The following is a 115,343-nucleotide window of genomic DNA, read 5'->3' as shown; positions in this document are numbered from 1 at the left end:
CTCGGCACGCTGCTCGTGCACCTCGACGTACCGGTGCCGTGGCACCTCGCCGTGGTGGGCGTGGTCGTCGCCGTCGCCGTCCCCCTCGGCTCCCGGGCCTTCGTCCCCGACGACAGCGCCGCCGACCTCGAGCCGCTGGACGACGGGGGCGTCGCGGACGAGCCGGCGCTCGACGAGGCCGCCGGCTCCCTCGCGACCGGTCCGGAGCCCACCGCGTCCCCCGCGGCGGCGCCCGCGGTCGCCACGCGCGGCGCGTTCGCGTCCTGGACCGAGCCGCGGACGCTCCTCATCGGCGTCTTCGTGCTCGCCTTCGCCTTCGCCGAGGGCACGGCCAACGACTGGATCGCCGTGGCGGTCATCGACGGCTACGGCGCGGACGCCGCTCTGGGCACGCTCACCTTCGCCGTCTTCCTCACGGCCATGACGGTGGGCCGCTGGTACGGCCCCGACCTGCTCGACCGCTTCGGGCGGGTGGCGACCATCCGCGTCATGGCGTCGGTCTCCCTCGTCGGGCTGCTCCTCTTCATCCTCTCCCCGGTCCTCCCGCTCGCCCTCGTCGGCGCCCTCCTCTGGGGCGGCGGCATCGCGCTCGGCTTCCCGCTCGGCATGAGCGCCGCCGCCGACGACCCGGCCCTGGCGCCCGGCCGGGTCAGCGTCGTCGCCTCGATCGGCTACGTCGCCTTCCTCGCCGGGCCCCCGCTCATCGGCCTGCTCGGGGAAGCGGCCGGGGTACTGCGGGCGGTGTCCGTCGTCGCCGTCCTGCTCGCGCTGGCGCTGCTCGTGTCCGGCTCGGTGCGCCCGCTCGAGCGCGCTCAGACCCGACGCGCGACGACGGCGTAGAGCGGGTCGCCGCGGTAGGTGCCGCCGCGCTCGGGCCCCGGCGGCGTGCGCAGGGAGACCTCGGGCTCGGTGAGGCCGCCGGCTCGGCGCAGGTACTCGGCGACGAGCGCGCAGCGGCCGTCGTCGTCCGTGGCGAGCCACCCGTGGACGGCCTTCGTCGGGAAGCAGCGGTTCGAGAAGGTGAGGACGACGGGGCCGCCCGGGCGCAGCACGCGCGCCGCGTCGGCGAGCACCTCGACGGGGCGCACGAGGTAGTCGACCGACACGCAGCAGAGGACGGCGTCGACGGAGGCGTCGTCGAAGGGCAGCCGCGGGTCGACGTTGAGGTCGTGGACGACGCGCCGGGTCGCCATCGGGTTGGCGTCGAGCTCGGCCGCGTTCATGCCGAGGACGACGAGCTCGTCGGGCGCGCGGCGCAGGTGCGAGACCCACGACGACATGAGGTCGAGCACGACCCGGGAACGCCCGTCCGGGCGCCGCGACGACCCGTCGACGCCCAGCTCGGCGTAGAGGTCGCCCACCGCGGCGATCGCGGCGTCGTCGATGTGCGTGACGAGCCGCTGCGGCACGTAGAACCGGCTGTCGGGCGAGGGGTCGTCGCGCTCGAAGAACCACGCGGGGAAGGGCTCGGGCACCGGCGTCGTCACCGGAGCAGCGTCACCCGGCGGGCTCGGCGGGGCACCCGGGGCGTGGCGGCGAGACCTGTTCGACGCTGGTGACCGTGCACGGTCACCAGCGTCGAACACCTCGCGCGTGCTAGGGACGGGGCGTGCACGAGGACCCCGCCGGACCACCCGCCGACGCCGCACCCGCGAGCCGACCGGCGCTGCCGGCCACGGCGTCCCCGCTCGGACTGCGCGCGACGCTGCTGGTCCTCCTCGCCGTCGCCGGCGCCACGGCGGCCGTCTTCGGTGGCCTGGCGGTCGTCCTGCTGCTCGTCCCCGCCGCCCGCAGCTCCTTGGCGGCGGCCTTCGTGCTCCTCCTGCCGGTGCCCTACCTGGCCGTCCTCGGCGTCGTCCACGTCGGTCTCCGCCGCGTCGGGGCGGGCTGGGCTGCGCTCGGCTTCCACCGCCCCACCGCACGGCTGTGGCACCTCGCGTGGCAGCTGCCGCTCCTGCTGGTCACCGCGCTCGTCGTCCAGCTCCTCGTCCTGCTGCCCCTGGGCAGCGCGCCACCGCAGGAGGACGCTGTGGACGACCTCGCCGCCGGGGTGGCGCCCGGCCTCGTCGCGGTGCTGCTCGTCGTCGTCGTGGTCGTCGCTCCGGTCATGGAGGAGACCCTCTTGCGGCGTCGTGCTCGGGGGCTTGCGTCGGCGCTGGCACCCCGCAGCGGCCGTGGTCGTCAGCGCGGCGCTCTTCGCCGCGATCCACGGGGTCCTCGTCGTGATGCCCTACCTCGCCGTCCTCGGCGTCGGGCTCGCCGTCCTGCGGGAGGTCCACCGCACCCTGTGGGCGCCGGTCATCGCGCACGCCGCGAACAACGCCCTGGCGAGCCTGTCGGTCCTCGTGGTGCTCACCGGCTGACGTCGCCCGCCGCCCCGACGCGGGCCCGGGCTCAGCTCGTGACGTCCTTGCTCGTCATCCGCGCCCACGCCGCGCCGAGCAGGACGACGACCCAGCCGGCCTGCAGGAGCAGCCCGTCACCCACACCGCCCAGCGCCAACGGGTCGCGCAGCAGGTCGGCGAAGCGCAGCCACCCGTCGGTGAAGAGCCACGGGTGGAGGAAGGACAGCTGCGGCACCTGGCCCATGATCTGGACGAGGACGACGACGATCGCGGTCGCCGACATGGCCGCGACGGGCACCTCGGTGAGCGTCGAGACGAGCAGCCCCAGCGCCGCGACCGTCGTGAGCATCGCCGTCGCGTAGGCGGTCACGGCGGCGAGGCGCAGCAGCCCCTCGCCGTAGGACGCCGTCGTGCCGCTGAGCAGGACGACGTCGCCCACCGGGAAGAGCACGAGCCCGACCAGGACGCCCGTCACGGCGATGGCGAGCGCGGCGACCGCCGCGTACAGCACCGTCGCGACGAACTTGGTGACGAGGAGGCGCGTGCGGTCGACGGGCGTGACGAGCAGGTAGCGCAGCGTGCCGCTCGAGGCCTCGCCGGCCACCGACTCCCCCGCCACGACGGACACGACGAGCGGCAGGAACACGGGCAGCGACGCCGTCAGCGAGGCGAAGGCCAGGAAGAGGCCGTTCTGCGTCAAGGACGCGAGGAAGGGCGGGCCGCCGCCGGTCCCCGGGTCCGCGTCGCCCGTCGCCAGGTCGACGCCCACGCCGACGAGCGCCGTGAGCAGCGCGAGGACGACGAGCATGACGACGTTGCGACGCCGGCTCAGCACGAGCGCCAGCTCCGAGCGCAGGAGCCGCAGGTCGGCCGCCGCGCCGGACGGGCGACGACCGGCGGCGGCCGAGGCCCCGCCCCCCGGTCGCGCGGGCCCGCCGGTCGCCGGAGCGGTGTCAGGCGCGGACATCGGCGGCCTCCCCGGTGAGGTCGACGAAGAGGTCCTCGAGCGTCGCGCGCTCCAGGCGCAGCTGGCGCACCCCGACGCCCGCGCCCACGAGCGCGATGAGCAGACGCTCCGGGTCGGGCCCGCCGGGCGACAGCTCCCCGCGGGCCTCCTCCCCCGCCGACGTCACCGCGCCGACGCCCTCGGCGCGCAGCACGCGGGCGGCGCCGACGGCGTCCCGCGCCTCCACGACGACGCGCGTCGTCGTGCCCGCCGTCACGTCCACCAGCGTCCCCTGCGCGACGAGGTGCCCGGCGCTCATGACGCCGACGTGGCTGCACAGCTGCTCGACCTCGGTGAGCAGGTGCGTGGAGACCATGACGGTGGTGCCGTCGGCCGCGAGCTCGCGCACGAGCGCGCGCACCTCGCGGGTGCCCTGCGGGTCGAGGCCGTTGGTCGGCTCGTCGAGCACCAGCAGGTCCCGCGGGCGAAGCAGCGCCGCGGCCAGGCCGAGGCGCTGCTTCATGCCGAGGCTGTAGACGCGGAAGCGCTTGTCGGCCGCGGCCGTGAGCCCGACCCGCTCGAGGGCGTCCCCGATGCGGCGCCGCGCGGTGCGCGGGTCGACCGTGCGGTCGGCGGCGTCCGCGCGCCGCAGGTTGGCGGCGCCGCTGAGGTACGGGTGGAACGCGGGCCCCTCGACGAGCGCGCCGACGCGCGGCAGGACCCGCGCCCGGGCCTCGGGCACCGGCTCGCCCAGCAGCCGGACCTGCCCGGACGTCGGCGCGACGAGGCCGATGAGCATGCGGATCGTCGTCGTCTTGCCGGAGCCGTTGGGCCCGAGGAAGCCGTAGACGGCGCCCCGGGGGACCTCGAGGTCGAGTTCGGCCACGGCCACCTGCCCGCCGCGGAAGCGCTTCGTCAGGCCGCGCGTGGCGACGGCGAGCGCCCCGGCGGCGTCCGGGTCGTCCAGGTCGGTGGCCGCGACGTCGCCGCGGGCCCCCGGCCGCGGGGCCGCGGGGGCGCCCGCGGCCGCCGTCACGGCACGGCGGCGGGGTCGAGGGCCGCCTGCTCGAGCACCGAGGTCGGCACCGCGCCGACGAGCACGCGGCCGTCGTCGAGCGCGAGGACGCTGACGAGCGCGGTCTGCAGCGCGCGGCCGCTGCCGTACTCGCCCGAGACCGGCTGCGCGGCGTCGAGCAGGGCCTGGCCGGCGCCGACGTCGCCCGCGCCGCCCGTCAGACCGCCGGCCGCGCCGCGCAGGACGGCGACGGCGTCCCAGCCCTCGCCGACGACGGTCGGCGCCGCACCCTCCGGTGCGCTCCCCCGGCCGGACGAGCTCACGGGGCCCTCCCCGGTCCAGCCGGAGCTCGCGCCGTGACGGCCCTCCGGCACCGAGCCCTCGGCCATCGCGGCCCCCAGGGACGGCGCCTCGCGGACCTCGGCGCCGTCGGGCGGCGTGAAGGCGAAGACGTCGTCGTCGGGGACGGCGTAGGAGAGGTCGGTGAAGGCCGTCCGCAGCGCCGGGTCGCTCGCGCCGCGCGCGGTGACCTGGACGCTGAGGGGGTAGGACGTCTCGGCGTCGACGGCGAGGCGCACCTCGCCGACGAGCGAGATGGTGCTGCGCGGGCGCAGCACGAGGTCGTAGGCGTCGCGCCCGGCCACGGTGGTCGTGCCGTCGAGGAGGACCTCGGTGGTCGGGTCGAGCGCGGCGAGCGCCCGCTGCGCGGCCTCGGCGGGCGTCGCGCCCGGCATCGGCGCGTCAGCGCCCTCGTCGCCGGCGGACCCGCGGGCGGCCTCGAGCTGCTCCTGCGACGGGAGCTCGGCGTGCACCGCCGTGCGCTCGTCGCTGCGCCAGACCCACGCGTCCGTGCCGTCGCGGACGACGTCCGTCTCGGAGAAGGACCCGAGCAGGGCCAGGCGCTGGCGCTGCTCGCCGTCGCTCCACACCCGCAGGGTGGTCGTGCCGGTGAGCAGGCCGACCAGGTCGCCGCCACCGGCGCCCTGCCCCTGCGGCAGCTCGGGCAGGCCGAGGTCGGAGGTGTGCTCGACCGTGCCGGAGAACGGCAGCTCCTGCGCGGACGCGACGTCGGCCAGCAGCTGCCCGGCGGTGGTCGGCGGGAGGTCGGGGTCGGCGCTCGCGACGCCCGGCACGACGACGGCACCGGCGACGACGGCGCCCGTCGTGGCGGCGGCCAGCGCCCAGCGGCTGCGGGTCCTCATGGAGCCAGTGTGCGCTCCGGTCACGCCGTGCGTCCCGGGGACCGCGCCCACCACCGCGACCGCCGCCGTGCGCCCCGCCGGCCGCGGCGCCCGCACCGCCAGTCCGACGATCCAGCTCGAGTCCGACGTCGCGCGGGTGGTCCGGCGTCGTGGACGTGCGGAGCGTCGGACTCGAGGCGCGACGTCGGAGTGGGCGCGCGCGGTCGGACCCGTCGCCGACGGGGGCCCGTCGTCGAGCAGGAGCGGGAGCCCGGCCCCGGCGCGCCGCGTGCCGCCGGCGCGTCGCCCGGCCGACCGCTCGCGAGGTCCGGAGCGGCTCAGCGACGCGGGAGGAGGTCCACCCGCAGGTCCGGCCCGAGGCGCACGACGTCGTCGACCTCGAGCCGGGCGATCGCGTCCATCGAGGCGCCGGTCGACGCCGTCACGACGGCGGCGGTCCCCTGCCCGAGCAGCGCGGGGGCGAGGTAGGCGCGCACCCGGTCGACGAGGCCGGTGTCGAGGAAGGCGCCGGCGAGGCGCGGCCCGCCCTCGAGCATCACCGAGCGCACGCCGCGCGCGTGGAGCGCGGCGAGAGCTCCTGGCAGGTCCACCCCGCCGGCCGGGCCGCGACCGACGTCGGCGGCCGTGAGGACGACGCACTCCCCCGCGCCCGGCCCGCTCCCCGCGCGCACCGCGGCGCCGGCGGGCGTGCGCCCGTCGGCGTCGAGCACGACGCGCAGCGGCGCGCGGGACGCGAGCGCCTCGTCGGCGACCGCGTCGCCGGTCGGCGGCAGGTCGCGGACCGTCAGCGACGGGTCGTCGGCGAGCACCGTGCCGACGCCGACGACGACGGCGTCGCTGCGGGCGCGCAGCAGGTGCGCGTCGGCGCGGGCCTGCGGCGAGGTGATCCAGCGGCTCGTCCCGTCGGCGGCGGCGCTGCGCCCGTCGAGCGTGGCGGCCAGCTTCCACGTGACGTGCGGGCGGCCCGTGCGCTGCGCGTGCAGCCAGGCCTCGTTGACCCGCCGCGCCGCCTCCGCATGCTCCGACTCGGCGCGGACGACGTCGACCCCCGCCGCCGCGAGGGTGCGCGCGCCCCCGGCGGCGCGGGAGTCCGGGTCGGGGACCGCCAGCACCACCCGCGCGACGCCCGCGGCCAGCAGGGCCTGCGAGCACGGCCCCGTGCGGCCGGTGTGGTCGCAGGGCTCGAGGGTGACGACCGCCGTCCCGCCGCGGGCCCGCGCCCCGGCCGCGCGCAGGGCGCCGACCTCGGCGTGCGGCCCCCCGGCGCGGGCGTGCCAGCCCTCCCCGACGACGTCGCCCGCGGCGTCGAGGACGACGCAGCCGACGACGGGGTTGGGGCTCGTGCCGCCCAGCCCGCGCGCGGCGAGGGCGACGGCCCGGGCCAGGGCCGCCCGCTCGGCGGCGCGCAGCCCTCCCGTCGCGCCGTCCGTCGCGCCGCCGGACCCGTCGTCGCCCCCGCTCACCCCTGCAGCGCGGCGTCGACGACGCCGCGGGCCTCCTCGAGGACCTGGTCGAGGTGCTCCTCGCCGCGGAAGGACTCGGCGTAGATCTTGTAGACGTCCTCGGTGCCCGAGGGGCGCGCCGCGAACCAGGCGCTCTCCGTCGTCACCTTGAGCCCGCCGATCGCCGCGTGGTTGCCGGGCGCCTCGGTGAGCTTGGCGGTGATCGCCTCGCCGCCGACCTCGGAGGCGGTGACGGCCTCGGGCGACAGCTTCCCGAGCCGCGCCTTCTCCTCGCGGCCGGCCGGGGCGTCCACGCGCTTGTACGCCGACGCTCCGTACCGCTCGACGAGGTCGCCGTGCAGCTCGCTCGGCGAGCGACCGGTGACCGCGCGGATCTCCGAGGCGAGCAGCGCCAGGAGGATCCCGTCCTTGTCCGTCGTCCACACGGTGCCGTCCTTCCGCAGGAAGGAGGCGCCGGCGCTCTCCTCGCCGCCGAAGACGACCGAGCCGTCGAGCAGCCCGTCGACGAAGAACTTGAAGCCCACCGGCACCTCGAGCAGACGGCGGCCCGCGCCGTCGACGACGCGGTCGATGAGCGAGGACGAGACGAGCGTCTTGCCGACCGCCGGCTCGTCGGTCCAGTCGCGGTGCTCGAGCAGGTAGGAGATCGCCACGGCGAGGTAGTGGTTGGGGTTCATCAGCCCGGCGTCGGGGGTCACGATGCCGTGGCGGTCGGAGTCGGCGTCGTTGCCCGTGGCGATGTCGAAGCGGTCCTTCTGCTCGATCATCGAGGCCATCGCGTTCGGCGAGGAGCAGTCCATGCGGATCTTGCCGTCGCCGTCGAGCGTCATGAAGGCCCACTGCGGGTCGACGGTGTCGTCGACGACCGTCAGGTCGAGCCCGTAGGTCGAGGCGATCTCGGCCCAGTAGGCGACCGCGGCCCCGCCGAGGGGGTGGGCGCCGATGCGGACGCCGGCGTCGCGGATGGCGTCCAGGTCCAGCACGGTCGCGAGGTCGTCGACGTAGTGGCGCAGGAAGTCGTACTCGCCGACCCGCGCGCGGGCCTCCTCGAAGGGCACGCGCTGCATGCCGTCGAGCCCGGCCTCGAGGAGGGCGTTGGCGCGGTCGGCGATCCAGCCCGTCGCGTCCGAGCCCGCGGGGCCGCCGTGCGGCGGGTTGTACTTGAAGCCGCCGTCGCGCGGCGGGTTGTGCGACGGCGTCACGACGATGCCGTCGGCGTCGCCGTCGGGGATCTCGCCCGCTGTGGCGGTGCCGCGGCCGTTGAGCCGCAGCACCGCGTGCGAGAGCGCCGGGGTCGGCGTGTACCCGTCGCGGCTGTCGACGAGGACGTCGACGCCGTTGGCCACGAGGACCTCGAGGGCCGAGCGCCACGCGGGCAGCGACAGGGCGTGCGTGTCGCGGGCGATGAGCAGCGGCCCCGTGGTGCCCTGCTGCGCGCGGTACTCGCAGATGGCCTGCGTGATGGCGAGGATGTGCTGCTCGTTGAAGGCGCCGTCGAGCGACGACCCCCGGTGCCCCGACGTGCCGAAGACGACGCGCTGCCCCGGGTCGGACGGGTCCGGCTGGCGGTCCGCGTACGCCGAGAGCAGGGCGTCGACGTCGACGAGGTCCTCGGGGCGGGCGGGCTGGCCTGCGCGCGGGTGCATGGGGGTCATGCAACTGCACCGGCCCGCACGGGCGCCACCGCTGGCGCTCGACCCCTTCCCCGCACCGGCTCGAGCAGGCCCACGCCGTGGGTCCGGGAGACCCAGACCACGAGCGCCGCCGTCGTGGCGAGCGTGAGCGGCAGGGAGACGAGCAGGAGCCGCGGGTCGACGTCGCCCTGCTGCAGCGACGTGGGGCTCAGCGGCGAGAGGAGGAAGAGGGGGAGGTTCGTCGCGAGGTGGAGGACGACGGCGAGCTCGAGCCCGCCGCTCTTCCACACGAGGACGCCGGCCGCGAGGGCGAAGGCGGCGACGTCGACCTGGCCCACCCAGCCGTAGCCGTGCCCCGCCATGAACAGCGGCACGGGCAGGACGACGCCCCAGACGGGGCGCCGCAGCCACGTGCCGAGCAGCTGCTGGGGCAGGCCCCGGAAGGCGTACTCCTCGGCGGCGCACTGCAGGGGTGTCATCACGAGCACGACCCCGAGGACGGCGGCGAGCGAGAGGTCCAGCGGCGGCGTCGAGAGGTCGTCCGCCGGGACGAGCAGCACGAGCGCCGCCAACACGACCGCGTGGACGGGGAGGACGACGGCGCCCGCGCGCAGCGCCAGGCGCCACCGGAAGCGACCGGCCACCGAGTGCACCAGCCCGCGCTGCCCGCCGCCCCACCGCAGCGCCAGCACGACGAGCGGCAGCAGCAGGGCGATGGCGCCCAGGCCGAGGAGCTGGTCCACCGGGTTCCGCGGGTCGTCGAGGTCGGGCGAGGGCCGCGACGCCGACGGCCACACGGGCAGCAGGTCGGGGGCCGCGGCGTCGAGCACGACGGCGACCACGGCCGCGACGACCAGGACGACGAGAGGCAGGAGCAGCAGTCCGCTGCCGACGCCGAGCACGGCCAGCGGCCGCCACCACCGGGCGGTCCGCTCGTCCAGGTGCGCGAGCCGGTGGTAGGCCTGGGGCCCGCGCTCCTCTCCGCCCGACATCGCGCCGCTCGGGTCGTGGGGTGGCCCGGCCGAGGTGGGGACGGGCTCGGTCACGTCGGTGGGCCCGGTGGCGCCGGTGCGGCGGGCGGCGCCCGTGGGACCGGTGGGAGCGGTGGCGCCGGAGGCGCTCGTGGTCGTCATGCGCCGACGGTCCCGCCGCCCCGGTCGGCGACGGATCCGCCGTCCGGCCCGTCCCGCGGGCCGCCCGCCGACCGGTCGGAGGACGGGGCGATGCGCCCGGGGTCCTCCCCGAGGAGGACCTCGGCTCGCGGTGCTCTTCCTACGCTCGTCCTCGTGACGCCCATCGCGCCGACCGCGCGCTCCGCCGCGCACGCCCCGGGCGCCGCGTCGGCGCCCACCCCGGGGCCGCCGGACCACCGCGGAGGTCACCCGCGCCTGCGCGCCCTCGCCACCGTCGTCGTGTGCTCGCTGGTCGGTCCAGCGGTCTTCCTCGTCCTCGTCGGCGTGTCGCTGGAGGAGGGTGAGCCGAGGTCGCCCGGGGCCTGGGTCGTCCTGCTGGGCCTCGACGCCGGCGTCGGCCTCGCGGCGTGCGCCCTCGCCGGCGTGGCGCGCGGCTCACGCGCCATGGCGCTGGGCCTCGTGGCGGCGAGCACAGTCAGCGCGTGGGCCCTGCCCGCCGGGGCGGTCGGGGCGGTTCGCGCCGGCGCGCACCGCTCGCGCGCCGTGGACGCGGCCGTCGTCGCCCTCGTGGTCGTCGGCGGCACCGGCTACGGCCGGCTGCAGGCGCTCGTCGCGCCGCCGTCCCCCGACCCGCTGCCGCTCTGGGCCGACCTCGCCGGCCTGTCCCTCGTCGCCGTCCTGCTCCTCCTCGTGGGACGGGCACGGGGCACCCGGTCAGCTCTCGTGGCCTCGCTGCGGGCGCAGGCCGAGGGCGCCGAGCGCGAACGGGCGGCGCTCGCCGCCGGCCGCGCGGCCGAGGTGGCACGCACTCGCGCCGAGGAGCGCAGCGCCATCGCCCGCGACATGCACGACACGCTCTCGCACCAGCTGTCGATCGTCGCCCTGCACGCCGGGGCCCTCGCCTCGCGCGACGACCTGCCTCCCGAGCGGGCGCGCGACGCGGCTCGCACGGTGCGCGACGCCGCCGCGGACGCGAACGCCGTCCTGCGCGAGGTCCTCGTCGCGCTTCGCAGCACCGACCCCGGGCAGCGGCTCGGGCACCACGGCGGAGCGGAACCGCTCCCGACGTCCGCGTCCGTCGAGGAGCAGGCCGCCCGGGCGAGGGCTCTCGGCCAGCGGGTCGAGGTCGCCTGGCGGGGGCTGGCCGCCGTCGACCTCGACGAGCGCTCCCCGGCGACGGCGGTCTCCCTGGCGCAGGTCCTCGCCGAGCTGCTCGTCAACGCCCGCAAGCACGCCCCCGGCGAGCCCGTCGACGTCGTCCTCGCTCACGAGGGCGCCGACCTGGTGCTGCGCTCGTCCAACTCCCTGCCCTCGTCGTCGGCGCCCGCGCTGGGCACCGGGCTCGGGTTGGTCGGCGTGGCCGAGCGCGCCCGCCTGCTCGGCGGCTCGGCGCGCTCGGGGACCACACCGGACGACCGCTTCGTCGTCGAGGTGGTGGTCCCGTGGTCGGCGTGACACCGGAGGGGCAGGGCGGCCCCGTCGGAGCGTCGGAGCCCGTGCGCGTCCTGGTCGTCGACGACGAGCGGCTCATGCGCGCCGGGCTGCGGCTCATGGTCGACGGGGCGGCCGGCATCACCGTCGTCGGCGAGGCGGCCGACGGCGCGGAGGCCGTGGCGATGACCGCGGCGCTCGCCCCGGACGTCGTCCTCATGGACGTCCGCATGCCGGGCGTGGACGGGGTCGAGGCGACCCGTCGCCTCACCGCGACCGGCGCCGGGGCGCGCGTCGTCGTGCTCACGGCCTTCGCCACCGACGACCTGCTGCTGGAGGCCCTGCGGGCCGGCGCCGTGTCCTTCCTCCTCAAGGACGCCCCGCCCGAGGCGGTGCTGGCGGCCGTCCACGACGCCGCCCAGGGCCGGGGCTCCTTCTCGCCCGGCGTCCTGGCGCGGCTCGTGGCCCTCGCCGCGGAGCCGGACCGGCGTCGGGTCGCCGTCGAGGACGTCGCCCCGTCGGCCCCCCGACCCGCCGGGAGGCTCCCGCAGCCGCCCGCCGCGGTCACCCCGCGGGAGTGGGAGGTCGGTCGCCTCGTGGCGCAGGGCCTGTCGAACGCCGAGATCGGCGCCGCGCTCTTCCTCGGCACGACGACCGTCAAGACGCACGTGACGCGGCTGTTCGACAAGCTCCACGTGACCAACCGCGTGCAGCTCGCCGTCCGGGTGCTCGAGCACGACGCCGCGGGGTGAGGCGCCCGGCGCACGGCGTCGCGCTGCGAGGGCCGCAGCGGTCACGCGCATACCGACCGACCTGCAGGACGGGCCGTCGGAGCGCGCCATAGGCCTCTGACCTGCGATGACGCTGCGCGACGCCCCCTTCTGCGGGCCGGTGTGCGCCGCGCCCGCCGCCGCGCGGGCTACCGGGCCTTCGCGCGGACCTCGTCGGCGTCGTCGGCGAGGCCGCAGCGCACGAGCGCGGCGCCGACGACGGACAGGTCGTCGGTGCCGGCGAGCTCGGCCAGGCCGTCGGCGTCGTGCGGCAGGCCGAGCGCCCTCGCGGGGTCGGTGGCGCGCTCGTCGGCGAAGGGCCGCAGCTGCGGCCAGACCGCCTGCACCTCCCGGCAGAAGATGTCGACGCCGAGCGGGCCGATGCCCGTGAAGGCGCCCACCCCCTCGCGCAGGGCGGGCAGGCCCCCGCCGCCGTCGCCGAAGGCCGCGTCGCGCAGGCGCCGCAGGTCGCCCGAGTGCTCCTCCTGCGCGCGCTCGGCCAGCTGCCCGAGCTGGCGGGCCGTCTGCTCCTTGCGCAGGTACTTGGCGTCGGCGAGCACCCGCCAGCGCTCCTCGTCGCTCGCGCCGGCGAGCTTCTCCGCCGTCGTCAGGCCTGCCTCGCGCAGCGCCCGCGCCGTCCGCACGCCGAGGTCGGCCTGGAGGTTGGCCGACAGCAGGGAGGACAGGACGAGCAGCTCGAAGAGCGGCGCCGGGGTGTCCTTCAGCCGGAGCCCCGACTCCTCCGCGTAGGTGGTGCCGTGGCGCTCGAGGAGGGCGTCGAGGACGGCGCCGCGGTCGGGCTTCGTCATGGCCCCGGCCTACCAGCGCCCGCCCGGCCCGGCACCCGGACGCCCGGCGTCCGAGGACGGCGCGGGCGGCAGACTCCTGCCCGGCCCGCACGACCGCCGGGCCGCCCAGGACGTCGAGATCGTGGGACGAGGACGAGGAGGAGCCGTGCGCGCTGCGTACCTGCCGGGAGGCAGCCGGGTCGACCTGCGGGAGGTGCCCGACCCCGAGCCGGGCCACGGGCAGGTGCTCGTGGGGACGAGGGCCTCGACGATCTGCGGCAGCGACCTGCGGGCGATCTACCGCGAGCACCTCGGCGAGGGCCCGGAGGCCTACCAGGGCGTCGCCGGGGGCCACGAGCCCGCCGGGCGGGTGCTGGCCGTGGGCCCGGGCGTGGAGCGCGTCGCCGTCGGCGACCGCGTCGTCGTCTACCACATCAGCGGCTGCGGGCAGTGCCCCGAGTGCCGCCGCGGCTACCAGATCTCCTGCACCTCACCGGCGCGCGCGGCCTACGGGTGGCAGCGCGACGGCGGCCACGCCGACCTCCTGCTGGCCGAGGAGCGCGACCTGCTCGCGCTGCCCGAGCCCCTGACCTTCCTCGACGGCGCCGTGGTCGCCTGCGGCTTCGGCACCGCCTACGAGGCCGTGCGCCGCGCCGACGTCTCCGGCGCCGACCGCGTGCTCGTCACGGGACTGGGCCCCGTCGGGCAGGCCGTGGGGCTGCTCGCGAAGGCCCTGGGCTCCCCGCTGGTCGTCGGCACCGACCCCAGCCCGCAGCGGCGCGCGCTGGCCCTCGAGCTCGGCGCCGTGGACGAGGCCGTCGCCGGCACCGACGAGGAGCTCGCCGGGCTGCTGGGCGACGGCGCCGAGGTCGCCGTCGACTGCTCCGGCCACGGCAGCGGCCAGCTGACCGCGCTGCGCCACACCCGCCGGTGGGGCCGGGCCGCGCTCGTCGGCGAGGGCGGGCAGCTCACGGTCGACGTCAGCGAGGTCCTCATCCACCGCCAGCTCACGGTGCACGGCTCGTGGGTGACCTCGACCGTGCGCATGGGCGAGCTGCTGGACAACCTCGTGCGCTGGGACCTGCACCCCGAGCGCCTCGTCACCGCGACGTTCCCGCTCGAGGAGGCCGCCGAGGCCTACCGCACCGCCGACGCCGCCGCCGGCGGCAAGGTCGGCGTCGTCTGGCAAGACGAGGGCTGAGCCCGGCGCCGCCGCCCCTGCGGGCGGCGGCGCCGGTGGGCGGCGCGCGGCTGCCGGGTCAGCGGGAGACGAGCGCCAGCGAGAAGAGGGCGTCGTCGTCGCCGAGGGGCGCGTCGGGCCACGTCATCCCGACCGCGACGAGGAGCTCGGGCGCGGCGGGCGGGCCGTCGTGCGCCTCCACGACGTCGGTGCCGGGCAGCCCGAGCCGCCCGCCGGCGGCGCAGTGCGCCTTGACGGCGCCGCCGACCACGTTGGCGATCTCCGCGAGGACGTCGAGGGCGTCGGCCTCACCGACGTCCTCGCCCTCGTCCATCGCGAGCATCGCCCGGGCCCACCGCTCGGCGGCGCGGGGCGCGCAGGTGATGACGAGGTCGCCGTCCCAGGCGCCCTCGATGCCGATGGTCGAGCGCAGCAGGCGCGCCCCGGCCGGGTGCCACCCCGCCTCGACCGGCGCGTCCTCGACCTCCGGGTCGGCGGAGACCGAGCGCCAGAGGTCGCCGACGAGGCCGACGAGGTCCTCGGCGGTGACGGCGGGCGGGGCGTCGGGGCCGGTGACGACGGACGTCTCGCTCACGACCACGACGCACCCCCCGCCGTCGCGGGCTCGCCCACCGGGGCGGGTGCCAGGCCCAGCAGCTCGAGCTTGGCGAGCAGCGCCTCGGGCGTGAAGGGCTTGAAGAGGTACTCGTGCGCCCCGGCCGCGAGGGCCTTGACGACCTGGGACTGCTCGGACTCGCTCGTCACCATCATCAGCGCCATGGAGCGCAGCTCGCGCCGGCGGCGGACGGTCGTGACGAGCTGGAGCCCGTCCATGACGGGCATGTTCCAGTCGATGCAGGCGATGTCGGGCACGTCCCCGCCGGCGGCGAGGTGGCGCTCCAGGACGTCGAGGGCCTTCTGGCCGTCACCCGCCTCGAGCACGTCCATCCCGGCACGGCGCAGGACCCCGCTGACGATGCGGCGCATCGCACGGGAGTCGTCCACCACGAGGGCGATCATCGGCTTCCTCCGCTGTCAGGTCGTGGGCCGCGGGGAGCTGCGGTCCGAGGTGGTGCGCTGGTGGGGTCCGGTCGGGCGTCCGGTCGGGCGTCCGTCCGGGGGGCGGTCGCCGGGGGGTGCGGTGGCGCCGCCCGTGGTGGCGGGGCGGGCGGGCGCCCGGTCGCGGGCGGCGCGAGCAGCCGGCGCGGCGAGCCGGGCACGACGGGCTGCGTCGGCGCCGGCCGGCTCCCGTCGAGGCCCGCCGGCCGGGAGCCCGCCGGGTTCGGGAAGGCGGAGCCCGGCAGCACCGAGCCGGGGCGTGACGACGGCGCGACGGCGCCCGACCGGGTCGCCGGGACGCGCCCGGGAGCGAGCGGTGAGGCCGGGACCGTCTGCGCGACAGCGGGGCGCGGGACGACCGGGCGGGGGTGCGCCTCTCCGGCGGGCGTCCGGCGAGGCGCTGCGGCCCCCGGGCGGAGCGCCGCGGCCGGGACGGCCGGGGGCCGCGCCGGCGCGGGCGGCCGCAGCGGCGCCGGGGCCGGCGGGCGCGCGGCGAGCAGCGGGCCGGACACGGAGGCCGGCGCCGATGTCGGCACCGCACCGAGGCGTCCACCGCCGGCCGCGCCGGACCCGGTCGGAGAGGAGCCGGCCGAGGAGGAGCCGGCCGAGGAGGACGTGCCCGCCGGGCGGTAGAGGGCGGCGCGGCTGCCCTCGACGCGGGTCCACGCCGAGGAGACCCCGAGCGTGGTCTCGGCGGCGCCGAGGACGAGGACGCCGTCCGGCGCGAGCACCTGGTGGATGCGGTCGAGCACCTGCTGCTTGGTCACCGTGTCGAAGTAGATGAGGACGTTGCGGCAGAAGACGACGTCGAAGCGCCCGCGCTCGGTGAAGGGCCGGGCGAGGTTGAGCTCCGCGAAGCGGACGCACGAGCGCACCGGCTCGCGCACGCGCCACTGCAGCCCCGCCCGCTCAAGGTGCCGGGCGACCAGGTCGGCCGGCAGGCCGCGGCCGACCTCCATCTGCGAGTAGGTGGCCGAGCGGGCGCGCTCGAGGGCGGTCCGGTCGACGTCGGTGGCGAGCACCTCGGTGCGGAAGCCGCGCAGCTCGGGGGCGTCCGCGAGGAGCATCGCGATCGTGTAGGGCTCCTGGCCGGTGGAGCAGGCGGCCGACCACACCCGCAGCGACCGCCCGGGGCGGGCCGCGGCGAGCTCGGGCAGGAGCCGCTCGCGCAGGTAGGTGAAGGGCTCGACGTCCCGGAACCACGACGTCTCGTTCGTCGTCATGGCCTCGACGAGCTCCCAGCGGTCGGCCGCGGAGCCCGCGCGCGCCCGCGCGACGTAGGAGCCCACGTCGGCCAGCCCGGCGCGCCGCGCGAGCGGCAGCAGGCGGGAGGTGACGAGGTACTCCTTCGACGCGTCGAGGACGACGGCCGTCTCGGCGCGGACGACCTCGCAGACCCACGCGAGGTCCGCCGGTGACAGCGACGGGGCGGCCGGCGCGCTCACCGGGCACCCCCCGCGAGGGCCGGCGCGCCGCGGCGGCAGGCGCTCGCGACGGCGCCGGCGACGGCGTCGAGGGGCAGCACGGCGTCGGCCAGCCCGGCGGACGCGACGGCGCCCGGCATCCCCCACACGACCGACGTCTCGGCGTCCTGGACGAGGACGGCGCCGCCGGCGCGGCGCACGTCGGCGCAGCCGTCGCGGCCGTCGCTGCCCATGCCCGTGAGGACGACGGCGAGGACGCCGGCGCCGTGGACGTCGACGCAGGAGCGGAGCATGACGTCGACGGCGGGCCGGCAGAAGTTCACGGGCGCCGCCTGGGAGAGCTGCACGACGACGTCGGCGCCGGCCCGGCGCAGGACGAGGTGGCGGTCCCCCGGCGCGACGAGGACGCGGCCGGGTCGGAGGTCGTCGCCGTCCTCGGCCTCGCGCACGGCGAGGGGCCCGAGGCGGTCGAGGCGGACCGCGAGCTGGCGGGTGAAGACGGGCGGCATGTGCTGGGTGACGACCACGGGCACGGGCAGGTCCGCGGGCAGGGCCTGCAGCAGCCGGGCGAGGGCCTCGGGACCCCCCGTGGAGCTGCCGACGGCGACGACGGCGGGCAGGCCGGCGCCGCGGCGGCCCGGGGACGGGCTGGAGGGCGAGGAGGCAGCCGGGGCGGCGAGCGGGGACGCGGCCGGGTGGGGTGCCGCGGCGACGGGCGCGGTCCGGGCCGGGGCGTGCGCGGCGGGGGCCGGCGGGCGGGCGGGCGAGCCGGGGCGCGGCGCGGGGACGGCCGGCTCGCCGGGGACGCCGCGGCCGGTCGACGGCGACGGCCGGGACGCCGCGAGCGGTGCGGGCGCCGGCGCGGCGGGAGCGACGGGGCGCGCGGGCGCCGGGGGGTGCGACGCCGGGGCGTCCATCACCGGGGCGTGCAGCACCGGAGGACGGACGACGCTCGCCGGACCCGCCGACGGGGCGGGGGCGACGACGGGCGGGCGGGCGGCGGCGGGGGCCAGCGGGGGCACGACGGGCCGTCCGACGTGGACGCTGCTCGCCGGGGCCCGCCCGGGCCCGCCCGCGGCGGCGTGGCCCGCCAGGGCGCGGACGACCGGCACGAGGCCGTCGCGCACGCGCGCCAGCGCCTCGGCGGGCGAGGAGGCCCGCGAGGGCTTGGGGAAGAAGTCGGTGGCCCCGGCCGCGAGGGCGCGCAGGGTGGCCTCGGCGCCGTCGTCCGTGGGGGTGCTCACCATGACGACGGGCGTCGCCCAGCCGCGGCGGCGCAGCTCGCGCACCGCGCCGACGCCGTCGAGGGCCGGCATCTCGAGGTCCATGACGACGAGGTCGGGCGCCAGGCGCTCGACCTGCTCCAGGGCCTGCTCGCCGTCGCCGGCGGTGCCCACGACGTCGATGCCGCCGGCCGAGGTGAGCGCCCGCGCGACGAGGCGCCGCAGCACGGCGGCGTCGTCCACGACGAGGACACGGATCGGGGCCATGGCCTCCCATCGGCGCGTCGGGGCCCCGGCCTGAGCCGGCGGGGCGGCGCCCCACCCGCTCACCGCGCGCCCCCGCCGTGGCCGCGCCCCCGCGGGCGCGGCAGCCCGGCCGGCGCGGCGCCAGCCGGGGCGCCCACGGCGCGCTCGAGGGGCTCGACGAGACGGCGGGCGGCGGGGCCGACGGCCCCGGCGCACAGGGCGTGCAGCGCACCGCTGAGGGTCGGCCAGGCGCCGGCGGCGGCCGCGGCCGCGTCGAGGCCCGCGCGGCGGACGACGACGACGGCCTCGAGCTGGACGCACGCGGCCGCCTCCGTGAGGCCGGCCCGCTCGAGGGCCGCGGAGACGTCGTGGACGGCGCGGGCCCACGCCCCCGGCGCCTCCGCCGCCTCCGCGCCGGACGAGCGGCGCAGCAGGGCCAGCTGCTCGGGGGGCGCGGCCGCGAGCCGGGCCAGGGCGTCCTCCACCCGCGCGGCCGCCGGCCCGAGGGGCACGGGGCGCGGCGGCACGAGGGCGGCGGCGCGCGCGACGACGTCGTCCGGCTCGGGGGCGTCCGGCCCGGTGGCGTCCGGCCCGGGAGCGTCCGGCCCGGGAGCGTCGGGACCGGCGGCGCGCCGCTCGGCGGCGCGCGGGCCGGGGGGTCCCTCGGGGGCGGGACGGCCCGTCCAGGCCCGGACGAGCGCGTGCGCCACGGCGTCGGCCGCCGCGGCGCGCACGCGCGGGTCGAGGACGTCGGCGCCCTCGCCCGGCGGGTGCAGGGCGGTGGGCCGCTCCCAGCACTGCGGGACCACGCGCTCGCGCAGGAGGGCCAGGACGTCGGCGAGCCCGCCCACGGGGGCGCGCGCGAGCAGGGCCCGCGCCGCCGCGGGGTCGCCGGCCTGCAGCGCGACGCGCGCGAGCGCCGCGCCGTCCTCGCCCGGGGCGCGCTCGGCGTGGCGGCGCGCGGCCTCCTCGGGCGTGGCACCGGGGCCGGCGGGCGGCGCCGCGTCGGCGAGCGCGCGCACGTGCGCCGCACCGGCGCCGACGGCGTAGCGCAGGACCCGGGCGACCGACGGGCCGGAGGGGTGGCGCACGAGGTCGAAGGCGACGACCGGCGAGCTCACGAGGCCGTAGGGCACGTGCTCCACCTCCTCGGGCGTCGGTCGGGGCGCCGGGGCCCGGTGTCGTCGGGGCGTCGTCGTCGGGGCGTCGTCGTCGCGGCCTCGGTGGTCGGGCCGCCGGTGGTCGGTGGTCGGGCGTCGGGGACGGTCAGCGGCGGGCGTGCCGCGGAGCGCCCGGGGTGCGGTGCGCCGGGGCGGTGGTGGCCGGCCGGGGCGCCCCGGCCTCCCGCGACGCCTCGAGCGCGGCGTCGAGCTCGAGCAGCAGCAGGAGCTCCTCGCGCGCCGCGGGCGCGCTCACGCGCTGCCCCTCCACCTGCCGGTCCTCGACCTGCTGCCCCTCCGCCTGCTGCTGCGTCACGCCCGGCTGCCCAGCGCGACGGTGCGGGTGGCGTCCAGTGGCATGAGCAGGCGGTCCGGCAGCTGGCAGGCGCCGGTGATGAGGTCGGCCATCGGCCCGCTCAGGGTGTCCGGCGGCGGCTCCAGGTCGTCCTCGGAGACCTCGACGACGTCGCCGATGGAGTCCACGAGGAGGGCGACGACCTCGTCGCCGACCCGCACGACGAGGTCCGTCGTGGGCAGGCCCTCCTCCCGCGGGGGCAGCCCGAGGCGGCGGCGCAGGTCCACGGCCGTGACCACCTGACCGCGCAGGTTGACGAGCCCGGCCACCTCCGGCGGCGCGAGCGGCACCCGGGTGAGCGCCTGCTCGGTGAGGACCTCCTGCACGCGCAGGACCTCGATGCCGTACAGGCCGTCGCCGAGGTGGAAGGTCACGTAGCTGACGGTCATGGGGGGCTCCCCTGCGGGCCGGTGGTGGGCTGCGGCGGGGCGCTCCGGCCCCCGGGTGGCGGCGTCCGCGCGCCGGCCGCTCACGCCCGGGCCCCCTCGTGGGCGTCACGCGGCGAGCGGGGCCGCGGCGGGGCGTAGGCGCCTGCGCGGGAGGGCGTCTCGACCTCGTCGTAGAAGGTCGCGTCGGCGGCGAGGACGGCCTGTCGGACGTCGAGGAGCTCGACGATGTGCTCGTCGACGACGGCCGAGCCGGACAGGCCCGGGTCGCCGAGGTGGCTGACGCGCGCGCCGGCGGCCGGGGTGACGTCGAGGATCTCGTCGACCGCGAGCGCCACGGACCGCCCGCCGACGGCGTGCACGACGAGCGGCACGGACTCGTCGCCGGACGTCAGCTCGCCGAGGTGCTCGGCGAGGACGAGGACGGGCATGACCTCGCCGCGGTGCTGGACGGCCCAGCGGCGCCCGATGCGCTCGAGGCGCTCGCGCGGCACGTCCTCGAGGCGGGTGACGACCTCGAGCGGGATCGCCATGCGGCGCGAGCCCACGCGGACCAGGAGCAGCTGGGTGCTGTCGCCCGGGCCGGCGTCGAGCTCGCCGGCGCGCTCGTCGGCGCGCTCCTGCTCGCGGGCCGAGCGGGACAGCGCCTGGACGTCGAGGATGAGCGCGAGCCCGCCGTCGCCGAGGATCGTCGCCCCCGAGTAGTGGGGCAGGTCGCCCAGCAGCGCGCCGAGCGGCTTGACGACGATCTCCTGCGTCGCGAGGACGGCGTCGACGACGAGGCCGAAGCGGCGCCCGGCGGTCTCGAGGACGGCGACGACCGAGGACTCCCCCGGCTCCGGGCGGCCCAGCGCCAGGGCGTCGTGCAGGCGCACCAGCGGCAGCAGGTGCCCGCGCAGCCGGTGCACCTCGGCGTCGCCCACGTGCTCGGTGCCGGCGCCCCCGTCGCGGTCCAGCCCCACGAGCTCGCGGAGGCCGTTCTGCGGGATGGCGAAGCGCTGGCCGCCGCAGGAGACGACGAGGGCGGGGATGATCGCCAGCGTCAGGGGCACGCGCAGGCGCGTCGTGCTGCCGCGGCCCACGACCGACTCGAGCTCGATCGAGCCGCCGATGCGCTCGATGTTCGTGCGGACGACGTCCATGCCGACGCCGCGCCCGGACACGCTCGTCACCGCGGCGGCCGTCGAGAAGCCCGGCGTGAAGACGAGCCCGAGCACCTCCGTCGTCGACATCTTGCGCAGCGTCGCCTCGTCGACGAGCCCGCGCTCGAGGGCCCGGGCGCCGATGACCCGCGGGTCCATGCCGCGGCCGTCGTCGGAGACCTCGACGAGCACCTGCCCGCCCTCGTGGCGGGCGCGGAGGGTGACGAGGCCGACGGGGTCCTTGCGGGCGGCCCGCCGGTCCTCCGGCGGCTCGAGGCCGTGGTCGACGGCGTTGCGGACGAGGTGGGTCAGCGGGTCCTTGACGGCCTCGAGGAGGGTGCGGTCGAGCTCGGTGTCGGCGCCCTCCATCTCGAGGCGGACCTGGCGGCCGAGCTGGGCGCCGAGGTCGCGGACGACGCGGGGCAGCTTGGACCACACGTGGTCGATGGGCTGCATGCGCGTCTGCATGACGCCCTGCTGCAGCTCGCCGGCGACGAGGTCGAGGCGGTGGGCCGCGCGGAGCATCTCGGCGTCGCCGGAGCTCGACGCGCGCTCGAGCACCTGGTTCCGGGTGAGGACGAGCTCGCCGACCATCGACATGAGCTGCTCGAGCAGCTCGACGTCGACGCGGACGCTCGCCTCGCCGCTGCGGCGGGCCGGGGCCGGCTCCTCCGCGCCCGCGGGGGCGCCGCCCGACGGGGCGCCAGCGGGCTGCTCCGCGACGGGCGCGGGCGCGTCCAGGACCGGGTCGGGCGCCAGGGCCGGGACGGGGAGCGCGGCCGGGGGCTCGACCGGCGCCGTGGCCGCGGGGGCGGGCGCGGGGGCGGGCACGGGCGCGGCCGGGGCGGGCGCCGCCGGTGCGGGGTCAGGGGTGGGCGCCGGGGCGGGCGCGACCTCGGGCGCCGGGGCGGCGGCGGCCGGAGTGGTGCTGGGGGCGGGCGCGGGGGCGGCCTCGGCGGCGGGCGCCGCAGGAGCGGAGGGCGCCGCGGCGGCGGCCGGGGCGGGCGCGCCCTCGAGCTCGGCGGTGATCTCGGCGAGCACGCCGGTGAGGTCGGCGCCGGCGTCGGAGCCGGTGGCCTCGATGCGCCCGAGGAGCCCGCGGACGGCGTCGACCATGTGCAGGAGCACGGTGACGGTCTGCGGCGTCGCGACGGCGCGGCCGTCGCGCAGGCGCGCCAGCAGGGTCTCGCCGACGTGCGCGAGGCGCTCGAGGTCGGAGAAGGCGAGGAAGCCGCTCGTGCCCTTGATGGTGTGGATGGTGCGGAAGATGCCGGCGAGGAGCTGGCGGGAGGAGGGGTCGGCCTCGAGCGCGACCAGCTGCTGGTCGAGCTCGTCGAGGTTCTCCTCGGACTCGACGAGGAACTCGCTGACGATCTCGTCCATGCCCTCGAGGGCGCCGTCGTCCATGCCGCTCCTAGCTCGCTCGCTACGGCGCGCCGGCGGCGCGCTCTCCTGCTGTCGGTCGCCGGGCCTCCGACCTGAAGGCGCGGGCGCGCCCCGGTGCGGGGCGCGGGCCCCCCCGGGGGGCCTCGGTGGGCGCCCCGGGCGGGTCGTCGCTACGTGAGGAGCAGCGACATGCCGCCGCGGCCGTAGCCCGCGACGTCGAGGACGAGGTCCAGGCGGCCGGCGCCGCGGCGCAGCGCGTCGGCGACGTCCGTCGGGCAGGGCTCGCCGCTGCCGTGGACGGACCCGAGGCGGCCGTGGCCGCCGCCCGCCACCGGCACGAGCGGGGCCATGACGTTGCACAGCTCGGCCACGTTCTCGGCGAGGAGCGGCGAGAGCTGCCCGTCCTCGACGGAGGCCTCGGCGCCGCCGCGCGGCACGAGGCCCAGGGCGGCGCCGAGGATCGCGGAGCCGGCGAGGTCGAGCGCGAGCAGGCCGACGGTCTCGGCGCCGCGGGTGTAGACGGCGACCGTGCCGGCCGCGTCGTCCCCCGTCACGCGCGGCCCGGGCCCGGGCACGACGTCGCGCCCGAGGAGCCCCTCGAGGACGCCGCGGACCGCCGCGGTGGTGGGCAGCTCGACCGCGGTGGTCGCCGCCTCGCTCACGACGCCACCCCGGCGAGCGCGGACTCGATCGCGTCGTGGAGGACCTCGGGCGTGAAGGGCTTGGTGACGACGAAGGTCGCCCCCGCCGCCGAGGCCCGGTCGTGCACCTCGCTCGCGGCCTCGGAGGTGATGAAGCCGAACGGCGTGCGGTCACCGCCCGCCCGCAGCTGCTGGAGCATCTCGATGCCGGAGGTGCCCGGCATGTTCCAGTCGCACAGCACGAGGTCCGGAGACTCCTCCGCGACCTTCTCCAGGCCCGCCCCGCCGTCGCCGGCCTCGACCACCTCGAGGGAGCCGAACCCCGCCTGCCGCAGCGCGCGCACCACGATCTGGCGCATCACCCGGCTGTCGTCCACCACGAGCACTCTCACCGCTGGCCTCCCCTGCGTCGGCGCCGCCTCAGCGCCCCTGCGCCGTCTATCGGCAGGCACCCGCCCGGGCTTCACCCCTCGCGGCGACGCGCTCGCGGGGCGCCGGCGGACGGCGCGCCGTGGAGCGGTCAGAGGGCGCCGGTGAGGCCGCGCGCGGTGCGCGTGGCCCAGGCGAGCGCCTCGAGGTGGGCGGCGGCGACCGCCGCGGCGCCGGGGCCCTCGCCGTCGCCGTCGGAGGGCCACGGGTGCCCGCCCTCGAGGGCGCGCACGGCGACGAGGGCAGGACCGACCGGCCCGGTGCCGGTGAGCAGGGCGGCCGCGCCGACCGGCCCGAGGCCCGTCTCGCGCACGAGCTGCTCCACGGGGGCGTCCGTCGTGTCCGAGACCGCCGACAGCAGCCCCACGGTGTACAGCTCGCCCTCGAGGCAGCGCTCCGGGGCCAGCAGCTCGCACGCGCGGGCCCGGGCGAGGACGCGGACGACGTCGTCCAGCGGGTCGGCCGAGGACGAGGAGGCGCCGAGGAGCGCCACGACGACCCACGAGCGCAGCGCGCGCGGGCCGAGGAGCACGAGCGCCTGGCTCACCGAGCGGACGGGCGTGCGGGCGCCGCTGCCGGCCGACCCGACCCAGCGCAGCACGCGCAGGCCGAGCGCCGGGTCCTCCTGGACGAGGCGCTCGACGGCGCGGGCCGAGGCGTCGGGCTCGCCGAGGAGCGCGAGCAGCCGGGCGCAGACGACCTGCGACGGCGAGAGGGCGACGCCGTCGACGACCCGTGGCCGGTCGAACCAGAAGCCCTGGAACCAGGTGTAGCCGGCGGCGGCGCACTCCTCGACGTCGTCCGGGCCCTCGACGCGCTCGGCCAGCAGCCGCACGTCGCGGGACACGAGGCGCACCCGCGCGGCCACGTCCGCGGGCGTGCGGCCGGCTGCGCGGGCGGCCTCGACGTCGACCTTGACGACGTCGACGAGCGGGACGAGGGCGAGCCGCTCGTCGTCGCCGACGTAGTCGTCGAGGGCCAGCACGTAGCCCTCGCCCCGCAGGCGCACGAGCCCCTCGCGCAGCGCGTCGTCCACCGGGACGTCCTCGAGCACCTCGAGGACGACCCCCTCGGGGCGCACCGGCAGGGGCACCTCGCCGAGGAGGAAGGAGCGGGTGAGGTTGAGGAAGACGAGGCCGCCCTCGCCCACGGGGCCGGGCGTGAGCCCCCCGAAGGCCGCCGAGATGACGGCGGAGGTGGCCCGGTCCTGCGCGGCGGCGTCCCAGCCGGGCCCGCCCGGCGCGGCGCCCTCGCCGCGGAAGAGCAGCTCGTAGCCCACGCGGCGACCGCCGGCGTCGACCACCGACTGGCGGGCCAGGGGGAGGCGCGTGCTCGTGACCACCCGTACCCCTCCCCGCGGCCCCGGCCTGCTGCCGGGGACGCCGCCTCATCGGCATCCGCGGGCTCGCGCCGGGGCGGCGCGCCGGGAGTCGCCCGTTCGGCGGTCCCCGCCCGGGGAGGACCCCTGGGCGGTGGGTGGTGCGAGGTGCACGACAGGGACGACGGGGAGATGGGCGACGGGGAGGTGCGAGGACGGCCGCGGTGCCACAGTGGCGCGGTGCCCGAGCTGCCGGAGGTCGAGGCCCTCGCCGAGTTCCTGCGCGAGCGCGCCGTCGGCCGCGTCGTCGCCGCCGTCGAGGTCGCCGCCATCAACGTGCTGAAGACCTTCGACCCCCCGCCGACGGCGCTGGCGGGCCTGGAGGTCGTCTCCGCCGACCGGCACGGCAAGTGGCTCGACCTCGGCGCCGACGGGCTGCACCTCGTGTGGCACCTCTCGCGCGGCGGCTGGCTGCGCTGGTACGACGCCGTCCCCGAGCGGCCGGCCCGCCCCGGGAAGGGGCCGCTGGCCCTGCGGGTGCGCCTCGACGACGGCAGCGGCTTCGACCTCACCGAGGCGGGCACGCGCAAGCGGCTCGCCGTCCACGTCGTCCGCGACGCGGCCGAGGTGCCGCAGGTGGCCTCGCTGGGGCCCGACCCGCTCGACCCCGGCTTCGACCGCGACGCCCTCGTCCGCCTGCTCGCCGGATCGCGGCAGCAGGTGAAGGGGCTGCTGCGCGACCAGCACCTGCTCTCGGGGGTGGGCAACGCCTACAGCGACGAGGTGCTGCACGCCGCCCGCCTGTCCCCCTTCGCCGTCGCGGGCCGCCTCGGCGAGGAGGAGGTGGACCGGCTCGACACGGCGCTGCACGCCGTCCTCGAGGCCGCCGTCGCCGCGGCCCGCGGGCGGCCGGCGGCCGAGCTCAAGGACGCCAAGCGGCAGGGCATGCGCGTCCACGGCCGCACGGGGCAGGAGTGCCCGGTGTGCGGCGACGTCGTCCGCGAGGTCTCCTTCGCCGACCGGTCCCTGCAGTACTGCGCCACGTGCCAGACGGGCGGCCGCGAGCTCGCCGACCGGCGGATGTCGCGGCTCCTGCGCTGAGGGACGCGCGACCCCGACCGACGCCGCGACCGAGGCCCAGGCGCGGCGGACGCCCTGGGGGCGGCCTCAGCGCGAGGTGCGGGTGCGCCGCCGGGCCAGCTGGTCGCGGCTCGTCGGGTCGGCCTCCGGCGAGGGCTCGAGCACGTTGCCCGGCGTGTCCTCGACGCGGCGCCGGTCGAGCCCCAGCAGCCGCAGGAGCGGGCCGACCGCCGCGTCGTAGACGCCGGGCAGAGCGACGAACCCCAGGCGCAGGAAGGGGTTGCCCCAGCCCGCGCGCGTGTCGCGCTGCGCCGCAGCGGGTCGGGCGAGCACGCGGACGACGCGGTCGGCCACCGTCGCGGGGTCGTAGACCGGCATCGGGGGCTTGCCGTGGTGGCCGAGGTAGGTCGCGGCGCGGCGGTAGACGGGCGTCTCCACCCCGCCCGGGGAGACGAGCCGCACGTGGACGCGCCGCCACGGGCGGTTCTCCTGCTGCAGGGTGCGCGCCAGCCCGTGCACGGCCCACTTGCTCGTGACGTAGGACGACATCCACGGCGCCGTCACCTGGCCGAGCACCGAGCCCAGCAGGACGAGCGTCCCCTCCTCCTGCGCGCGGAAGCGGCGCAGCGCGTGGCGGGCGACGGCGGCGGTGCCGAGGACGTCGGTGCGCACGACCCGCTCGAAGACGTCGGCGGGCACCTCGGTGAGGTCTCCGTAGGCGATGACGGCGGCGCTGTGCACCACCGCGTCCAGACGGCCCTCGCGGCGCACGACGTCGGCGACGCACGCCGCGACGGCGTCGTCGTCGGCCACGTCGAGGGGGTGGGTCGTCGCGCGGGCGCCAAGCGCGCGGCAGTCGGCGGCGACGGCCTCCAGGCCCTCGCGGCCGCGGGCGGCCAGGGCCAGGACGGCGCCGGGGCGGGCGAGGCGCAGCGCCGTCGCCCGCCCGATGCCGCTGGAAGCCCCTGTCACGAGGACGACGCGGGGCAGGTCGCCGTCGTGCGCCCGAGGGGCACCGCTCAGGGCGCCCGCAGGGCTCGTCGTCCTCGTCCGCCGGTCACCTGTCGCCACCGCCCCACCCTGGCCCCGCGGGCGCCCGCCCGCAGCGCGGCGGCCCCGCCCGGCGCTGCGCCGCCTCGCACGCCGGGCCACCCCGCACGCCGGGCCGCCCCGCAGGTTCAAAGGGACCGGCTCAGGCGTCGCCGCCCGGCACGAGCGGCACGAGCGCGTCCCAGCGGCTGATCTGGCACCCGTCGGCGCGCGCCAGGTCGGCCGAGACGGGCGAGCCGTCGACGGTGCCGCTGACGAGCGCCGTCTGCGGCCCGCCGAAGACCTGCGTGCACTGCACGTCCCCGCGCGGCGGGGCGAAGGCCTCGGCGCCCGCGTCGGCGACGGCGGCGCAGGCGGCCCCCGGGTCGGGCGCGGTGCCGCTGGCCTGCGCGCCGTCGCAGACGAGGTCGTAGGTCTGCGCCGTCCCGCCGCCGTCGTCGTAGGTGACGGTGAGGTCGGCGGTGAAGCCGTCGGGCACGCCCTGCGCCGTGGCGCTCGACGTGGGGGGCGCGGGCGCCTGCGTCGTCGCCGTCGGCGAGGGCGTCTCGGTCGGCCCGGTCGGGCCCTCGCTCGGGCCGAGGGTCGTGGGCTCGCCGCCGGGCACGTCGACCGACGCGGGGGTCTCCGGGTCGTCGCCGCAGCCCGCCGCGAGGAGCAGGACGGCGGCGGCCGGCAGAGCGACCAGCGCGCGGCGGGCGCGCCGACGGGTGGCGCCGCGGCGCGGGTCGGTCGGGGCGGTGGGCGTCGGCATGGTGTCCTCGCTCGTCTCGCGGGCGGTCTCGTCTCGGGGGCGCACCGGTGGGGGCGCTCTCCTGTGAGGACCGACGCGCGGGAGGGCGTCCGCGGTTCCCTCCCGCCCCTCCCCCGGGCCTGCTGGGCGGGCGCCGGGTGCGCCGTCCGGGGCATCATCGCCTCCGTCCACCGGCGCCGGCCGCGGCGCCGCCACCGACCCGGCGAGAACGGTCCTGCCACCGCACCCGCCACCGACCCCAGGGAGACCCCGTGAGCGACGACCAGCGCCGCGTGCCCGCCGCCGACGTCCCCGAGGACGCCGTCCTCGTCGACGTCCGCGAGGACGACGAGTGGGCCGCCGGCCACGCGCCCGGTGCCGTCCACATCCCGCTCGGCGACCTGCCCGCCCGCGTCGGCGAGCTGCCCGAGGGTGACGTCCACGTCGTCTGCCGCTCCGGCGGGCGCTCCGCCCGCGCCGCGGCGTGGCTGCAGCAGAACGGCGTCGACGCCGTCGACGTCGCCGGCGGCATGGGCGCCTGGTACGAGGCCGAGCGTCCGATGGTCAGCGAGTCCGGCCAGGAGCCCCGCGTCCTCTGACGCCTCCCCGGGGGAGGTGATGCCCCCTCCTCCTCTGAGGGCCTCCTCCGCGCGGAGGTGACGCCCCCTTCACCCCTGAGGGCCACCCACAGGCGAAGGTGACGCCCCCTTCGCGCCTGAGGGCCGCCCACAGGCGAAGGTGACGCCCTCTTCACCCTGAGGCCCACCCACGTGGAGGTGACGTCTCCTTCACGGCCGAGGCCCTCTCCCGCGTGAAGGTGACGCCCCCTTCACGCCCGGGGACCTCCTCCGCGTGAAGGGGGCGTCACCTTCGCGTCGGAGACGGGGGCGGGAGGGCGTCTGGGCCCGTCTTGCGACACGCCTAGACGGGCCCAGACGTCCCGGGGACGGCCGCGTGGCGCGGCTACCGTCCGCGCGTGGATCCCGTGCGCAACCCCTACGCCCCCGGCGCCGGGCAGCGCCCGCCCGAGCTCGCCGGCCGCGACCGCGAGCTCGAGTCCTTCGACGTCGTCCTCGAGCGGCTCGCGCGGGGGCGCCCGGAGCGCTCCGTCGTCCTCACCGGGCTGCGCGGCGTCGGCAAGACCGTGCTGCTCGGCGCCCTGCGCTCGGCGGCCGTCCGGCGCGGGTGGGGCACCGGCAAGCTCGAGGCCCGGCCCGACCAGCCGCTGCGCCGCCCGCTGGCCGCCGCGCTGCACCAGGCCGTCCGCGAGCTCTCGGGGCGCAACCCCGACGAGGCCGCCGAGGTCCTCGGCGTCGTCAAGGCCTTCGCGCTGCGCGCCACGGCCGAGCCGGTCGCCGCCGGCGGCGGAGCCCGCTCGGCCCGCGGCGCGCCGAAGATGCGCGACCGCTGGCAGCCGGGCATCGACGTCCCCGCCGCCGTGGGCCGCGCCGACTCGGGCGACATCGAGATCGACCTCGTCGAGCTCCTCACCGACGTCGCCGGCCTGGCCGCCAGCACGGGTCGCGGCATCGCCGTCTGCATCGACGAGATGCAGGACCTCGGTCCCGAGGACGTCTCCGGGCTCTGCGCCGCCTGCCACGAGCTGAGCCAGCAGGGCCTGCCCCTGCTCGTCGTCGGCGCCGGGCTGCCGCACCTGCCCGCCGTCCTCTCGGCGTCGAAGTCCTACAGCGAGAGGCTCTTCCGCTACCTCCGCATCGGCGCGCTCGAGCGCGAGCAGGCCGACCGCGCGCTGCGGACGCCCGCGCAGGAGGAGGACGCCGACTTCACGCCCGAGGCCCTCGAGGCGCTCCACGTGGCCACCGACGGCTACCCGTACTTCGTGCAGTCCTACGGCAAGGCCGTCTGGGACGTGGCGACGGCGTCGCCCATCACGGCCGAGGACGTCGCCGTCGCGGCGCCCCAGGCGGAGGCCGAGCTCGCCGTGGGCTTCTTCGGCTCGCGCTACGAGCGCGCGACGCCGGCCGAGCGCGAGTACATGCGCGCCATGGCCGACCTCGGCGCCGAGGCGGGCGACGGCGCCGTCGCGACGTCGGAGGTCGCCGCCCGGCTCGGCCGCAAGCCGCAGTCCCTCTCCCCCGCCCGCGACGCCCTCATGAAGAAGGGCCTCGTCTGGAGCGCGGAGCGGGGGCGGATCGCCTTCACCGTCCCCCACTTCGGCCGGTACCTGCGCCAGCACGCCGGCGACTGAGGAGGATCTCCTCAGCGCGGCAGGCGGCGCCCGAGGCGCACACCGAGCGCGACACGGGCGACGACGAGCCCGAGCACCACGAGCCCGGCGCCCACGAGCTGCTGCCCGCCGAGCAGCAGCGGGAGGGGGACCAGCGGGGCGCCGTCCGCCAGCGAAGGCGGCTCGTAGACCTCCTCCGACAGCAGGGCGTAGGCGAACCAGCCGAAGGAGGCGGTGGGGGCCGTGGCGACGACCGACGACCCCGCCACCACGACCAGCACCCGCGCCACCGCCACCGCCACCGCCACCGCCACCGCCACCGCCACCGCCACATCTTGCGAGCTCGCCGCGGGTCGGCGCAGGAGACCGGGGACGTCGGGCCGGGCGACCACCCTCCCGGCGCACGGCCCGAGGTCCCCGGTCGCTCAGCGGCGGGCCGCCACCGCCGTGTCGGGCGTCCCGCCCCGCCCGGCGGGCAGCACGACCTCCAGCACCCGGGCCCCTGTGATGGCGGCTCCGTCGACGAGCAGCCCGCCTCGCCGGTAGGGGTTGTCGACCTCGACGCCGGCCACCTCGCGGCCGTCGGCGAGCAGGCGCACCGGGCCCGCGGGAGCCTCCGCCGGGGCGACGACGCGGTAGCGCAGCTCCCTCGGCTCCCCGAGCACGTCGAGCTCGACGACGAGGCCGTCGTCCTCGCGCGCCAGCACCGGGTCGAGCACGACGGCGCCCGCCCGCTCGACGACGCCGAGCACGCCCTGCACGAGCTGGCGCACGAAGATGCCGGGACCGCTGGAGTAGACGCGCCAGCCGCCCCGCACCGGCACCCGCCCGGTCCTCAGCTCCTCGAAGCGCTCCGCCGCCTCGTAGCGGTCGTCGAAGGCCGCGTCGGAGGAGGAGTAGTAGCAGTTGCGCTGCTTGGGCTCCGCCGCGGGCAGCCGGCGGCGCTGCTCGACGGGGCTGGTGCGCAGCAACTCCTCGACGACGCGCTCGCGGCCGAGGACGGCGAGCGCCTCGACGTACCGCAGGTGCGCGTGCGTGTACATGAGCCCGACCTCGCGGCCGAAGAACGCCGACTGCTCGGCCCGCCGGAAGACATGCGTGACGCCGTCGTCGTACGGCGCCGGGGCGTCCATGAGGCGCACGCCGTCGGGGAAGTGCAGGTGCCGCTCGACGAGCGTCTCGTGAGCGACCGCCTGCTCCGGCGTCAGCAGCCCGGCCAGGACGGCCTGCGTCATGGGGATGAGCCGGTGCGAGGCGGGCGACACGTCGTCGCGCGGGTGGAGCACCGGGCGCGGCGGCTCGTCCGAGCCCGGGGGCGGGACGACGAGGTAGCCGGCGAGCTCCCCGTCGAGGAGCAGGTGCTCGGCGAGCTCGGCGGCGACGAGGTCGGCCTCGTCGCCCAGCTCCGCGCCGAGGTCGGCGTGCGACGTCCCCGCGAGGAGGCGGGAGGCGCCCCGGGCCGCCTGGTGCCAGAGCGCCACCGTCCACGACGACGTCATCCGCTCCCGCATCGACGCCTCGGCGGGCTGGAGCGTGTCGTCCCAGTCGCCGTGGCCGTAGGCGAGCAGCTGCGTGCCGGGCGCGCGGTGGGCGCGGGCGTGCTCGAGCGTGCGGCGGACGTGGTCGGCGACCGTCGCCGGCTCGTCCGCGGGACGGCGGCGGGCGGTGTCCCAGAAGGGCACCCCCTCGTCGAGGACGGCGGTGTCCCCCGAGGCGCGGAGGTACTCCACCAGCGCCACGAGCGGCCAGACGGGGACGTCGCCGTGCGCGTCGTCCGCCGACCGCTCCGCGTAGGCGTCCGGCATGAACCACTGCGGCAGCTCGCCCGCCGCGTCCTGGCGGGCGAGGACGGCGAGGACGAGGTGGCGCGCGACGTCGTGCCGGCCGACCGCGAGCATGAGCTCGAGCGGGCCCTGGCAGACGTCGCGCGTGCCCCACGCGGCGCCCGTGAACTGCTCGAGGCCGTGCGGCACGTGCAGGTGGACCATCGCGTTCTGGACGTACCAGGGCACGAGCAGGTCCAGCTCCGCGAACCGCCCGCCGCTGCGCACGCGCAGGTGGTTGACGAGGGACGCGAGGTGCGCGCGGTGCCTCGCGAGGTGGTCCTCGACGTCGAGGCCCGCCAGCTGCTCGCGCGCCAGGGCCAGCGCCCGCTCGCCCACGTGCAGGTCGGCGGTGACGAGGAGCGCTCCGCTGGTCCCCTCCCCCGGACCGGCTCCGGCGTCGAGAGCGGCCGTCAGCACCCCCGTCCCGCGGGAGCGCCCGTCGGGGAGCAGCGGGGCGTCGTCGCCGAGCCCACCGGTGGTGGCCACGACGTGCGCGAGCCCCGGGCAGTGGGCGGCGACCTCCGAGCCCGCCGAAGGCGTCACGAGCAGCGCCCGGCCCGCCAGCCGGTCGTCGTCCTCGACCGGCGCGAGGTCCCAGGCGCCGTCGAGGTCGGCCGTCAGCAGCACCTCGAGGGGGCGCTCGGTGTCCACGCGCACCTCGAGGCCGGCCGCGTCGGCCCGCACGGTCGTGCGCACGTCGACGAGCCCGAGCTCCGAGGCGTACCGCCACCGAACGCCGCCGAGGTCGAGGACGAGCGCCGAGGGCACGCCGAGGAGCCGCCAGCCGCCGCCGGGCTCGCGCACGAGGGCCCGCACGCCAGCGGAGCGCAGCAGGCCGAGGGCGGAGCGGTGCACCGACACGAGCGTGTTGGCCGCGGTGTTGCCCATGACGACGTGCGAGGCGAGGACGCCCGCGGCGTACGCGGTGGCCGAGAGGACGCCCTCGGTCGGCGCCACGTCGTCCCCGGCCCGCAGCACCAGCCCGTGCGGGCGCTCGACCTCGAGCTCGGCCGCGCGGGAGACCACGTAGGCGGCCGTGCCGGTGAAGTAGGAGCGCAGCGCGCCGTCGTGGCCCCGCTCGGGCGAGCGCGCCGAGGACGCGTCGACCCCGCCGAGGGCGAGCAGCTCCGCCTCGGTGAGGTCGCGCGCGGCGAGCAGTGGGGCCGTGGCCAGCAGGGAGCGCACGGGCTGCTCGCCCGCCGGGGCGTCCGCGAGGGCCTCGTGCGTGCGCGCCGCCAGGGCCACGGCGTCGTCGAGCAGGCCGGGGACGGCGGCCGGCGCGTCTCGCAGGTCGCCGCGGTGGTCGGGGACGAGCGCCGTCACGGCGTGGACGGTGCGCGGCTCGGCGAGGTCCAGCAGGGGCCCGAGCAGCGTCGGCATCGCCGTCTCGTGCTGCCGCGCACCGCTGGCCCACTCGGGCGCGTCCAGCGCGGCGGACCGTCCCCCGCCCCGGGCGGCCGGCCCGTGGACGGCCACGGCGTCGACGTGGTGGCCGCGGGCGCCCTCGACGAGCGCGGTGAGGGCCAGGGGCAGCACCGGCGCGCACGCCATGGTCTGGCGGCTTGCGACGACGACCCCGGCGCGGGCGTCCGGGACCACCCGATGGGCCACGTAGTGGGAGGTGTAGGCCTCATTGGCCCGGACGACGCCCTCGGGCGCCAGCGCCAGGTCCTGCGCCACTACGACGTCGTAGCGGTCCTCCGGCTCCGGGCCGTCGCCCTCGGCCGCCGACAGGTCCACCCGCCAGACGAGCGAGCGCCCGTCCTCCGCCAGGGAGAGCATCGCCGTCCAGCGCGCCCCGAGCGCCTCGCCCGCCCACCGGGCCCATGTCGGCCCCGTCGCCAGGGCGGACGGCGAGGCGGACCCCGCGAGGGCCACCCGCTCCACCTGCCCGGCGCGGTGGCGGCGCAGGACGACGCCCGCGACGGCGGCGTCGTGCCGCGAGGGCAGGTGGAGGTTGACGAGCAGGTCGCCGCTGCGGATCGCGCGGACGTCCCCCGCGCCGGTGAGGTGGACGCGCAGGTCGCCCGCCGCCAGGACGGCGCCGCCGTCGCGGTCGGGGGCGGCGGGCCCGGCGGCGGGACCGGGGGTCGCGATGGCGGGGGCGGTGGTGGTCACGGGGTCCTCCGGGAGGGCGGTGCGGTGGGGCGGCGACCGGGTCGGTCGGCGGGTCGGTCGGCCGGGTGGGCACGGCGGGACGCGGTGGGGACGGTGGCGGGGCGTCGGCCGGCGGCGGGCGTCGCCCGGCGGCGCCGACGGCGCCGACGGCGCGGAGGAGCTGCTCGCGAGCGGGTCGCCCGGCCGGCGGTTCAGGGCGTGCCGGCGCCCCAGAAGTCGTCGAGCAGGGCGGCCGTGGCACCGGGGTTCTCGGCGTTCGGCAGGTGCCCGGCGCCGGCGACGACCTCGTGGCGGGCGCCGAGCCGTGCGGTCATGGCGCGCTGCCAGGCCTGCGGCCAGGCGTCGTCGTCCTCCCCGTGGGCGACGAGCACGGGGAGCCCCGTGCCCGCGAGCTCCTCGGTGGGGTCGGCCGTGTCGGCCAGGACGGCGACCGCGCCCAGCAGCGCGGCGGTCGACGTGCGCTCCGAGCGCTCACGCAGGAAGGCGTCGAGCGGCTCGAGGTCGCGCGGGTCCCGCTCGGCGAGCCCGGGATTGTCGAGGGCCCACAGGCTGCGGCCGCCCGCCGCGGCGAGCCGCGGTGGCAGGTCGGCCTTGCGGCCCAGCCAGCCGTGCGGCCCCGAGCACAGCAGCACGAGGTCGGCCAGCAGCTCGGGGGCCGCCAGTGCGGCCGCCCGCGCCACGACACCGCCGAAGCTGTGGCCGAGCAGGTGGACGCCGGGGAGGGGCCGCCCGGCGCCCCGGGGCGGTCGGGCGCCACCGACGAGGCGGACCACCTCGACGGCGTCGGCCGCGAGGTCGGCGAGCAGGTAACCGGTGCCCCGGCCCGCACCCGCGTCGTCGGGGCTGCGCGCCGAGTCGGCCTGGCCGCGCTGGGAGTACGCCCATGCGTCCCAGCCGCGGGCCGCGAGCAGCGGCAGCAGCGCGAGGAAGTCCTCCTTCGAGCCGGTGAAGCCGGGCACGAGCACCGCCGTCCCCCGCGCCGGCGCCGGGCGGCCGTCCTCGTCCCGCGGCCGGGCGCGCAGCGCCGTTAGCCGGCCGACGGCGACCTCGAGGACGAGCGGCTCGACGCCGTCCGGCAGGGGCAGCCCCCCGAAGGGCGCGCCGGGGCGGACGCCGTCGGACAGGTCCGCAGGCCCGCCGCCGGGCGCGCTCACGCCGCCCCCTCCGCGCGGCTCGGCTGCGGCACGGCGTCCAGCAGCTCGACCGTGTACGGGTCCTGCGGGAAGCGGAGCACCTGCGAGGTCTCGCCCCGCTCGACGACCCGCCCGTCGTGCAGGACGAGGATGTGGTCGGTCACCACGCGCGCCGACAGCAGGTCGTGGGTGATGTAGAGCATCGACACCCCGTGCTGGGCCCTCAGGTCCTCCAGCAGCGCGAGGACGCCCGCGCGCAGCGACACGTCCAGCATCGAGACGGGCTCGTCGGCGACGATGATCTGCGGGTCGCTCGCCAACGCCCGGGCGATGACGACGCGCTGGCGCTGGCCGCCCGAGAGCTGGTGCGGGAGCTTGGCCGCGAACTGCTCGACGGGGGTCAGGCCCACCGTGTCCAGCAGCTCGAGGACGCGCGCCCGCGCCTCGCGGCGGCTGCGGCCGGTGTAGTTCACGACCGGCCGCGTGAGCGTGTACTCCACGGTGTGCAGCGGGTTGAGGGCCGCGTACGGGTCCTGGAAGACCATCTGCACGTCGCGGCGCAGCTCGCGCAGACCGCGCCGCCGCAGCCGGTCGACCCGCACGTCGCCGACGGAGACCGTGCCGGCGGTGGGCCGCACGACGCCCGTGATGAGCTGCGCCAGCGTCGACTTCCCCGACCCGCTGGCCCCCACGAGCGCGAGGGACTGCCCGGGCTCGAGGCGCATCGAGACGTCGTCGAGGGCCGTGACCGGGGCAGCGCCCCGTCGCGGCGGCGGGTAGACCTTGCTGACCCCCTCGACGACGACCGGCGCGGTGGCCCGGCGGCCGGCGCCGGGCGAGCCGCCGGAGCCGCGGGCGCTGCGCTCGGCGGCCGTGCCCGACGACGTCACGAGCTCTCCGCCGCGGGCGGCGAGGCCGGGCAGCTCGACGACCTCGGCCCGCGGGTCGCCGTAGTGGCTCAGCAGCATCTTCGTGTAGTCGTCCTGCGGGTCGCGCAGCACGTCCCGGCTCGGGGCGTCCTCGACGACGACGCCCTCGTGCATGACCATCACGCGGGACGTCGACTCGAGCACGACGCCCAGGTCGTGGCTGATGAGCAGGGCCGTGAACCCCTCCGATGCCTGCAGCTCCCGGATGGTGCCCATCACGGCGTGCTGGACGAGGACGTCGAGGGCCGTCGTCGGCTCGTCGAAGACCATGAGCTGCGGCTCGAGCGCCAGGGCCAGCGCGATGGACACGCGCTGGCGCATGCCGCCGGACAGCTCGCCGGGGTAGCGCCCCAGCACCGTGGGCGCTAGCTCTACCTTCTCGACGAGCTCGCGCGCCCGCGCGGCGCGCCGCTCGCGCGGCACGTGGCCGTGGGCGGCGAAGACGTCGTCGAAGTGGTGGCCCACCGTTCGCACCGGGTTGAGGGCGTTCATCCCCGACTGCAGGACCATGGCGAAGCCGCCGCGCCGCTGCGCCCGCAGCTCCTCGTCCTCCAGGGCCGCGACGTCCGCGCCGTCGAAGAGGATGCGCCCCGACGAGATCCGGGCCGGCGGCTTGGACAGGCGCGTCAGCGCGAAGCCGAGCGTCGACTTCCCGGAGCCCGACTCGCCGACGAGGCCGACGAACTCGCCCCTCTCGAGGGTGAAGGAGACGTCGCGCACGGCGTGCGTCACGGGCGCGTCCGACGGCTCGTAGACGACGGAGAGGTCCTGGACCTCGAGCAGGCTCATCGACCGCTCCCCTCGCGCAGGCGGGGGTTGGACAGGCCGTCCACCCCGAAGTTGACGAGGCTGAGGGACGTCGCCAGCAGGGCGATGCACAGGCCGGGCGCCAGGAGCAGGACCCACTGGCCCGTGAGCAGCGCGTTGGAGTTCTGCGCCCAGAACAGCATGGTCCCCCAGCTCACCTGGGTCGTGTCGCCGAGGCCCAGGAAGGACAGGCCGGACTCGGCGATGATCGCCGCCGTCGCCGCGCCGAAGAAGCTGCTGGCGATGATCGATGTCATGTTCGGAAGGATCTCCCGGAAGACGACGCGCCAGGAGCGCTCGCCGGAGAACTGCGCGGCGGTGACGAAGTCGCGCCCCCGCAGGGACTGGGTCTGCGAGCGCAGCACCCGCGCGCCCCATGCCCAGCCGGTGAGGACGACGACGAAGATGATCATGTCGAGCCCGCTGTTCTGCAGGTACGCGGCGATGACGATCATCAGCGGCAGGCCGGGGATGACGAGGAAGAGGTTGGTGACGAAGTTGACGACCTCCGCCAGCGGCCCCCGGACGTAGCCCCACGAGAGGCCGACGAGCACGGCCACGAGCGTGGAGAGCGCACCCGCGACGAAGCCGACGAGCAGCGAGATGCGGGCGCCGAAGACGACCTGCGACAGCACGTCCTCCCCCGCCGCCGTCGTGCCGAAGGGGTGGGCAGCGCTCGGCCCGGCCCCGCGCGCGAAGTCGTTGGCGGTGGGCCCGTAGGGCGCGATCACCGGCGCGAGCACCGCGACGAGGACGAAGAAGGCCAGCACGAGCAGGCCTAGGCGGGCCTTGCGGTTGGCCCACACCGTGCCGGCCCCGCGGGTGACCACGCGCCAGCGTGGCGGCGCAGCCGTCGGCAGGTCCGGGGGCGCGGCGTCCGGTGCGCCGGCGGGGTGCTCGGACTCCGAGCCGCCGGGGTCGGGGAGCGTCGTGGGCGTTGTCATCGGCGAGTCCTCGGGTCGAGGATCCCGTAGAGCGTGTCGACGACGAAGTTGGCGACGAGGACGCTCAACGTGATCATCAGGAACAGGGCCTGCATGAGCGGGTAGTCCTGGTTCGTCACGGCGTTGTAGAGCAGGTAGCCCACGCCGGGGTAGGCGAAGACCTGCTCGACGAGGAGCGACCCGCCGACGACGCCGCCGAGCGCGAGCCCGAAGCCGGTCAGGTTGGGCAGGATCGCGTTGCGGGCGGCGTAGCGGAGCGCGACGGTGCGCGAGCGCAGGCCGTTCGCCTCGGCGAAGGTCACGTAGTCCTCGCCGAGCGTGCCGATCATCGCGTTGCGCATGCCGAGGATCCACCCGCCGAGGGAGGTGAGGAGGATCGTCACGGCCGGCAGCACGGCGTGGGCGACGGCGTCCGCGAGGAAGGGCCCGTTGAGCCCGGGCGTCGTGTACGGGCTGTAGGCGCCGGACGTGGGGAACAGCCGGAAGGTGTAGCCGAGGAAGAACAGGAGCAGCAGCGCCGTCCAGAAGTACGGGAAGGCGGCGAGGAAGCTCCCGGTCAGCGTCGGGAGCGCGTCGAGCCTCGTCCCCCGGCGCCAGGCCGCGAGGACCCCGACGAGCGTCCCGATGACGAAGGCCGCGACGGTGACGAGCCCCACGAGCACCAGCGTGAACGGCAGGGCGCTGCCCACGAGCGAGGCCACCGTCGACGGGAAGAACGTGTAGGAGACGCCGAAGTCCAAGGTCACGACGTTGCCCAGGTAGTCCCAGTACTGGCTGAGCACGCTGCCGGTGGGAACGCCGAGCTGGGCCTCCACGGCGGCGCGCGTCGCGGCGTCGACGGGACCGTTCTGGGATAGCCGCGCGATGGCGGCGTCGGCGGGCGAGCCGGGCATGAGCCGCGGCAGGAGGAAGTTCAGCGTGATCGCGGCCCACGCGGTGAGCGCGAAGAGGCCGAGGCGGCGCAGGAAGTAGCGCACACGGAACACCTCTCTCGGTGAGGACCTCCCGCAGGAGGGGTCGGGAGGGCCCGCGCGGACGGCCGGTCGTGGCCGACCGCGCGGGCCGGGGTGGTCAGCTGCCCGCGCGCTCGAGGTTGGTGTCGATGAGCAGGACGTTCGAGTCGTAGGTGATCGGCGTCGCGTAGGGGTCGTCCTCGGAGGGCCACCCGGTGAACTTCGCGTCGCTGAACAGGCCCCACAGCCCGCCGTAGTACATGGAGATGACGGGCACCTGCTCGTACATCACCTGCTGCAGCTGGCCGGCCAGCTCCTCCTGCTCGGCGAGGTCCGTGGCGGCCTGGTACCGGGCGAGGAGCTCGTCCACCGCCGGGTCCGAGAAGCGCTGGTAGTTCGACGACGCGGCGCTGCCGACCGGGACGGCGAACTCGCTGTTCAGCAGCTGGTTCATGTCGCGGTAGAAGGAGCCCGTGCCGCCGAAGCCGCCCATCGCGAGCTGGAAGTCGCCGTTGTTGACGGCCTGCTGGTAGGCGGCCGGCTGCGGCTGCTCGATGGTCACGGCGATGCCGACGGCCTGCAGCTGGCGCTGCACCTCCTGCACGCCCCGCAGCCAGTCGGTGTAGCCGTTGGCCGTGGTGATCGAGAGGGTCACCTGCTGGCCGTCGGGGCCCACGAGCTGGTCCCCCCGCTGGGTGTAGCCCGCCTGGGCGAAGGCGGCGAGCGCCGCGTCGACGTCCTGCGCCACCTCGCCTCCCTCGGGCACGTCCTCGTCCAGCAGGTCCTCCTGGCCCGGGAGGATGAGCCCCGACTGCGGCGCGGCGTCGGTGTAGCCGCGCGTCGCGGCCTCCGAGATCGCCTCGCGGTCCAGCGCGAGCGACAGGCCGCGCCGGAAGTCGACGCTGTCGAAGGGCGCCTCGGTGAGGTTGGGCAGCAGGGAGATGGTGCCGCCCGGCGGGAACCAGTACGTGTTGCCCTCGTTCGCCGTGACCCAGGTGTCCTCGACGTCCTCGATGTAGGCGTAGGCCCAGTCGTAGCCGTTGTTCACGAGGTCGAGCTGCTCGTTGGAGGCGGGGATGACGAGCTCGTCCGCCGCCACCGCGTCGGCCTGCCAGTAGTCGGGGTTCTTCTCGAGCGTGTACTGGGTGTCCGTGTACGTGCCCAGGGTGAAGGGCCCGGTGCCCACCGGGTCCTCGTCCGCGTAGGACACCGGGTCGTCGACGTCGGCCCACAGGTGCTCGGGGACGATGACGGTCCCGCCGACGATCTCCGTGGCCGGGACGTCGGGCTCGCTGAAGCGCACGGTCACGTCCATGCCGTCCGCCTCCACCGAGTCCAGGCGCTGCCAGACGCCGTCGAGGTCGAGCGCCGGGTTGTCCTTCAGCATCTGGAAGGTGAAGGTCACGTCGTCGGCGGTGAAGGGCTCGCCGTCGGTCCACGTGACGCCCTCGCGCAGCGTGAACACCGCCGTCTGCGGGTCCACCTGCTCGACCGACTCGGCGAGGAAGGGCGTCGACTCGCCGTCCACCGTGTTGAGCACCGTGAGGGGCTCGTAGATGTGGAAGGCGCCCTTGCGCCCCGTGGGGTTGTAGGGGTTGAAGTTCCGGGTGAAGTTGGGCGAGCCGTTGTCGCCGGCGAACAGCATGGTCCCCGCGGCGTCGCCGCCCTCGGCGCCCTGCGGCGCCTGCGCGCCCATGCAGCCGCTCACCACCAGCGCCGCGGCGAGGCAGACGCCGGTCGCCGTCGCGACCCGCCCCCGACGGTCAGTCGTCCTCATGGCTGTCTCCTCCGTGTCGTCGTCGTCACGCGCGCCGGGATGCCTTCGTCGGCGTCCCCGGGCGTAGATTGAATGTATGCGCTTACATCGTCGGAGTGCAACAACGGGTCGGGGCGGGCCGCCCGCTCGCCGGGACGGATCGGGCGTCTCAGGCGCGGCCGCAGCCGCAGCTCTCCCTCAGGAGCACCTGGACGGGCAGGACGCGCGTGGTCGGCGGCGCGCCGGGTCCCGCCAGCCGCTGCAGCAGCGCGTCGACGGCCACGCGCCCGAGCTCGACCATCGGCTGGTGCACCGTCGTCAGCCGGGGGCGCGAGCGCCCGGCGGCGTCGATGCCGTCGAAGCCGGTGAGCACCAGGTCCTGGGGCACCCGGACGCCCGCTCCGAGGAGGACGTCGAGGACACCGAGCGCGGTCTGGTCGTTGGCGCAGACGAGCGCCTCAGGCAGGTCTCCGGCGTCGACCAGACGGCGCGCCAGGTCCCGGCCCCGGGCCTGGGTGAAGTCGCCGCGCAGCAAGGGGGCCTCGGGCGCAGGCAGCCCGGCCGCGCGCAGCGCCGCGCGGAAGCCGTCGAAGCGGTCGCGGTCGTCCGAGACGTCGGCGGCGCCGCCCGCGAAGGCCAGGTCGCGCAGGCCGTGGGCGTGCAGCAGGTGCTCGGTGAGCACCCGCATGCCCGGGCCGTTCGCCGTGCCCACGTGGTCGTGGTCGTCGCCGTCGCGGTGCCCCGCGACGACCACCACGGGCGTGCTCCGGCCGATGCGGGCCAGCACGTCCGCCGGGACCGTGCCGCCGAGGACGACGAGGCCGTCGACCCGACCGGCGAGGTCGTCGAGGACGGCCTCCTTGCGGGCGCCGCGGGCGACGGCCACGGTCACGGAGAGGCTGTGGCGCCACGCCTCGATCTCGACGCCGCGCATCACCTCGCCCATGTAGAGGTTGGTGACGGGCTCGGCGCCGCCCGGTGGGTCCGGGCGCACGGTGACGGGCTCGTCCGACAGGCAGACGGGGTCGATCTCCTCGACGTCGTCGAAGTCGGGGAAGACGAGCCCCACGGCCCCCGAGCGACGAGCGGCGAGGCCGCGCGCGCTGCCGCTCGGGACGTACCCCAGCTCCCGGACGGCGTCGAGGACGCGCTGGGTCGTCGCCCGCGACACGGCCTCGGGGCGGCGCAGCACGCGCGAGACGGTCGCGATGGAGACGCCGGCGCGCTCGGCCACGTCGTAGACCGTCGCCCGGGAGCGCTCCGGGACGCCGGTCGGGGGGACCACCACCACGTCGGCCTCCTCCCGCTCTCGGCGTCCGTCCGCCAGGGAGTGTGCCGCGCCGCCCCGGCGCGCGCGCCACCGGGCCGCCCGTCCCCGCCCCACCCGTCTCGACGAGGAGATGCCATGACCGAGCCCGACCGTCCCACCCGCGGCGCTCCGCCGCACCGCCCGAACGTCGTCCTGGTCCTCACCGACGACCACGCCTCGCACGCCGTCGGCGCGTACGGCTCCGTGGTGAACACGACCCCCCGGATCGACGAGATCGCCCGCGCCGGAGCGCTGCTCGAGAACTGCTTCTGCACGAACTCGATCTGCACGCCGAGCCGAGCCTCGATCCTCACCGGCACCTACAGCCACGTGAACGGCGTCACGACGCTGTCGACGCCGATCGACGCGAGCCAGCCCACCTTCGTCTCCCGGCTGCGCGCCGCCGGGTACCGCACCGCGGTGTTCGGCAAGTGGCACCTCGGCCACGGCGAGGGCCACGACCCCCAGGGCTTCGACCGCTGGGAGGTGCTCGTCGACCAGGGCGAGTACTTCGACCCCCGCTTCCTCACGCCCGAGGGCCTGGTCACCCGACCCGGGTACGCCACCGACGTCATCACGGACCTCGCGCTCGAGTGGCTGGAGGGACTCGAGGGCGACGCGCCCTGGTGCGTGCTGGTGCACCACAAGGCCCCGCACCGCTCGTGGTTCCCGGACGAGGAGCACGCCGGCATGTACGCCGACCCGATCCCGGTGCCCTCGACGTTCCACGACGGCGACACGGGCTGGGCGACGAGGTCCCTCGCGGCGCGCCACCAGGCCATGACGATCGCCGACCACCTGCACCCTGTGGACCTCAAGCAGGACCCGCCGGAGGGCCTGGAGGGCGAGGAGCTCGCCCTCTGGAAGTACCAGCGCTACATGGAGGACTACCTGGCGTGCGTCGCGTCCGTCGACGACAACGTCGGGCGCGTCACGGACTGGCTGCGCGAGCGCGACCTCTTCGACGACACGCTGCTGATGTACACCTCCGACCAGGGCTTCTTCCTCGGCGACCACGGCTGGTACGACAAGCGCTTCATGTACGAGGAGTCCCTGCGGATGCCGTTCGTGCTGAGCTACCCGCGCGCGGTCCCGGCGGGGACGGTGCACCCGGGCACGGTCACGAACGTCGACCTCGCGCAGACGATCCTCGCGGCGGCGGGCGTGGACGCCCACCCCCGGATGCACGGGCGCAGCTTCTGGCCCGACCTCACCGGCGGCGCCCCCGAGCCCGAGGTCGACGGCATGTACTACCGGTACTACGAGAACGACGACCCGATCCACCACGCGCTCGCGCACTACGGGTTCCGCACGGAGCGCTACAAGCTCATCTACTTCTACAACGACGGCATGGGCCTGCCCGGCAGCGGCCCGGGGACCTTCCCGCCCGAGTGGGAGCTCTACGACCTCGCCGAGGACCCCGACGAGGTGCGCAACGTGGCCGACGACCCGGCCTACGCCGAGGTCCGCCGCGACCTCGAGGTCCGCATGTGGCGGCGCCAGCACGAGCTGGGCGACGTCCCCCATCCCAGCCAGCCCGTCCCCGCCGGGATCGCCGACGGGCGCACCGACGAGAGGAGCAGCTGACATGACGACCGCACACGGAGGCTACGGGGACTTCGGGAGCAGTCTGCGCGACCTGCCGCGGCTCCGGACCTCGCGGCGTCGCCGCGCGTCGAGCTGGGACCGCACCGGCGGCAACGACGACCGCGTGACCGTGCGCCCCGGCGAGACCATCACGCTCGCCGACATCACCGGCGCCGGATCGGTCAACCACATCTGGATGACCGTCGCCCCCGCCGGGTTCGACGCCGGGGCGGACGCCGACCACCTGCGCCGCCTCGTGCTGCGCATCACCTGGGACGGCGCGGAGCACCCCAGCGTGCTGGTGCCGCTCGGCGATTTTTTCGGCGTCGGGCACGCCCGGACGACGAACTTCGTCTCGGCGCCGCTGCAGATGAGCCCGCAGGACGGCAAGGGGTTCAACTCCTGGTTCCACATGCCCTTCTCCGACGGCGCGCGCGTCGAGCTCCTCAGCGAGTGCGAGGAGCGGGACATGTGGGTCTACTACTACGTCGACTACGACGAGCTGGACGTCCTCGAGGGGGGGCTCGGCCGCTTCCACGCGCAGTTCCGCCGGGTGAACCCGACCCCCGGGATCTCCGAGGACGGCCTGAGCAACGACGAGCTCCAGTTTGGCGGGACCAACCTCACCGGCGCGGACAACTACACGATCCTCGAGGCGTCGGGTCGTGGCCACTACGTGGGGTGCGTGCTCAACATCACGAACCTGCGCGAGACCGACGAGGGCAACTGGTACGGCGAGGGCGACGACATGATCTTCGTCGACGACGAGCCCTTCCCGCCGTCCCTGCACGGCACGGGCACCGAGGACTACGTGAACACGGCCTGGTGCCCGTCGGAGACCTACAGCGCGCCCTACCACGGCATCACGCTGCCGGGCGGGCCCAACTGGGCGGGGCAGGTCTCGGTCTACCGGTTCCACGTCGAGGACCCGGTGCCCTTCACCCGCTCGATCCGGGTGAGCATCGAGCACGGCCACGCCAACCGCCGCAGCGACGACCTGTCGTCCGTGGCGTACTGGTACCAGGAGCTGCCGCACGCGCCCTTCGGCATCCCGCCGGTGGCCGAGCGCCTGCCCTGACGGACGGGGGACGCGCGGCCGTGCGAGGGGCCGTCCCGCGCACGGCCGCGCGTCCCCGGTCGTGGCCGGCCGGCGCTGCCGGGGGCGTCAGCGAGCCCCCGGCACGCCCCCCTCGTCGCCCTCGCGGCGGGTCGTCACCGAGAGGCTCGTCGCGCCGCTCGCCTCGGCGCGGCTGCGCGCCTCCTCGTAGGCGTCCTCGCCGTCGTCCGCCCGCTGCGTCGACTCGTCCTGCCCGACGTGCTGGGTGATGCCGGGGGCGTCCTCGTCGACGGGGCGCGCGCCCGGGTCCGACGCCTCGGGGGGCGGGTCGGCGCTCGCGCCGGGGGTGACGGCGGCCGACGGCTCCGCGTCCGGGTCGGGCCGGACGTCGGACTGCTCGTCGGGCTGCTCGTCGTGGGGGTGGTGGCTCACGGTCGTCTCCTCGTCCGCCGGCGGGTGCTCCCGCACGCTAGGCACGCGCCCCTCGCCCCGCCGCTCGGGCCGGGTGAACATCCGGTGGACGGCCCGTGGCTCGGACGACGGTGGCCGCGACGCGGAGCGGCGGTCCGCCGAGGAGGACGAACGTCCGGTCCCGCGATCCGTCGGGCCGCTGACCTGCGGTGACGCGACCGCAGGACGCGTTCGTCCTCCCCGTCGGCCGCTCACCCGGCGTCCGGGGCCGCGCCCTCCAGCTCGAGCAGCCGCCGCTTGGCGTCGAGGCCGCCCGCGTAGCCGGTGAGCGCCCCGCTGCCGGCGACCACGCGGTGGCAGGGCAGGACGACGCACACCGGGTTCGCGCCCAGGGCCGCCCCGACGGCCCGCGACGCGCTGGCGCGCCCGAGGTCGCGGGCCAGCGCGCCGTAGGTGGTCCGACGCCCGTACCCGACGGCGGCGAGCCGGCCGAGCACCGACCGCTGGAAGGGCGTCGCGAGCGCGAGGTCGACCGGGACGTCGAAGGACCGCCGCTGCCCGGCGAGGTACTCCTCCAGCTCGTCGGCCGCGCGCGCCGTCCGCCCCGGGGCCTCGACGACGCGCGGGGACACCCCCGCCGCCAGGCGCCGCAGAGCCCGCTCGAGGGCGGCGTCGTCCGGCACGAAGGTCGACGCGACGAGCGCGCCGCCCGGCCCGTCCGCGAGCAGCACGCGGCCGATCACGGTCTCCCGCACGGAGAACCCGACGTCGGCCCCGGCTCCCGCGGTCGTCGGCAGGACGGGGCGGCGCAGCCCCTCCGACGTCGCGGCGCGCAGGCGACCCACCGCCGCGCCCTCGTCGCCGCTCCGCTCGTCCGCCACCCGCTGCTCGCCCACGACCCGCCTCCTCGTCATCGCCCGTCTCCTCGTCATCGCCCGTCTCCCTCGTCATCGCCCGTCTCCCTCGTCGCCGTCCCCGGCCGCCCCGAGCTCCCGGCGCAGCGCCGCGAGCGCGTCGCTGACGAGCCGCCGCGTCGCGCCGGGCGTCGTCCCCAGGGCGCGCGCCACGGTCGCGTGGTCGGCGTCGACGACGTAGCGCAGGGCCAGCGCCGTCCGCTGCCGCTCGGGCAGCGCCCGCACGGCGGCCCACACGGCCGGGTCCGCGCCGGCCAGCTCGCCGTCGGCCGGGTCCCCGCCCGCCGGGGCCTCCGGCACCTCCTCGACCGGCACGGGACGCCGCGCCCGCGCTCGGTGCACGTCGGTGGCGCACCGGCTCGTGACGACGAGGAGCCAGGCGCGCGGGTCGCGCAGCCCCCCGGGCGGCGGGTAGGCGGCCAGCGCCTGCGCCCACGCCTGCTGGGCGACGTCGTCGCCGTCCACCGGGCCGGCGAGGGCGCGCGCCAGCCGGGCGACGTCGCGCCAGTGCTCCTCGACGAGGAGGGCGAAGGGGGGTGCGCTCACGGGAGGAGGACGCGCGGGGTCGCCCGCGTGTGAGGGCGGCCCGTCCGGGGACGGCCGGGAGGACCCGCGGAGGGGCCGGTGGAGGGGTCGGCGGAGGGGTCGGCGGAGGGGGACGCCGAGGGGTGCGCCGGGCGACCGGCGCAGGGCCGCAGCGCCCGGGGGCTGGACCCGCGCGGGCACAGGGGTCCAGGCTGTGCCACGGGGGACGGGGCGTGCGCCGGAGCACCGAGGTCCCCGGCGGGGCGCTGCCCCGTGCGTGCAGGACGTCTGGAGGAGCGATGCAGGTGGCCACGACCGCGACGGCACCCGAGGTGCTCGACTCCCGCCAGCGCGGGGACGCCCGGGCGGTGGCGGTGGCGCACCGGCCCGGGGCCGTGCCCGTGGCGCGGCGGACGATCACCGCCGACGTCGCCGAACGGGTCGACGACGAGCTGGTCCACGAGGTCAGCGTGGTCGTCAGCGAGCTGCTCGGCAACGCCCTGCGCCACGCCCGCCCCGACGACTCCGGGCGCGTGCTGCTGCGCTGGCAGGTCCGCGGCGACGTCGTCGACGTCGAGGTGACCGACGGCGGGTCCCCCGGTGAGGTCCGGCCCCAGCGGCCGGCCCCGATGGCGACCTCCGGCCGCGGGCTGCGCATCGTGCGCGCCCTGGCGCACGAGTGGGGCGTCGTCGAGGAGGACGACGGCCGGCGCACCGTGTGGGCCGCGCTCGGCGGCCCGACGCGCCGTCGCCGACCGGTCGCCTGACGCCGCCGACCGGTCGCCTGACGCCTCCGCCGGTCGCCCGACGCCCCGACGGCGCCCGTAGGCCCGGCGGTGGGACGCGGCGGGCCCAGGCGGCTGCGTAGGGTCGCGCCATGGCGAAGAGGTCCCCCGCACGTCGTCCCGCCGCCACCGCCGTGGAGGACGTGCCCGTCGTCGGCCCGCGCGAGCCCTGCCCCTGCGGCTCCGGCAAGCGCTACAAGGTGTGCCACGGGCGCGCCGCCCGTGCGGCGGCCACCGAGATCGTCCGCCGCCCCTTCGCCGGGCTGCCCGGCGAGGCCGACTGGGTCTGCCTGCGCGAGGTCGTGCCGGCGGCCACCGCCTCCGTGCGGACGACGCCCGAGCACGGGGGCGTCGACGTCACCGTCGCGACCGTGCTCCCCCTGGCGTGGCCGGGGCTGCACCGCGCGGACGGCGAGCGCCTCGTCGGCCTGCAGGCGCCCGGCTCGAGCGGCGACCCGAGCCGCGACCTCGCCGCGGCGCTCCTCGCCGTCGTCGCGAGCGAGCCCGGGCAGCCGCTCGAGCAGCGGCCCGCGGTCACCCCCGCCACCCCGCGCCTGCAGGACGTCCTCGACGTGTCGCAGCCCTTCGAGGTGCGCGTGCACGAGGGCTTCGACTTCTGGCTGCCCGAGGGCGCCGAGGCCGACGCCGAGGTGGCCGCCTCCCTCGAGCGCGCCGACGAGGCCGTCGTGCCCACCGAGCGCCTGCGCACCGTGGACGGCGCCTACTGGTGCCGCATCGGGGAGCGCACGCACCTGAGGTGGGCGATGGTCGAGGACGAGGAGCCCCTGCTCGACGCCCTCGCGCGCCTCCACGCGGCCGGTCGGGCGGGCCTGGGCGAGGGCACCAAGTACGTCGGCGCCTTCCGCGCCCAGGGCCTCGTCGTCCCCGTGTGGGACCTCGCGGAGGACGCCGTCGCCGACGACGTCGAGGAGCCCGCGGCCGCCTTCCGCGCCGCGCTCGACGAGGCGCTCGCGACGACGGACCCGCTGACGGCCGACGAGCGGCGAGCCCGCGCCGGCGTCGTCTCCCGCCAGGTGACCCTGCGCTGACCCGGCCCGCCGTCACCGCCGCTCGGCCTTCGTCATCCGCCCGCGAGGCGCTCCCGGACGGACTTCGTAGCCCTTCTCCGCGCCGGGGGCGCCCGGCGACGGAGTTCGTAGCCTTCTTCCGAGGGGAGGCGCGGGTCAGCGTGGGGGGAGCGGGTCCCGGGAGACGGGGCAGCTCATGCACCGCGGACCGCCGCGGCCCGACCCGAGCTCGGAGCCGCTGATGGGCAGCACCTCGACGCCGTGGGCCTCGAGGCGGGCGTTGGTCCGGGTGTTGCGCTCGTAGGCGACGACGACGCCGGGCGCGAGGGCGAGGGTGTTGTTGCCGTCGTCCCACTGCTCGCGCTCGGCCGTGACCTCGTCGAGGCCGGTGTCGACGACGCGGAGCTCGTCGATGCCCATGGCCTCGGCGGCCGCGGCGAGGAAGGGCCTGGCCCCGCCGACGTGCACGCCGGCCGACGGGTCGGCCGCGTCGACGGGCGTGAGCGCGTACGCCGTCAGCGAGTGGGCGATCGAGGGGTACATGACGACCTGGTCGACGTCGACCATCGTGCAGACCGTGTCGAGGTGCATCGTCGCCCGCTCCTGCGCCACGGGCACCGCCAGGACGGTGTGCGCGCGTCCGCTGCGGAACGCCCTCTCGGCCAGGCGCTCCACGCCGGCGGGCGTCGTCCGCTCCCCCGTTCCGACGGCGAGGACGCCGTCGGAGAGCACGAGGACGTCGCCGCCCTCGACGTGCTCGAGGCCGGGCTCGTAGAGCAGCTCGGTGCCGGCGAAGCGCGGGTGGTGGGCGTAGACGACCCGCGTCAGCGACGTCTCCCGGTGCCGCGCGGGCATCGCCAGCGACGACACGACGACGGAGTCCCCCACCCAGGCCGACGAGTCGCGCGTGAAGAGGAGGTTGGGCAGCGGCTCGACGACGAAGTCGCCGGCCTCCCGCAGCGCGGCCACGAGGCCCGGCTCGCGCGCCGGGCGCGCCAGGTCGAGCTCGTCGAGCCGCAGGCCGGCCACGAGCACGTCGGCGAGGTCCTTCGGCGCGAGCCCGTGCAGGTGCTCCGCGACCCGCGCCCCGAGGACCTGCCCGAGCGAGGGGTCGGTGAGGACGGCGGCGACGGACTCCTCGCGGGCGGCGGGCTCCTCGAGGGCCTCGGCGATGAGGTCGGCGAGCTCGAGCACCTCGACCCCCCGGCCGCGGAGCAGCTCGGCGAAGGCGTCGTGCTCGTCCTGCGCGCGCGCCACCCAGGGGATCGCGTCGAAGAGCAGGCGGTCGTTGTTGCGCGGGGTCAGCCGCGCGAGCTCGGCGCCCGGGCGGTGCAGCACGACCGAGCGCAGCGGCCCGACCTCGCTCGTGACCCCGTGCGGCGCAGGCGGCTGGCTCGGCATGGGCGGAGGCTAGCCGCGCGGTCCGGCTCCGGGGCGCTCAGGCCGTGAGGGCGCCGGACGCCGCGGCGCGCCCCGCCGGCGAGCGCAACCACCGCAGCCCCAAGCCGACCCCGACGAGCGCCAGGCCGGCGAAGAGGACCGCGGAGAGGACGTAGCCGCCGAGACCGGCGACGAGGAGCGCGAGGGAGCCCGCCGCGAAGGAGACGAGCAGCGCGACGGTCGTCAGGGCCGTGAAGTCGCTGCCGCCGGTGGCGGGGCGCGACAGGTCCATGCTCACGGTGTAGATGACGACGTTGAGCGCCGTGTAGGCGACGAGGAAGCCCGACAGCGCCGAGACCGTGCCGACGAGCGGCGCCGCGCCGAGCAGCAGCGGCGCGAGCCCGGCGGTGGACAGGACGAGCACGGCACCGCCGGCGACGAGCACCGCCGCGCGGCCCAGCCGGCGCACGAGCCACCCGGAGACGAGCCCGGCCACGAGCGCCGGGACGCTCACGACCACGCCGCTGACGACGCCGATGCGGGCGAGGGACCAGCCGGCGTCGACGAGCGCCGGGCTCGTGAGCGCCCAGACGCCGGCCACGCCCCCGTAGAGCAGGGGCACGACGACGAGCGCCCACGCCGGCACGCCCGGCCGGCGGAAGACCGACACGACCGCGCCCCACGGCACGCCTCCCCCGGACCCGTCCGCGGAGCTGCCCGCGGCACCGCCGTCCTCCGGGCGCGGGGGCTCGCGGAAGGCGGCGACGACGACGAGGGCCGCGAGCGTGAGCGCCGCGAGCAGCAGGACGGCGGCGTGCCAGCCCCAGCGGTCGTAGACGAGGACGCAGACGCCGCCGCCGAGCACCGTCCCGAGGTAGCTGGCGGCCACCTGCACGCCGCCGGCGACCCCGCGGTCGGCCGGGCGCAGCAGCCGCACCGAGAGGGCGTCGGCCGCGACGTCCTGGGTCGCGGACAGCAGCACGAAGACCGCCGAGAGCGCCGCCAGCGGCCCCAGGGCCGCAGCGGGGTCGTCGAGCGGCAGCATCCCCAGCAGGGCCAGCACCATGCCGCTCTGGAGCACGAGCAGCCACGAGCGGTAGTGCCCGAGGCGGCGGGAGCCGTAGCGGTCGAGCAGCGGCGCCCACAGCAGCTTGAGCGGCCACACGAGCCCGAGCAGCGAGAGCAGGCCGAGGGTGTCGAGCGAGGTCCCCGCCTCCCGCAGGACGGCGACCAGGCCGACGGTGAGGAAGCCGATGCCGATGTACTGCGTCACCCACAGCGACCCCAGCAGCAGCCAGGGGGGTCGGGCGCCGCCCGCGCCGCCCCGCAGGTCGGCCGGAGGGGCGACGACGGGGTCGGCGGGCGCGGCGCCGACGACGGCGGGCGCCGACGCGGCCGGCCGGCTCACGCCTCGTCCCGCCAGTACCCGAGCGCGGAGACGCGCTCCTTCGGGACGCCGAGCTCGCGGCGCAGGTGGCGCACCAGCGCCCGGGTGCTCGCGGCCTCGCAGCCCAGCCAGAACCAGTCGGCGCGCGCGTCGGCGTCGGCCCAGCCCGACCGCACCCGGTCGACGAGGGCCCCGCCCGCCGCCGCCCCCTCGCCGCGGGGCACCCACGTGACGTCGTGGCAGGCCCGCGCGCGCACGGGCAGCGCCCGGTCGTCGGGGTGGCCCTCCTCGAGGACGACGGTCGCCGGCGTCCCGGCGTGCGCGTCGAGCACCGAGTTCACCGCCGGCAGCGAGGCCGGGTCACCCACGAGGTGGAGGCGTCGGACGGGCTCGGGCAGCGGGTCGAAGCGGGTGCCGTAGACGGTGGCGTCGAGGCGGTCCCCCGGCCGGGCCGCCAGGGACCACGCCGCCGCGACGCCGTCGTGGAGGGCGAACTCGAGGTCGAAGGAGCCCGCCGCCGGGTCGGGGTCGACGACCGTGAAGGCGCGCTGGTGCGGGCGCCCGCCGTCGGAGAACCACAGCCGCACCCACATCGTCGGGTGCGGCGGGCAGGCCGCCAGCAGGCCGCCGTCGCGCACCCGCACCCTCCGGCAGCGGCCGCCCACGTCCTGCGCCGAGAGCACCTCGAGGGTGAAGTCCCGTCCGCGCAGCGCCTTGATCACCGCGCCCTGCCAGCCGTGCTGCACGTGCGCCTCCTCGCCTCGGGCGGCCGCGGCCCGGGAGGGCCGCACGCCGGTCCGGCCTCGGCCGGGGTGTGTACCGTACCCGGCGCTGAGGGCAGCCTTACCTACTGCCCTCGCGCTGCCCGTCCCCGCCCCGCCCGCCCGTCCCCCCGGGAGCCACCGTGACGCCGTCCTCCGCCCGACCGCGCGACCGCGCCGCCGTCGAGGTTCCCGTGGTCGGGAGCGCCCGTCGCCCCGCCCCGACCGCCGACGCCTTCCTGCGCGAGACGACCGCCGACGCCTACGTGGCGACGATGTCCGCGGCGGTCGACGTGCTGAGCCGCTCGGTCCGCGGGGCACGGCGACCGCACACCGGCGCCCCGCAGCAGGAGCTGCAGGAGCTCGTCGACGCCGTCGACCTGGACGCGCCCCTCGGCGACACCCCCGCGGCCCTCGAGGAGCTCTCGCGGGTGTGGCTCGACCACGCCGTGTGGTTCCACGCGCCCGGCTACGTCGCGCACCTCAACTGCCCCGTGGCGCTGCCGGCGCTCGCGGCGGACCTGCTGGCCTCCGCGGTGAACACCTCGATGGACACCTACGACCAGTCCCGGGTGGCCACCCTCCTCGAGCGGCGCCTGCTGGACTGGGCCGCCGAGCGGGCCGGCCTCGGGCCGGGCGCGCGCGGCGTCTTCACGAGCGGCGGCACGCAGTCCAACACCCACGCGCTGCTGCTCGCCCGGGAGGCGGCGCTGGCGGCGCGCGGTCTCGCGCGGCCCGACGAGCTCCTGCCCGGCCGCCTGCGCGTGCTGGCGAGCGACCAGGCCCACTTCAGCGTCACGCGCGCCGCGCGGCTCCTCGGCCTGGGCGCCGACGCGGTCGTGCGGGTGCCCACCGACGCCCGCCACCGCCTCGACCCCGCCGCGCTGGCCCGGGTCGCCGACGAGGTGCGGGCGGCCGGCGACGTCGTCGCGGCGGTCGTCGCCACTGCCGGGACGACGGACCTCGGCCGCGTCGACCCCCTCGCCGCCGTCGCGGACGTCTGCGACGAGCGCGGCCTGTGGCTGCACGTCGACGCCGCGTACGGCGGGGGCCTGCTCGTCTCGCGCCGACGGCGGCACCTGCTCGACGGCGTCGAGCGGGCGTCGTCGGTGACCGTCGACTTCCACAAGACCTTCTTCCAGCCGGTCGCCTCCTCGGCGGTGCTCGTGCGCGACGGCGCGGCGATGGACCTCGTGGCCCACCACGCCGCCTACCTCAACCCGCGCGAGGAGGGCGTGCCCAACCACGTCGACACGAGCCTGCAGACGACGCGGCGCTTCGACGCCGTGAAGCTCTGGCTGACGCTGCGGGTGATGGGCGCCGACGCGCTCGGCGACGCCGTCGACGCGTGCGTCGACCTCGCGGCCGACGTCGCCGAGGACCTCGCCCGCCAGCCCGACGTCGAGCTCCACAGCACGCCGGAGCTGAGCACCGTGCTCTTCCGGCTGCGCCCGCTGGTGGCCGGGCCCGACGGCGTCCCGACGCCCGTCGACGACGGCACCGCCGACGCGCTCGTCGGCGGGGTGCGCGACCGGCTGGCCGCCGACGGCGCGGCCGCCGTGGCCCGCACGGTCCTCGACGGGCGGCCCTGGCTGAAGATGACCTTCCTCGACCCCGCGACGACGCGCGCCGACGTCGCCGACGTCCTGCGCCTCGTCCGCGAGGCCGGCGAGGACCTGCTCGCGCCGCTGCCCGCCCCGGTGGCGGCGGCCGCGGGGAGCGCGGCGTGAGCGCCCCGGCCGGCGCGGGCGCGCCCGAGGGCCCCGTCCACGACTTCGTCGCCGTCGGGATCGGCCCCTTCGGCCTCGGGCTGGCGGCGCTCGTCGCCCCGGTGCCCGACCTCTCCGGCGTCTTCCTCGACGCCAAGGAGGAGTTCTCCTGGCACCCCGGGATGATGCTCGAGGGCGCGACGACGCAGGTGCCCTTCCTGGCCGACCTCGTGACGATGGCCGACCCGACGTCGGAGTTCTCGTTCCTCGCCTGGCTCAAGGCGACGGGGCGCCTGTACCCCTTCTACATCCGCGAGTCCTTCTACCCGCTGCGCTCGGACGTCGACGCCTACTGCCGCTGGGTCGCGGGCCGCGTGCCGGGCCTGCGCTTCGGCCGCGAGGTCGTCCGGGTCGACCACGAGGACGACGGGGCCGGCGGCCGCTACGTCGTCACGGCCCGCTGCACCCGCACGGGCGCCACCGAGACCCACCGCGGGCGCCGGCTCGTCCTCGGCGTCGGCACGCGGCCGTCGGTCCCCGAGGTCGCCCGCGACCTGCCCGGGCCCGCGCTGCACAGCGCCTCCTACCTCGACCGGAAGGACGAGCTGCAGCGCCTGGGCTCGGTCGCCGTCGTCGGCAGCGGCCAGAGCGCCGCGGAGGTCTACCTCGACCTGCTCACCGACGCCCGCCGGTACGGGTACCGGGTGGACTGGGTGACGCGCTCGCCCCGCTTCTTCCCCATGGAGTACACCAAGCTCACGCTCGAGATGACCTCGCCGGAGTACGTGCGCTACCACCACGCGCTCCCCCCGCGCCGCCGCGACGAGCTGGCCCGCGAGCAGCGCCAGCTGCACAAGGGCATCAGCGCCGACCTCGTCGACGCGATCTACGACACGCTCTACCGGCTCGGCGCCCGCGGTGAGGTGCCGACGGAGCTGCTCACCGGCGTCGAGCTCACGGGGGCGCGCTGGGACGCCGAGCGGCGCACGTACGCCCTCGACCTGCACCACGCCGAGACGGGCGGCCGCACGACCCGGGAGACGGAGGGCCTCGTCCTCGCCACCGGGTACCGCGCCGAGGTGCCCGCCTTCCTCGAGCCCGTGCGCCACCGCGTCCGGTGGGACGCGCAGGGCCGCTACGACGTCGCCCTCGGCTACACCGTCGACCACGACGACCGGGAGGTCTTCGTGCTCAACGGCGAGGAGCACACGCACGGCATCGCGGCCCCCGACCTCGGCATGGGCGCGTTCCGCGCCTCGGTGATGATCAACGCGATGTGCGGGCGCGAGGTCTACCCCGTCGAGGAGCACATCGCCTACCAGCAGTTCGGCCTCGGGAGCCCCGCCGGCGGCCCTCCCGACGGCGGTGCGCGCGGCGGGACCCCGGCGTCCGAGCCGGCGCCGGCGGGGGCCCCCCGGTGACCGCCGCGGGCCCGACGACGGCGCCGGTCGCCGGCGTGACGGCGCGCTCCGCGCTGGGCACGTGGACGTTCGCGCCGCTGCCCGTCGACGGCACGACGCCCCTCGACGACCCGACGCTGGTGCGGCTGCACGCGTGGGTGACCGCGCCGCGATCGGTGTTCTGGCAGATGCAGGGCGCCACGACCGAGGACGTCCGCGCCGAGCACGCCACCATCGCCGGTGACCCCTGCCACCACGCGTGGCTGGGCCACCTCGACGGCCGCCCGCTCGTGCTGGCGGAGACCTACGACCCGCGCGAGCGCGTGCTCGCCGGCCACTGGGACGCCGAGGCCGGCGACGTCGGCATGCACGTGCTCGTCGCGCCGCCCGAGCCCGGCGCTCCCCCGCTCCACGGGCTGACGGCGACGGCCGTGGCCGCCGTCGTCCGCCTCGCGCTCGCGCAGCCGGGGGCGCGGCGCGTCGTCGTCGAGCCCGACGAGCAGAACACGGCCGTGCGCGCCAAGAACCTCGCCGCCGGCTTCGTCGAGCACGGCCTGCTCGCGCTGCCCGGCAAGACGGCGGTGCTCTCGACGTGCACGTGGGAGGCCTTCGCGCGCAGCGAGCTCGGGGAGCTCGTGTGGTGACGGCCGGCGCCGGGCTCGACCCCGCCGATCTCGCCGACCTCGCCGTGGGGGGCGCCGAGCACCTCGAGCCCACGGCCATGGCGGCGGCGCAGCGCCACCTCGTCACCAAGGCGCTCTCGGAGCTCGCGCACGAGCGGCTCCTCCGCCCCGAGCCCCTCGACGGCGCCCCGGTGGACGAGGTCCCGACCGACGGCACGGGGACCGACGGCCCGGGGACGGCGGACGGGCGCAGCCCGTGGCGCACGTGGTCGCTGCGCACGCCCGGCGCCGCGCCCCACCACGACCGCGCGCCCGGCACCGCGGAGTACCGCTACCGCGCCCGGGTGCTGCCCCTGGAGCACTGGGACGTCGACGCGGCGTCGGTCACCCGCACGGTCGACGGCGCGCCGGCCGACCTCGACGTGCAGGACCTCGTCGTCGAGCTCGCCCCGTGGCTCGGCGTGCCGGACGCCCTGCTGCACACCTACCTCGAGGAGCTGGCGGCGACGCTCGCCGGCGCCGCGTGGAAGCTCCACCACCGCCGCGCCGACGCCCGGGTCCTGGCGCGCGCCGACCTGCAGACCGTCGAGCGGTCGATGACCGAGGGCCACCCGGGCTTCCTCGCCAACAACGGCCGCATCGGCTTCGGCCTCGACGACGCCGCCCGGTACGCCCCCGAGGCCGGGCAGCCCGCCCGCCTCGTGTGGGTGGCCGCCCGGCGCGACCGCGCCGTCCTCGCGCTCGGCGCGGGCGTCGACGAGGACGGGCTGCTCGACGGCCAGCTCGGGCCCGAGGTCCGGGCGGCCTTCGCGCACCGGCTGCGCGACCTCGGCTGCGACCCAGTGGGCTACGTGCTCCTGCCCCTGCACCCGTGGCAGTGGGACGCCAAGGTCGCCGTCACCTTCGCGCCCGACCTCGCCCGCCGGGACCTCGTCCTCCTCGGCCGCGGGCCCGACCGGTACGTGCCCCAGCAGTCGATCCGCACCTTCTTCGACGTCGACCGCCCCGAGCGCCACTACGTCAAGACGGCGCTCGCGGTGCAGAACATGGGCTTCGTCCGCGGCCTGTCCCCCGCCTACATGGCCAGCACGCCGGCCGTGAACGACTGGGTCGCCGACGTCGTCGCGGGCGACCCCGAGCTCGGCGGCTCGGGCTTCGGCGTCCTGCGCGAGCTCGCCGCCGTCGGGTACACCGGCGACGCCTACCACCGCTGCGCGCGCCCGGGCCCCCGGTCGGCGCACCAGCGGATGGTCGCGGCGCTGTGGCGCGAGAGCCCCGTGCCGCGGCTGGCCGACGGCGAGCGCGCCATGACCATGGCGGCGCTCCTGCACCGCGACCACGAGGGCCGCTCCCTCGTCGGGGCCCTCGTCGAGGGCTCCGGCCTCGGGGCGCGCGCGTGGCTCGAGCGCTACCTGCGCGCCTACGTGCGCCCGCTCGTGCAGTGCCTGCTCGTGCACGACCTGGCCTTCATGCCGCACGGGGAGAACGTCCTCGTCGTGCTGCGCGACGACGTCGTCGAGCGGGTCCTCGTCAAGGACATCGGGGAGGAGGTGGCCGTCTTCGGCGACCGGCCGCTGCCCGACGGCGTCGAGCGCGTGCGCGTGGCCGACGACCCGGGCGTGCGGCTGCTTTCCCTGTTCACCGACGTCGTCGACGGGGTGCTGCGCCACCTCGTCGCGATCCTCGACCGCGACGGGCTGCTGCCCGCGGAGGAGTCCTGGCGGGTGCTCGCCGAGGTCCTCGACGCCCACCGCCGCGACCACCCGGCCGCGCACGAGCGCTTCGACGTCTTCACCCCGACCTTCGCGCACTCCTGCCTCAACCGGCTGCAGCTGCGCAACACCCTCCAGATGGTCGACCTCGCCGACCAGGTCTCCTCCCTGCTCATGGCGGGCGAGCTGGACAACCCGGTGGCGCCGCACGACCCGCGGCGTCGCACCGGCGCCTCCGCGAGCGGTCCGGCCGCGGGCGGCGCGCCGTGACGCCTCGCGTGCGGCGCGACGCCCACGGCGTGCCGACGGTCGAGGCCGGCTCGCTGGAGGAGCTGGCGCACGCCCAGGGCCGGGTGACGGCGCACGACCGGGCCTGGCAGCTGGAGTCCGAGCGCTGGCGCGCCGAGGGGGTGCTCGCCGCGCACGTCGGCCCGAGCGGGCTCGCGTGGGACGTGCTCGCCCGCCGGGTGCGCCTGCAGGACACCGCCCGCCGCTGCTTCGCCGCGCTGGAGGCGCCCGTGCGCCGCTTCGTCGCGGCGTACGCCGAGGGCGTCGCCGCGGGTCTCCCCGAGGGCGCCGCGCGGTCGCCGGAGCTGCGCGCCCTCGGCCTCGACGGCGCTCACGTCGGCACGGGCCTCGACGGCGACGGGGACCCGGGGTGGCAGCCCTGGACGCCGCTCGCCGTGCTGCTCTCCCACCACCTCCTCTTCGGGTCGGTCGGCACGAAGCTCTGGCGCGAGCACGTGGTGAGCGGCATGGGTCCGGACCTCGGGCCCGACCTGGCGGCCGCCCTCGCCGTCGGACCGCCCGACGGCAGCAACGCCCTCGCCGTCGCCGGCTCCCGGACGGCGAGCGGCCTGCCCCTCGTCGCGGGCGACCCGCACCGCCTCCTCGAGCGCCCCGGCGTCTACCAGCAGGTGCACCTCGTGTGCGCCGCCGAGGGCGTCGACGTCGTCGGCCTCGCCTTCCCCGGCGTGCCCGGCGTCCCCCACTTCGGGCACGCAGGCTCGGTCGCGTGGGCGGTGACCAACGCCATGGCCGACTACCAGGACCTCCTCGTGGAGCGGCTGCGCGTCGAGGACGGAGGGGGACGGCTGCTCGCCCGCGGGCCCGAGGGGTGGGAGCCGGTGGACCGAGGCACCGAGGTCGTCGAGGTCGCGGGGGCCGACCCCGTCCGGGTCGACGTCGTCGAGACCGCCCGCGGGCCCCTCCTCGTGCTCGACCGGCGGCACCCCGACGCCCCGGCCCTGGCCCCCGCCCCAGCCATGGCCGACGGCGAGGAGGTCGAGGGCCTGGCCCTGCGCGCGCCCAGCCGGGTGCTCGCCGACGCCGGTGCCGCGGCCCTGCCCGCCCTGCTGCGGGCCCGGACGGCCGACGACGTCGAGCGCGCCTGGGGCGCGTGGGTCGAGCCGGTCAACAGCGTGCTCGTGGCCGACACCTCCGGCGCCGTCCGCCGCCTCGTCGCCGGGCGCGTGCCGCGGCGGGCGGAGCGGGCGCGCTGGCGTCCCGTGCCGGCCGACGACCCGGCGTGGGCGTGGACCGGCTGGGAGGAGCACCCGGCGCTGCGCGTGGCCGGCGACGGCGCGGGCGGCTCGCCCGAGGCGGACGCCGGCGTCGTCGTCACCGCGAACGACGAGCGGCCCGACGTCGCCCACCTCGGCACCGCCTTCGCGCCACCGCACCGCGCCCGGCGGCTGCGCGCGCTCGTCGGCGACCGCACGGGCCTCGCCGTCGACGACCTCGCCGCGACGCTCGTCGACACCGCGCACGGGTCGGCGCCGACTCTGCTGGCGCTCCTGCGGCGCGTGGCGCGGGCGGCGCCGACGGCGGGCCCGGCGCGCGACCTGCTCGAGCGCGCCCTCGCCTGGGACGGGCGCGCGGACCCGGGCAGCACCGGCGCCGCGGCCGCCGCCGCGTGGCGGGCCGCTCTGGTGCGACGGGTCGTCGCCGTCCCGCTGCTCGCACCCCTGCACCGGCCGCCCGCCGTCCCGGCCGCGCTGCTCCCGTGGCTGTCCCCCGTCGAGCGCGTCGGCGCGGCGCTCCCCCGCCTCCTCGACGTGCTGCCGGCCCACGGGGTCGACGTCGACGCGCTGGCCCTCGCCGCGCTCGAGGACGCCGCCGCGACCCCCGCCGGCGACCCGTCGGCGACGTGGGGCCGCCTGCACCGCCTACGCACCGTGCACGGCCTCGACGGGACGCCGTGGCACGACGCCGTCGAGCGCCCCGGTGAGGGCTCGCCCCTGCCCGGGGACACCGACTGCGTCCTCGCGACGGCGAGCGTCCCCGGCGTCTCGCCCGGCGGGCTCGGCGACACGGGCCTGCGCGGCCCCGTCGCGCGCTACGTGTGGGACCTCGCCGACCGCGGCGCGAGCCGCTGGGTCGTGCCGCTCGGCGCCGACGGCGTCCAGAGCGCGCCCCACGCCGCCGACCAGCTGCCGCTGTGGCTCGCGGGCCGGCTCGCACCCGTTCCCCCGAACCGGCCCGACGACGCCGACGACGGCCCGCCCGCCGCCCGCACCCCCGAGGAGACCGCATGACCACCGACGGCACGACCGCGAGCGCGGGGGCGCCCGCCGCCCCCGCGCTCGACGCCCGCCTGCCCGAGGGCCCGCGCCCGCTGCCCGACGGGCGCGTCCTCGACGTCCGCCGGCTCGACCCGGAGGCGGACGCCGCGACCGTCCACGCCTGGGTCGTCGAGCCGCGGGCCCGCTACTGGGGCATGGCCGACCGCACGGTCGAGCAGGTGCGCGAGGTCTACGCCTACGTCGACTCCCTCAGCACCCACCACGCCTACCTGCTGCGCCTCGACGGCCGGCCGGTCGCGCTGCTGCAGACCTACGACGCCCAGGCCGACCCGCTGGGCGAGGTCGACGGCGTCGAGCCCGGCGACCTCGGCATCCACCTGCTGCTCGCGCCGACGGAGGACCCGGAGCGCGGCTTCACCGCCCTGCTCGCCGCGGCCCTCGCGCCGCTGGCGGTGGGCAACGCGGGCGTCCGCCGCGTCGTCGTCGAGCCCGACGCCCGCAACGAGGCGGCCGCCGAGCGGCTGCGCCGCACCGGCTTCGAGATCGGGCCGGTCGTCGACGTCGCCGGCAAGACCGCGCGCCTGGCCTTCCTGCCGCGCGCCGTCCTCGAGGCGCTCGCCGGGTCGGCCGCGCCCGGTCGATGAGTCCCTTCCTTGTCCGTCGACGCACCGACGCAAGAGGGCGACGCGGTCGAGCGGCAGGGCCTCTGGTGTTCCGTCAAGCCTGAGCGACGTGACTACGGTGGCGCTCGTCCGCACGACGAGGGAGACGTCCAGGTGCCACCCCGCGCCCGCAAGACCGCCGAGCCCCTGGGCTTCGAGGAGACCCTCTGGAAGGCCGCGGACACCCTCCGCGGGTCCATGGACGCCGCCTCCTACAAGCACGTCGTCCTCGGCCTGATCTTCCTCAAGTACATCTCCGACGCCTTCGCCGAGCGACGCGCGGCGCTCGCGGTCGAGCTCGAGGCCGATGGCATCACCGGTGAGGACGCGTTCCCCTTGCTCGAGTCCCGCGACGAGTACACCTCGCAAGGCGTCTTCTGGGTGCCGGAGGCGTCGCGGTGGGACGCCGTCCGCGACGCCGCCAAGCAGCCGGACGTCGGACGGCGGATCGACGTGGCGATGGAGGCGCTCGAGGCCGACAACGCGAGCCTGCGCGGCGTGCTGCCGAAGGAGTACGCCGCTGCGACCGTCGACGCCCGTCGCCTGGGCCAGCTCGTCGACCTCGTCTCCGGCATCGGCTTCGGCGCCGACGAGCACGGCGGCAAGGACGTCCTGGGCCGGGTCTACGAGTACTTCCTCGGCAAGTTCGCCTCGGCCGAGGGCCGCAAGTCCGGGGAGTTCTACACGCCTCGGTCGATCGTCCGACTGCTCGTCGAGATGCTCGAGCCCTACACCGGCCGCGTCTATGACCCCTGCTGCGGGTCGGGCGGCATGTTCGTCCAGGCCGAGCGCTTCGTCGAGCAGCACGGTGGGCAGCGCACCGACCTCTCCGTCTACGGGCAGGAGTCGGCGTCGACGACGTGGAAGCTGGCCAAGATGAACCTCGCCATCCGCGGGATCGAGGCGGACCTCGGGCCGCGGTGGGCCGACAGCTTCCACGAGGAATTGCACCCGGACCTCAAGGCCGACTTCATCTTGGCGAACCCCCCTTTCAACGTGTCCGACTGGGGCGGCGCGTCGCTCCGCGACGACGCGCGGTGGCAGTACGGCACTCCTCCGGCGGGCAACGCGAACTTCGCCTGGCTGCAGCACATGGTCAGCCACCTGTCACCACGGGGGGCTGCCGGCGTCGTCCTGTCGAACGGCTCCCTGTCGACGCAGCAGTCGGGCGAGGGCGACATCCGCCGGCGGCTCGTCGAGGCCGACCTCGTCGAGTGCATCGTCGCCCTCCCTGGACAACTTTTCTACGGCACCGGCATTCCCGTCAGCCTGTGGTTCCTCAACCGTGACAAGACACCCGGCGGCTCGCGGCGGTGGCGTGATCGACGTGGCGAGATCCTCTTCTTGGACGCTCGTAGCCTAGGACAGATGGTGAGTCGCACCCATAAGGACCTCAGCGAGAATGACACCGCTCGCATGGCCGAGGTCTTCCACGCCTGGCGCGGCGAACCAGGCGCGCACACCTACGCGGACCAGCCTGGCTTTGCTTACGCCGCGCACCTGAATGAGGTGGCTGAGCACAACTACGTGCTGACATCAGGGCGCTACGTCGGCGCCGAGGCAGCGAGCCCCGAAGAGGAGCCACTTGCGGAACGTCTCAAGCGGCTGACAGGTGAGCTTGCGGACGCCTTCGCCGAATCATCCTCCGCGCAAGACCGCGTCCAGCGCGCCCTGGCGACAATTGATGCGTGACGACTGGCGGGAGGTGCGCCTCTCCGACGTCGTCGATATCTACGACGGCCCCCACGCCACGCCCCAGAAGACAGCCACTGGCCCCTGGTTCCTCAGCATCTCGTCCTTGCGCAACGGTCGACTCGACCTGACCCAGTCGGCGCACGTCGGCGAAGAGGACTTCGCCACCTGGACTCGTCGCGTGCAACCACGAAGGAACGACCTTCTCTTCTCCTACGAGACGCGACTCGGGGAGGCGGCGCTCATGCCTGAGGGCGTCCTAGCCTGCTTGGGACGTCGAATGGGACTGCTGAGGCTCCGCGATCCACACGTCGACCCTCGTTTCCTGTTGTACGCCTACCTGTCGCCGCAGTTCCAAGCGATCATTGAACGGCGGGCGGTGCGCGGCGCGACAGTCGATCGAATTCCCCTAAACGAGATGGGCAAGTGGACCGTTCGACTACCTGCGCGGGACACACAGAACGCCATTGCAGAGGTACTCGCGGCGCTTGACGACGCAGCGGATGGGACTGAGGTGGTTCGGACAAGAGCAACCGCTCTCAGCGCCAGCTTGCTACAGCACGCGTCGGTCACTGAAATGCAGATACCTCTCAGCAAGACGGCTGCGATCAACAAGGGCCTCTCGTACAAGGGCGCACACCTCGCGGACGCCGGCATGCCGATGGTCAACCTCGCCAACGCGGCGACCTTCGGCGGGTTCAAGCGCACAGGCTGGAAGTACTACACCGGCCCGTACCAGCCACGCCACGTCGCCCACGGCGGTGATCTCCTGGTGGCGAACACCGACCTGACCTGGAAGCTCGAGGCGCTCGGCTGGCCGATGCTGCTCCCCGACGACGTCCCGGAGGCGCTGTTCAGCCACCACGTCACCCGCATCGACTTCGCACCCGAGTGGCGGCACCTCCGGCTGCCCGTGTGGGCGCACCTCTTCACGACCGAGGCGCGCCAGCGGGTGGAGGGCATGGCCCACGGCACGACGGTGGCTGCTCTCCCGAAGGAGGCCCTGACCGACCTCGAGATCCCCGTCCTCCCGGCGGACGCACCGGTCCTGCGGCAGGCCGAGGCGCTGCTGCAGCGGGCCTGGGCGGCCGAGCGGGAGTCGGAGGCGCTCGTCCGCCTCCGCGACGCTCTGCTCCCCGGTCTTATGTCCGGCGAGATCCGCGTGGGAGAGGCCGAAGAGCGCGTCGAAGAGGTGGTCTGAGGTGGTCGACGGCTCGGGGCGGCCGTGGCCCTACCTGCTCACGCAGCACGTCTTCGACAAGGTCCGCGCCCTCGACATGGCGCTCGCCGAGCTGGAAGAGCTGCTCGGTACCGGAGAGGTGATCGAGGAGACCGTCCTGGCCGAGGAGGAGGTCAAGGAGCTCCTGCTCGTGGTCGACTGGGTCCGACCGCTCCACGTCGTCGTGGTCGTCGACTCGCGCCGTCGGGAGGAGAGGATCGTCACCGTGTACGAGCCCGACCCGGCGAGGTGGTCGCCGGACTTCCGCAGGAGGCGAGCCTGATGCGCTGCGATCACTGCGACAACGGCGAGCGCCGGCCCGTCCGGCGCGCCCAGGTCGCCGAGAAGGACGGCCGGACGGCGCTCGTCCTCGGCGTCCCCGTGGAGGTCTGCGACGCCTGCGGGCAGGTCTGGCTGTCGATGGAGACGGCGAAGCGGCTCGACGCCATGTTCACGCGGATGCTCGCGTCCGACCTCGAGGTGGCCACCCGCCACTTCGACACCGAGCAGCCCCGGGCTGCCTGAACGCACGGGGGCGGGCATGGGGGCGTTCGTCGCGGAGTCGGGCGTCGAGGAGGCGTGCCTCGAGTACTTCTCCGACGCCGGCTGGGACGTGCTCCACGGCCCGGAAATCGGACCGGGGCAGCCGCGGGCCGAGCGTGCGAGCTTCCGCGACGTCTTGCTCGAGGGGCGGCTCCGCCAGGCCGTGGCCGCCTTCAACCGACATCTCCCCGCCGACGCCGTCGACCGCGTCGTCGCCACGGTGCGCCGCGTCGAGAGCGCCGACGTCATGGCCGAGAACTGGCGCGTCCACCGGCTCGTCACGCAGGGCGTCCCGGTCGACTTCCGAGACGCTGCCGGGGAGCTCCGGCACGACATCGCCCGCCTCGTCGACTTCGACGACGCCCTCGCCAACGACTTCGTCGCCGTCAACCAGGTCAGCGTCGAGCAGGACCAACACGTCCGACGTCCGGACGTGCTCGCCTACGTCAACGGCTTGCCGCTCGGCGTGGTGGAGCTCAAGGCCCCCGGCCAGCCGGGAGCCGACCTGCGCGGCGCCTGGAAGCAGCTCGGCACGTACACCGCGCAGATCCCGGCGCTGATGAGCTTCACCGCCGTCTCGGTCATCTCCACGGCGCTCGAGGCCCGACTGGGGGCGCTCGGCGGCCGCTTCGAGCACCACGCGCCGTGGAAGACCGTCGACGGCACGCCGCCGCCCGCAGGCCAGCCGGAGCTCGAGGTGCTCGTCCACGGCGTCTTCACACCTGCGCGCTTCCTCGACCTCGTGCGGAGCTTCGTCGTCTTCACCGACGAGCGCGAGGGCCTCGTCAAGCGCATCGCCAAGTACCACCAGGTGCACGCGGTCAACCGGGCGGTGGCCGCGACGCTCGACGCCGTCGGGCGCGGGGACGGCCGGGCCGGTGTCGTCTGGCACACGCAGGGCTCCGGCAAGAGCCTGGAGATGCTCTTCTACGTCGGCAAGATCGTGCGCGAGCCGGCGATGGCGAACCCCACCGCCGTCCTGCTCACCGACCGCAACGACCTGGACGACCAGCTCTACAGCGAGGTCTTCGCCCCCGCGCGGACCCTCCCGGAGGAGCCCGTGCAAGCCGAGTCGCGGGAGCACGTGCGCCAGCTGCTGGGTGCGCGCGCGTCCGGGGGCATCGTGTTCTCGACGATGCAGAAGTTCGGGCTCACGCAGGCCGACCGCGACGCCGGACGGCGCTACCCGATGCTGTCGGACCGGCGGAACGTCGTCGTCATCGCCGACGAGGCGCACCGCACGCAGTACGACCTCATCGACGGACTGGCGCGGAACCTGCGCGACGCGCTGCCCCGCGCGGCGTTCATCGGCTTCACCGGGACGCCGATCGAGGCCGGCGACCGCAACACCCGGGCGGTGTTCGGGGACTACATCGACGTCTACGACCTCACGCAGGCGGTGCGCGACGAAGCCACCGTCCGCGTCTACTACGAGGCCCGTCTGGCGAAGGTGGAGCTGCCCGAAGAGGTGCGCTCCACGCTGGACGACGCCTTCGCCGAGGCGACCGAGGGCGCCGAGGACGACGCCCGCCACCGCCTCAAGAACCGGTGGGCTCGGGTGGAGGCCGTCGTGGGTGCCCGTGACCGCATCCGGCAGGTCGCGGCCGACCTCGTCGAGCACTGGGAGGCGCGCCGCGGGCAGATGCTCGGCAAGGCGATGGTCGTGTGCATGTCACGCCGCATCTGCGTGGACCTCTACGACGAGATCGTCGCCCTGCGCCCGCAGTGGCACAGCGACGACGACGCCGACGGCGCGCTCAAGGTGGTCATCACGGGGTCGGCCGCCGACGGCCCCGAGATGGCGCGTCATGTCCGCTCGAAGCAGGGGCTCCGGGACCTCAAGGACCGCGCGAAGGACCCGGATGACGCGCTGCAGCTCGTCATCGTCCGGGACATGTGGCTGACGGGCTTCGACTCGCCGTCGATGCACACGATGTACGTCGACAAGCCGATGCAGGGCGCGGGCCTCATGCAGGCGATCGCCCGGGTCAACCGCACCTTCCGCGACAAGCCCGGCGGGCTGGTCGTCGACTACATCGGCATCGCCGAGTCCCTGCAGGCGGCCCTCGCCGACTACACCGACCGCGACCGCGCCGGCCGCGAGGTGGGCGCCCCGGTGGAGGAGGCGCTGGCCCTCCTCGCGGAGAAGAGCGAGGTGATCGCCCAGCTCCTCCACGGCTGCGCCTGGCGCGAGGCGCTGACGTCCGGGACCGCGAAGGCCAAGCTCCACGCCATCGCTCTGGCGGTTGACCACCTGCTGACGCCCGGCGAGGACCTGGTCGACCGCTTCCGGCACCACACGCGCCTGGCGGCGCAGGCCTTCTCCCTCGTCCCGACCGAACCCGCGGCGGAGGCGTACCGCGACGACCTCGCCTTCTTCCAGGCCGTCGCCGCCCAACTCCCGAAGGGCGGCCGTGGCGGCGGCGGATCGGCCGACGACGCCGAGACGGAGACCGCCCTCCGCCAGGTCGTCTCCGACGCCGTGAGCGCGTCCGGGGTCGTGGACATCTACGCCGAGGCGGGGCTGGAGAAGCCGGACATCAGCATCATCGACGACGACCTCGCCGACCGGCTGTCCACGCAGCCCTACAAGAACCTGCAGGTCGAGCTGCTGCGACGACTGCTGGAGTCCGAGCTGCGCACTGTCGGGAAGATCAACGTCGTCGCCGAGCGCACCTTCAGCGAGATGCTCGAGCAGGCGATGCGCTCCTACACCAACCGCTCGCTCGACGCCGCCGACATCATCCGTGCCCTGGTCGACCTGGCCAAGGACCTGACGGCGCAGCGACGCCGGGGCGAGGAGCTCGGTCTGCGGGACGACGAGCTGGCGTTCTACGACGCCGTCGTCCAGAACGACTCCGCCGTGCTGGAGCTGGGCGACGAGACCCTGAAGGCCATCGCCCGTCAGCTCGTCACCGTCGTCAGGAGCAGCACGACCGTCGACTGGGACAAGCGGGAGCAGGTGCGCGCACTCCTCCGCAGCCGGATCCGCCGCCTGCTGACGACGCACAAGTACCCGCCGGACAAGCAGGACGAGGCCGTCGTGCTCGTGCTGCGCCAAGCGGAGGTGCTGGCCAGCGCCATCGCCGCCTGAGCGCCGACGGCACGCGCTGCACCCCCGCTCGGTACCGTCCCCCCGTGCGCCTCGCCGTCGTCATCCCCGCCAAGGACGAGGAGGAGCGGATCGACGCCACGGTCCGCGCCGCCCTCGCGATCGAGGGCGTCGACGTCGTCGTCGTCGTGGACGACGGGAGCTCGGACCGCACCGCCGTCACCGCCCGCGCCGCCGGGGCCCGCGTCGTGCGCCACCACCGCAACCGCGGCAAGGCGACCGCGCTGGAGAGCGGCGCCGCCCTCGTGCGCGACCTCGAGCAGCCGCCGGACGGCGTCGTCCACGACGCGGCCGGACGGGCGCTGGCGACCGACGAGCCCCGTGCGCTGCTGCTCGTCGACGCCGACCTCGGCGCGACGGCCGCCGCCACGGCCGCACTGGCCGTCCCCGTGCTCGCGGGCGAGGCCGACGCGAGCATCGCCGTCCTGCCGCCGCAGTCCTCCCCGGGCGGCGGCCGGGGGCTCGTCGTCGGCCTCGCCCGCCGCGGCATCCTCGCCGCGACGGGGTGGACGCCGACGCAGCCGCTCTCGGGCATGCGCTGCCTCACCCGCGAGGCCTTCGAGCGCGCCCGCCCCCTCGCGCCCGGCTGGGGCGTCGAGACGGCGATGGTCGTCGACCTGCTGCGCGCGGGGATGCGCGTCGTCGAGGTCCCGTGCGACCTGCAGCACCGCGTCTCCGGCCGCGGCTGGCGGGCGCAGGCGCACCGCGCGGCGCAGTACCGCGACGTCGTCCGCGCCCTCGCCGCGCGCGGGCAGCTCGGCGCCGTCCTGCCGCCGCGCGGCTGACCCTCCTCGGGGGCCTAGCGGGACGACGCCGCCGCGGGCTCGCGCTCGCCCGGCACGGCCGCGGCGTCGTCCTCGAGCGCCCGCGCCCCCGCCGCCGTGAGCAGCGGCACCATGAGCGTCGCCGCGACGGCGGGGATCGAGGTGCCGGAGTCGTTGACGGCGAAGCCGATGAGCACGAGCACGAGCCACGCGGCGAAGCCGGCGCGCAGGGCCGGCGCCCGGTCGAAAGCGCGGGTGAGGGCCGGGGGCCCCGAGGCGCCGGGGCGCAGGAGCACGAAGGCGACGAAGAGCGCGGCGATCGGCACGAGCAGGCCCTGCGGGTTGCCCGTCAGCACGCTGAGGTTCGCGCTGATCTTGCGCCCGACGACGTCGAGCGCGCCGCCGTCGAGCACCGTCTCGACGAAGCGCCCGAGGTGCGTGCGGTCCGCGGGCGCGCGCAGCCAGTCGAGCGTCGCCAGCAGGGCCATGACCACGGCCGTCCCGCCGCCGATGAGCAGGACGCGCCGCCAGGTGATGCGCACGCCGGCCACGAGCAGGGCGAGGACGGCGAAGGCCGGGACGATCGCCGGCGGCCCGCCGAAGTCGCTGCCCAGGCCGGGCGTCCCGTCGAGGACGGCGCAGGCGGCGCCGAGGACGGCGACGGCGGCGACGGCCGCGCGCCGGCGGCCCCGCCCGACGAGGTGGGCGGCGAGCGCGGTCGCGAGCAGCAGGCACCCCGTCGAGAAGAGGGCGAAGGGCGGGTTGCCGAGCCCGTAGAAACGCCCCGCGACGATGGGGTTGGGCCCCATGAGGCTCGACAGCTGCAGCGTCGAGCCCCCGACGACGTCGACGGCGAGGACGAGCGCCGTCGTCGCGGCGACGGCGCCGAGCGGGCCGACCACGCTGCGGCGCCAGGGCCCCAGCAGGGCCACCGCGGCGACGACGGCCGTCCACCCGGCGACGGCCGCCACGAGCGCGAGCGCCGAGGGCTCCGCCCGCCACCACGGGACGAGCCCGGCGAGGAAGGTCGCCACCGGCACCGACGCCCCGACGACCGAGACGCGGCGCAGCCAGGCGAGGACGCGGCGGCGCCCCCGGGGCCCGCCCGAGCGGCGGCGCAGCGCGACGATCGCCGCCCCGTAGAGGAGGAGCTGGGAGCCGTAGAGGGCGTAGAAGAAGGGGCCGACGACGGGCCGCACCTCGAGCGCCGCGCGGGCCAGGTCGAGGACGACGGCCCGCCGCTCCGCGGCGTCGAGGGAGGCGTCGACGGGCAGCACCGGGGCCCCGACGAGCCCGGCGGGGGCGTCGACGCCCAGGGTCACCAGCAGCGTCGGCGCGAGGTCCGTGGTCTGCAGGAGGCCGTCCTGACGGGTGCTCAGGGAGCCGACGAGGGTGGCCCCGTAGGCGTCGGCGACGCCGCCCGCGGCCGGCCCGACCGCGGCGAAGGCGCCGAGGTGGGCGGTGCTCGTGGCGTCCGCCAGGCTCGCGACGAGCACGGTGGCGTCCTCGTCCCCCACCGCCGCGAGGACGGCGCCGACGCGGGCGTCGAGCTGCTCGACGGTGCTGGCGGAGGCCTCCTCGGGCACCTCGCCGTCCGGGTCGACGTCGGCGAGCAGGCTGCCGGCGTCGACGACGACGAGCTCCGCGCCGTCCGCGACGAGCCCGCCCACGGCCTCGCCGAGCGCCTCCGGCTCGCGGGGCCGCGGCACGTGGGGCCCGGTGAGCACGCCGTCCGACGTGGCGAGGGCCACGGCGGCACCGGGGCCGACCGACGCCGTCGCGGTGCCCGCGTCGGCGAGGGCGTCGCCGAGCAGGCCGAGCCGGGCGTCATAGGGCTGCTCGGCCGCCGCCGCCTCGTACACCGGCCAGCGCGGCAGGGCGCCGTCCACGGGCTCGCGCACCGTCGTGCAGCGGGTGAGCACCTCCTGGGGGTCCGGCTCGGCGGCCTCGCCGTCGGCGGCCGCGACCTCCATGCCGGGCCGCGGGTCGAGGACGCGCGAGCCCGAGCTGACGGCGAGCCAGCCGTCGGCGGGGCACGCGCTGGCCGTCACCGACCGGACGGCGACGTCGCCGACGCCCGCGTCGCGCAGGAGGGCGCCGAGCACCGGCGTCCGCGCGGCGTCCTGCGGCTCGCCGCCGGGCCCGTCGCCCTCCTCGGCCTCCTCGACGAGGGGCGTGCCACCGCCGTCGACGGGCGTGACGTCGCCCCACCGGAGGCCGGGGACGCCGACGAGGACCACGGGACCGGGCACGCCCGCACCGGCCGACCGCTCCTCCGCGGCGCCGGCCGCCCGGGCGGCGGGGGCGCCGGCGAGCCCCCCGAGGAGGGCGAGGACGAGCGCGAGGAGGGCCGGCACGGGCCCGAGGGTAGGGGCCGCGCCTGGACCGCCCCTGGGGGCGACGGAGGACCGGCGGGCGCCCCTGCTAGCCTCCCCCGCGTTCACGAAGGGGAGTAGCCCCCAACCGCGGCGTCGACACACTGGCCGCCCCGCTCGCGCGGGTGCACCCGGTGCCGCGGACCGGACGTCGCGCTCGGCGCGCGCCCGGTGGGCGAGACCTTCGGCCGCGCACACCTGTGCGCCCGGCCGGAGGCGCACCTGCTCCCGGGAGGGCGCGCACGAGCCCCCGAGGACCCGTGGAACCCTTCTTCGTCTCGACCGCCGTCGGCTTCGGCGTCATCTTCGCCGCCGAGCTGGGCGACAAGTCCCAGCTCATGGCGCTGACCTTCGCCACGCGCTACCGCCCGTGGCCGATCATCGCCGCGATCACCGCCTCGACCGCCCTCGTGCACCTCGCCTCGGTCCTGCTCGGCGCCGCCGTCGGCGCAGCCCTGCCGACCACCGCCATCGCGGTGGTCGCAGGCCTCGCCTTCATCGGCTTCGGCGTCTGGACCTTCCGGGGAGACTCCCTCGACGAGGACGAGGAGCAGAAGGCCGAGCGCGCCGGCCGGTCGGTCTTCCTCACGGTCGCCGTCGCCTTCCTCCTCGCCGAGCTCGGCGACAAGACGATGCTCGCGACCATCACCCTCGCCGCGCGCGACGACGGCTTCGCCGAGATCGCCGGCACGTGGCTCGGGTCGACGGTCGGCATGGTCGCGGCCGACGCCCTCGCCATCGTCCTCGGCTACCACCTCGGCAAGCGGCTCCCCGAGCGCGCCGTCGCCATCGGGGCCGGCGTCCTGTTCGTGCTCATCGGGGCGTGGCTGCTCGTGGACGCCCTGCTGATCGGCTGAGGGTCGGGCCGCCGCGGCTCCCCGGTCGGGAGCGGCCGGGTCAGACGACCCGGGCGGGGCGGGACGGCGCGGACCGGCGACCGCGCACGCGGCCCGTGACGCCCGCGGCGAGCACGACGACGGCCGCCAGCGCCGCGACGACGACCACGACGCCCGAGGAGTCCTCGCCGCTCGAGCGCCCGACGGCGACCCAGGCGAGGCCCCAGCCGAGGGATAGGGCCGGGGCGACCCGGCCGGAGGCCAGCGACAGCCACGCACCGATCGCCGCGGCGACGGCGAGCACGACGACGGCCCAGGCACTCTCCCCCAGCCCGAGGCCGCCGACGCCGAGGCCGGACAGCCAGGCCGAGACGTTGGCCACGGTGGCGATGAGGACCCAGCCGAGGTAGATGCCCGCGACGCCGTCGACGAGCAGCGCCTCCGCCCACCCGGACGGCGACGACCGCGCCAGCCGCGCGAGCACCACGCCGAGCACGGCGACCAGCGCGACGATGACGAGCACGCTGAGCGTCACCGAGCCGAGCTGCACGACGGTGATCCACGCCGCGTTGAGGAGCATCGACGCCGCCAGCAGCCAGCCCACCGACCGCTGCCGCGGGTCCGCCGGCCGCGCCGCGACGAGCTGCCAGACGCCGTACGCCACGAGGCCCGCGTAGATGACGCCCCAGATCGAGAAGGCCGGACCGGCGGGGGCGACGAGCGTCGCCGTCGCCGACAGCGTCCCGTCCGCGGCCTCGTCGATCGGGGTGCCGCCGAGGGCCCCCGAGCCGATCGTCGAGACGACGAGCGCGAGCACCGCGCTGCCGAGCACCACCCGCTGCCGCGTGCGGTCGCGGGGCGTCGTGCCGGAGCTGGAGGTCTTTCCACGAGCGAACGTCTCCATGGCGGAGAGAGTAGCCTCGGCCCCGTGAGCGCGCACCCGCCCGACGACGCCGACGGCACCGCCCGGGCGGAGGTGCTGCGCGCGCTGCAGCGCGTGGTGCAGGAGACCGACCGCTACGTCGACGAGGTCGGGGCGCGCCACGGCTCGGCGCGCACCGACCTGGAGGCCGTCGCGGCCGTCGTCGAGGCCGACCGCCGCGGCGAGGAGCACAGCCCCGGCACGCTCTCGCGCCACCTCGGCCTCAGCTCGCCCGCGACGACGGCGCTGCTCGACCGGCTCGAGCGGTCCGGGCACGTCCGGCGGGCCCGCAGCGGCACCGACCGCCGCCGGGTCGTCGTCGAGGTCACCGACGTCGCGCGCGACCTCGGCCGCGACGTCTTCTCCCCCATGGCCGCCGAGCTGCGCGCCGTCCTCGCGCGCTACGACGGCGAGGAGCTGGCGCTGCTCGGGCGCTTCCTCGACGAGGCGGCCGACGCCGTCGCGCGCGGACGCCGCCCGACGGACGGCTGACCCCCGCGAGGAGCGCCACCACCCGGTCCGGTGGCGGTGTCCACAGGCGCCCCCGCCGCGAGCCCCGGTCGGCCACACTGTCGCCCGCGCGCCGGAACCGGCGCGAGCCCCCGCCGCGGCGGGGCGACGACGACGTGACGGGGAGCCCGCTCAGGCATGGACATCGCAATCGGAACGCTCATCGCCCTGGTCCTCGTGGGGGTGGTCGTCCTCGTCCTCCTGGTCCTGGGCGTCTCCGCGGTGCGGCGCTACAAGATCGCCAACCCGTCCGAGGCGCTCGTCGTCGTCGGGCGCAAGGGCGGCAAGCCCGTGCTCAACCCCGAGACGGGCGAGTCCTCGATGGACCTGTCCGGCCAGCGCGTCGTCATGGGCGGCGGCGTCTTCGTCAAGCCCTTCGTCGAGCAGGCCTACGCGCTGTCCCTGGCCTCGCGCTCCATCCGCGTGCAGATCCGCGGCGCGGTGTCGCAGCAGGGCATCCGGCTCAACCTCGACGCCGTCGCCATCGTCAAGGTGGGCGGCACGGAGAACAACGTGCGCGCGGCCGCGCAGCGCTTCCTGCACCAGCAGGACGAGATCGAGTCCTTCACGCAGGAGGTCCTCGCCGGCTCGCTGCGCTCCATCGTCGGCACGCTGACGGTCGACGAGATCATCCGCGACCGCGCCGCCTTCGCGCGCCAGGTCGCCGACGAGTCGGTCTCCTCGCTCAACAACCAGGGCCTCGTCCTCGACACCTTCCAGATCCAGGACGTCTCCGACGACAGCAACTACCTGCGCGACCTCGGCCGCCCCGAGGCCGCCGCGGCCGCCCGCAACGCGGCCATCGCCGAGGCCGACGCCCAGCGCGAGTCCTCCCAGCGCGAGGCCGCGGCCCAGCAGCTCGTCGCCGAGGCCGAGCGCGACCTGGCCCTGCGCCAGGCCACCTTCCGCGCCGACACCGACCGGGCGCAGGCCGAGGCGGAGGCGGCCGGCGCGCTCGCCAAGGCCGCCCAGGACCAGGAGGTCCTCACCGTCCAGGAGCGGGTGGCCCAGCGGCAGGCCACGCTGACCGAGACCCAGCTCGACACCGACGTGCGCAAGCCCGCCGACGCCGCCCGGTACAAGACCGAGCAGGAGGCGCAGGCGCGCCGCAGCGCCGTCCAGTACGAGGCCGAGGGCCGGGCGGCGTCGTCCGTCGCCGACGCCAAGGCCGCCGCCGAGCGCACCCGCCTGTCGGCCGACGCCGACGCGCAGCGCCTGCGCATCAGCGCCGAGGCGGAGGCCCGCGCCGTCCGCCTCGCCGCCGAGGCCGAGCTGGCCCGGCGCACCGCGCAGGCCGACGCCCGCCGCCTGGAGGGCGAGTCCGAGGCCGCCGCGATCGAGGCCAAGGGCCGCGCCGAGGCCGCCGCGCGGCGCGAGCTCGCCGAGGCCTTCGCCGGGTACGGCGACGCCGCCCGCCTGCAGATGGTCGTCGACGTCCTGCCCGAGATGGCCCGCGCCCTGGCCGAGCCGCTCGGCTCCATCGACGACCTCACCGTCATCTCCAACGACGGCGCCGGGGCGCTCTCCCGCTCGGTCGCCGGCAACCTGCACGAGACCCTCGAGACGGTGCGGCGCACGACGGGCATCGACCTGACCTCGCTGCTCGGCGGCTCCCGCTCGGGCTCGGGCGGCGGCGCGCCGGTGCGCCCGGTGCGCACCGCCGCGCCCGCGCCCGGCAGCACCGCCCCGGGCGGCTTCGGCTCCGGCGACGAGGACGGCAGCGGGACCGACGGCTCGTGAGCCCCGAGGCGAAGGGGCGCCCGGGGGCCCGCCGCTACGGCTACCTCGGCCCCGAGGGCACCTTCACCGACGCCGCCCTGGCCGGCGCCCTCGCGGCGCGCGGCGAGGGCGGCGCCGAGAAGGTGGCCACGCCGAGCGTCGACGCCGCCCTGGCGGCGGTCCGCGCCGGCGACCTCGACGCCGCCATGGTGCCGATGGAGAACTCCGTCGAGGGCGGCGTCGCCGCCACCCTCGACGGGCTCGCCGGCGGCGACCCGCTCGTCGTCCTGGCCGAGGCGCTCGTGCCGGTCTCCTTCGTCCTCGCCGCCCGGCCCGGCACCCGCGCGGAGGACGTCCGGGTCGTCAGCACGCACACGCACGCCCACGCCCAGTGCCGCGGCTGGCTCGCGGCGCACCTCCCCGCGGCCGGCTACGTGCCGAGCGCCTCGACGGCGGCGGCCGCGGCCGGGCTGGCCGAGGGCGCCCCCGCCCCCGGCTACGAGGCCGCCCTGTGCGCGGAGGTCGCCGCCGAGCGCTACGGCCTGCAGGTGCTCGCGCGCGACGTGGGCGACACGGCGGGCGCCGTCACGCGCTTCGTGCTCGTCGGCCGCCCCACCGCCCCGCCGCCGCGGACGGGCGCCGACCGCACGAGCGTCGTCGCCTTCCAGCCGGAGGACCACCCCGGCATGCTGCTCGAGATCCTCGAGCAGTTCGCCTCGCGCGGGGTCAACCTCACGCGGATCGAGTCGCGGCCCACCGGCGACGCGCTCGGGCGCTACTGCTTCGCCATCGACGCCGAGGGCCACGTCGAGGACGCCCGGGTCGCCGAGGCGCTCCTCGGCCTGCACCGCTTCTGCCCCCAGGTGCGCTTCCTCGGCTCCTACCCCCGGGCCGACGCGCGACCGGTGCCCGTGCGCCCGGGCACCGGCGACGCCGACTTCACCGCCGCGCGGGCGTGGCTCGACGCGGTCCGCCGGGGCGCACCGCCGCCCTGACCCCCCCTGCCGGGCGGGAGGACCGCCGGCCGGTCGACGGGGTGTCGACACCGCGTCGACCGGCAGCGGCGTCCGACGGCGCGATGTCGGCCCGCGTCCGTACTATCGACGCCGTGACGGACATCGACGGGCTCACCGCCGTGCAGCCCTTCGCGGGCGCGGTGCTGCCGTCCGTCGTCCGCGACACCCCGGCCGCCGTCCTGCTCGTCGACCTCGACGAGGGCGACGTCGTCTTCGCCAACCACCTCGCCCGCCAGCTGGCGCCCGGCACGGGCCTGCCCGTCGGCATCCCCGAGTGGTCCCGCGCCGCGGGCCTGCGCGACGCCACCGGCGAGGACATGGAGGACGGCCCCGCGCCGCTGCGCCGCGTCGCCTCGGGCGAGCCCGTCACGGGCGAGGCCGTGACCGCCGAGCGCGGGTCGGACGCCACCTCGGCCCGCGAGGCGCTGTGGGTGGTCGGCTTCCCCCTCACCGACGCCCCGCCGCCGCTGGCGCGCCAGGCCCTGGTCGTCATGCTGCCGCTGCGCGAGCAGGAGGCCGTCGCCGAGCTGCAGGACGGCGGGGACCTCCGCTACCGCGCCGTCGTCGCGAGCGACCTGTCGTTCACCATCAGCGACCCCCACCGCGAGGACGACCCGCTCGTGTGGGTCAATCCCGCCTTCACGCGCACCACGGGGTACACCTCCGAGGACGTCGTCGGTCGCAACTGCCGCTTCCTCCAGGGCCCCGCCACCGACCGCGAGGCCGTCGCCCGCATCTCCCGCGCCCTGCGCGAGGACGAGCCCGTCACCGAGGTCCTCCTCAACTTCCGGGCCGACGGCACCGCCTTCTGGAACGAGGTGGTCATCAGCCCGGTGTTCGACGCCGACGGCCGCCTCACCCACCACGTGGGCGTCCAGTCCGACGTCACCGCGCGGGTCGAGGCCGCCGCCGAGCGCGACCGGGCGCTCGAGGCCGCCCGCCGCGCGAACGCCCGGCTCGAGGCGCTGGCGCGGGTGAGCAGCGCGCTGTCCAGCCGCCTCGACAGCCACGAGGCCCTCGCGGTGCTGCCGGGGCTCGTCGTGCCCGACCTCGCGGTCTGGGCCTTCGCCATCGGCACCGACGACACCGGGCGGCCGTCGGCCTTCCACGTCGCCCACGGCGACCCGGCGATGGCCGAGCACGCGCGGGTGCTGGCCACCGAGGACGCGCACCGGTACGCGCACGGCCCGCAGCTGGCCGAGCTGCTCTCCGGCGCGGTCACCGACCCGATCTCCTGGGAGCTCGACGTCGATGAGGCCGCCGGGCCCCTCGAGCGCGAGGAGAGCCGCGAGGCCGTCCGGGCCATGGGCATGACGCGGGTGGTCCTCGTGCCGCTGCGCGCGCGCGGTCGCACCACGGCCGTGCTCGGCCTCGTCGTCGTCGACGGCAGCGCCCCCGGCCCGACCGACCTGGCGACCATGGCGGACGTCGGCGTGCGCGCCGGCCTGGCCATCGACAACGCACGCCTCTACGAGCGCGAGCACGCGGCCGCCCTGACGCTCCAGCGCAGCCTCCTGCCCGACCTGCCGGAGCTCGACGACTTCGACGTCGCGGCCACCTACCTCCCGGCGGCCGTCGGCGCCGAGGTCGGCGGCGACTGGTACGACGTCCTCGACCTGCCCGACGGCGGCCTCGGCGTCGCCATCGGCGACGTCATGGGCCACGACCTGCAGGCCGCCGCCGCCATGGGCCAGCTGCGCTCGGTCCTGCGCTCCTACGCCTGGAGCGGCGACGAGCCCGGCGCCGTCCTGCGCCGGCTGGACCTGCTCGTGCGGGGCCTCGGCATGGCGGGCCTCGCGACGTGCGTGTACGCCCGCGTGGCCTGCGCCGAGGACGGGAGCCGCTGCGCGGTCACCTACGCCAAGGCGGGCCACCCGCCGCCGATGCTGCTGCTGCCCGGGGGCGCCGTCGAGCGCCTCGACCAGGCGCTCACGACCCCCATCGGGGTCGCCGCCCCGCGCACGCTCGTCGACCAGGCCGAGGTGCCCATGCCCCCCGGCGCGGCGCTCGTGCTCTACACCGACGGCCTGCTCGAGCGGCGGGACCGGCCGCTGCGGCAGGGCATCGACGAGCTGGCGCAGGTGCTCTCCCAGGCGCCCGAGGGGTGCAGCGCGGCGGCGCTGCGCGACCTCGTCGTCGCCCGCTTCACCGACGGCGGCCTCGACCTCGAGGACGACACGTGCGTCCTCGTCGTGCGCCGCAGCCCCGACGCCCCGGAGTGACCCCCGCCGCTCCTCCGGGCGTCCGCGGGCCGGGGGGCAGCGGGTCGGGCGGGCGCTCCTCAGGCCGCCGAGCTCAGGCGGCTGAGCTCTACGTCCTCCAGGGGGACGGGGCGCTGGAGGTGGTAGCCCTGCGCGGCGTCGCACCCGGCGTCCCGCAGCGCGGCCACCTGCTCCGCCGTCTCGACGCCCTCGGCGGTGACCTCGAGGTCCAGGGCGCGCGCCATGGCCAGCACGGCGTCGACGACGGGCGTGCACCCCTCGCCGGGGACCACGCGGTCGACGAAGGACTTGTCGAGCTTGAGGACGTCGACGGGCAGCTGGTCCAGACGGGAGAGCGTCGACCAGCCGGTGCCGAAGTCGTCGACCGCCACCCGGACGCCGGCGCCGCGCAGCGCGGTGAGCGACGCCGTCATGGTCGGCGCCTCCGCGAAGGCCGTCTCCGTCACCTCGAGGACGAGGTCGGAGGCGGGCAGCCCGCTGTCGGCCAGCGCTCGCAGCACCCGCCCCGGGTAGGCCGGGGAGGCGAGCTCCGCGCCCGAGACGTTGACGGCGACCCCCGCGGTGGCGCCGGTGCGGCGCTGCCAGGCGCGCACCTCGTGGCAGGCGGCCCGCAGGACGCGCGCCCCGAGGAGGTCGACGACGCCCGTGGCCTCGGCCAGCGGCAGGAAGGTGCTGGGCGGCAGGAGGCCGCGCTCGGGGTGCTGCCACCGCACGAGGGCCTCGACGCCGCTCAGCGCGCCTGTCCCGAGGTCCACGACGGGCTGGTAGCGCAGCACGAGCTCGCCGTCGGTGATGGCGCGGAGGAGCTCCTCGGCCTCGGGGGTGTCGAGGCTGGCGGGCAGCAGGCCGCGCCGGCGGCGCTTGGCGGCGTAGAGGTCGGCGTCGGCGCGCTGCCGCCACGTCGCCGCGGAGTCGCTCGCGTCGAGCACCGCGACGCCGAAGGACACGCGCTGCTCGTCGGGGACGTCGGCGGTGGCCTCCTCCAGGCGGCGGCGCGCCTCGTCCCCGCCGGCCTCGACGACCCACACGAACTCGTCCCCGCCGATGCGCGCGAGGAGCCCGTCCGGCAGCCGGCTCCGCAGGTGGCGGGCGACGGCGACGAGCCGGGCGTCCCCCGCGCCGTGGCCGTGGGTGTCGTTGACCTCCTTGAACCCGTCGAGGTCGAGCATGGCGAGGCTCGTCGCCCCCGGCGGCGGGACCGCCACGTGGGCGTCGAGGGCCCGGGCGAGCGCCCGCCGGTTGGGCAGCTGGGTGAGGTCGTCGACGTCCGCGCGCGCGACGGCCCGGCTCAGCACGACCCCGAGGACGGCGACGGCGACGAGCGCGACCGCCACGTAGACGGCCTCGACGACGGTGCCGCCCCCCGGCGCGAGGAGCCGCAGCGCGACGGCGACGGCGACCACGACGCCGAGGTGCACCGCCGCCGGCCGCGGGCGCAGCAGCAGCGCGGACGGCAGCACCCCGAGGACGGCGAGGCCGGTGACGGCGACGAGCCGCGAGCGGTCCCCCGCCGCGTCGACGGCGGCGACGACGAGCAGCAGCTCACCGGCGATGACGGCGGCGTTGAGGACGGTCCAGGAGACGACGGCCCGCAGCAGCACGAGCGCCGCCCCGCCGACCGCCGTGGTGGCCGCGATGGCGAGCAGCAGCGCGGGCGTCTGGCCGGCCGCCGGGAAGAGGGCCGACAGGAGGGCGCAGAGGGAGCCGAGGAGGAGGACGGCCCCGGCCGACGCCCCCGCGACGGGGGTCGGGCCGCCGTCGACGGCCCCGGTGGCCCGTGGTCCCCTTGCTCGTCCCTGCACGAGCGCACCCTCCCCCGTCCAGCCCAGTCCTGCTACCCCCAGTGACTCATGGTGCCTCAGCGTGGCGGGAGGTCGGGACGCGACCGGGGCGCCGGGGTCCCCCGGACGGAGCAGCCGCGCCCCCGGCCGGACGTCGTAGCCCTCCTCCTCCACGACCCGTGGAGAGCGGGGTTCCTCCTCGCCCTCGTGGCGCACCTGCGCGTGGGCGACCGGGACGTCGTCCCGACGCCGTCGGCAGCGGACTTCGAGGGCCGCCGCGCCGTCCGTCGCCCCTCGAAGTCCGCGCTCGTGCGCGCGCCGCGGCGTGCCGACCCGCGAAGTCCGCGGCCCCATCGCTGGTCGACCCCGCGGGCCGGCGCACCTCGGTGGTGGACGGCGTGGGACGGCACGCCGTCCCCGGCCCCACGAGGTCCACCCGCACCGGCGGCGACCCGGGAGGAGGCGTCAGAGGAGCGGGCGCACCGCGGCGTAGCCGACGAAGGCGACGGCGTCGATGAGGAAGTGCGCGACGACGAGGGGCATGACCCGGCCCGTGCGTCGGTAGACGAGGGCGAAGACGACGCCCATGACGACGTTGCCGACGAAGGGTCCGATGCCCTGGTAGAGGTGGTAGCTGCCGCGCAGGAGAGCACTGACCGCGATGGCGGCGACCGGCCCCCAGCGCAGGTCCTGCAGGCGCCGCAGGAGCCAGCCGACGACGACCACCTCCTCGAGGACCGCGTTCTTGACGGCCGCGAGCAGGAGGACGGGCACGGTCCACCAGTAGGTGTCGAGCGCCGCCGGGACGACGTCGGCCGTGACGCCGAGCGCCCGGCCGGCGAGGTAGAGCCCCAGCCCGGGGATGCCGATGAGGGCCGCCAGGCCGACGCCCCGGAGGACGTCGCGGCCGGGCGCGCGCAGGTCGAACCCCAGGGACCGGGCCGCCGAGCGCACCCCTCCCCCGACGCTCCACCCCAGCAGGGCCAGGGCCAGCACCACCGGCACGAGCGCTGTCGCGTTCGCCAGCAGCTGGTAGGTGAGGTCCAGGTACGGCCGGTCGCTGCGCGAGGCGTTGAGCGTCGCCGTCGCCTCGCGCAGGGGCCCCCGCGTCCAGGTCGCGACGAGGCTGACCACGGCGTAGACGGCCGAGGCGCCCAGGCTCAGGGCGAGGACGAGGAAGACCTCGACGCGCACGCGCCCCCGGTCGGGAGCTCCGGCGCTCGCCGTTCCGGGCGCGACCGGCGCGGCTGCGGGCTCGGGCATGCCCGCAGGCTAGGCGCGCCGCCCGGACCGGCCCTGGACGTGCGCTGTGAGCGGCCCGTGACCGGCGGCTCCGCCACCCAGCCCGACCGGCGGCTCCGCCACCCAGCCCGACCGGCGGCTCCGCCACCCAGCCCGACCGGCGGCTCCGCCACCAGGTGGCCGTCCGTCAGGATGGCCCGGTGCCTGACGACGCCCCGACCCCCGACGCCCCGAGCCCCGACCTCGCGACCACCACGGCGGGCGGCCAGGACGTCGTCCTCGGCGTCGACCTGGGCACGACGGCGACGAAGGTCGCCGCCTTCACCCGGGGCGGCGACGCGGTGGCCGAGGCCGAGGTCGAGTACGCGCTCGACGAGCCGGAGCCGGGCTGGGCCGAGCAGGACCCGGCCGCGATCCTCGCCGCGGCGCGCGACGCCGCCCGCGCCGTCGTCCGCCACGCCCTCCGCGACGGCCACCGCGTCCTCGGCATCGGGGTCAGCGGCGCCATGCACAGCGTCATCGGCGTCGACGAGCACGACGAGCCCCTCACGGCGGTCGTCACCTGGGCCGACCGGCGCGCGACGCCGCAGGCCGACCGGATCCGGCGCGGCCCCGGTCCCGGCGTGCACCGGCGCACCGGGACGCCGGTGCACCCCATGTCCCCGCTCGTGAAGCTCGCCTGGTTCGCGGAGGAGCGCCCCGACGTCGCCGCGCGCGCGGCGCACTGGGTGGGCGTCAAGGAGCTGCTCCTGCACGACTGGTCCGGCGAGTGGGTCGTCGACCACTCGATGGCGTCCGGCAACGGCCTGCTCGACCTGGAGGCCCTCGACTGGGACGCCGAGGCCCTCGAGCTGGCCCGCGTGCGCGCCGACCAGCTGCCCCGGCCCGTGCCCGTGACCCACCGCCTCAGGCTGCGGCCCGAGGTGGCGGCCGACCTGGGCCTGGCCGAGGACGTCGCGCTCGTCGTCGGCGGCGGGGACGGGCCGCTCGCCAACCTCGGGGTCGGCGCGGTGCGGCCGGGGGTGGCGAGCGTGTCCATCGGCACGAGCGGCGCGCTGCGCGTCGTCGTCGACCGCCCCGGCGTCGACCCCGCCGGGCGGACCTTCTGCTACGCCCTCACGGACGACCTGTGGGCCGTCGGCGGCGCCATCACCAACGGCGGGGTCGTGCTGCGGTGGGCCGGCGACGCGCTGGCGCCCGACCTGGAGGTGCTGGCGGACGAGATGGGCGACGAGCCCGAGGAGTCGCTCACCGACCTCGCCTCCCAGGCCCCCGCGGGGTCCGAGGGCCTCCTCATGCTCCCCTACCTGCTGAGCGAGCGGGCGCCGTACTGGACCTCCCTGCCGCGGGGGGCCTACGTGGGGCTGCAGCGCCACCACACCCGGGCGCACCTCCTGCGGGCGGCCCTCGAGGGCGTGTGCCAGCAGCTGGCCCTCGTGCTGGCGTCCCTGCGCGAGGCGGGCCACGAGATCCACGAGATGCGGGCGACCGGCGGCTTCGCCCGGTCCGCCGTCTGGCGGCAGATGCTCGCCGACGTCCTCGGCATGCCCGTGTCCTTCCCCAGCGGCACGCAGGGGTCCGGCTACGGCGCGGCCGTCCTCGCGATGACGGCGCTCGGCCTCGTCCCCAGCGTCGAGGTGGCGGCCGACCGCGTGGAGGTCGACCACGTCGTCGAGCCCGACCCGGCGGCCTCGGCCGTCTACGCCCGGCTCCTGCCCGTGCACGCCGGGCTCTACGAGGCGCTGGAGGGCGCCTTCGAGGCGCTGCGCGACCTCGACGACGACCTGCCGCGCGGAGAGCCCGGTGCGGCGCCCGGAGGGGGCCGGCCGGTCGACGGCGAGCCCGGCGGGGGCCTGGCCGAGGACTGACCGGCCGGGCCGCTCAGACGGGGCGGAGGACCTCGTCGACGGCCGCGTGGACGACGTCCGTGGGCACGGGGACGAGCGGGCGCCCGCCCTCCCCGCGACGGGCGCTGCCGAGCCGGTCGAGCAGGACCATGGGGATCACGTCGTCGCCGATGCCCGGCAGGTAGCCGCGCTTGTTGTCGCGCAGCAGCAACCGGTGCACGAGGGCGCGGTCGAGGACCGGCGGGGCGTCGACCCGCACGCCGAGCGGCGCGAGGACCCGCGCGTGCGCGGCGACCGCCGCGTCGTCGAGGAGGCCGAGCCGCGCGGCCACGTCCGCGGCGGCGAGCATCCCCCAGCCGACGGCCGCGCCGTGCGAGAGGGCGCCGCGCGAGGCGAGCTCGACGGCGTGGCCCACGGTGTGGCCGTACTCGAAGACGAGGGCCTCACTGCGCTCGTGCGGGTCCACCCGCAGCGGCCCCGTCTTGGCGTCGACGCCGATCTGCAGCAGGCGCAGCAGGGCGTCCGAGCCCGGGTCTCCGAGGCCGTCGACGGCGGCGAGGTAGTCGTCCTCGCGCTCGGGCAGGACGGCGAGCACGTTCTTCGCCATCTCGGCGGTGCCGGTGAGCACCTGGCGGGCGTCGACGCCGCGCAGCCAGTCGAGGTCGCACCAGACCGACCGGGGGGTCCAGAAGGTGCCCACCATGTTCTTGCCGGCCGAGAGGTTGACGCCCTGCTTGGCCGAGAGGACCGCGTCGAAGGCGGCCACCGGGGTCGTCGGCAGGTGGACGAGCGGCAGGCCGCGGAAGAGCGTGGCGGCCACCATGCCGGCGACGTTGCCGACGAGCCCGCCGCCGAGGGCCAGGACCACCGAGCCGCGGGTGACGCCGGCGGCGACGGCCTCCTCGGCGAGGTGCAGCACCGTCTCGAGGGTCTTGAGCTCCTCGCGGGCGCTCACCGGCAGCGGGTGCACGCTCGCCCGCGGGGAGAGCCCGTCGACGACCCGCTGGGCCAGGTCGGCGGCCACCGCGTCGTGGACGAGGAGCACGCGGTCGGCGCCCGCGACCTCCTGGGCGAGCAGGAGCAGCAGCTCGTCCGTGCACCCGTCGCCGTAGGCGTAGGGGACGACGTCCTCGCCGAGGGCGAAGCTCGTCCGGTGCACCCGGGCGGTGATCGGGTCGGCGGTCGCGCTCATGCAGCTCCTCCAGGTGCCGACGGCGGACCGCCGGCAGTGCGGCTCGGGACGCCCGAGGATACCGGCGGGTAGCCCCGCCCCCGTCGCCGTCACCCCCGGGGGTGGCGCCGGACCGTCCCGGCTCGCCCCCCGGCGGCCGCGCGCGCAGGATCCTGCCGCGGGCCCGGCGCGGGCCCGGGACGAGGAGGCCGACGTGCCGCTGGTGAGGATCGACGTGACGAAGGGGCGCAGCCCGCAGGCCCTGCGCGAGCTCGCGGACGTGGTGCAGGAGGTGCTGGAGGGCGTCTTCGCGGCCCCTCCGCACGACCGCTACCAGGTCGTCACGGAGCACCCGCCCGGCCAGGTGATCTGCGAGGACACCGGGCTGGGCCTGCGCCGCACGGACGACCTCGTGCTGCTCCAGGTGACCCAGCAGGGCCGGTCGGCGGAGCAGAAGAAGGCCCTCTACGCGGCGCTGGCCCAGCGCCTCGAGGAGCGCTGCGGGCTCGCGCCGAGCGACCTCGTCGTCAGCGTCGTCGCCAGCAGCCCCGAGGACTGGTCCTTCGGCATGGGCCGCGCCCAGTTCCTCGAGGGCGACCTCTGACGGCGAGCGCCGTCGTCAGCCCCTCAGCTCCAGCGTGCAGCACTTCACCGAGCCGCCGCCCTTGAGCAGCTCGGACAGGTCGACGGGCACGGGGACGTAGCCCCGCGCGGCCAGCGCGTCGGCGGTGCGGCGCGCGGCCGCGGGCAGGACGACGTGGAGCCCGTCGGAGACGGCGTTGAGCGCCAGCACGGCGGCGTCGTCCTCGTCGACGAGGAGGGCGCCGGGGAAGAGCCGCGCCAGCACCGCGCGGCCCTCGTCGTCGAAGGCCGACGGCGCGTAGGCGACGTCGTCGTCGGCGAGCACGGCGAGGGCCGTGTCGAGGTGGTAGTACCGCGGGTCGACGAGGCGCAGGCCCACCACCTCGGCGCCCAGCACGCGCGCGGCCTCCTCGTGCGCCGCCGGCGCCGTCCGGTAGCCCGTGCCGGCGAGGACGCGGTCGCCGACGACGAGGAAGTCGCCCTCGCCCTCGCCGACGTGCTCGGGGTCGTGGACGTCGACGCCCCGCGAGCGCAGCCAGGCGGCGAAGGCGGGCCCCTCCGCCGCGCGCTCGGGGTGGGCGAAGCGGGCCCCGAGCGCCCGGCCGCCGAGCACGACACCGCCGTTCGCCGCGAAGACCATGTCGGGCTGCCCCGGCAGCGGCGGCACGAGGTCGACCTCGTGCCCGAGGTCGAGGTAGGTGCGCCGCAGCGCCTCCCACTGCGCGACGGCGAGGTCGCGGTCGACCGGGACGCGGACGTCCATCCACGGGTTGATGGCGTACCGCACCTCGAAGTGCTCGGGGCGGCACATCGCGTAGCGCCGCGGCGTGGCCCGCCGGGGCGGGAGGGCGGACGGCGCCGTCTCCGCACGAGGGGCGGGCACGGCGGCGGGCGACGTCGTCGCGGCGGGCGGCGCGGTCGGGCGGGTGGCGGTGGTGTCGCTCACCGGACCTCCAGGGTCGGGGCACGAGGCGTGCGGGGAGGGGCGCCGGTGCGGCCGGCGCCCGCGGGTCGTCAGCGGGCGGTGCGGCGCCGGCGCCGTCCCGTGCTGCGGACGCTACGAGCGGGGAGAGCCACGGCCAAGGCCGTCCGCGTGCGCGCCAGCGGCGATCCGTTGCGCGTCCGTGCGACGATCGGCGATCTGCTGCGCGGCACCGAGGAGGCTGACGAGGCGTGGACGGGCTGGACGAGAGCATCCTGCGGGCGCTGGTGGCCGACGCCCGCGCGACCTTCGCGGAGATCGGCGCCGAGGTCGGCCTGTCGGCCCCCGCCGTGAAGCGCCGGGTCGACCGGCTCGTGGCCACCGGCGCGGTGCGCGGCTTCACCGCCGTCGTCGACCCGGCGGCGCTGGGCTGGGGCACCGAGGCCTACGTCGAGGTGCGCTGCGAGGGCCCCGTCTCGCCCCGGGAGCTGCGACGGCGCCTCGTCGGCATCCCCGAGGTGGTCGAGGCGGTCACGGTCACCGGGCGCGCCGACGCGCTCCTGCACCTGCTGGCGCGCGACGTCCAGCACCTCGAGAGGGCGCTCGAGCGCGTCCGCGACGAGCTCGACGTCGCCGCGACCGAGTCCGTCATCGTCCTGTCGCGGCTGCTCGACCGCGCCCGGCCGGGGCACGCGGGCGGGAGCTGACGCGGGAGCACGCGCGAGGCGCCCGCCGCGCGCCACCATGGGCCCGTGCCCGCCGCGCGACGACGACGCCTCCTCGTGGCCGACCTGGCCGTCAAGGCGGTCGTCCTCGGCCTCCTGGCCCTGGCGCTCGCCGTCCCGGAGTGGGAGCGCTTCTCCGACAAGGCCATGGACGCGCGGGCCGTCGTCTACCCGGTCGGCCTGCTCCTCGTGCCCGCGGCATGGCTGCTCGTCGGCCGCCCGCGCGGCGCGGCGTACCCCCTGCTCGCCGACCTGCTCGTCAGCCTCCCCTGGGCGGTCGACCTGCTCGGCAACGCCCTCGACCTCTTCGACGCCGTCGTGTGGTTCGACGACGCCGCCCACCTCGTCAACTGGGCCCTGCTCGCCGCCGCGCTGGCGCTCGTGCTGCCCCGCGGGCTGCCGCCCGGCGTCCGGGTGCTCCTCGTCGCCGGGTGCGGGTGCCTGGCGGCGCTCGTCTGGGAGGTCGGCGAGTACGCCACCTTCGTCCGCGGCGGCCCCGAGGAGGCGACGGCGTACGCCGACACCCTGGGCGACATGGTGCTCGGCACCCTCGGCGCGCTGCTGGCGGGCGCCGTCGTCACGCGGCGGCGGACGCGCCTCCCCCGCTGATCCGGACGGGCCGCGGACTCCGAGGGCCGGCGCGCCGAGGCCCGAGCACGAGCGCGGACATTGAGGGACGGCGGACGGCGCGTCGGCCCTCGAGGTCCGCGCCCGCCGACGCGGAGACCGAGGGCGCCCTGCCAGGCTGTCCCGTCGTGGACCCCGACCGGCGGACGCCCCGCCTGCTCCTGCGCCGGTGGCGCCCCGAGGACCGCGAGCCCTTCGCCGCGATGGGCGCCGACCCGCGGGTCATGGAGCACTTCCCCGCGCCCCTCGACCGGGCGGCGAGCGACGCCCTGGTCGACCGCGCGGACGCCCACCTCGCCGAGCACGGGTGGGGCCTGTGGGCCCTCGAGGTGGCGGATCCGGCGGCGCCCGACGACGCCGGGCGCTTCGCCGGCTTCACCGGGCTGGCCCGGCCGCGCTTCGAGGCGCACTTCACGCCCTGCGTCGAGGTGGGCTGGCGCCTGCCGGCGTGGGCCTGGGGCCGGGGCTACGCCACCGAGGCGGCGCGCACGGCGCTGCGCGCGGCCTTCGTCGACGTCGGGCTCGAGGAGGTCGTGTCCTTCACGGCCCGGACGAACACCCGCTCGCAGGCCGTCATGGCCCGGCTCGGGATGCGCCACGACCCGGCCGAGGACTTCGAGCACCCGGCCCTCCCGCCCGGGCACCGCCTGCGGCCGCACGTCCTGCACCGCCTCGACGCCGCGACGTGGCGCGCGGGCGCCGTCACGCCGGCGGAGCGCTGATCCCGGCCAGCCGCGCCCGCAGCGGCTCGGGCACGGGCACCGGCTCGCCCGTCGCCGCGTCGACGGCGACGTGCACCCACGTGCCGCGCGCGACGAGGGCGCCGTCGCGCTGGCGGAACAGGCCGAGGTCGTAGGTCATGCTCGAGCGCCCGACGCGGGTGGAGCGCAGCCCGACCTCGAGCACCTCGGGGTAGTGGGCCGAGCGCCGGTAGGTGCACGAGGACTGCACGACGACGGGCCGGAACCCGCCCGCGAGCAGGCCGAGGTCGGCGCCGTCGAGCAGCCAGCCGGTGATGGTCGTGTCCATCGCCGAGTAGTAGACGGTGTTGTTGAGGTGGCCGAAGGCGTCCTCGTCGTTCCACCGCGTGGGGAAGGCGCGCCGGTGCGGGTAGTCCTCCCGCGTCGGGTCGGGCCCGCGCTCGGCGACGGGCTCCCCGGCGCTCACGCGGACGCTCCCGTGCCGGACCGACCGGCCTCCACGAGCGCCACCGCGCCGCCACCGACCCTCGACATCCGCACCGCCCCGTCCTCCTCGACAGCTCCGCGGGCACCGTAGCCGCGACCACCGCCGGAGGGCCTCCGGCGCCCTCGCCCGACGCCGTCGGCCGGCGCGCCGGGTGGGGCCCGCCGCGGGCGGGCGGGGTCACGCCCGCGGCGGGTGCTCGGGGCCGGGGGTCCGAAGGCCCCCCGGCCGAGGGTCAGCGCCGGTCGCTGGACTCGAGGTCGGAGGGCGTGCCGGCCTCCGGCGTGCGGGCGTTCGTGACGGCGACGGGGTCGGCGCTGGGCGCCGTCGTCGTCGGGCCGTGGTCGTCGACCATGGTCCGCTCGTCGAAGGGGTCGTCGCCGGCGAGGACGCGACGCACCCGCTCGCGGTCCAGCGCCTTCGTCCAGTGCCCGATGAGCAGGGTCGCGATGGCGTTGCCGGAGAAGTTGGTCAGCGCGCGCGCCTCGGACATGAAGCGGTCGATGCCGACGATGAGGCCGACGCCGCCGACGAGCTCCGGGCGGTGGCTCTGCAGGCCGCCGGCGAGGGTCGCCAGGCCGGCGCCCGTGACCCCGGCCGCCCCCTTCGACGCGATGATCATGAAGACGAGCAGGGAGACCTGCTCGCCGATGCTGAAGGGCGCCCCGGTCGCCTCGGCGATGAAGAGCGACGCCATCGTCAGGTAGATGGCCGTGCCGTCGAGGTTGAACGAGTAGCCGACGGGGACGGTGATGCCGACGACGGAGCGGTCGACGCCGGCGTGCTCCATCTTGGCGATGAGGCGCGGCAGGGCGGTCTCCGACGACGACGTCGAGACGATGAGCAGCAGCTCCCGGCCCAGGTACCTCAGCAGCGAGAAGACGGACAGGCCCGTGACGACGCGCAGCAGCGTCCCGAGCACGCCGAAGATGAGGATGAGGCAGGTCACGTAGAAGGCGAGCATGACGAGCAGGAGGCCGCGGATGGCGTCCCAGCCGGTCTCGCCCGTGACGCCGGCGATGGCGCCGAAGGCCCCGACCGGCGCGACCCACATGATCATCGCGAGGACCTTGAAGACGACCTTCTGGAAGACCGCGATGCCGCGCAGCGCCGCCTGGCCCGTCGAGCCGAGGGCCTGCACGGCGAAGCCGATGAGGATGGCGACGAAGAGGGTGGACAGCACCGAGTCGCCGGTCAGCGGCGAGACCAGCGTCGTCGGGATGACGGACAGGACGAAGCCGAGCGTCCCGCCCTCGCCCTCCTCGCCGGAGTCCTGGACCTCGTAGCCCGGGTTCGGGTAGTCGATGCCCGCACCGGGCTGGACGATGTTGCCCACGACGAGGCCGATGGCCAGCGCGAAGGTCGACATCCCGAGGAAGTAGACGAGGGCCAGGCCGCCCACCTTGCCGACCTGCGCGGCGGCGCGGATCGACCCGATGCCGAGCACGATGGTGCAGAAGATGACCGGCGAGATCATCATCTTCACGAGGTCCACGAAGCCCGTGCCGATCGGCTTGAGCGCGACGCCCGTCTCCGGGAAGGCGAGGCCCACGGTGGCGCCCAGGACGACGGCCACGATGACCGCGATGTAGAGCCAGTGGGTGCGGTCCCGCCCGGCCGGGGCGGCGGTAGGGGTCTGCTGCCGGTCCACCGGCGGCGGCTGCGTGGCCATGGGTCTCCTCGTCGAGAGCGTCGCCGGCGCGCCGACGCGCGCCGAGCCGGGCGGCAGCCTGCGGCCCGGTGCGCGGCCGGCGCACCCTTGCGTGCCTAGCGTCCGCGGCGGTCCACACTGGCGGCGTGCCGAGCAGCCGCCGGGGGCCCCGCAGCGTCGCGGCGCACCTCATGTGGTGGCAGGTGCTCGTCGTCCTCGTCGTCGTCGCCGTCGGCGCGGTGCTCGCGGGGGTCGACGCGCGTCGCGACGCCGAGCGCAGCGCGGGCGAGCGGGCGTCCGCGGTGGCATACGGTCGCCGACGCCCCGGAGGTGCTGGCCGCCGCGACGGGCGACCTCGACGACGCCGCGCGGACGGCGGCCCTGCAGCCCTTCGCGGAGCGGGTGCGGGCGGAGACCGGGACGTCCTTCGTCGTCGTCATGGCCCCGGACGGCACGCGCTGGACGCACCCCGACCCGGCGCAGGTCGGCCGCACCTACCTCGGCTCGCGCGCCGCGGCCCTGGCCGGCGGCCGGGTCCTCGAGACGTACACGGGGACGCTGGGCCCGTCGGTGCGCGCCGTCGTGCCCGTGCGCGCCGACGGCCCGGACGGCGCGGAGACCGGCCGCGTCGTCGCCCTCGTCTCGTCGGGCATCTCCGTGGCCGCGGTGGGCCGCGAGGTCGCGCGCGACGTGCACGTCGTCGCGGTCGCCGGCGGCGCCGTCCTCGTCCTCGCGCTCGGCGGCTCCTACCTCGTGGCCCGCCGGGCGCGCCGGCTGACGCTGGGCCTGGCGGGGCCGGAGCTCGCGCGGATGTTCACCTACTACGACACGGTGCTCCGGTCGGTGCGCGAGGGGCTCCTGCTCGTCGACGCCGGCGGGAGGGTGCAGCTGGTCAACGCCGAGGCCCGCCGGCTGCTCGACCTGCCGGACGCCGACGACGACGTCGTCGGGCGGCCGGTGGCGCAGCTGCCGCTCCCGGCGGCCCTCGTGCGCCTGCTGACGGCCGACGACGAGGCCGCCGACGAGGTGCTCCTCACGAGCCGGCGCGTGCTCGTCGCGTCCGTCCGCGCGGCGCGCGCCCCGGGAGCCGGCCCGGACGGCGGCGGGGCCGAGGAGGCGGCGGTGGAGGGGACGCCGCACGCCGGCGCCGTCGCCGGGCGGGTCGTCACGCTGCGCGACCGCACCGACCTGCTGGCGCTGACCGACGAGCTCGAGACGACGCGCTCGCTCGCCGAGGCGCTCCGCAGCCAGGCCCACGAGTTCTCCAACCGGCTCCACACGGTCGTGCAGCTCGTCGAGATGGGCCGGGTGGACGAGGCGGTCGACCTCGCCGTCGACGAGCTGGCCGAGGCGCAGGCGCTCACCGACCACGTCGTCGGGGCCGTCGACGAGCCCGTCGTGGCGGCGCTGCTCCTCGGCGCCAGCGCCCGGGCGGGCGAGCGCGGGGTGGAGCTCGTCGTCGCCGCCGGCAGCGCCCTCGACGAGGGCGCGCTGGAGCGCACGGGCACGCCCGTGCGCGACGTGCTCACGGTGCTCGGCAACCTGCTCGACAACGCCGTCGACGCCGCCGCGACGGCGCGGGACGCCTGGGACGGGGACGGTGGCGGGGCCCTCGTCGAGGTCCACCTCGGTCTGGACGCCGAGGGCCTCGCCGTGGAGGTGAGCGACTCCGGCCGCGGGCTGTCCGCCGAGGAGGCCGGGGCCGCCTTCCGGCGCGGCTGGTCCACCAAGGACGACGGGCGGCGCCTGCACGGCCGCGGCCTGGGGCTGGCGCTCGTCGGCCAGACCGTCGAGCGCCTCGGGGGGCGGGTCGAGGTCGACCGCTCGGTGCTCGGCGGCGCCCGCTTCCGCGTGCTGCTGCCGGCGCAGGTGGTCCCCGAGGGACGACGGGCGGCGCTGTGACGACGGCCGGGGGCCCGCGCGACCGCGACCTCGTCGTCCTCGTGGTGGAGGACGAGCCGGTCGCCGCCGCCGCCCACCGGGGGCACGTGGACGCGGTCCCGGGCTTCCGGGCCCTGCCGCCCGCCGCCACGGCCGCCGAGGCGCTGCTGCGGCTGCGCGGCGCGGAGGGCGCGGCCGTCGACCTCGTGCTCCTCGACATGCACCTGCCCGACCGCTCCGGGCTCGACGTCGTCCGCGCCCTGCGCGCGGCGGGGCGGTGGACGGACGTGCTCGCCGTCACCTCGGCGCGGGAGCTGTCGACGGTGCGGGCGGCGACGTCGCTCGGCGTCGTCGGGTACCTGCTCAAGCCCTTCGCCGGGGCGGCGCTGCGGGAGCGGCTGCGGCAGTACGCGGCGGCGCGCGGCCCGGCCGACGCCGACGGCGCGGCGCTCTCGCAGGCGGAGGTCGACCGCCTGCTGTCCGGCCACCTCGTGCCCGGGGACGAGCCGGCCCCCCGCGGGGGCGGGCTGGCGGAGGAGACCCTGGCGGCCGTGGTGGCCGTGCTGAGGGAGGCGCCGTCGTCGGCGGCGGAGGTGGCCACCCGGGTCGGCGTCGGGCGGGTGACGGCGCGCCGCTACCTCGAGCACCTCATGGGCACGGGCGCCGCCGACCGGCGCCCCCGCTACGGCGGGGCGGGCCGCCCGGAGTTGGAGTACCGGTGGACGGCGTCGTGAGGCGACCGGCCGGGCCCCTGTCGGACGGCGAGGGCGTCGGGCGGCCGGGCGCTCAGGACGGGTAGGGGCGCAGGCAGCTGGCGGGCAGCCACCCCGTGACGACGCCCGCCGTCCCTGCGGCGCCCGCGCTGCCGTCGTCGCCGAGCGCGTAGGCGACCCGCGCCTCCCAGGCGCCGCCGTGGTCGCGGCGCCAGCCCGCGACCACGCCGGGCATGGGGTCGGTGTCGGGGATGAGCACCCAGCAGTGCGTGCCGCGCCCGCCGCGCGCCCGCCCCTCCTCCTGCCGCCCCTCGCCCCGGCGCTGGTCCACCACCTGCTCAGCGCTCCCCTCGTGCTCGGCCCCCTCGTGGCCGTCGTGCCGGTCGGCCAGCGAGCGGCGGAAGGCCGCCGCCCTGCTGCTCGACCACCCGCCACCCACGTGAGCAGGTTCGCACAGGTGTTCGAGTGATCGCACGGGCGTCCCCCGGTCGGGCGCCCGCCGCTACGGACGAGGGGTCGACCACCCCGCCAGCAGCGCCTCGACCTCCTCGCGCCGCGGCGCGGACGCCGACGCCCCCGGCCGCTGCACCGACAGCGCGGCGGCCGCCGTCGCGCGGCGCGCGGCGGCGACGAGCCGCTCCTCGTCCGGCGCCCCTCGCCCCTCGACGCCCGCCCGGGCCTCCTCGAGCGCCGCGGCGAGGGCCCCGGCGACGACGTCGCCCGCGCCCGTCGTGTCGACGACGGGCACCGGGAGACCGGGCACGTGGACGCCGCCGTCCGCCCCGCCCCGCACGACCACGAGGGCGCCCGCCGCGCCGAGGGTGACGACCACGCGGGGCACCACCTCGAGCAGGCGGCGCGCCAGGGCGCGGGCGCGCGCGACGACGTCCGCGTCGTCGCCACCGGCCCCGGCCGCTCCGTCGCCGTCCGCCCCGTCGCCGTCCGCCCCGGCCCCGTCCGCCCCGGCCCCGCCCGCCCCGTCCCCGGCGAGGGCCGCGGCCTCGTGCTCGTTGACGAGCAGGACGTCGACGTCGGCGAGGAGCCCGGCGGGCAGGGGCTGCACCGGCGAGGGGTTGAGGACCACGACGACGCCGGCCGCCGAGGCCTCCGACGCCGCGGCGGCCACGGTGGCCGTCGGCACCTCGAGCTGGCACAGCAGGTGGCCGGCGCCGCGCACCGCGGCGAGCTCGGCCGGCGCGAGGTCGACGAGCCCCGCGTTGGCGCCCGGGTCGACGACGATGACGTTCTCGCCGCTCCCGGCGACGGTCACGAAGGCCGTCCCCGTGGGGCGCTCGAGCGCGCGGAGGCGGACCGCGACCCCCGCGGCGGTGAGCGCGTCGCGCAGGCGCCGCCCGGCGGCGTCGTCACCGACCGCTCCGACGAAGGTCGTCGCCGCCCCGCACCGGGCGGCCGCGACGGCCTGGTTGAGCCCCTTGCCGCCGACGTGCTCGGCGCGGGAGCGGGCGAGGACCGTCTCCCCCGGCTGCGGGACGTCGTCGACGCCGAGGACGACGTCGAGGTTCGCGCTGCCCACCACCACGACGCCGCTGCGGTCCGCCACGACGGCCCACCCTGCCGCACCGCGCGCACCACCGGACGGGGCGGCCGCCCGCGCGTCCGGTCACGCATCCCGTCGAGGGCCCTCAGCCCTCCGGCAGGAAGAGGCAGAAGGGGTGGCCCGCCGGGTCGAGGACGACGCGGACGTCCTCCTGCGGCTGGTGCTCGGGCAGCCGGCCGCCGAGGGCGACGGCGCGCTCGGCCGCCGCCGCCAGCGACGCCGCCGGGTCGCCGCCACGGACCTCCACGGCCACGTCGAGGTGCACCTGCACCTGCTGGTCCCCGGGGCCCTGCGGCCAGACGGGCGGCACGTGGTCGCGCTCCAGCTGGAAGGACAGCCCGGTACCGCCGCCGGGCGGGCGGAGCATGACCCACTCCGGCTCCTCCAGCAGGACCTCCCACCCCAGCAGCGCGCGGTAGAACGCCGCGAGGGCGCCCGGGTCGGGGCCGCCCAGGACGGCCGCGGACAGCCGCAGGGGCACGCCGTCCGACCCGGTGCTCACGCGCGCTCCCGGTCGGCCCGCTGCGACGCCCCCTCCGGGTCGCCCCGCACGTGGAGGCGCGCCGGCACGGCGGCGAGGACCGCCCGCAGCGCCTCGTCACCGCCGCGCCAGTCACGGGCCTGGAGCGGGATGCTGAGACCGCGCGCGCTGACGAGCTGGTGGGTGAAGTCGGCGTCGGCGTCGCCGGCCTCCACGAGGCCGACCACCTCGTCCCACCGCACGGTGGTCACCTGCCCGCCCCCGAGGTCGAGCGACGCCCCGCTGCCACCCACGACGAGGCGGGCGCCCCGCGGGACGCCGCGGAGGAGCCGCGGGCGGTGCACCCGTCCCTCGACGACCTCGCCGGAGCCGTCGGCCAGCCGCGGGAGCCCGGGCACCTCCAGGTCGACGCCCTCGGGGACGGCGACGAGCGCCGACCGCTCGAGGTGGCGCGCCGCCTCCCTCACGTCCTCGCCCGTGAGGTCCCGCACCGACGCGAGCAGCTCCTCGGTCGCCTCCGCCGGCCAGCCGAGCACCGCCGCCTCCGCGAGCGCCGACAGCTCGTCGGAGGTCGTGCGCTGGTCCGTCAGGGTCTCCTCCGCGGACTCGACCTCACCGGCGAGCTCGGCGTCGGTGGGCCCCTCGGCCGCGAGCGCCGCGAGCACCTCGCGCAGCACCCCGAAGGCCTCCGTCTCGGCGCCCTCGCGCACCTGCGTGGCGAGCAGCGCGTGCCGGTCGCGGGCCGACAGCCGGTCGAGGGACGAGTCCACGCCGTAGGTGAGCCCCCGGCGGTGCCGCAGCTCCTCCTCCAGCCTGTCCCGCAGGACGTGCAGGGCGACGCCGGCCGCCGGCCCCACGGGCACGAGGCCGCTCACGGCGAGCACCGGGCCGGGCAGCTGCGTCCACCCCGGGAGGGCCACCTGCTCCGGCAGGCCGTCCTCGGCGCCGGGCCGTCGCCCGGCCGGCAGGGGCAGCGACAGCCCCTCCGGCGGCGGGCCGGTGAGCCAGCACGCCGCCGCGCCGCGCACCGCCCAGCGGGCGGACCACGCCCGCACCGCCTCCGCGGAGAGGGCGCCCAGGGCCGGCTCCACCGCGCCCACGAGGCCGGGGCCGCGGTACCCGAACCGCTCCACGAGGAGGGCGCCCACGAGGTCCGGGCCCTCCTCCCGCTCCTCGGCGGCGAGGACCCGGGCCTCCACCGCACGCCGCTCGACCGGCGGGTCGGCGAGCAGGCGGCAGGCCCGCGCGAGGAAGTCGACGACGCGGTCGGGCCGACCGGTCACCGTCAGCTCGGTGGACGCGATCCCCACCGAGGCGTTGCACTCCAGCCTCGGCAGGCGCGCCTCGTGCATGACGAGGTGCTCGAGGAGGTGGGTCGTCCCGCCGCCCGTGAAGGTCTCGTCGCGACGGCCGACGCCGAGGACGAGGCCGGCGGTCAGCGGCCCCGGCGCCTCGCGCCACAGGACGGGGACGCCGTCCACCTCGGACCGGTGCAGGGGCGGCAGCGCTGTCGTCACGGGGTCGACTCTGCCGGAGGAACGGGGCGGACGGGGTCGTGACGGGCGGAGCCGCCCGCCCGACCCGCCGCCGCCCCGGCGAGCGGCTCAGACCTCGTCGCGCCAGGAGTGCTGCGGCTCGTAGCCGAGGAGCTCGCGGGCGGTGCCGATGCCGAGGAGCGTCTCGTGCTCGCCCAGCTCCCCGCGGACCTCCACGCCCGGGAAGACCTCCGCCATGAGGCTCGCGCTGGACCGGGTCATCACCGTGTCCGCGGCGGCGATGATCGCCACGTGGGCGCCGGGGCGCTCGAGCTCGAGGCCCCTGCGCACGGCCTGGGCGCCGTCGCGGGCGTCGATGTAGCCCCACAGGTTCCACTTGCGGCGCATCGGGTCGGTGTCGAAGGAGGGGAACTCCGCGTAGTCGTGCGGCTCCATGACGTTCGAGAAGCGCAGCCCCACCATCGTCAGCTCGGGGTCCCAGCGGCACAGGTGGTGCGCCATCTCCTCCTCGAGCGTCTTGACGAGGGAGTACGTCGACCCGGGGCGGGCGCGGTAGGCCTCGTCGACCGGCGCGTAGGGCGGCGGCTCGTCGAAGGGCAGCCCGAGGACCGTCTCGCTGCTGGCCCAGACCACGTGCCGGACGCCCGCCGCCCGCGCGGCCGTCTGGACGTTCCACGACGCCGTCATGTTGTTCGCGAAGGTCGCCGAGTTGGGCACCCGCCCGGGCGCCGGCACGGCGGCGAGGTGGGCCACGGCGTCCACGCGCCCGCCCCTCTCGTCCGTGCGGCCGGCGACGACCTCGACGACCTGCGCCTGGTCGGTGAGGTCGACCTCGAGCAGGCCCTCGGGCGCGCCGGGGCCGGCCGCGCGGTCGACCGGCAGGACGTCCCAGCCGTGCGCGCGCAGGTCGGCCGTCACGGCGCGGCCGAGCTTGCCGGCGGCGCCGGTGACGACGACGCGGCTCACCGGGCGCTCCCGGAGGGGGCGGACGGCGCGGCGCCGGTGGTGGCGGTGGCGAGGTGGGCGACGGGGGCTGGGTCGCGGGTGGGCATGGCGGCGACCGTGGCACCGCCGGCGACGGCGCGCACCCCGGGACGCCGCGGGCCCGCGACGGCGCGGGTGGAGGCGAGCGGTGGACCGACGGCGCGGCGGACCGCGCCCTCCGTCCACCGCTGGGGCCCACGGCTGGCCGCCCCGACACGGACGGGTGACACTCACGTCACCCGGACGACGCACGACCCCGGCAGGATCTCCGCAGGGTCGGTCGCCGGACCGTCCGCCCCGACGCCCCGCCCCGGAGGTGCCCCGTGCTCGCACGCGTCCGCGTCGTCGTCCCGGACCGCACGGGCTCGCTCGGCGTGCTGACGTCCGCCGTGGGGGCCACGGGCGCCGACGTCGCGGGCCTGCGCGTCCTCGGCAGCGAGGCGGGCCGCGCCACCGACGACCTCCTCGTCGAGGTCCGCGACGAGGACCACCTCGGGCGGCTCGAGCGCCGGCTGGCCGGCACGACCGGCGTGGAGGTCACCGGCGTCCGGGCGCCCGCGCTGCCCGCCGACGGTTCCCCCGAGCTCGGGCTGGTGGCGCAGGTCCTCGCCCGCCCCGAGCACGCCGCGCGCACCCTCGTCGACGGCGCGCCCGCCGCGCTCGACGTCGACTGGGCCGCCGTGGTGCGCCTCGACCGGCACGGGTGCGCCGACGGCGTCGTAGCGGTCACCGACCCCGGGCCCGGCGAGGAGGCCGTCCGCCCGTCCGCGCCCGCGCGCGTCGCCGCCACGACGCTGCCCCGCCCCGACGGCTCGGGCACGTGCGCCGGCGCGGCCCTGCTGCCCGCGGGACGCCGCCGCGTCGGCGTCCTGCTCGTGCGCGAGCGCGGCCTCGGGCTGCACCGCTCGGAGCTGTGGCGCCTCGGGGCCCTCGCCGACGTCCTCGCCGGGCCGCTGGGCCGCCACGCCGAGGGCGCCCTCGCCTGAGGATCCCGGGCGCGGCAGCCCGCTGGGGCACGGGCCCGCGACGACGACGGCGCCCGCCCCCGGGTCGGGGACGGGCGCCGTCGCGGGCTGGGGTGCCGGTCAGCTCACCGTCACCGCGGCGAGGGCGTCGACGAGGCCCTCGCCGAAGTAGCCGTTGTCCTCCGGCGAGCCCGTGCACGGCTGGCCGGCGTACGGCGTCGCGGGGCAGGGCACGTCGGTCGCCTGCTCCTCGAGCAGCGCGCGGAGCTCCGCGGGCGTGGCGTCCGGGTGCGTCGTCGTGAGCAGCGCGAGGACGCCCGCGACGTGCGGCGACGCCATCGAGGTGCCGGACAGCGCCGCGTAGCCGCTGGGCAGGATGCTCTGCGGGATGGTCGAGATGACCCGCGTCCCGGGGGCGGCGACGTCGATGACGCCCTCGCCGTAGTTGGAGAACGTCGAGCGCGCGCCGTCCTGCTGCGTCGCCGAGACGGTGACGACGCCGGGCAGCTCGGTGGGCATGTCGACGCAGCCGCGGACGTCGCGGTCGGCGATCGCGCCGCTGCCGTCGTTGGGGCTCGAGCTGCTCGTCGTCTTGTCCGCCAGGTCGTAGGCGGCGTTGCCCGCGGCGGCCGCGCTCACCACGCCCTGGGACTCGGCGTAGGCGACGGCGCGGGTGACGGCCTCACGGGCGGCGGCCTGGCTCACCTCGTCGTCGCACCAGAACTCCCACGGGTCGACGTAGTAGCTGTTGTTCGTGACGTCGAAGCCCTCCTCGGCCGCGTGCATGAAGCCGCAGATGGCCGACTCGGGGTAGATGAAGCCCTCGGCGCTGACGACCTTGACCGCCGCCAGGGTCACCCCCGGCGCGACGCCGACGACGCCCTGCCCGTCGCGCTTGGCCGCGATGGTCCCGGCGACGTGCGTGCCGTGGTACCCGCTCGGGAAGGGCAGGTAGGCGCCCTCGCTGCCGTCGAAGCGGCCGCCGCCGGTGCAGTCGCCCGACAGGCTGCGGTCGACCTGCCCCGCGAGGTCGGGGTGGCTGTCGTCGATGCCGTCGTCGAGGACGCCGACGACGACGTCGGGGCTGCCCGGCTCGATCGCGTTGGCCTCGTCCGCGCCGATGGCGGCCATGTCCCACTGCACGGCCTCGACGGGCTCGTCGACCGCCGTCGCGTCGACGACGCCCAGCGCCGCGGCGCCGCCCAGCGCCGACGCGTCACCCGTGAGGAGATCGCGCATCTCCGGGCGCTGCGGACCGCGGCCGGGGCCGCGCCAGCGGCCGGGGACGCCCTCGACCACGGGCACTGTGCGGGTCGGGCCCACGGAGTCGACGAGCGAGGAGAAGTGGCCGGCGAGGACGTCGTCGCGGAAGTCCGCGTTGGCGGAGCGGGCGACGACGACCCCGATCTCGGGGTAGTCGACGACGGTGCTGCCGCCGGCGCGGGCCACGGCCACCCGCACGCGCGCGACGGCGGCCGGCGTGGCGTCGGTGTTGACGACGTAGCTCATGACCCCCTCGCCCGGCGCGGGGCGGGTGATCGGGGGCGCGGCGGACGCCGGGCCGGCGACGGCCGTGGCGGTGGCGGCGCCGGTGAGCGCCAGGGCGAGCGCGGCCGCGGCGGTGCGGCGGGCCCGACGGTGTGCGTGGGTCACGTGGTCTCCCGTGTCGGTGGCGGGCCCTCGGGTCGAGGGCCGCGGGTGACCGTACGCCGGGGCACCGACAAGCGGGGCGGAGCGGACGAGATCGGTCAGACCGCCACCGCCCCTCGCTCGGCCATCCCGCCCCTCGAGGGCCATGTGTGGCCATGTCGCCCTCCTCACCCCACCCCCGAGGGCCATGTGTGGCCATATCGCCCTCCCAGCCCCCCTGCCAGGGGCGACATGGCCACACACCGCCCCGCAGGGGCGGGCGGGAGAGCCAGCAGCGGGCGGGGAGCGGGGGAGGCCGCCGTCAGCGGAGCTCGTCGACCAGCTGCTCGGCGAGCCCCGTGTACGTCGACGGCGTCAGCGCGGCCAGGCGCGCCGCGACGTCGTCCGGCAGGCCGAGGCCGGCGACGAAGTCGCGCATCGCCGCGCCGTCGACGCGGCGCCCGCGCGTGAGCTCCTTGACGCGCTCGTACGGCTCCTCCATGCCCGGCGTCCCCGCGACGGCCTGGGCGCGCATGACGGACTGGACGGCCTCGCCGAGCACCTCCCAGTTGGCGTCGAGGTCGCGCGCCATGGCGTCGGGGGCGACGTCGAGCCCGCGCAGCCCGCGGCGCACGTTGTCGAGCGCGAGGAGCGAGTGCCCGAGCGCGGTGCCGATGTTGCGCTGCATCGAGGAGTCGGTGAGGTCGCGCTGCAGCCGGGAGGTCACGAGCGTCTGCCCCAGGACGTCCAGCAGCGCGTTCGAGACCTCGAGGTTCGCCTCGGCGTTCTCGAAGCGGATGGGGTTGACCTTGTGCGGCATCGTCGAGGAGCCCGTCGAGCCGTGGGCGCCGAGCTGCTGGCGGAAGTACCCGACGGAGATGTAGCTCCACACGTCGGTGCAGAGGTTGTGCAGCACGCGGTTGAAGCGGGCGACGTCGGCGTAGAGCTCGGCCTGCCAGTCGTGGGACTCGATCTGCGTCGTCAGCGGGTTCCACGTCAGCCCGAGGTGCTCGACGAAGGCGCGGCCCTGCGCGGGCCAGTCGACGTCGGGCAGCGCGGCGACGTGGGCGCCGAAGGTGCCCGTGGCGCCGTTGAGCTTGCCGAGGTACTCGGCGCCCTCGACGCGGCGCAGCTGGCGGCGCAGCCGGTGCGCGAGGACGGCGAGCTCCTTGCCGAGCGTCGTCGGCGTCGCCGGCTGGCCGTGCGTGCGGGCGAGCATCGGCACGTCGGCGCTCTCGTGCGCCATCGCCGCGAGCTGGTCGACGAGGGCCGTCGCGGCCGGCAGCCACACCTGCGTGACCGCGCCGCGGACCATGAGCGCGTAGGCGAGGTTGTTGACGTCCTCGCTCGTGCAGCAGAAGTGGACGAGGGCCTCGGCGCCCTCGAGGGAGGTGCCCTCCAGGTGGCGGGCCACGTAGTACTCGACCGCCTTGACGTCGTGCGCCGTCTCCCGCTCCAGGGCGCCGAGCTCGGCCACCGAGTCGGCGTCGAAGCGCTCGACGAGCGCCCGCAGCGCCGCGACGTCCTCCTCGGTCGGCCGCGGGGCGCCCGGGACGACGTCCGTGAGGTGCAGCAGCCACTCGACCTCGACGTGGACCCGCTCGCGGTTGAGCGCCGCCTCCGACAGGTGCTCGACCAGCGGGGCGACGGCGCCTCGGTAGCGTCCGTCCAGCGCGCCCAGGGGGATGCCGGCGTCGGCGAGGGGGGTGCGGCTGCCCGCGGGGGCGGCGTCGGGCTGGGGCTGCGCGGCGTCGGTCACGGCGGAATGGTCCCAGAGGCCGGGCCCGCACCTCGCCCGCGCCGCCGGCGACGGCGGACGGGCGCACAGCGACCTGCACATCGGCCGCCCGCGCCGGGGGCCGAGGCCCCGACCTGCGACGACGCCGGACGACGCGTGCCTTCCGCAGGTCGCCGTGCGGGCGCCGGGGGTCAGGCGAAGGGCAGCAGGGTCCGCCAGTAGTCCCAGAACTCGACAGCGACGAGCACCACGACGACGGCGTAGGACAGGGCGACGAGGGGGAACCGCAGGTCGACCACGGCCCGCACGAGACCGGCCGGCGCGGGGATCGCGCCCTGCTCGAGCGAGCGCGCCGTCGTCGTCCAGAACAGCGGGATCATCACCGACCACACGACCATGCAGTACGGGCACAGGGCGCCGATCGCGTAGAGGCTCTGGCTGATGAGCCAGACGACGAGGGCCGTCCCGGCCGTGACGCCGACCTGGACGCCCAGCTGCACCCACCGCGGCAGGCGCGCGCCGCTGAGGAGGACGACGCCGAGCGTCGTCAGCACGGCGAAGGACGCGATGCCGATGAGCGGGTTCGGGAAGCCCAGCAGCGCCGCCTGCTCGGTCTCCATGACGCTGCCGCACGACAGGACCGGGTTGATGCTGCACGACGGCACGTAGCTGGGGTCGAGGGCCAGCTCGAAGCGCTCGACCGTGAGGACGAAGGCGGCGACGAAGCCGATGAGACCGGTGACGAGCATCCACGCGCCGAAGCGGCGGTCGCCGAGGACCGGCGCGAGCGGGCCGTCCTCGACGTCCTCCGCCTCGTCGTACGGCTCGATGTCGCGGCGGTCACCGGGGGCGCGCTGGTCCGTGGCCGACATGCCACGCAGGGTAGGCCGCGCTCCCTGGGACCCGCCTGGACGTCACCCCTGCGCCCTGACGCGGAGGTGACGCCTCCTCCACGCGAGAGGAGCGTCCGGACGCGAAGGTGACGCCCCCTTCACCGTCACAGGCTCCCAGGACGCGAAGGTGACGCCCCCTTCGCCCCGGGCGCCCCTCACGAGGGCGGAGGTGACGCCCCCTTCACCCCGGCGACCGTCAGCGGCCGGCGCGCGGCCGCAGCGCCAGGGCGACGACGACGGCGGCCAGCAGCACGACGCCGCCCCCGATGGCGGCCGTCACGTCGACGCCGGCGGCGAAGGAGCCCTGCGCGGACGCCAGCAGCGCCGCGCCGTCGGCCCCGCCGAGCAGGCCCGCGGCCTCGACGGCGCCGCCGAGGGTCTGGGTCGCGGCGTCCGCGGTGGCGTGGTCCACGCCCGCGGGCACCGCCAGGTGCGCGCGGTAGACGGCGCCGAGCACGCTGCCGAGCACGGCCGTGCCCAGCACCGCGCCCACCTCGTACGCCGTCTCGGAGACCGCGGACGCGGCGCCCGCCCGGTCGGCGGGCGCCGAGGTGAGGATGGCGTCGTTCGTCAGCGTCTCGGCCAGGCCGACGCCCGCCCCGACGAGCACGGACGCCGCCACGAGCAGACCGGCCTCGGGGGCGCCGCTCAGCTGCGTCGCGAGGGCGTACCCGAGGGCCGACGTCGCCAGCCCGGCCGGCACGAGGACGTGCAGCGCCCACCGGCGGGCCAGCCGCACCGCCAGGAGCCCCGTCGCGATGGTCGCGGCCATGCTCGGCAGCAGGTGCAGCGCCGCCACGAGCGGTGAGAGGCCGACGACGAGCTGGAGGTACTGGGAGGTGAAGAAGAGCAGGCCGACGAAGGCGAAGATGCCCATGAGGTTGGCCGCGACGGACGCGCTGAAGACGGGCACGCGGAAGAGGGAGAGGTCGAGCAGCGGCCGGGTCCGACGCAGCTGGCGGCGGACGAAGAGGACGCCGCTGGCCGCCCCCAGCAGCGCGGCCGCCACGACGACGTCGGTCAGCCCGTGCTCCGCGGCGCCCTTCACGGCGTAGACGAGCGGGAGCATCGTCGTCAGCGAGAGCAGCACCGAGAGCAGGTCGACCGGCCCGGGCGCGCTCTCGCGGGACTCGGGCAGCAGCCGCGGCCCGGCCACGACGATGAGCGCGGACACGGGGACGGCGACGAGGAAGGCCGCGCCCCACCAGAAGTGCTCGAGGAGCACCCCGCCGACGACCGGCCCGACCGCCGCGCCGGCCGAGAAGCCGGTGGCCCAGACCGCCACGGCGAGGCGGCGCTGGCCGCCGTCGGGGAAGACCGAGCGCAGCAGCGCGAGGGTCGGCGGCATGAGCATCGCGCCGAAGACGCCGAGCAGCGCCCGGGCGCCGACGAGGGCGCCCGCCGTCGGCGCGAAGGCGGCGAGCAGCGACACGAGGCCGAAGCCCGCGCTCCCGACGAGCAGGAGGCGGCGGCGGCCGATGCGGTCGCCGAACGAACCCATGGCGACGAGCAGCCCGGCGAGCACGAGCGGGTAGACGTCGACGACCCACAGCAGCTGGGTGGCGGTGGGGCGCAGCGAGGTGCTGATCGTCGGCAGCGCGAAGGACAGGATCGTGCCGTTCATGGACGTCAGCAGCGTCGGCAGGACGAGCACGACGAGCGCCAGCCACTGCCGGGCCGTGGCGCGCGGGGGCGCGACGACGCCGGACCGGCGGCGCTGGACGGGCAGCGGGCCGGTGGCGGGTCCGGTGGTGCGGCTGTCGTGCGTGGCGGTGCTCATGGCGGTCCTTCGACGGTCGTGCTGCGGGCGCGCCGCGCGCCGGGCCGACCGCCGCCGACGGCGAGCGGGAGGCCCGGGACGTCGGCGTCGCAGGGTGCTGGGGGTGCTTCTGGGGTGGCGGCCCCGGCGTCCGGTGCGGGCACGGACGAGCGGGGGCTGCCGTCGTCAACTGTACCGTCTGGACGGTCTATTCCCGACCGCTGGCTACGCTGCCCGGATGACGGCCCGCGACCGCGTGCTCGACGCCTACGAGTCCCTCCTCGTCGAGGCGGGACCGGCCGCGGCGACGCTCGACGCCGTCGCCTCCGCGGCGCAGGTGTCCAAGGGCGGCCTGCTGTACCACTTCCCCAGCAAGGAGGCGCTCGTCACCGGCCTCCTCGAGCGCCTGCGGCAGCGCGGCCTCGAGGACGCCGCGGAGATGCGCGCCTCGGACAGCGCGGTCGCCACGTGGCTGCGCGGCTCCGCCCCGCCGCTGCAGGGCGAGAGCGGCCTGTCCCGCACCTACGTCGCCGCCCTGCGCATCGCGGGCGGCGACGAGGCCGCCGACCTCGCCCGCGCCGTCTTCGCCGAGATCGACGCGGGGTGGTTCGCCGCCCTGCTCGACGAGCTCGGGGACCCGGCGCGCGCCCGCCTCGTGCAGCTCGTCGGCGACGGGCTCTACCTGTCGGCGCTCACGGGCGCCGACGACGCCGGCCCGGTGCCGGTGGACGACCTGCTCGCGGCGCTGGCGCCCGTCCTCGACCGGCAGCGCTGACGACCGGCGCCCAGCAGCCGGCGCCCAGAGCCGTGAAGCCGGAGCCGTGCGCCGAGGTCGCGGTGCACCGCGACGTGGGCGCACCGCTCGGCGCGGTCCGCGGGTGCGGGCGTCCGGACCCGCCAGCACCCGACGGCCTCTAGCGTGCGGGGATGGCCGAGCGCGCACCGGTGGAGGACGTCGAGCACGAGCTGACGCTGCCGGAGGAGCTGCTCCTCCTCGTCTACGACGACGAGAAGGGCACGACGTGGAGCACGTCGCTGGACACGGGCCTCGGGGGCGCCGTGCAGCTGGACCTCTCGCTGCGCGGCCGCGTCGACGTGGTCGACGGCGACCTCGTCGTCGTCGACGCGACCCCGACGAGGGAGCCGGTCCTCGACGGGGCGCTCGCCGAGGTCGCCGCGACGTCACGGCCGCGACCGCCGAAGCGGTGGCTGGGCCCGCTGGGCCGGGAGGTGCGCGCCGCGGCGCTGGAGCGGCTCGTCGAGCGAGGGGTCCTGCACCGCGAGGACGACAGGGTCCTGTGGGTCCTCCCCCGCACCCGCTACCCGGAGGCCGACGGCGGGCCGGAGGACCGGGTGCGCGGGCGGCTCCACGACGCCGTCGTCGTCGGGACGACGCCCGACGCCCGGACGGCGGCGCTGGCGTCACTGGTGAAGGCCCTGAGTCTGCGCCGCGAGGTCTTCCCCGAGGCGGACCGCCGCGCGACGGACCGCCGCCTCGAGCAGCTGGCCGAGGGCGAGTGGGCCGGCGCGGCGGTCAAGCGCTCGCTCGACGAGGTCGTCATGACCGCCGTCATGGTCAGCACCCTCGCGGCGACGTCGACGGCCACGACCTCCTGACGGGGGCCTCAGCCCCGGCGGTCGTGCACGACGAAGGCCGCCACGAGCACCGCGGCCTCGGCGGCGAGCAGCAGCGTGACGACGACCTCGGGCCGGGCCCCGAGCCCGAGGGCGACGCCCGCGAGGCCCGTCAGCGGCAGGGACGCGAGGCCGAGGACGGCCAGCGCGCGCGTGAGGACGGCGTCGTCGCGCTCGTCCCCGGTCTGCGTCCAGCCCCGCTCGAAGGTGGTCGCCCGGCCGGGGCCGCGGGTGGTGCGCCAGGCCATGGCCGCGCACGCCACGAGGGCGAGCCCGCCCCCGACGAGGAAGCCGTCCCCCATGCCTCCGGGGGCGCGGTCGCGCAGCAGCAGGCCGACCGCCACCACGAGGGCGAGCGCGACGGGGAGGACCACGAGGTAGCGGCGGCGGGCGGTGCGCAGGTCAGTCGACATGGAAGATCTCCTCCACGGGTCGGCGGAAGCGGCGGGCGACGGCGATCGCGAGCGGCAGGGAGGGGTCGTAGCGCCCCGTCTCCAGCGAGTTCACGGTCTGGCGGGAGACCCCGAGGGCCTCCCCCAGCTCGCGCTGCGACAGGCCCTCGGCCTGCCGCAGCTCACGGACGTCGTTCCGCACAGCCACCTCCGGTGTCAAGCGTGCTTGTCACGTGCAGCCTGCACCCGCAGCGTGCCCATGTCAAGCATCCTTGACATGCCGAGGGGCGCCCGTCCGTCGGCCGCCCGGTCAGAACGCGTAGCGCACGGTCAGCCACGGCGTCCTCTCGGCCATGAGGTCGAGCAGCCGCTGCAACCAGACCTTCTTCCACCGAGCGCGGTACCGGACGTTCTCCATGCCGTTCTGCGAGCGCTTGGCCTCCTGGATGTCCGGGCGCCAGATGGCCTCCTCGCCCCTGGGGTGCCAGCCGAGGTTGACCTCGTGCAGCCCGGCGTTGTGGGTGAGGAGGATGACCTCCGCGGCGGCCTGCGCCTTGGCGGCCGGCGACAGGACGTCGTCGAGCTCTTCCAGCAGCTCGGCCCACTCCTCGAGCCAGCCCTCGTGCACGACGACGGGCGAGAGGTTGAGGTGCACCTCGTAGCCGGCGGCCACGAAGTCGTCGACGGCCGCGACGCGCTGGGCGACCGGCGAGGTGCGGACGTCGAGCAGGCGCGCCATCCGGTGCGGCATGACGGAGAAGCGCACGCGGGTGCGGCCCTGCGGGTCGTAGTCGAGCAGGTCGCGGTTGACCTGCTTGGTGGCGAAGGACGCCTTCGCCGTCGGCATGCCGCGGAAGGCGGTGACGAGGTCGCGGACGTTGTCGCTGACGACGGCGTCCACGGAGGCGTCGCTGTTCTCGCCGATGTCGTAGACCCACGCGGCGGGGTCGCACTGGTCCGGCCCCGGCTTGGCGCCCTGGCGCGCGACGTGGCGCTGGAGGTAGCCGACGACCTGGTCGATGTTGGCGTAGACGGTGATGGGGTTGGCGTAGCCCTTGTGCCGCGGCACGTAGCAGTACGCGCACGCCATGGCGCACCCGTTGGCCGTGGACGGCGCGATCCAGTTGGCGGAGCGCTCGTTGCGCCGCGCGGTGAGGGTCTTGCGGACGCCGAGCGCCAGCACCTCCGTCTTGGTGCGCACCCAGCGGTCGACGGACGCGGCGTCGTCGTGCACGCCCTGGACCCGCTGGGCGGACGGCACCTCGACGACCTCGGCGCCGGGCCACCGCTCGACGACCTGGCGCCCGCGCTCGAGCTCCAGCGCCGCCGGCTCGGCGTAGATGGTGCGGACGGCGAGGAGCTGGCGCGGCGCGCGCGTCCCCCGCACGGGCGCGTCCTCGGCCGTGGCCTCCCTGCCCTGCGCCTCCTCGGCCGCCCCCGTCACGGACGGAAGGCTACGAAGTCCGCCGCAGCGGGGCCTCACCGGGGAGAAGGGCTACGAAGTCCGGGGTGGGGCGGGCCGGGGTGGGGCCGGGTCAGCGGCGCGGGCGCGAGCGGCGGGCGCCGACGAGGTGGTCGAGGCTCGCCCGGCCGGGGCCGGCGCCGAGGAGGGCGAGCGCCACCGCGGCGACCACGCCGACGAGCTCCCAGCCCGCGCCGTCCACGAGGACGCCGTTGCCGCGGTGCACGAACCAGAAGGCCCCGGCCATGTCCACCAGGACGAGCACCGAGACGAGCGTCGTCGCCGCGCCGAGGACGAGCAGCAGCCCGCCGAGCAGCTCGACGACGCCGACGGCCACGGCGGCCACCTCGGGGGCGGGCACGCCGAGGGAGCCGAAGAAGCCCGCGGTGCCCTGCACGCCCTGGTCGACGAGCTTGTCCCACCCGTGGACGGCGAGGACGACGCCGACGAGGACTCGGGCCAGCAGGAGGGCGAGGTCGCGGACCGGCTCGGGCAGCACGGCGGCACCCTAGCGGGCGTGTGCGTGAACGCTCAACGAGTGGTGGGCCTGGTCGTGGCGCCGCGAGCGCGGGTGCCACCCCGCCGGGCGTCGCGGACGGCGCCGACCCGCGACGCCGTCGGAGGACAGGAGCGCAGCGATGGCCCAGTACGACGTCCGAGACAGGTCCGCGGTCGTGACGGGCGGGGGCTCCGGCATCGGCCGGGCCGTGGCCCTCGGCCTGGCCCGCAGCGGGGCGTCGGTCCTCGTGGCCGACCTCGACGAGCAGGGGGCGCGCGCGGTCGCCGACGAGGTCACGGGGGCCGGCGGCACCGCACGCCCCTTCACGGTCGACGTGACCGACGCCGCCCGCGTCGCCGAGATGGTCGCGGCGGCGCAGGAGATGGCGCCCCTGCCCGTCGCGGAGAACAACGCCGGCATCGGCGGCCCCACCGCGACGACCGCCGACCACCCCGCCGACGCCTGGCGCCGCGTCATCGACGTGAACCTCGTCTCGGTGCTCACGTGCCTGCAGGCCGAGATCCCCGTCATGGCGGAGAACGGCGGCGGGTCGATCGTCACCATGGCCTCCGTCCTGGGCAGCGTGGGCTTCGCCGGCTCCAGCGCCTACGTCGCCGCCGAGCACGCCGTCGTCGGGCTCACGAAGACGGCTGCCTGGGAGCACGCCGACCAGGGCGTGCGCGTCGACGCCGTCGAGCCCGCCTTCATCGCGACGCCGCTCGTCGAGGCCTCGCTCGACGAGCGCTCCCGCTCGGCCCTCGGCGCCGCCCACGCCGTCGGCCGTCTCGGCACGCCCGAGGAGGTCGCCGGCCTCGTCGCCTTCCTCGCCAGCGACGACGCCGCCTTCATCACCGGCAGCTACCACCTCGTCGACGGCGGGTACTCCGCCCGGTGACGCCCCACCTGTCCGACACAAGCGGGGCAGCGGTGGACCCACGACGCGGTCAGGCGCGTCGTGGGTCCACCGCTGGGGTCCGGGTCGAGAGGCCTCAGAGCGGCGGCAGCGGCTCCGCCGGCGCGCCCAGCACGTCGAGGACCCACGCGTACTCGAAGGCGCGCTCCTCCCAGCTCTTGTACCGCCCCGAGGCGCCGCCGTGGCCGGCGTCCATCTCGGTGCGGAGCAGCACCGGCCGCGAGCCCGTACCGACCTCGCGCAGGCGCGCCACCCACTTCGCGGGCTCGACGTAGAGCACCCGCGTGTCGTTGAGGCTCGTCATCGCGAGCACCGCCGGGTGGTCGACGGCGGCGACGTTCTCGTACGGCGAGTACGCCTTCATGTAGGCGTAGACCTCCGGGTCCTCGAGCGGGTTGCCCCACTCGTCCCACTCGGTGACCGTCAGCGGCAGCGAGGGGTCGAGGATCGACGTCAGCGGGTCGACGAAGGGCACCTGCGCGAGGACCCCGGCGAAGGCCTCGGGCGCCAGGTTCAGCGCCGCGCCCATGAGCAGGCCGCCGGCCGACCCGCCCATCGCGACGGTCCGCTCCGGCGTCGTCCAGCCCTGCTCCACGAGCGCCGCCGCGGACGCCGTGAAGTCGGTGAAGGTGTTGGTCTTCCGCAGCTTCTTGCCGTCGTCGTACCAGTGCCGCCCCATCTCGCCGCCGCCGCGCACGTGGGCGACGGCGAAGACGACGCCGCGGTCGAGGAGCGAGAGCCGCGAGATCGAGAAGGACGGGTCCATGCTCGCCTCGTAGGACCCGTAGCCGTAGAGCACGGCCGGCGCGGGCTCGCCGCGCTCGACGGCGGCGGCGACGTCCCGGCGCGCGACCACGGAGACCGGCACGCGGACGCCGTCGGGCGCCGTGGCCCACGTGCGGCGCTGGACGTAGTCCTCCGAGGCGTAGCCGCCCAGCACGGGCGTCTCGCGGCGGAGCACCTGCTCGCCCGTCGCGACGTCGAGGTCGAGGACGCGGGGCGGCGTCACGAACGAGGTGCGCACGAGGCGCAGGAGGGGCTGGTCGAAGGCGCGGTTGCCGCCGAGCCCGACGCTGAAGAGCTCCTCGTCGACCTCGACCTCCCGCGGCTCCCCGATCGCCTCGGGCGTCAGCGGCGCGACGGCGAGGCGCGGCAGGACGTCGCGGCGGTAGGCCAGGGCGACGAAGCCCGCGAAGGGGGCGACGCCCTCGAGCCGGGTGCCGGGCACGTGCGGCAGCACCGTCTCCCAGCGCTCCGGCGACGGGTCGTCCACGTCGACGACGGCGAGCTGGAAGTCCTCGGCGCCGCCGTCGTTGTGGAGCACGAGGAAGCGGTCGCGCACCGAGCCGTCCGGCTGGGGCAGGGCGACGTGCTCGACGTCGTACTCCACGCCCGGTCGGCGCGGCGCCACGACCCGCAGCCCGGCGCCGGGGTCGAGGGTGTCGAGGACGTGGGTCTCACTCGTCGTCTTCGCCGCGCTCTCGACGACGAGGTAGCGGCGGCTGCGCGTGCGCCCGACGCCGACCCAGAAGCGCTCGTCGTCCTCGCGGAAGAGGACGTCGTCCTCCGAGGCGGGGGTGCCCACGCGGTGCCGGCGGACCTCGTGCGGGCGCCAGGCGTCGTCGACGACCGTGTAGTGGACGACGGCCGAGTCGGCCGACCAGGTGGCCCCGTAGAAGGCCCCCGGCACTTCGTCGGGGAGGTCCTCGCCGCTCGCGAGGTCGCGGACCCGCAGCGTGTACCGCTCGTCGCCGGTCGTGTCGCTGGACCAGGCGAGCCGGGCCCCGTCGGGGCTGACGGACGCGGCGCCGAGGGAGAAGAAGTCGTGGCCCTCGGCCTCCACGTTGGCGTCGAGGAGCACCTGCTCGCCCGGCAGCGCGCCGTCGGGGCCGGCGGCGGGCGGGTCCCAGCTGTCGGCGTCGGCCACGGGCGCGCGGCACGAGAGCCCGTACTGCTGGCCCTCGACCGTGCGGCCGTAGTACCACCAGTCGCCCTCGCGGCTCGGCACGGACAGGTCCGTCTCCTGCGTGCGCGCCTTGATCTCGCCGAAGACGGCGGTCCGCAGCCCCTCCTGGCCGGCCGTGACGGCGCGGGTGTGGGCGTTTTCCGCCTCGAGGTGCGCGCGCACCTCCGGGTCGTCCTTGGCGCGCAGCCACTCGTACGGGTCCTCGACGACGTCGCCGTGGTGCTCGCGGCGCACGGGGCGGCGCGCGGCGACGGGCGGGCCGGACGAGCCGTCGGCGGGGGCTTCGGAGGTGCTCATGCCGCGACCGTAGGCGGCGGTCAGCCCTGCCGGCTCGCCGGGCCCCGGCTCGAGGGCCGGGCGAGGGGCCCCGGCGCACGGTGCTCGACGCCGCGCTGGGCGGGGGGTCCCGTGGTGCGCAGGCAGGCCCAGACGTGCTTGCGGCCGTCCTCGACGTACCAGCCGCGGTGGCTGGCGAGCATGGCCACGAGCGGCAGGCCGTGCCCGCCGAGACCGGGCGAGCGGTCGTGCTCGGGCGTGGGCGGAGAGTCGACGTCCGGGTCCGCCACGTCGAGCAGGCAGGAGCTCTCGTCCGCGACCACCGACACCTGGGCGGGCGGGCGGGCGTGGCGCAGGGCGTTGGTGACCAGCTCGCTGAGCAGCAGCGCCAGGGTGTCGGGCAAGCTGATGGAGCCCTGCCACCCCTCACCGGCCGAGGGCAGCTCGGCCGCGTGCGCGGCGAGCTCCCGGCGGGCGCTCGTGAGGTCGGTGGCGGTCTCGACGACCCAGGTGCCGACCAGGCGGCCCTCGACGTCGGGGCGCCGCCGAGGCCAGACGGTGCTGCCGCCCACCGTCCACCCCACCCTCGACCACCACGGTCATCGTCTCGGCGCTCGTCGTCGCCCCTGCCCGTCCCACGGTAGGTGCGACCTCCGCTCGGCGCGCGCTCGCACCGGCCCGGTCCCCCCGCGCGGGGCGGGCGCGGCTCAGGCGCCGCGGGCGGCGGCGTCCACGCGGGCCGACGCGGCGGCGAGCAGCGAGGCCCACCGCGGGTCGTCGCGCAGCGGCGCGGAGACGGCGAGGACGCGGTCGCGGGTCGCCAGCACCGCGGTGAGGTGGTCGGCGTCCGGGCGCACGGCCACGGCGACGTCGGCGAGCAGGTGGAGCAGCGCCGAGACGACCATGGGGTCGCCCGACCCGTAGACCGCCGGCTGGCCGACGACGACGTCGAGCACCTCGGGCACGCCGTCCCGGCGCAGGACGACCCGCACGTCCCCGTCGTCGTCGCGCACGAGGGCGTCGCCCACCCCGTGCGCGAGCGCCTCCGGGACCGCGGCGCGCAGGTGCGTGACGGCGTGGACGGCCGTCGTCGGGTCGTTGAGGGAGGACGAGACGGCGCGCATGGCGACGTCGGCGAGCTGCCGCAGGCCGAAGGTGGGGTCCTGGTCGGCCGCCCGCTCCTCCCCCACGGAGACGGCCCGCCGGACCGCCCCCTCGACCTCGGCGTCGTGGGAGCCGGCGCCGGGCGACCGGCCGCCCGGCCCCGGCACGGGGTCCTGCGGCAGGAGGCGCGCGAGCAGCGCGCCCGGCACGGCGACGGCGCCAGGCGTGGCCAGGACGTCGACGACGGCGTCGTGCTCGCGGGCCAGCTCGACGAGCGCGCCCTCGTCGACCGACGTCACGAAGCCGGTGCGCTCGGAGGTGACGGCGAGGCCGTCCTCGCGCCCCTGGAGGGAGGCGGGCACCGCCTCGGCGGGCCGGCTCCGGGAGAGGACGCCGCTGGCCTCGGCGTGGACGTCGACGAGGATCGGCTCGATGCGGATCTTCCGCGACAGGTGGGCGAGGAAGACGACGAGCGTGACGACGCCGACGAGCGCGAGGAGCACCGCGAGGGTCACCGAGAGCCGGGGCACGAACTCGGCGGTGGAGTCGTCCGAGTCGCGCACCGTCCGCAGCACCACGAGGCAGTAGGCGAAGGAGCCGAGGAAGACGCCCAGCGTGACCTGCACCGCCCGGTCGCTGGCGAAGGTGCGCAGCAGGCGCGGGGAGTACTGGCTGCTCGCCAGCTGGAGCGTCACCACGGTGAGGGAGAAGGTCAGCGAGCTGACCGTCATGAAGGCGCTGGCGACGGTCTTGAGGACGTCGCGGGCGGCCGAGGACCCGCCCCCGAAGACGACGGTCTCGACGAAGAGGGGCAGGTCTCCGTCGACGGCCTCGTCGAGCAGCGGCAGGAGGACTCCCGCGACCACGGCCAGGAGGACGAAGGCCACGGGCAGCGGCCACAGGCTCGCGCGCGCCGTCTCGGCGAGCGTGGACAGCGACCGCCGCCCGGGGAGGCCGGCCACCTAGCGCCCCTCGCGGACGCCCTCGCGCCGCTCCCGCTCCTCCCGCTCCTCCTGCTCGGCGCGGGACTCGCCGCCGTTGCGCAGGCGCAGCTGGTAGCCCTCGTCGACGGCCTCGCGCATCTTCGCGTCCTTTTTGTCGCTCGCCCGGGTGTCGCGCGGGGGCAGCTGGACGGTGTCCTCGGCGGGCAGGCCCGCCTGGAGCTGGCGGCCGCGCTCGACCTCGGCGTCGACCTCCGCGCCGAGCAGCAGGGCGATGTTCGTGATCCACAGCCAGAGCAGGAAGATGACGGCGCCGGCGAGCGCGCCGTAGGTGGCGCTGTAGCTGCCGAAGTTCACGACGTAGATGGCGAAGGCGACCGACGCCAGCAGCCACACCGCGATGGCGACGAGCGCGCCCATGCTCATCCAGCGGAACTTCGGCTGCTGGACGTTCGGGGTCGCGTAGTAGAGCACCGCCACGATGACGACGACGATGACGAGCAGCACCGGCCACTTGGCGATGGACCAGACGGTGACGGCCGTGCCGCCGAGCCCGACCACGTCGCCGATCGCCTGGGCGACGGGGCCGCTGACGACGAGGATGACGAGCGCGACGGCGATGAGGACGAGGGCGCCGAGCGTGAGGAGGTACTGGACCGGCTTGAGCTTCCAGACCGGGCGGCCCTCGTCGACCTCGTAGACGCGGTTCATCGCCCGGGAGAAGGCGCCGACGTACTTCGACGCCGAGTAGACGGCGCCGAGGATGCCGACGATGACGCCGAGGCTCGCGCCTCCGGTGCTCTGGCCGTCGATGAAATCGGTGACGAAGCCGTTGACCGACTCGGAGACGTCGGACTCCGGCGACAGCGTGCTGACGATCTGCGTGATGCCGTCCGTCACCGCCTGGCTCTGCCCGAAGAGCCCGAGCAGCGACACGAGCGCGATGAGCGCCGGGAAGAGCGCGAGGACGGAGAAGTAGACGAGGGCCGCCGCGAGGTCGGTCACCTGGTCCTTGGAGAACTCCCGCAGCGCGCGCTTGACGATGTAGCCCGCGGTCGGCTTCGCCAGGTCGTCGGGGCTGTCGGGCTTGCGCCCGTCGTCCGGGTGCGGCGCGTCCTGCGCCTTCGCGCTGGTCTGCGACATGTCCTGGCCTCCGGTCGGGCGCGTGCGGCAGGGGGGCCCGTGGCTGGACCGGGTCACAGCCTGGCCCTGCTCGGGCGACGGCGCGATCGGGACGGGCCGCCGACCGCGCGGCCTCCCCGCGCCGGGCGGGCCCTCCGCACCGAGGAGCGCTCAAGGCGGGGCCCTCGCGTGCCGAGGACCACCCCGTGAGCGCCCCGACCAGCCCCGCCCCGCGGGCGGCGACCGCCCTCCGGCGGGTCGCGGCCCTCCTCCGGCCCCGGCCGCTCCGCGCGGCACGAGCCCGCGCCACCGGCTCCCGCGCCGGCGCCGCCCCCTCCCGCGGCGCCGCCCCCTCGGGCAGCGGCCCCGCCGTCGTGACGGCGCCCGACCGCGACGCGCTGCACCGCCTGCTCACCGGCCTCCTGCTGCAGCACCCCGGCGAGCCGATGGCCCTGCTGCTCGTCGGCCTGCTCCCCGCGGACGGCCGCGACGGCGTGGGGGACGACTCCGAGGACCTCCTGCGCGCCGTCGTCGGCCGCGCCGCGGACGCCGTGCGCGACCGCGACGTCGTCGTCCGCCTCCCCGGCGGCCGGCTGGCCGTGCTCGTCGTCGGCGGCACCGCGAGCAGCGCTCGTCGGGTCGGCGAGCGCGTGCGCGCGGCGCTGCAGGCGGGCGTGGTGGTCGGCGGGGCCCTCGTCGACGTCGACGCCAGCGTCGGCGCCGGCGGGTCCCGCGCGGGCGCGACGGCGCCGACCGGCCCGCGCCCCACCCCCGCCGAGGCCGCGGCGCGCTGCGCCGACCGCCTCCTCGCCGAGGTGGACGCCGCCCTCGAGGTCGCGCGCAGCGCGGGCACGGGCGTCGCCGTCGTCGACCCCGGCGAGCGGGAGGGCGCCCGCCTCGCGGACCTCGCCCGGCTCGGGACCGACCTGCGCCGCGCGATCGCGGCGGAGGAGGACGGCCGCTCGGCCTCCGACGCCCTGCGGCTGCGGTGGCAGCCGCGCTTCGACGTCCGCGCCGGGCGCTGGACGACGGCGACGGCCCGCCTCGTCTGGGCGGACGACGCCCGGGCCCCGCGCGACCTCGCCGCCGGGACGGCGCTCGCCCCCGACCTGCTGCAGCTCGAGCTGCGCCGCGCCCTGCGCGCCGTCGTCGCCTGGCACGCCGACGGCGTCCGGGTCCAGGCGGCGGTCCGCGTCCCCGGCGAGGCCCTAGGCCGCCCGGGCCTCGTCGACCTCGTGGCCGGCGCCCTCGAGGAGGCCGGGGCCGCCCCGGGGAGCCTGCGCCTGCTCGTGGACGACGACGACGTGGCCGCCGACCCCTCGGCGGCGGCGGTGGCGCTCGCCCGCCTGTCCGTCCTCGGGGTCCCGACGTCGGTGACGGGCCTCGGCGCCAGCCGCTCGTCCGTCGCGACGCTCGGCGCCCTGCCCGTGGACGAGCTCGTCGTCGACGCCCGGCTCGTGGCCTGCCTGCGCTCAGGGCGCGAGGGCGACGCCCGGCTCGTGCGCGCCGTCGTCGGGCTCGGCCACGGCCTCGGCCTGCGCGTCGTCGCCGCGGGCGTCGACGACGCGACCACCCATCGCGCCGCCGTCGCCCTGGGCTGCGACGCGGTCGAGGGCGAGCACGTGGGCCCCGTCGCGGGCCGCGCGGACGTGGCCGGCCTCGTCCTGCGCGGCGAGGGCGGGGACCTGCTGGTCCCCTCGCGCCGCCCGGTGCTGCCCGCACCCCGCCGCGCACCCGGGCGCCCCTGACGCTCGGGCCGGTCGGACGACCGGCCCGAGCGGCGCACGAGCGGGCGGGGCCGTGCACGCGGAGAGCACGCCAGGCCGGCGCCCGGACCCCAGCGCTCCCCGACCGCAGAGCGCCGAGCCAGTGCCGGAGCGTGCGAGGCCCCGTCCGCGGACCCGGCCGGAGCAGCGGCCCCGTCCGAGGGCGGCCGGAGGCGACCGCCCGGCTCAGGCCTCGACGTCGAAGAAGTCGGTCATCGCCGTGACCTCGAGCATCTGCACGACGGGGCGCGAGGGGCGCAGCAGGCGGACGCGGGCGCCGCGCTCGCGCGCGGCGACGGCCGCGGTGATGAGGCAGTGCAGGCCCATCGAGTCGATGAAGGTCACCTCGTCGGCGTCGACGGCCTCGACCCGGCGCAGGCCCGCGTCGAGGTCGGGGCCGGCGGTCTCGACGGCGTGCAGGTCGACCTCGCCGCGCAGGTGCAGCAGCGTCGGGTCGCCCGCGTCGAGGACGACGGCTCCCCCGCCGGTGCTCGGCTCGACGGGCGGGAGGTCGTCGGCAGCGGTCACGGGCCCATCGTCGC

Annotated in this window: 102 protein-coding genes (1 of these 102 only partly in view); 41 read left to right on the top strand and 61 right to left on the bottom strand. The window is 77.1% G+C overall.

Translation table 11 applies throughout. From position 1 onward, the window contains the following. Nucleotides 1-840, top strand: partial view of an MFS transporter gene (locus tag Q0789_RS04605; RefSeq protein WP_298802596.1) — the 3' portion only. The gene continues 474 nt to the left of window position 1, outside the view; the window shows 840 of its 1,314 coding nt (coding positions 475-1,314); the start codon falls outside the window, past its left edge; the stop codon is at nt 838-840. Here Q0789_RS04605 and Q0789_RS04600 read toward each other — a convergent pair. Further along, entirely contained in the window at nt 813-1,487 is a 675-nt protein-coding gene (locus tag Q0789_RS04600) for a methyltransferase domain-containing protein (protein WP_298802594.1), read from the bottom strand. The genes Q0789_RS04605 and Q0789_RS04600 overlap by 28 nt on opposite strands. Nucleotides 1,488-1,751: 264 nt before the next feature. Between Q0789_RS04600 and Q0789_RS16700 the strand changes: the two genes are divergently transcribed. Then, on the top strand, nt 1,752-2,363 hold the full coding sequence (locus Q0789_RS16700) for a CPBP family intramembrane glutamic endopeptidase (protein WP_366917632.1): 612 nt from the start codon (nt 1,752-1,754) through the stop codon (nt 2,361-2,363). Between the two features lie 31 nt (nt 2,364-2,394). Here the strand turns inward: Q0789_RS16700 and Q0789_RS04590 are convergent, their stop codons facing one another. From Q0789_RS04590 to Q0789_RS04565, 6 genes are all read right to left on the bottom strand, one after another. Next, nucleotides 2,395-3,312, bottom strand: coding sequence for an ABC transporter permease (locus Q0789_RS04590; protein ID WP_298802590.1), 918 nt, complete (start codon nt 3,310-3,312; stop codon nt 2,395-2,397). Further along, complete coding sequence (locus Q0789_RS04585) at nt 3,299-4,258, bottom strand: ABC transporter ATP-binding protein (RefSeq protein ID WP_366917641.1); 960 nt, start codon at nt 4,256-4,258, stop codon at nt 3,299-3,301. The genes Q0789_RS04590 and Q0789_RS04585 overlap by 14 nt, the downstream gene beginning before the upstream one ends. A gap of 65 nt (nt 4,259-4,323) precedes the next feature. Next, a complete protein-coding gene (locus Q0789_RS04580; protein ID WP_298802586.1) occupies nt 4,324-5,508 on the bottom strand; it encodes a hypothetical protein in 1,185 nt (394 codons plus the stop codon). A 317-nt stretch (nt 5,509-5,825) separates the two neighbouring features. After that, complete coding sequence (gene ribD / locus Q0789_RS04575) at nt 5,826-6,917, bottom strand: bifunctional diaminohydroxyphosphoribosylaminopyrimidine deaminase/5-amino-6-(5-phosphoribosylamino)uracil reductase RibD (protein ID WP_366917640.1); 1,092 nt, start codon at nt 6,915-6,917, stop codon at nt 5,826-5,828. Between the two features lie 50 nt (nt 6,918-6,967). Continuing rightward, nucleotides 6,968-8,626 carry a phosphoglucomutase (alpha-D-glucose-1,6-bisphosphate-dependent) gene (pgm, locus tag Q0789_RS04570; RefSeq protein ID WP_366917631.1) on the bottom strand — a complete coding sequence of 553 codons (1,659 nt, stop codon included), beginning with the start codon at nt 8,624-8,626 and terminating at the stop codon, nt 6,968-6,970. Further along, nucleotides 8,623-9,738: a CPBP family intramembrane glutamic endopeptidase gene (locus Q0789_RS04565; protein WP_298802580.1), complete on the bottom strand. Its 1,116-nt coding sequence runs from the start codon at nt 9,736-9,738 to the stop codon at nt 8,623-8,625. Before Q0789_RS04565 ends, pgm begins: the two co-directional genes overlap by 4 nt. A gap of 153 nt (nt 9,739-9,891) precedes the next feature. Between Q0789_RS04565 and Q0789_RS04560 the strand changes: the two genes are divergently transcribed. After that, nucleotides 9,892-11,193, top strand: coding sequence for a histidine kinase (locus Q0789_RS04560; protein WP_298802578.1), 1,302 nt, complete (start codon nt 9,892-9,894; stop codon nt 11,191-11,193). A 41-nt stretch (nt 11,194-11,234) separates the two neighbouring features. Then, a complete protein-coding gene (locus Q0789_RS04555) occupies nt 11,235-11,921 on the top strand; it encodes a response regulator transcription factor (RefSeq protein ID WP_298802576.1) in 687 nt (228 codons plus the stop codon). A 167-nt stretch (nt 11,922-12,088) separates the two neighbouring features. Here the strand turns inward: Q0789_RS04555 and Q0789_RS04550 are convergent, their stop codons facing one another. After that, the gene (locus Q0789_RS04550) at nt 12,089-12,748 is read right to left on the bottom strand and encodes an endonuclease (protein WP_298802574.1); all 660 of its coding nucleotides are present in this window, start codon (nt 12,746-12,748) and stop codon (nt 12,089-12,091) included. 145 nt (nt 12,749-12,893) lie between these two features. Here Q0789_RS04550 and Q0789_RS04545 point away from each other — a divergent pair, with 145 nt between their 5' ends. Further along, nucleotides 12,894-13,928, top strand: a complete 1,035-nt coding sequence (locus Q0789_RS04545) for a zinc-binding dehydrogenase (protein ID WP_298802572.1) — start codon at nt 12,894-12,896, stop codon at nt 13,926-13,928. Nucleotides 13,929-13,986: 58 nt separating this feature from the next. Here the strand turns inward: Q0789_RS04545 and Q0789_RS04540 are convergent, their stop codons facing one another. The 11 genes from Q0789_RS04540 to Q0789_RS04490 all read right to left on the bottom strand — a co-directional run bounded on the left by Q0789_RS04540 (nt 13,987) and on the right by Q0789_RS04490 (nt 24,700). Then, the gene (locus tag Q0789_RS04540; protein WP_298802570.1) at nt 13,987-14,502 is read right to left on the bottom strand and encodes a chemotaxis protein CheX; all 516 of its coding nucleotides are present in this window, start codon (nt 14,500-14,502) and stop codon (nt 13,987-13,989) included. Next, the gene (locus tag Q0789_RS04535) at nt 14,499-14,927 is read right to left on the bottom strand and encodes a response regulator (protein ID WP_298802568.1); all 429 of its coding nucleotides are present in this window, start codon (nt 14,925-14,927) and stop codon (nt 14,499-14,501) included. The genes Q0789_RS04540 and Q0789_RS04535 overlap by 4 nt, the downstream gene beginning before the upstream one ends. Next, nucleotides 14,924-16,411, bottom strand: coding sequence for a CheR family methyltransferase (locus tag Q0789_RS04530; RefSeq protein ID WP_298802564.1), 1,488 nt, complete (start codon nt 16,409-16,411; stop codon nt 14,924-14,926). The genes Q0789_RS04535 and Q0789_RS04530 overlap by 4 nt, the downstream gene beginning before the upstream one ends. Continuing rightward, nucleotides 16,408-17,880: a chemotaxis-specific protein-glutamate methyltransferase CheB gene (gene cheB, locus Q0789_RS04525; RefSeq protein WP_298802562.1), complete on the bottom strand. Its 1,473-nt coding sequence runs from the start codon at nt 17,878-17,880 to the stop codon at nt 16,408-16,410. The genes Q0789_RS04530 and cheB overlap by 4 nt, the downstream gene beginning before the upstream one ends. 59 nt (nt 17,881-17,939) lie before the next feature. Continuing rightward, on the bottom strand, nt 17,940-18,995 hold the full coding sequence (locus tag Q0789_RS04520) for a hypothetical protein (RefSeq protein WP_298802559.1): 1,056 nt from the start codon (nt 18,993-18,995) through the stop codon (nt 17,940-17,942). A gap of 130 nt (nt 18,996-19,125) precedes the next feature. Beyond that, a complete protein-coding gene (locus tag Q0789_RS04515) occupies nt 19,126-19,335 on the bottom strand; it encodes a hypothetical protein (protein ID WP_298802557.1) in 210 nt (69 codons plus the stop codon). After that, nucleotides 19,332-19,763, bottom strand: a complete 432-nt coding sequence (locus Q0789_RS04510; RefSeq protein WP_171204195.1) for a chemotaxis protein CheW — start codon at nt 19,761-19,763, stop codon at nt 19,332-19,334. Before Q0789_RS04510 ends, Q0789_RS04515 begins: the two co-directional genes overlap by 4 nt. A gap of 80 nt (nt 19,764-19,843) precedes the next feature. Further along, entirely contained in the window at nt 19,844-22,309 is a 2,466-nt protein-coding gene (locus Q0789_RS04505; protein ID WP_298802554.1) for a chemotaxis protein CheW, read from the bottom strand. 149 nt (nt 22,310-22,458) lie between these two features. After that, a complete protein-coding gene (locus Q0789_RS04500; protein ID WP_298802552.1) occupies nt 22,459-22,950 on the bottom strand; it encodes a hypothetical protein in 492 nt (163 codons plus the stop codon). Continuing rightward, on the bottom strand, nt 22,947-23,321 hold the full coding sequence (locus tag Q0789_RS04495) for a response regulator (protein WP_298802550.1): 375 nt from the start codon (nt 23,319-23,321) through the stop codon (nt 22,947-22,949). The genes Q0789_RS04500 and Q0789_RS04495 overlap by 4 nt, the downstream gene beginning before the upstream one ends. 128 nt (nt 23,322-23,449) lie before the next feature. Further along, a complete protein-coding gene (locus Q0789_RS04490; RefSeq protein WP_298802548.1) occupies nt 23,450-24,700 on the bottom strand; it encodes an EAL and HDOD domain-containing protein in 1,251 nt (416 codons plus the stop codon). A 216-nt stretch (nt 24,701-24,916) separates the two neighbouring features. Between Q0789_RS04490 and Q0789_RS04485 the strand changes: the two genes are divergently transcribed. Beyond that, nucleotides 24,917-25,777: a DNA-formamidopyrimidine glycosylase family protein gene (locus Q0789_RS04485; protein ID WP_298802546.1), complete on the top strand. Its 861-nt coding sequence runs from the start codon at nt 24,917-24,919 to the stop codon at nt 25,775-25,777. A 66-nt stretch (nt 25,778-25,843) separates the two neighbouring features. Here Q0789_RS04485 and Q0789_RS04480 read toward each other — a convergent pair whose 3' ends face one another. Continuing rightward, complete coding sequence (locus tag Q0789_RS04480; protein WP_298802544.1) at nt 25,844-26,827, bottom strand: SDR family oxidoreductase; 984 nt, start codon at nt 26,825-26,827, stop codon at nt 25,844-25,846. Nucleotides 26,828-26,948: 121 nt separating this feature from the next. Then, nucleotides 26,949-27,557 carry a hypothetical protein gene (locus Q0789_RS04475; RefSeq protein WP_298802542.1) on the bottom strand — a complete coding sequence of 203 codons (609 nt, stop codon included), beginning with the start codon at nt 27,555-27,557 and terminating at the stop codon, nt 26,949-26,951. A gap of 251 nt (nt 27,558-27,808) precedes the next feature. Here Q0789_RS04475 and Q0789_RS04470 point away from each other — a divergent pair, with 251 nt between their 5' ends. Together Q0789_RS04470 and Q0789_RS04465 are read left to right on the top strand one after the other, a co-directional pair. Continuing rightward, nucleotides 27,809-28,135 (top strand): rhodanese-like domain-containing protein, encoded by a 327-nt coding sequence (locus tag Q0789_RS04470; protein WP_171204053.1) that lies wholly within the window; start codon nt 27,809-27,811, stop codon nt 28,133-28,135. A 377-nt stretch (nt 28,136-28,512) separates the two neighbouring features. Continuing rightward, on the top strand, nt 28,513-29,745 hold the full coding sequence (locus Q0789_RS04465; protein ID WP_298802539.1) for an ATP-binding protein: 1,233 nt from the start codon (nt 28,513-28,515) through the stop codon (nt 29,743-29,745). A gap of 11 nt (nt 29,746-29,756) precedes the next feature. Here Q0789_RS04465 and Q0789_RS04460 read toward each other — a convergent pair whose 3' ends face one another. From Q0789_RS04460 to Q0789_RS04425, 8 genes are all read right to left on the bottom strand, one after another. Continuing rightward, on the bottom strand, nt 29,757-30,116 hold the full coding sequence (locus Q0789_RS04460; RefSeq protein ID WP_298802537.1) for a hypothetical protein: 360 nt from the start codon (nt 30,114-30,116) through the stop codon (nt 29,757-29,759). A gap of 33 nt (nt 30,117-30,149) precedes the next feature. Continuing rightward, nucleotides 30,150-33,668, bottom strand: a complete 3,519-nt coding sequence (locus Q0789_RS04455; RefSeq protein WP_298802535.1) for a hypothetical protein — start codon at nt 33,666-33,668, stop codon at nt 30,150-30,152. Nucleotides 33,669-33,859: 191 nt separating this feature from the next. Continuing rightward, nucleotides 33,860-34,822, bottom strand: coding sequence for an alpha/beta hydrolase (locus Q0789_RS04450; protein WP_298802533.1), 963 nt, complete (start codon nt 34,820-34,822; stop codon nt 33,860-33,862). After that, nucleotides 34,819-36,519 (bottom strand): ABC transporter ATP-binding protein, encoded by a 1,701-nt coding sequence (locus tag Q0789_RS04445; protein WP_298802531.1) that lies wholly within the window; start codon nt 36,517-36,519, stop codon nt 34,819-34,821. The genes Q0789_RS04450 and Q0789_RS04445 overlap by 4 nt, the downstream gene beginning before the upstream one ends. Beyond that, a complete protein-coding gene (locus Q0789_RS04440) occupies nt 36,516-37,481 on the bottom strand; it encodes an ABC transporter permease (RefSeq protein ID WP_298802530.1) in 966 nt (321 codons plus the stop codon). The genes Q0789_RS04445 and Q0789_RS04440 overlap by 4 nt, the downstream gene beginning before the upstream one ends. Further along, a complete protein-coding gene (locus Q0789_RS04435) occupies nt 37,478-38,458 on the bottom strand; it encodes an ABC transporter permease (RefSeq protein WP_298802528.1) in 981 nt (326 codons plus the stop codon). Before Q0789_RS04435 ends, Q0789_RS04440 begins: the two co-directional genes overlap by 4 nt. A gap of 94 nt (nt 38,459-38,552) precedes the next feature. Then, nucleotides 38,553-40,211, bottom strand: a complete 1,659-nt coding sequence (locus tag Q0789_RS04430) for an ABC transporter substrate-binding protein (protein ID WP_298802526.1) — start codon at nt 40,209-40,211, stop codon at nt 38,553-38,555. A 148-nt stretch (nt 40,212-40,359) separates the two neighbouring features. Next, nucleotides 40,360-41,481, bottom strand: a complete 1,122-nt coding sequence (locus Q0789_RS04425) for a LacI family DNA-binding transcriptional regulator (protein ID WP_298802524.1) — start codon at nt 41,479-41,481, stop codon at nt 40,360-40,362. A 114-nt stretch (nt 41,482-41,595) separates the two neighbouring features. Between Q0789_RS04425 and Q0789_RS04420 the strand changes: the two genes are divergently transcribed. Both Q0789_RS04420 and Q0789_RS04415 read left to right on the top strand, forming a co-directional pair. Further along, on the top strand, nt 41,596-43,086 hold the full coding sequence (locus Q0789_RS04420) for a sulfatase (RefSeq protein WP_298802522.1): 1,491 nt from the start codon (nt 41,596-41,598) through the stop codon (nt 43,084-43,086). A gap of 1 nt (nt 43,087) precedes the next feature. Next, on the top strand, nt 43,088-44,164 hold the full coding sequence (locus Q0789_RS04415) for a glycoside hydrolase family 172 protein (protein WP_298802520.1): 1,077 nt from the start codon (nt 43,088-43,090) through the stop codon (nt 44,162-44,164). Nucleotides 44,165-44,251: 87 nt separating this feature from the next. On the opposite strand, the gene Q0789_RS04410 is transcribed toward Q0789_RS04415, so the two are convergent. From Q0789_RS04410 to Q0789_RS04400, 3 genes are all read right to left on the bottom strand, one after another. Continuing rightward, nucleotides 44,252-44,575, bottom strand: coding sequence for a hypothetical protein (locus Q0789_RS04410; protein ID WP_298802518.1), 324 nt, complete (start codon nt 44,573-44,575; stop codon nt 44,252-44,254). A 230-nt stretch (nt 44,576-44,805) separates the two neighbouring features. After that, a complete protein-coding gene (locus tag Q0789_RS04405) occupies nt 44,806-45,468 on the bottom strand; it encodes a methylated-DNA--[protein]-cysteine S-methyltransferase (protein WP_298802516.1) in 663 nt (220 codons plus the stop codon). Between the two features lie 33 nt (nt 45,469-45,501). Next, on the bottom strand, nt 45,502-46,014 hold the full coding sequence (locus Q0789_RS04400; protein ID WP_298802514.1) for a sigma-70 family RNA polymerase sigma factor: 513 nt from the start codon (nt 46,012-46,014) through the stop codon (nt 45,502-45,504). Between the two features lie 284 nt (nt 46,015-46,298). Here Q0789_RS04400 and Q0789_RS04395 point away from each other — a divergent pair, with 284 nt between their 5' ends. Continuing rightward, the gene (locus tag Q0789_RS04395) at nt 46,299-46,760 is read left to right on the top strand and encodes an ATP-binding protein (RefSeq protein ID WP_212770533.1); all 462 of its coding nucleotides are present in this window, start codon (nt 46,299-46,301) and stop codon (nt 46,758-46,760) included. A gap of 110 nt (nt 46,761-46,870) precedes the next feature. Then, the gene (locus Q0789_RS04390) at nt 46,871-47,827 is read left to right on the top strand and encodes a DUF5926 family protein (RefSeq protein ID WP_298802508.1); all 957 of its coding nucleotides are present in this window, start codon (nt 46,871-46,873) and stop codon (nt 47,825-47,827) included. 135 nt (nt 47,828-47,962) lie between these two features. On the opposite strand, the gene Q0789_RS04385 is transcribed toward Q0789_RS04390, so the two are convergent. From Q0789_RS04385 to Q0789_RS04375, 3 genes are read right to left on the bottom strand one after another with little or no spacing between them, the layout of a single operon-like run. Next, the gene (locus Q0789_RS04385) at nt 47,963-49,207 is read right to left on the bottom strand and encodes an arginine deiminase (protein ID WP_298802506.1); all 1,245 of its coding nucleotides are present in this window, start codon (nt 49,205-49,207) and stop codon (nt 47,963-47,965) included. Nucleotides 49,208-49,244: 37 nt separating this feature from the next. Then, nucleotides 49,245-50,594, bottom strand: coding sequence for an MFS transporter (locus tag Q0789_RS04380; protein ID WP_298802504.1), 1,350 nt, complete (start codon nt 50,592-50,594; stop codon nt 49,245-49,247). Then, the gene (locus tag Q0789_RS04375; RefSeq protein WP_298802502.1) at nt 50,591-51,319 is read right to left on the bottom strand and encodes a siderophore-interacting protein; all 729 of its coding nucleotides are present in this window, start codon (nt 51,317-51,319) and stop codon (nt 50,591-50,593) included. The genes Q0789_RS04380 and Q0789_RS04375 overlap by 4 nt, the downstream gene beginning before the upstream one ends. A gap of 209 nt (nt 51,320-51,528) precedes the next feature. Between Q0789_RS04375 and Q0789_RS04370 the strand changes: the two genes are divergently transcribed. The 12 genes from Q0789_RS04370 (at nt 51,529) to Q0789_RS04315 (ending at nt 67,316) form a co-directional block, all read left to right on the top strand. Continuing rightward, complete coding sequence (locus tag Q0789_RS04370; RefSeq protein WP_298802500.1) at nt 51,529-53,064, top strand: aminotransferase class I/II-fold pyridoxal phosphate-dependent enzyme; 1,536 nt, start codon at nt 51,529-51,531, stop codon at nt 53,062-53,064. Next, complete coding sequence (locus Q0789_RS04365; protein ID WP_298802498.1) at nt 53,061-54,464, top strand: SidA/IucD/PvdA family monooxygenase; 1,404 nt, start codon at nt 53,061-53,063, stop codon at nt 54,462-54,464. Before Q0789_RS04370 ends, Q0789_RS04365 begins: the two co-directional genes overlap by 4 nt. Beyond that, entirely contained in the window at nt 54,461-55,087 is a 627-nt protein-coding gene (locus Q0789_RS04360; RefSeq protein WP_298802496.1) for a GNAT family N-acetyltransferase, read from the top strand. Before Q0789_RS04365 ends, Q0789_RS04360 begins: the two co-directional genes overlap by 4 nt. Continuing rightward, complete coding sequence (locus Q0789_RS04355) at nt 55,084-57,048, top strand: IucA/IucC family siderophore biosynthesis protein (protein ID WP_298802494.1); 1,965 nt, start codon at nt 55,084-55,086, stop codon at nt 57,046-57,048. Before Q0789_RS04360 ends, Q0789_RS04355 begins: the two co-directional genes overlap by 4 nt. A 29-nt stretch (nt 57,049-57,077) precedes the next feature. Further along, a complete protein-coding gene (locus Q0789_RS04350) occupies nt 57,078-59,315 on the top strand; it encodes a penicillin acylase family protein (protein WP_366917630.1) in 2,238 nt (745 codons plus the stop codon). Beyond that, complete coding sequence (locus tag Q0789_RS04345; protein ID WP_298802492.1) at nt 59,312-59,947, top strand: GNAT family N-acetyltransferase; 636 nt, start codon at nt 59,312-59,314, stop codon at nt 59,945-59,947. The genes Q0789_RS04350 and Q0789_RS04345 overlap by 4 nt, the downstream gene beginning before the upstream one ends. A 132-nt stretch (nt 59,948-60,079) precedes the next feature. Then, on the top strand, nt 60,080-61,657 hold the full coding sequence (locus Q0789_RS04340; protein WP_366917639.1) for a class I SAM-dependent DNA methyltransferase: 1,578 nt from the start codon (nt 60,080-60,082) through the stop codon (nt 61,655-61,657). Then, nucleotides 61,650-62,858, top strand: coding sequence for a restriction endonuclease subunit S (locus Q0789_RS04335; RefSeq protein WP_298802487.1), 1,209 nt, complete (start codon nt 61,650-61,652; stop codon nt 62,856-62,858). Before Q0789_RS04340 ends, Q0789_RS04335 begins: the two co-directional genes overlap by 8 nt. A gap of 1 nt (nt 62,859) precedes the next feature. Beyond that, on the top strand, nt 62,860-63,159 hold the full coding sequence (locus Q0789_RS04330) for a DUF4258 domain-containing protein (RefSeq protein ID WP_298802485.1): 300 nt from the start codon (nt 62,860-62,862) through the stop codon (nt 63,157-63,159). Then, nucleotides 63,159-63,401 (top strand): YgiT-type zinc finger protein, encoded by a 243-nt coding sequence (locus Q0789_RS04325; RefSeq protein WP_298802483.1) that lies wholly within the window; start codon nt 63,159-63,161, stop codon nt 63,399-63,401. Before Q0789_RS04330 ends, Q0789_RS04325 begins: the two co-directional genes overlap by 1 nt. Before the next feature lie 16 nt (nt 63,402-63,417). Beyond that, nucleotides 63,418-66,513 carry a type I restriction endonuclease subunit R gene (locus Q0789_RS04320; protein WP_298802481.1) on the top strand — a complete coding sequence of 1,032 codons (3,096 nt, stop codon included), beginning with the start codon at nt 63,418-63,420 and terminating at the stop codon, nt 66,511-66,513. Nucleotides 66,514-66,557: 44 nt separating this feature from the next. Further along, nucleotides 66,558-67,316 (top strand): glycosyltransferase, encoded by a 759-nt coding sequence (locus Q0789_RS04315; RefSeq protein ID WP_298802479.1) that lies wholly within the window; start codon nt 66,558-66,560, stop codon nt 67,314-67,316. Between the two features lie 14 nt (nt 67,317-67,330). Here Q0789_RS04315 and Q0789_RS04310 read toward each other — a convergent pair whose 3' ends face one another. Further along, nucleotides 67,331-69,652, bottom strand: a complete 2,322-nt coding sequence (locus Q0789_RS04310; protein WP_298802477.1) for a hypothetical protein — start codon at nt 69,650-69,652, stop codon at nt 67,331-67,333. Nucleotides 69,653-69,930: 278 nt separating this feature from the next. On the opposite strand from Q0789_RS04310, the gene Q0789_RS04305 reads away from it, so the two are divergent. Then, the gene (locus Q0789_RS04305) at nt 69,931-70,527 is read left to right on the top strand and encodes a TMEM165/GDT1 family protein (protein WP_298802474.1); all 597 of its coding nucleotides are present in this window, start codon (nt 69,931-69,933) and stop codon (nt 70,525-70,527) included. A 40-nt stretch (nt 70,528-70,567) separates the two neighbouring features. Here Q0789_RS04305 and Q0789_RS04300 read toward each other — a convergent pair whose 3' ends face one another. Next, entirely contained in the window at nt 70,568-71,410 is an 843-nt protein-coding gene (locus Q0789_RS04300; RefSeq protein WP_298802472.1) for a TspO/MBR family protein, read from the bottom strand. 24 nt (nt 71,411-71,434) lie between these two features. Between Q0789_RS04300 and Q0789_RS04295 the strand changes: the two genes are divergently transcribed. The 4 genes from Q0789_RS04295 to Q0789_RS04280 all read left to right on the top strand — a co-directional run bounded on the left by Q0789_RS04295 (nt 71,435) and on the right by Q0789_RS04280 (nt 76,895). Continuing rightward, on the top strand, nt 71,435-71,920 hold the full coding sequence (locus tag Q0789_RS04295) for a MarR family transcriptional regulator (protein WP_298802470.1): 486 nt from the start codon (nt 71,435-71,437) through the stop codon (nt 71,918-71,920). Nucleotides 71,921-72,076: 156 nt separating this feature from the next. Beyond that, the gene (locus Q0789_RS04290; RefSeq protein WP_298802468.1) at nt 72,077-73,678 is read left to right on the top strand and encodes a flotillin family protein; all 1,602 of its coding nucleotides are present in this window, start codon (nt 72,077-72,079) and stop codon (nt 73,676-73,678) included. Next, nucleotides 73,675-74,652: a prephenate dehydratase gene (gene pheA, locus Q0789_RS04285; protein WP_298802466.1), complete on the top strand. Its 978-nt coding sequence runs from the start codon at nt 73,675-73,677 to the stop codon at nt 74,650-74,652. The genes Q0789_RS04290 and pheA overlap by 4 nt, the downstream gene beginning before the upstream one ends. A 113-nt stretch (nt 74,653-74,765) precedes the next feature. Further along, nucleotides 74,766-76,895, top strand: a complete 2,130-nt coding sequence (locus tag Q0789_RS04280) for a SpoIIE family protein phosphatase (RefSeq protein ID WP_298802464.1) — start codon at nt 74,766-74,768, stop codon at nt 76,893-76,895. 59 nt (nt 76,896-76,954) lie between these two features. On the opposite strand, the gene Q0789_RS04275 is transcribed toward Q0789_RS04280, so the two are convergent. Both Q0789_RS04275 and Q0789_RS04270 read right to left on the bottom strand, forming a co-directional pair. Beyond that, nucleotides 76,955-78,697, bottom strand: coding sequence for a bifunctional diguanylate cyclase/phosphodiesterase (locus tag Q0789_RS04275; protein WP_298802462.1), 1,743 nt, complete (start codon nt 78,695-78,697; stop codon nt 76,955-76,957). Between the two features lie 444 nt (nt 78,698-79,141). Then, nucleotides 79,142-79,939, bottom strand: a complete 798-nt coding sequence (locus Q0789_RS04270; RefSeq protein ID WP_298802460.1) for a CPBP family intramembrane glutamic endopeptidase — start codon at nt 79,937-79,939, stop codon at nt 79,142-79,144. A gap of 179 nt (nt 79,940-80,118) precedes the next feature. Here Q0789_RS04270 and Q0789_RS04265 point away from each other — a divergent pair, with 179 nt between their 5' ends. Next, nucleotides 80,119-81,786, top strand: a complete 1,668-nt coding sequence (locus Q0789_RS04265) for a gluconokinase (RefSeq protein WP_298802458.1) — start codon at nt 80,119-80,121, stop codon at nt 81,784-81,786. A gap of 13 nt (nt 81,787-81,799) precedes the next feature. Here the strand turns inward: Q0789_RS04265 and Q0789_RS04260 are convergent, their stop codons facing one another. Beyond that, entirely contained in the window at nt 81,800-82,957 is a 1,158-nt protein-coding gene (locus Q0789_RS04260) for an iron-containing alcohol dehydrogenase (RefSeq protein WP_298802456.1), read from the bottom strand. 193 nt (nt 82,958-83,150) lie between these two features. Between Q0789_RS04260 and Q0789_RS04255 the strand changes: the two genes are divergently transcribed. Next, nucleotides 83,151-83,540, top strand: coding sequence for a tautomerase family protein (locus Q0789_RS04255; protein WP_298802454.1), 390 nt, complete (start codon nt 83,151-83,153; stop codon nt 83,538-83,540). A gap of 15 nt (nt 83,541-83,555) precedes the next feature. On the opposite strand, the gene ddaH is transcribed toward Q0789_RS04255, so the two are convergent. Then, nucleotides 83,556-84,401, bottom strand: a complete 846-nt coding sequence (gene ddaH / locus Q0789_RS04250) for a dimethylargininase (RefSeq protein WP_363325927.1) — start codon at nt 84,399-84,401, stop codon at nt 83,556-83,558. Nucleotides 84,402-84,691: 290 nt separating this feature from the next. On the opposite strand from ddaH, the gene Q0789_RS04245 reads away from it, so the two are divergent. From Q0789_RS04245 to Q0789_RS04235, 3 genes are all read left to right on the top strand, one after another. Continuing rightward, a complete protein-coding gene (locus Q0789_RS04245; RefSeq protein ID WP_298802450.1) occupies nt 84,692-85,147 on the top strand; it encodes an Lrp/AsnC family transcriptional regulator in 456 nt (151 codons plus the stop codon). Nucleotides 85,148-85,192: 45 nt separating this feature from the next. After that, on the top strand, nt 85,193-85,774 hold the full coding sequence (locus Q0789_RS04240) for a hypothetical protein (RefSeq protein ID WP_298802448.1): 582 nt from the start codon (nt 85,193-85,195) through the stop codon (nt 85,772-85,774). Nucleotides 85,775-85,920: 146 nt separating this feature from the next. Next, complete coding sequence (locus tag Q0789_RS04235; protein ID WP_298802446.1) at nt 85,921-86,514, top strand: GNAT family N-acetyltransferase; 594 nt, start codon at nt 85,921-85,923, stop codon at nt 86,512-86,514. Here Q0789_RS04235 and Q0789_RS04230 read toward each other — a convergent pair. Both Q0789_RS04230 and Q0789_RS04225 read right to left on the bottom strand, forming a co-directional pair. Continuing rightward, the gene (locus tag Q0789_RS04230) at nt 86,495-86,959 is read right to left on the bottom strand and encodes a thioesterase family protein (protein WP_298802444.1); all 465 of its coding nucleotides are present in this window, start codon (nt 86,957-86,959) and stop codon (nt 86,495-86,497) included. The two genes, Q0789_RS04235 and Q0789_RS04230, sit on opposite strands and share 20 nt — an antisense overlap. Nucleotides 86,960-87,212: 253 nt before the next feature. Beyond that, complete coding sequence (locus Q0789_RS04225) at nt 87,213-88,649, bottom strand: cation:dicarboxylase symporter family transporter (protein ID WP_298802442.1); 1,437 nt, start codon at nt 88,647-88,649, stop codon at nt 87,213-87,215. Nucleotides 88,650-88,958: 309 nt separating this feature from the next. Between Q0789_RS04225 and Q0789_RS04220 the strand changes: the two genes are divergently transcribed. Both Q0789_RS04220 and Q0789_RS04215 read left to right on the top strand, forming a co-directional pair. After that, nucleotides 88,959-90,530 carry an ATP-binding protein gene (locus Q0789_RS04220; protein WP_366917629.1) on the top strand — a complete coding sequence of 524 codons (1,572 nt, stop codon included), beginning with the start codon at nt 88,959-88,961 and terminating at the stop codon, nt 90,528-90,530. Beyond that, nucleotides 90,527-91,243 carry a response regulator gene (locus tag Q0789_RS04215; RefSeq protein ID WP_298802440.1) on the top strand — a complete coding sequence of 239 codons (717 nt, stop codon included), beginning with the start codon at nt 90,527-90,529 and terminating at the stop codon, nt 91,241-91,243. Before Q0789_RS04220 ends, Q0789_RS04215 begins: the two co-directional genes overlap by 4 nt. Before the next feature lie 52 nt (nt 91,244-91,295). Here Q0789_RS04215 and Q0789_RS04210 read toward each other — a convergent pair whose 3' ends face one another. From Q0789_RS04210 to Q0789_RS04190, 5 genes are all read right to left on the bottom strand, one after another. Continuing rightward, complete coding sequence (locus Q0789_RS04210) at nt 91,296-91,661, bottom strand: hypothetical protein (protein WP_298802438.1); 366 nt, start codon at nt 91,659-91,661, stop codon at nt 91,296-91,298. 63 nt (nt 91,662-91,724) lie between these two features. Continuing rightward, the gene (locus Q0789_RS04205) at nt 91,725-92,783 is read right to left on the bottom strand and encodes a PfkB family carbohydrate kinase (RefSeq protein ID WP_298802437.1); all 1,059 of its coding nucleotides are present in this window, start codon (nt 92,781-92,783) and stop codon (nt 91,725-91,727) included. A gap of 82 nt (nt 92,784-92,865) precedes the next feature. Further along, complete coding sequence (locus tag Q0789_RS04200) at nt 92,866-93,282, bottom strand: VOC family protein (protein WP_298802435.1); 417 nt, start codon at nt 93,280-93,282, stop codon at nt 92,866-92,868. Further along, a complete protein-coding gene (locus tag Q0789_RS04195; RefSeq protein ID WP_298802433.1) occupies nt 93,279-94,778 on the bottom strand; it encodes a hypothetical protein in 1,500 nt (499 codons plus the stop codon). Before Q0789_RS04195 ends, Q0789_RS04200 begins: the two co-directional genes overlap by 4 nt. Before the next feature lie 87 nt (nt 94,779-94,865). After that, nucleotides 94,866-95,723, bottom strand: coding sequence for an NAD(P)-dependent oxidoreductase (locus Q0789_RS04190; RefSeq protein ID WP_298802431.1), 858 nt, complete (start codon nt 95,721-95,723; stop codon nt 94,866-94,868). 341 nt (nt 95,724-96,064) lie between these two features. Between Q0789_RS04190 and Q0789_RS04185 the strand changes: the two genes are divergently transcribed. Continuing rightward, on the top strand, nt 96,065-96,727 hold the full coding sequence (locus Q0789_RS04185; protein ID WP_298802429.1) for a hypothetical protein: 663 nt from the start codon (nt 96,065-96,067) through the stop codon (nt 96,725-96,727). 99 nt (nt 96,728-96,826) lie between these two features. Here the strand turns inward: Q0789_RS04185 and Q0789_RS04180 are convergent, their stop codons facing one another. The 4 genes from Q0789_RS04180 to Q0789_RS04165 all read right to left on the bottom strand — a co-directional run bounded on the left by Q0789_RS04180 (nt 96,827) and on the right by Q0789_RS04165 (nt 102,746). After that, entirely contained in the window at nt 96,827-98,359 is a 1,533-nt protein-coding gene (locus Q0789_RS04180) for a S8 family serine peptidase (RefSeq protein ID WP_298802427.1), read from the bottom strand. 298 nt (nt 98,360-98,657) lie between these two features. Next, entirely contained in the window at nt 98,658-100,022 is a 1,365-nt protein-coding gene (gene purB, locus Q0789_RS04175; RefSeq protein WP_366917638.1) for an adenylosuccinate lyase, read from the bottom strand. Between the two features lie 242 nt (nt 100,023-100,264). Then, nucleotides 100,265-100,945, bottom strand: coding sequence for a vitamin K epoxide reductase family protein (locus Q0789_RS04170; RefSeq protein ID WP_298802424.1), 681 nt, complete (start codon nt 100,943-100,945; stop codon nt 100,265-100,267). A gap of 217 nt (nt 100,946-101,162) precedes the next feature. Further along, on the bottom strand, nt 101,163-102,746 hold the full coding sequence (locus Q0789_RS04165) for an MFS transporter (protein ID WP_298802422.1): 1,584 nt from the start codon (nt 102,744-102,746) through the stop codon (nt 101,163-101,165). Nucleotides 102,747-102,963: 217 nt separating this feature from the next. Between Q0789_RS04165 and Q0789_RS04160 the strand changes: the two genes are divergently transcribed. Both Q0789_RS04160 and Q0789_RS04155 read left to right on the top strand, forming a co-directional pair. Further along, nucleotides 102,964-103,500 (top strand): TetR/AcrR family transcriptional regulator, encoded by a 537-nt coding sequence (locus Q0789_RS04160; RefSeq protein WP_298802420.1) that lies wholly within the window; start codon nt 102,964-102,966, stop codon nt 103,498-103,500. Nucleotides 103,501-103,652: 152 nt separating this feature from the next. Further along, the gene (locus tag Q0789_RS04155; protein WP_298802418.1) at nt 103,653-104,342 is read left to right on the top strand and encodes a GPP34 family phosphoprotein; all 690 of its coding nucleotides are present in this window, start codon (nt 103,653-103,655) and stop codon (nt 104,340-104,342) included. A gap of 8 nt (nt 104,343-104,350) precedes the next feature. Here Q0789_RS04155 and Q0789_RS04150 read toward each other — a convergent pair whose 3' ends face one another. From Q0789_RS04150 to Q0789_RS04135, 4 genes are all read right to left on the bottom strand, one after another. Further along, complete coding sequence (locus tag Q0789_RS04150) at nt 104,351-104,773, bottom strand: hypothetical protein (protein ID WP_298802416.1); 423 nt, start codon at nt 104,771-104,773, stop codon at nt 104,351-104,353. Next, nucleotides 104,763-104,954: a helix-turn-helix transcriptional regulator gene (locus Q0789_RS04145; protein ID WP_298802414.1), complete on the bottom strand. Its 192-nt coding sequence runs from the start codon at nt 104,952-104,954 to the stop codon at nt 104,763-104,765. Before Q0789_RS04145 ends, Q0789_RS04150 begins: the two co-directional genes overlap by 11 nt. A 108-nt stretch (nt 104,955-105,062) precedes the next feature. Further along, complete coding sequence (locus Q0789_RS04140; RefSeq protein WP_366917637.1) at nt 105,063-106,139, bottom strand: spore photoproduct lyase family protein; 1,077 nt, start codon at nt 106,137-106,139, stop codon at nt 105,063-105,065. Nucleotides 106,140-106,287: 148 nt separating this feature from the next. Then, nucleotides 106,288-106,713, bottom strand: a complete 426-nt coding sequence (locus Q0789_RS04135; protein WP_298802410.1) for a DoxX family protein — start codon at nt 106,711-106,713, stop codon at nt 106,288-106,290. A gap of 139 nt (nt 106,714-106,852) precedes the next feature. On the opposite strand from Q0789_RS04135, the gene Q0789_RS04130 reads away from it, so the two are divergent. After that, a complete protein-coding gene (locus Q0789_RS04130) occupies nt 106,853-107,608 on the top strand; it encodes an SDR family oxidoreductase (protein ID WP_298802408.1) in 756 nt (251 codons plus the stop codon). Nucleotides 107,609-107,702: 94 nt separating this feature from the next. On the opposite strand, the gene Q0789_RS04125 is transcribed toward Q0789_RS04130, so the two are convergent. The 4 genes from Q0789_RS04125 to Q0789_RS04110 form a co-directional block, all read right to left on the bottom strand. Then, nucleotides 107,703-109,889, bottom strand: a complete 2,187-nt coding sequence (locus Q0789_RS04125; protein ID WP_298802406.1) for a S9 family peptidase — start codon at nt 109,887-109,889, stop codon at nt 107,703-107,705. A 20-nt stretch (nt 109,890-109,909) separates the two neighbouring features. Further along, on the bottom strand, nt 109,910-110,440 hold the full coding sequence (locus tag Q0789_RS04120) for an ATP-binding protein (protein WP_298802404.1): 531 nt from the start codon (nt 110,438-110,440) through the stop codon (nt 109,910-109,912). Between the two features lie 135 nt (nt 110,441-110,575). Next, nucleotides 110,576-111,934: a DUF2254 domain-containing protein gene (locus Q0789_RS04115; RefSeq protein ID WP_298802402.1), complete on the bottom strand. Its 1,359-nt coding sequence runs from the start codon at nt 111,932-111,934 to the stop codon at nt 110,576-110,578. Next, nucleotides 111,935-113,056: a YihY/virulence factor BrkB family protein gene (locus tag Q0789_RS04110; RefSeq protein WP_298802400.1), complete on the bottom strand. Its 1,122-nt coding sequence runs from the start codon at nt 113,054-113,056 to the stop codon at nt 111,935-111,937. Between the two features lie 185 nt (nt 113,057-113,241). Between Q0789_RS04110 and Q0789_RS04105 the strand changes: the two genes are divergently transcribed. Beyond that, nucleotides 113,242-114,783 (top strand): EAL domain-containing protein, encoded by a 1,542-nt coding sequence (locus Q0789_RS04105; protein ID WP_298802398.1) that lies wholly within the window; start codon nt 113,242-113,244, stop codon nt 114,781-114,783. Nucleotides 114,784-114,987: 204 nt separating this feature from the next. On the opposite strand, the gene Q0789_RS04100 is transcribed toward Q0789_RS04105, so the two are convergent. Next, on the bottom strand, nt 114,988-115,329 hold the full coding sequence (locus Q0789_RS04100; RefSeq protein ID WP_298802396.1) for an STAS domain-containing protein: 342 nt from the start codon (nt 115,327-115,329) through the stop codon (nt 114,988-114,990). Nucleotides 115,330-115,343: the final 14 nt, after the last annotated feature.

It is taken from the genome of uncultured Pseudokineococcus sp., assembly GCF_947499845.1.
Lineage (GTDB): Bacteria > Actinomycetota > Actinomycetes > Actinomycetales > Quadrisphaeraceae > Pseudokineococcus.
Note: the sequence above shows the minus strand (reverse complement) of the source record. Positions and strands in the feature narration are given on the sequence as shown.

Excerpts from the sequence above, each read along its gene's own strand:
- Q0789_RS04590 (WP_298802590.1), bottom strand. The coding sequence starts at position 3,312 with ATGTCCGCGCCTGACACCGCTCCGGCGACCGGCGGGCCCGCGCGACCG.
- Q0789_RS04580 (WP_298802586.1), bottom strand. The coding sequence starts at position 5,508 with ATGAGGACCCGCAGCCGCTGGGCGCTGGCCGCCGCCACGACGGGCGCC.
- pgm (WP_366917631.1), bottom strand. The coding sequence starts at position 8,626 with ATGACCCCCATGCACCCGCGCGCAGGCCAGCCCGCCCGCCCCGAGGAC.
- Q0789_RS04565 (WP_298802580.1), bottom strand. The coding sequence starts at position 9,738 with ATGACGACCACGAGCGCCTCCGGCGCCACCGCTCCCACCGGTCCCACG.
- Q0789_RS04550 (WP_298802574.1), bottom strand. The coding sequence starts at position 12,748 with ATGACGAAGCCCGACCGCGGCGCCGTCCTCGACGCCCTCCTCGAGCGC.
- Q0789_RS04535 (WP_298802568.1), bottom strand. The coding sequence starts at position 14,927 with ATGATCGCCCTCGTGGTGGACGACTCCCGTGCGATGCGCCGCATCGTC.
- cheB (WP_298802562.1), bottom strand. The coding sequence starts at position 17,880 with ATGGCCCCGATCCGTGTCCTCGTCGTGGACGACGCCGCCGTGCTGCGG.
- Q0789_RS04510 (WP_171204195.1), bottom strand. The coding sequence starts at position 19,763 with ATGACCGTCAGCTACGTGACCTTCCACCTCGGCGACGGCCTGTACGGC.
- Q0789_RS04505 (WP_298802554.1), bottom strand. The coding sequence starts at position 22,309 with ATGGACGACGGCGCCCTCGAGGGCATGGACGAGATCGTCAGCGAGTTC.
- Q0789_RS04475 (WP_298802542.1), bottom strand. The coding sequence starts at position 27,557 with ATGCCGACGCCCACCGCCCCGACCGACCCGCGCCGCGGCGCCACCCGT.
- Q0789_RS04445 (WP_298802531.1), bottom strand. The coding sequence starts at position 36,519 with ATGAGCCTGCTCGAGGTCCAGGACCTCTCCGTCGTCTACGAGCCGTCG.
- Q0789_RS04440 (WP_298802530.1), bottom strand. The coding sequence starts at position 37,481 with ATGACAACGCCCACGACGCTCCCCGACCCCGGCGGCTCGGAGTCCGAG.
- Q0789_RS04430 (WP_298802526.1), bottom strand. The coding sequence starts at position 40,211 with ATGAGGACGACTGACCGTCGGGGGCGGGTCGCGACGGCGACCGGCGTC.
- Q0789_RS04420 (WP_298802522.1), top strand. The coding sequence starts at position 41,596 with ATGACCGAGCCCGACCGTCCCACCCGCGGCGCTCCGCCGCACCGCCCG.
- Q0789_RS04415 (WP_298802520.1), top strand. The coding sequence starts at position 43,088 with ATGACGACCGCACACGGAGGCTACGGGGACTTCGGGAGCAGTCTGCGC.
- Q0789_RS04405 (WP_298802516.1), bottom strand. The coding sequence starts at position 45,468 with ATGACGAGGAGGCGGGTCGTGGGCGAGCAGCGGGTGGCGGACGAGCGG.
- Q0789_RS04390 (WP_298802508.1), top strand. The coding sequence starts at position 46,871 with ATGGCGAAGAGGTCCCCCGCACGTCGTCCCGCCGCCACCGCCGTGGAG.
- Q0789_RS04385 (WP_298802506.1), bottom strand. The coding sequence starts at position 49,207 with ATGCCGAGCCAGCCGCCTGCGCCGCACGGGGTCACGAGCGAGGTCGGG.
- Q0789_RS04345 (WP_298802492.1), top strand. The coding sequence starts at position 59,312 with ATGACCACCGACGGCACGACCGCGAGCGCGGGGGCGCCCGCCGCCCCC.
- Q0789_RS04335 (WP_298802487.1), top strand. The coding sequence starts at position 61,650 with ATGCGTGACGACTGGCGGGAGGTGCGCCTCTCCGACGTCGTCGATATC.
- Q0789_RS04325 (WP_298802483.1), top strand. The coding sequence starts at position 63,159 with ATGCGCTGCGATCACTGCGACAACGGCGAGCGCCGGCCCGTCCGGCGC.
- Q0789_RS04320 (WP_298802481.1), top strand. The coding sequence starts at position 63,418 with ATGGGGGCGTTCGTCGCGGAGTCGGGCGTCGAGGAGGCGTGCCTCGAG.
- Q0789_RS04300 (WP_298802472.1), bottom strand. The coding sequence starts at position 71,410 with ATGGAGACGTTCGCTCGTGGAAAGACCTCCAGCTCCGGCACGACGCCC.
- Q0789_RS04290 (WP_298802468.1), top strand. The coding sequence starts at position 72,077 with ATGGACATCGCAATCGGAACGCTCATCGCCCTGGTCCTCGTGGGGGTG.
- Q0789_RS04270 (WP_298802460.1), bottom strand. The coding sequence starts at position 79,939 with ATGCCCGAGCCCGCAGCCGCGCCGGTCGCGCCCGGAACGGCGAGCGCC.
- Q0789_RS04260 (WP_298802456.1), bottom strand. The coding sequence starts at position 82,957 with ATGAGCGCGACCGCCGACCCGATCACCGCCCGGGTGCACCGGACGAGC.
- Q0789_RS04225 (WP_298802442.1), bottom strand. The coding sequence starts at position 88,649 with ATGGCCACGCAGCCGCCGCCGGTGGACCGGCAGCAGACCCCTACCGCC.
- Q0789_RS04170 (WP_298802424.1), bottom strand. The coding sequence starts at position 100,945 with ATGTCGGCCACGGACCAGCGCGCCCCCGGTGACCGCCGCGACATCGAG.
- Q0789_RS04165 (WP_298802422.1), bottom strand. The coding sequence starts at position 102,746 with ATGAGCACCGCCACGCACGACAGCCGCACCACCGGACCCGCCACCGGC.
- Q0789_RS04160 (WP_298802420.1), top strand. The coding sequence starts at position 102,964 with ATGACGGCCCGCGACCGCGTGCTCGACGCCTACGAGTCCCTCCTCGTC.
- Q0789_RS04155 (WP_298802418.1), top strand. The coding sequence starts at position 103,653 with ATGGCCGAGCGCGCACCGGTGGAGGACGTCGAGCACGAGCTGACGCTG.
- Q0789_RS04150 (WP_298802416.1), bottom strand. The coding sequence starts at position 104,773 with ATGTCGACTGACCTGCGCACCGCCCGCCGCCGCTACCTCGTGGTCCTC.
- Q0789_RS04130 (WP_298802408.1), top strand. The coding sequence starts at position 106,853 with ATGGCCCAGTACGACGTCCGAGACAGGTCCGCGGTCGTGACGGGCGGG.
- Q0789_RS04125 (WP_298802406.1), bottom strand. The coding sequence starts at position 109,889 with ATGAGCACCTCCGAAGCCCCCGCCGACGGCTCGTCCGGCCCGCCCGTC.
- Q0789_RS04110 (WP_298802400.1), bottom strand. The coding sequence starts at position 113,056 with ATGTCGCAGACCAGCGCGAAGGCGCAGGACGCGCCGCACCCGGACGAC.